Raw genomic sequence first — 113137 nt, forward strand, 5'->3', positions numbered from 1 at the left:
GGGTTGTACACGGACCCCTGTCATGGGTGTATGACCGCGTCGGGGCGCCCCTGCTCTATCGGGCGCACAAGCGGCGGATGGCCAAGCGAAGGGACGCGGCATGTTCACAATCGAACACGAGTTCGACGCGACAATCGTAACGCTGGTGGACGAAGGGGAAGCCGATACGCCCCCAGCCGAAGACGTCACTGTGTCGGCCTTTGAGGAGTGTATCACACTCACGCAGGTAGACAGACGAACGGATCAGCCGGTGCAAATCACCCTGACCATGGGACAGGTTCGCGATCTGCTGGTGGCCCTAGATTTGCCCGAGGGCGTGTATCGACGGGAAGACTAGGCACCTGTGCCATCGCCCCGGTGCCAATGCGCCTATCCCGCAGATTAGGCGGCGAGGCCCTTACTGCCGATATTCAAAAACTTCGCCCGCCGATCTTGGCGGATATCGTCGGGTTTTTGTCCGTCCAGGTCCGCCAGCATGGCCGAGATTGCCGCACCCACCGTATCGATGACCGCGCTCCGGTCCCGGTGAGCGCCGCCCACGGGTTCAGCGACAATGCGGTCAATAACCCCCAGCTTCAAAAGGTCTTGGGCCGTCAAGCGGAGGGCTTCGGCGGCCTCCCGCATCTTTTCGGCATCTTTCCAGAGAATTGACGCACATCCCTCCGGGGAAATGACCGAGTAGATCGAATGCTCCAGCATCGCGACGCGATTTGCCGTCGCAAAGGCAACCGCTCCGCCCGAGCCTCCTTCCCCGATGATCACGCTCACCAAGGGCACACCAAGTCGAAGGCACGCCTGGGTGGCCCGGGCAATGGCCTCTGACTGGCCCCGCTCCTCCGCGCCCTTGCCGGGGTATGCGCCGGGCGTATCCACGAGCGTGACGACCGGCAGGCCAAATCGGTCGGCCAGGTCCATTAAACGGATGGCCTTTCGGTAGCCCTCGGGCCGCGCCATACCAAAGTTGCGTTCGATCCGCGTTCGTGTGTCGTTACCCTTTTCGTGACCGATTACCACCACCGCGCGGCCATCCAGGCGTGCAAGACCACCCATCACAGCATGGTCGTCGGCAAAATTCCGATCCCCTGCCAGGGGCGTAAAATCGGTGAACAAGGCCTCGATATAGTCTTTGCAGTGGGGGCGGTCCCCATGACGGGCGACCTGGGCCTTTTGCCAAGGGGTCAGCCCCTTGTACAATTGGGTAAGCATGTCCTGGGCCTTGGCATCCAAGGCCGCGGCCTCTTTTTCGATGTCCATTGTGTCATCGGCCCGCGCGAGGGCGCGCAGTTCTTCGGCCTTGCCTTCGATTTCCGACAATGGCTTTTCGAAATCTAGATACAACGTCATGGCCTGCTTCCCCTCGATCTTGGCCTCATATGGCCAGGGACAGCGGGCGATGCAACACGACGCGGGTGCCGGTCAGATCGTATCGTAGCCTCGGTCGGACAGGCGGCGGTCCACTTCGCAGGCCTCCAGCAGACGGTCCGCAGTTTGAAACAGACGCGTGGTCGTGGCACCGGCCCGGTGGGACGTGTCCTCGTCACTGTCGGGCGATGTCTGCCACCGCTCCGCCCATCGCGCGCCAAGGAGGCCCGACGTCAACCCCAGGTCCGAAGAGAGGCTGCTAAAGGTGGGGATCGTCGCATAGGAGCATGTGGAGACACGTGGAATCAGCCGAACGGCCATCATGCCGGGGACCGCGAACCGACGCAGCGTGATCCTGTCACGCAGTTCTGCGGAGAGGGCCGCAACACTATCGGGCGTCTGTCGTGGGAGGTAGATCAGAACCAGATCGTTCTCTAGTCGGCCAATTGTGGCGCCCTCGGGCAGTATGTCCATCAGGAAGCGCCCCAGATCCGCCAGGATACTAAACTCAGCCGTTCCCCCCCAAAGGCCAAGGCGTAAGCCTCGACCCGGCAGGCGGAGCCCCAGCACCGTGACCCCCCTGCGATAATGACCGGCCACTTCGGCGGCTGCGAGACTGCGGGCAAGCGCTTCGGGCGGCGGCAGAAGGCTGTTCAATTCCATGGCCTTGGCCCCGCGCGCCCGTGCGTCCCCCGCGCTGCGCAGACGATGACGTTCCAAGGCCCAAGCCAGCGGCGGGATCACAAGGACATAACAGGGCACAAGGATGGGCGCCGCCATTTTCAAATACCAGAGGGCCATATGCCCCGGAAGCATGACCACGGCAGAGAGTTGGAGACAGGCAAGCCCAGCCAAACCGAGCATGGCGCGCGCCCCCCGCCGTGTCCTGCCGCGGGTCAAATAGGTCCACAACAGACCTGACGTTCCCGCGATCATGATCGCAAGAACGCCGGGGACCCATCCGATGCCACCGATGCCCAGACGGGCGGTCGCGGCAATGATCATTGCAATGACCGTCGCGCGCAGACCCAGAAAAGCACCGGCCAGCACGAGGGGAACAGTCCGAAGATCAACGATGATTCCCGGGATCGGCTCCATCGGGACGTGCATTTGCGCCACAGCCACGGCGCCGAATAGCCCACCCAAGACTTGGGGAGCCAGGGATGTGCCGGGCAAGGCGCGACGGATTACGCCATAGCCCAACACAAGGATTGAAAGCACCGCGATGGACACCGCGAAGCTGAAGAGAACGTCTGGCGTGACCGGCATGGAAACCTCCGACCGAGATGTCGCTGCCAGATGGTCTAGCTTAGCCTCGCCTCATATCTGAGGCATAAGTGCTTAGGACTTTCCGCTAATTAGCTCTGCCTGCCGCACGATGACCTCCGCCTGCTTGATTGAGGCGATGTCGACGAGACGACCCTTGTAGACCGTGGCACCCGCATTGTTGGCCTTGGCCTCTTCCATGGCGGCGAGGATTTCACGTGCCTCTGCGACCTTTTCGTCGGAAGGGGTAAAGACTTCGTTGGCAAGGGCGATTTGCTTGGGGTGAATCGCCCATTTGCCGACCATGCCCAACACGGCGGACCGGCGCGCCTGGGCACGGTAGCCCTCGTCATCGCTGAAATCGCCGAAGGGGCCGTCCACGGGCAAAACACCGTGGGTCCGGCAGGCTGCGACGATCGCCGTCTGCGCCCAGTGCCACGGGTCGGACATGTGGCGCGCCCCATCGGGGGCCAGCATGTAGTAGTCTTCCTGCGTGCCGCCGATGCCCGTCGTCTGCATCCCCATGGAGGCCGCAAAGTCAGCGGCACCCAGCGACATGGCGACCATGCGCGGCGATGCGGCGGCAATCGCCTCCACATGAGCGATGCCAGCCGCGGATTCGATGATGACCTCAAAGCCGATCTTTTTGGTGCGGCCCTTGGCGGCCTCGACCGCTGTGACCAGAGCGTCGACCGCATAGATATCCTCGGCGCAGCCAACCTTGGGGATCATGATCTGGTCCAGGCGTTCGTCGGCCTGCTCCAGCAGATCAACGACGTCGCGGTACCAATAGGGCGTGTCCAGCGAGTTAATCCGCACCGACAGCGTCTTGGTGCCCCAATCGTGGGCGCCGATGGCCTCGATCACGTTGGCACGGGCCATATCCTTGTCCGTGGGCGCAACCGAATCTTCCAGGTCGAGGTTGATGACGTCCGCCGCGCTCGCCGCCATCTTGGCGAACAGTTTGGTGTTGGAGCCCGGTCCAAACAACTGACAACGGTTGGGACGGGCAGGAGGCGTGGGTTGCAGACGGAAGCTCATGGTCTCTCCGAGTAAGGATGTTGCGCAATGCTCAAGTCAGGCGCTACATTCTGTCTCGGATGATTGCAAGCGCCGCGGCGCAGCATGGGACCGATGCTTACTCCGCGAGGGCTGCACGCAACAGGGCCATGGTCTCAGGGGCGGCCCAGTCCGCCTCTCCGGCCAATTGTGCAATAACCGCGCCTTGCCGGTTTAGGATAAAGGTGTGGGGCAGCCCGCGCACCCCCATGGATTTGGCCAACTCCGCCCCTGCATCCAAGTGCAACGGCAGAGACGTAATGCCCGCGTCTTGCCAGAACCGCTTCATCTGCATGGGGTTGTGGCGGCCGAAAGCGACTGTGACGACTTCCACGCCGTCGTCCTCCATCGCGTCCTGCAGGGCTTGCAGCGATGGCATCTCGGCCCGGCAAGGCGCGCACCAGGTGGCCCAGAAGTTCAGGACGACCACGTCCCCGGCGTAATCCGACAACCGTCCACGGGTGCTATCGGCCTGGGCAAATGTCTCGACACTGGGCCGCCAAGGGTCATCGATTTGCATCTTGGCCATCGTCCCCGTCAGCAACGCCGGGTCGAGCGCCGCCGCAGGGGTGGCGAGTGTCACGGCCAGGCCGTATAGCCCAAAGGCAAGAGAACGCAGCATGATCGAGGGTCCGATGTCCAAGTCTTCCAACGCCATGTGGGGTGGCCGCTTTGCAGAAGGGCCCGACGCCATCATGGAGGCGATCAACGCCTCCATCGGCTTCGACCGTCGCATGGCCAAGCAGGACATCGAAGGGTCGCGGGCCCATGCCGCGATGCTCGCCGCCACAGGCATCGTGACAGCTAGCGATGCCGAAGCCATCCGGGAAGGCCTTCTCACGGTCTTGTCAGAGATCGAGGGCGGGACGTTCGAATACTCCACCGCGCTGGAAGACATCCACATGAACGTCGAGGCGCGCCTGACCGAAATCATCGGCGCCCCCGCAGGCCGCCTGCACACCGCGCGGTCGCGCAACGACCAAGTGGCACTCGACTTCCGCATGTGGGTCCGGGACCAGGCCGATGCGGCCATCGACGCCCTGCCCCGCCTAATGACGGCCTTGGTCGAACAGGCCGAGGCGGGCGCCGATTGGGTCATGCCCGGCTTCACCCACCTTCAAACGGCGCAGCCTGTGACCTGGGGCCACCACATGCTAGCCTACGTCGAGATGTTTGGTCGCGATCTGAGCCGGTTCCAGGACGCGCGCCGCCGCATGAACGAATGCCCCCTTGGCACCGCGGCCCTGGCCGGGACCAGCTTCCCCATCGACCGCGACATGACGGCGGAGGCCCTGGGCTTCGACCGCCCGGCGGCCAACTCGCTCGACGCCGTGTCAGACCGTGATTTCGCCCTGGAATTCCTCTCCGCCGCCTCGATCTGCGCCATGCACCTGAGCCGCCTCGCCGAGGAGCTTGTGATCTGGTCCAGCGCCCAGTTCCGCTTCGTGCGCCTGTCGGACCGCTGGTCCACCGGGTCCAGCATCATGCCGCAAAAGCGTAACCCCGACGCCGCAGAATTGCTGCGCGCAAAGATCGGGCGGATCCTGGGCGCCCAGGTTGCATTGCTCACCGTGATGAAGGGGCTACCGCTCACCTACTCCAAGGACATGCAAGAAGACAAAGAACAGGTCTTTGACGCCGCCGACAGTTTGATGCTGGCGCTGGCGGCAATGACCGGGATGGTGGGTGACATGGTGGCCCAGAAGGACAGTCTGGAGGCCGCCGCCTCCTCGGGGTTCTCAACTGCGACGGACTTGGCCGATTGGCTGGTCCGGGCGCTCGACCTGCCCTTCCGCGAGGCGCACCATGTGACGGGCGCGCTGGTCAAAATGGCGGAGGACGGCGGCATCGACCTTTCCGATCTGACCTTAAAACAGATGCAAGATGTGCACGAAGCCATTACGTCTGACGTGTTCGAGGTTCTTGGTGTTCATAAGTCCGTCGCCTCTCGCACGTCTTATGGCGGGACGGCCCCTGATAATGTGCGTGCCCAAGCGGCACGCTGGAGAAAGGTCCTATCATGAAACGCTTTATCTTGCCCCTGGTCCTGCTGAGCCTCGCCGCCTGCGGTGTTGACGGAGAGCCCGTTGCCCCAGCCGAGGCGGAGGCCACATCGACGGGTATCTCATTGACCGGCTCCGCCAGCTTAGGGGTCGGCGGCACGCTCTGAGCGGTAACACATGCGCGGGCGACGACCGAACACTGCCGGTCGTCGCCCTTTTTCTGCCCACCCGGAAGGTTTTCTGCGCTTTCCCCTTGATCCGCCCGGACAGCCCCTGTCTGATAGTGGGTGAGCGACCGAAGACCGCGCGATGACCGTCGCGCTTGCCGGAGCAGTGTTCCGATGAAATCTATTCTGCTGGGATCCGTTGGGTTCCTTGCCGATACGGCTGCGCTCAGGGCACAGGCGTTCCGCGACGCGTTTCGTGAGCATGGCCTGATCTTTCAGGCCTCAAGCCCCGCCTATATCGAACGGCTTGCCGGTCTGGCGACACCAAACGGACTGTCTCGCAACGTCGATGTCGGAAGCGTGTTGAACGCGCGCAACCATTTCTTTTCAAAGGCGCTTTCGGATGGCCCCCTCCGTCCCCATCCGGGGTTGAAGGGTCTGATCACGGCGGCCAACGAGGGAAATGTGGCCTTGGGCATCGTGGTAACGACACCGTCATCTTGGTTGCAGGCGGTGTTCAAGGGGCTGTCTTTGTCGCCCGAGATTTTCGACACGATTGTGACAGCCGATCACGTGACCGCGCCGAAGCCCGCGCCCGATGCCTTCTATTTGGCCTCCGCAATGCTGGCCACGGCGCCCGAAGATTGCTTGGCCATCGAAGACACGCCCGCCGGTGTCAGCGCGGCCCGCGCAACGGGGATGCAGGTCATGGATCTGTCCGTCCTGGCGCCGACAAAACCCGACCCATTGGGTGCGCTATGCCAACGACTCGGGGAACAGCGGGCCGCGCGGGTATGATCTGCGGTTAAGTCGTCCGAGGATTGTTGCGCGCATGCGCACGGACTCCTAGACTCACGGAAACGAGAGCAGCAGCGCGCGTGACCGGCGCGCCAGGAGAGACCCTTGGAAAAGATTCCGATGACGCCGCGCGGCCTGTCCGCACTGGAAACCGAATTGAAGCAACTGAAGTCGGTCGAACGCCCCGCCATCATTCGTGCCATCGCCGAAGCGCGCGAGCATGGTGACCTGTCGGAGAACGCGGAATACCACTCTGCCCGCGAAAAGCAGTCCTTTATCGAAGGGCGGATCAAGGAGTTGGAAGGGCTGATTTCCCTCGCGACGGTGATTGACCCAGCTACCCTGTCGGGCGCGATCAAGTTTGGCGCGACCGTGACCCTGGTCGACGAGGACACCGAGGAAGAAAAGACCTATCAGATCGTCGGCGAACAGGAGGCCGACATCGAGAACGGCCTTTTGAACATCAAGTCCCCGCTCGCCCGCGCGCTGATTGGCAAGGAAGAAGGCGACTCCGTCGAAGTTCGCACGCCGGGTGGGACGCGCGACTACGAAGTCACAGCCGTCCTCTACAAGTAGGCGCCAAGGTGTCTGACGGTCCACAGGTTATACCGCCAAAGCGCCCCGGACTGGCCGCCGGGGACATGGCACCTGCGGTCCGCCCAACGCTGTCCACCTCGCCAAAAGGCGCCATCGCCACCACCGAGATTGCCTGCGTGGTGCTCAGCTTTCTGTGGCTTGGGTTGGTGGGGTGGTTCTTTCTGACGCTAGACCCCGTGCAAGCGCGGGTGTCTGCCAGCGACCCGCTCGGCTTCATGATGACAATCCTTGGCGTTTTCCTGCCGGTCGCGCTCATTTGGGTCGCCGCCGCAGCGGCGCGTACGGCCCGCACCATGCGCGAGGAAAGCGCGCGTTTGCAGGCCGCCATCGATGCCATGCGCCTATCCTACGTGGATCAGCAACAACTGTCCGGCCTATCCCTGAAGCGGTCGATGGAAGAGAAGATCGACGCCGTAGCAAAGGCGCAGGCAGTCCTCGGCGCGGAGGTGGCTGGCCTGCATCAGGACAAGGCGCCCCCAGAACGCGTACTCACAGCACCCGTGCGTCCGACGCCTGAACCGCAACCTGGCTTGGCCCTGGGGCAAGTCCCGGAAGACGGCGACCCCCTGCCGCCCGATGACTTCATCCGTGCCTTGAACTTCCCGGAAAACGAACGGGACACCGAAGGATTTCGCGTCCTCCGACAGGCCTTGGCCCATCGCCCAACCGCGCAATTGGTCAGCGCGGCCCAAGACCTGCTGACCCTTTTCAGTCAGGATGGAATTTTCATGGACGACCTGTCGGTCCATCACGCCGATGCCGCAACCTGGCGCGGCTTTGCCCAAGGTCTGCGCGGCACAAACATGGCGGCCCTAGGCGGGATCCGGGATCGTACGGGCCTCGCGCTGACGCTCGGGCGGATGAAGGATGACGCCGTGTTCCGCGACGCGGTCCACACGTTCCTGAGGACCTTCGACCAGGCGTTTTCGACCTTTTGCGACCATGCCACCGACGGCGAAATCATGCGCTTGATCAACACGCGGACGGGTCGCGCGTTTATGTTGTGTGGTCAGGTGGCGGGCAGTTTCGACTGACGGCGAAGCCCGTGCCAATCTGGCGCCAAATCAGGGCGTTCAACACCGCCATACCAAGGGCAGCCACGCCGAATGGCAAAAGCAACGCCAGGGGGCGCCCGACAATGGCCTCTCCCCATCGGACGAGCACGCCGGACAGGACCATACCCAGCGGCGCCGCTCCGAACGACGCAAGCCGATAGATCGCGCCAACCCGTCCCCGCAGTGCGTTGGGCAAGCGCCGTTGCCGGTAGGAGGTGGAAACCGCATTCCACAGCACACCCCCCAGACCAAACAGGAAGAGGCCGAGCGCCACCAGTCCGGGTCCCTGCGCAAAGGCAATCGCCAGAAAAACCGGGACACCGATGATCGAGCCGAATTGCGCCACGCGCCCAGGACCCCACCGCGTCACCGCGCCATCGGCCAGCCAACCGCCCAAAACCCCACCAAGCGCGCCAAGGGCCAGGACAACGCCATACTCCGGCGCGGTCAGGTCCAGGTTCTCCTGTCCATGCAGGACCAGCCCGACCAGCGCCATTTCGGCAAACAGGTTCCAGGTCGCGGTAATCCAGACCAGTTTCATCAACAGCGGCTCGGTCCGCAGAAACGCTAGACCCTCGGCCAGATCGCGTCGCATGGAGGCACGGGGGCGGGGCGGCGCGCGAAACTGGCCCGCCAGGCCCAGCACCAGAACACCGCCCAGCATATAAAGCCCTGCCCCCACCACAAAGGGCGCCGCCACCGCTGCGGCCACCAGAAAGGCGCCCAGCGCCGGGCCCGCCAGGTCGTTCCCAACCGTCTCGACCGACGCGATCTGTCCGTTGGCCTTCTCAAGCTGCGACGATGGGACGAGGTTGGGCACCATGGTCCCGGCGGCACTGTCACGAACGACTTCGGCGCAGCCAACCACCAGCGCTGTCAAGACCAGAATGCCACCCAATGCGGGCACCGAAACGCCGGTCGCGGGGGGCTCTGGCAAGGGCCCTGTGACCCAAACCGCCAAGGCCAAGAGGGCGAAGGCCACCGTCCGCACACCATCGGCTGAGGCCATCAGCGCGCGGCGATCCAGCCGATCCGTCATCACGCCAGCCGCCAGGGCCAGAAGCAGCCAGGGCACACGCACCGCCGCAGGAACCAAGGCAACCAGCAACGGATCGCGCGTCAGCAAAGACGCCACCCAGGCCCAGGCCAGCACCATGATCCCATCGCCCAAGTTCGTCAGACCTGAGGCAATAATCAAACGGTGGATCGGCGACATCTAGAACGCTCCGTCGAGAACTGCTCGGACCACCTGACAATGCCCAGCGGGTGTTCACCCCCGCGCAAGCCCTGCGCGCTGGCCGTGGTTTATGCCGTGGCCAAAGGCGGCACATACACTCCAGACCACAACACGCAGGAGGATACGATGGGTCAACTGATTGATGGCACCTGGCACGATGATTGGTATGACACCAAATCCTCCGGCGGGAAATTTGTGCGCTCGACGGCTGGGTTCCGGAATTGGATTACCCCAGACGGCGTGGCGGGCCCCAGCGGCACAGGCGGGTTCGCCGCCGAAGCAGGCCGGTACCATCTCTACGTCTCGCTTGCTTGCCCCTGGGCACACCGGGCGTTGGTGTTCCGGGCTCTCAAGGGGTTGGATCAGCTCATCGATGTCTCAGTGGTGCATCCGGACATGATGTCCGATGGCTGGACCTTTGAGACCGACGACCATGGCGCCACGGGCGACCGTCTGTTTGGGCTGCCGTTCATGCGCGATATCTATACGCGGGCCAAACCCGACGTCTCCGGACGGGTCACTGTGCCTGTCCTCTGGGATAAGGCCCAAAACACCATCGTGTCGAACGAGAGTTCCGAAATCATCCGCATGTTCAACAGCGCCTTCGATGGGCTGACCGGGAACCGCCAGGACTTCTACCCCCATGATCTGCGGCCAGAGATCGACCGGATCAACGCGCGCGTCTATTCGGATATCAACAACGGCGTCTACAAGTCGGGCTTCGCCACAAGCCAGAGCGCCTACGACGAAGCTGTAACCGCCCTGTTCGAAGCCCTTGACTGGGTCGATGGCCTGTTGGGACAGCGGCGCTATCTGGCGGGGGACCGCCTGACCGAAGCCGACTGGCGGTTGTTCACCACGCTCGTCCGCTTCGACCCGGTCTATCACCTGCACTTTAAGTGTAATCGGAAGCGCTTGATCGACTTTGAACACCTCTGGCCCTACACGCGGGAGTTGTTCCAGGTGCCCGGTGTCGCGGCGACCGTGGGGATGGATCACATCGTCCGTCACTATCACTACAGCCACGAGACCATTAACCCGCACAGGATCATCCCCATCAATCCAGAGATTGACTGGATGGCCCCCCATGGACGGGACCACCTGGACGCGGTGGCCTGACCTGACACGCGGAACAGGCCTCCAACTGGCGCGGTAGGTTGGCGGTCGTCGTTGGACCTTTCATCGGCAGAGGTTTTGTCCGATCAGCCGCGCGGCGGAGCATCCGTGGCGCCCTACGCGACGGCCTAGCCTGGTCGTCGCCCGCCCCCGGCCTCGGCATGGTGGGAGACGAGGGCAACCATGTCCGGCTCCGACATGCCACGCGCGACATGGGCGTGAACATTGGTGCAATGGTTGAACAGCGACCCGTCAGAGAACATGGCGCTGTCGCTCATGAAGATCACCCGAGCCTCTGGGTGGCGATAGTTGGCGAAATCGGCGACCGCCAGCGGGCTTCCATCGCTGAGACCCAGGTCGATCAACACGACGGCGGGCGACAGCTCGAACATCATGGCGACGGCTTGGGCCTGGCTCCTGGCGATTTCCGCCCGGAACCCGGCGTAGGGTGTCTCCTGATCAGCGGTTAGGGTCGGCGGCCCGGATCCAACCCAGAGCACGACCGGCATAGCGGTGGCATCTTGCATGACGTCTATCCTTCGCTTTCCCCACCTTCCCGGGCATAGGCCTACGGGCAGTTTGGTTAACACGGGGTTAAGGAATACTGACGTGAACGTAACCGCCCCTCAATCCGCCGATTGGGCACAGCGCCGCATCCGCACGAGGTTGCCTCTGGGTCGGGCCTGTGGTCATCAGACCCAAAGTTTCCCTTGCCCCGGAGGCACCATCCATGACCACCGTGATCACCATCTGCGACACCTGCAAATGCGACGGGTGGGAGGCAGGGTCCGAACAGACGGATGGCGAAACCCTCGCCTCGCTGGTCGAAGCTGCCGCGAATGGTGTGGACGGGGTTGCGACCCGGCGGCATTCCTGCCTCATGGGGTGTTCGGGCGCCTGCAACGTGACGCTGCAAGCGCCAGGTAAGATGGCCTATACCTTGGGCCGCTTTACCCCAGACGCCGAGGCCGCCCAGGGCATCGTCGACTACGCTGCAAAACACGCCCAGGCCGACACCGGCGTCGTGCCGTTCCGCGAATGGCCCCAGGCCATCAAAGGGCATTTCGTGACGCGCCACCCCCCGCTCGACTGATATGGCGGCGCAAGGGGCACCCCTAACGCGGGACCACGGCGGTGGCCTGGATGCGGCGCGGGCCCAATGGGGCGGCGACGATTGGCTGGACCTGTCCACGGGGATCAATCCCCATGCCTATCCGATACCGCACCTGCCCCCGACGGCTTGGACCGCCCTTCCGGACACGGGGGCAGAGACCGCTTTGATCCGGGCGGCCCGCAGCTTCTGGCATGTGCCAGAGGGGACGGGCGTCTTGGCCGCGCCTGGCGCATCAGCCTTGATCGCGGCCCTGCCGCGCCTGGCCCCCGGGCGAAGGGTCGTCATACCGCACCCCACCTATAACGAACACGCCGCCGCTTTCGCGGCCAACGGGTTTGAGGTGGTGGCAGACGGCGACGAAGATGCGTTGGTCATCGTGCACCCGAACAATCCCGATGGACGCCTCTGGCCCGACCGCCAGGCCCCTTTTACGGTCATCGACGAAAGCTTTTGCGACGTCTGTCCCGATGCCTCCCGTGTGGCGGAGGCCAGCCGTCCCGGCTTTATCGTGCTCAAAAGCTTTGGTAAGTTCTGGGGCCTAGCAGGCCTACGCCTGGGCTTTGCCATCGCGCACCCCGACACGCTCGCCCCCCTGGCCGAGGCGCTCGGTCCCTGGCCGGTCAGCGGCCCTGCCCTGGGGATTGGGGCGACCGCGTTAGGCGACACAGCCTGGGCCATGGAAACGCGGGCGCGGTTGCGCGCAGATGCCAAGCGGCTCGATGGCTTGATGGAACGCCATGGGGATCTGGTGGGCGGAACGGATCTGTTCCGACTCTATGATGTAGGGGACGCGGGCGCGATGCAGGACCGCTTGGCCCGCCATCAAATCTGGTCCCGGATCTTTCCGTACTCCGGCAGCTGGCTGCGTCTGGGCCTGCCACCGACCACCGACTGGACCAGGCTAGAGCAGGCGCTGACATGATCTTGGCGGCGGCCATGGTCCTGGATGCCGTGTTCGGGGAACCCGATTGGCTCTGGTCACGCCTGCCCCATCCGGCGGTCGTGCTCGGACGCCTGGTCGGGCGGTTGGAGCACAGCCTCAACATGGGGGACAACCGCCGGGCAAAGGGCGTGCTTGCGGTCGCGATCCTGCTGTCGCTGTCCTGGACCGTAGGGGGTCTCATCGCTTGGGTCCCCGATGCGGGCCTGTTGGAGATGCTCGGGGCGGCAATCCTTTTGGCGCAACGCAGCCTCGTGACCCATGTGCGCGCCGTGGCCGACGCCCTGCGACGGGGGGGCGCCACCGCGGGCCGCCTGGCCGTTGCCATGATCGTCGGACGGGATACGGCGCAGATGGATGCGCCACAGATCGCGCGCGCGGCCATCGAAAGCGGCGCGGAAAACCTGTCGGACGGCGTCATTGCCCCTGCCTTTTGGTTCGCCATCGGAGGGCTGCCCGCGATGCTGGCTTATAAGGCCGTGAATACCGCCGACAGCATGATCGGCTATCGCACGGAGCGATATTTGGAGTTCGGCTGGGCCGCCGCCCGTCTGGACGATGCTTTGAACTGGGTGCCCGCACGGCTCACGGCAGGGCTGATCCTGCTGCCCCATGGCGCCGTGGGTCTCTGGCACCGCGTTCCCAATGATGCGCGGCTGCACCGCTCGCCCAACGCAGGCTGGCCCGAGGCGGCAATCGCCCCCGTTCTGGATGTCGCCCTCTCGGGCCCCCGGAGCTACGACGGACGCCTACAGGAGTTCCCGTGGGTAAACCCAACTGGACGCCGGGAGGCTGGCCCAGACGACATCGACCGCGCGTGCACAGCCCTTTGGAAAACCTGGGCGGCGGCGCTCGCGCTCGTCCTGGTGCTGACTTTCCTCTTTTTTTGACGACGGTTTACGGAGTTCCCATGCGTCTCTTCCCCCTTGCCTTTGCCTTGCTCTTTGCCTCGCCCGTGGCCGCGCAGACCTGCGGCGGATCCTTTGGGAGTTTCGTGGCCGGTCTGAAATCCGAGGCGGTGGCGCGCGGCCTGCCCGCTGCAACCGCAGACGCCTTTCTGGCGGGGGTTCGCCAAGACGACCGTACCCTGCGCGCTGACCGCAGCCAGGGGGTGTTTCGCTTGGAGTTTGTGGATTTTGCCCGCCGCATCATCTCAGGCGCGCGCATCCGCAACGGTGCCGCCAACGCACAACGCTATGATCGCGTGTTCGATGCGGTCGAGGCGCAGTATGGCGTGCCGCGCGGTGTTCTCCTGGCCTTCTGGGCGCTGGAGACCGACTACGGCGCCGTCCAAGGGGACTTCAACACGCGCAACTCGCTGGTGACACTGGCCCATGACTGCCGTCGGCCAGAGCTGTTCCGCCCCCAAGTCTTTGCAGCGATGGAATTGTTCGCCCGCGGGCAGTTCGACCTGGGCACCACCGGCGCCTGGGCCGGAGAAATCGGCCAGGTTCAGATGCTCCCCAAAGACATCCTGGAGCGCGGGGTGGATGGCGACGGGGATGGCCGCGTGACGCTGAAAACCTCGGTCCCGGATGCGTTGCATTCTGGGGCACGGTTTCTCCAAGACATTGGATGGCAGGCGGGCCAACCCTGGTTGGTGGAGGTGACGGTCCCGGACACCCTGGACTGGTCGCAGACCGGCCTGGACACCAAGCGACCCGTCGCGGATTGGCTGGCCGATGGCGTGGTCACGCGCGGCCCGACCAGCGGCATGGCGCCCGGCCAGGCGGCCTCGCTTCTGCTGCCCCAAGGGCGAAAAGGCCCGGCGTTCCTGGCTTTTGCCAACTACGAAGTGTTGTTCGAATGGAACAAGAGCTTCGTCTACGTCACCACTGCCGCCTATTTCGCAACACGTCTGTCAGGCGCACCGGTTTTCAACGTGGGCACGCCAGAACCTGGCATCTCCGGCAGCGATATGGAAAGGCTTCAGCGTAAATTGGTCGCCCGGGGCCACGACGTGGGCGCCATCGACGGCATCCTCGGACGGCTCACCCGACGCGCCGTCCAAGCGGAGCAGAAACGCCTTGGCCTGCCCGCTGACGCCTGGCCAACGGCGGCGCTTTTGCGGGCGTTGTAGGCGGCACAGAACGGTATTGCGACCCGCATGCGGGTCGCGGCGGAGGGGGGCTCTGCCCCCCGCCTACGGCCCCCCCCCGGAGGTATTTGAGCCGAGAAGAAGACGCGCGTTAGCGGTCAGTCTGTTCGGACCGTCACGGATTGGGCCACGAACTCCGCCCAGCCGAAAGACGACAGGAAAGAGACCTCAGCCGCGTCGCGGCCCACACCGATCACCGCCATTTCAGAGGCGCAGGCCATGCCCGTGGCATCCACGAGATGCCAGGCGTCTTCGAGCCAGACCTCGGTCACCGCGTGGAAATCCGGTGGATCCACGCGCGGTGCATAGACGCTGGCCATACGGGCGGGGATGCCGGCCGCGCGGGTCAGCGCGATCAACACATGGGAGTAGTCCCGGCAGACACCTTGCCGTTGGACAAAGGTATCGCGGGCAGTGGTCGTGGAACCACTGGCACCGGGCACATAGGAGAAGGTCGTCTCGATCCAATCCCGAAGGGCCATGACCAGAGCACCGCCTGAAAGATCCGGGAAATCGTCGGCCACGAAGGACTGGAACTCGTCGGACGGGCAATAGCGCGAGGGCATCAAAAAGGATGTCGCCTCGGCGGTGAGGCTGCGGGGCGCGGTCGCTTCCAAGGCGCCGATATCCGGGACAGGGCGGGTCACCTCGACCTCAGCGCGATAGGTGGCATCGAATTGACCGTCTGCGCGCATCCACGCCCGTTTGCCCAAGGCGGCCTCGCCGCCGACGCGGCGGAAACCATCCACTCGCGTTGTGAACAGAGCATCACTGGTGATGTCTTGGCCGGACATGCGCGCCACTTCGACCTGGAGCAGCAAGTCCGTCGGCGCGTCGAAGCGGTAGGACAGGGTGGCTTCGATGGAAAGGGTCATGGTGTGCGCCAGGGTGGTCGTGGCGGAGGGGTCCCCGCTGGGTATCTCAGAAGGGACTGAAGGCCGTTATGTGGGTGTCCGCGGCGGATCGGTCCGATGTGCTGCGTGTTTGGCAGACATTTGATGATGGACACGTATCCTCCCATATGCCCGGCAAAACGAGGGAGAGCAGTGGACCACACCTGACCCTGCCCGACCGGATCACGCCGTCGAATGATGTTCCTGTTGGTCCTGTTGCTCGTATCCGAGTCATGGACTGCGCGTTTGAGACCAAGACACGCGCCAGGTTTGCCACCCATCGCACCGGAGCAGCGTCCTCGGCGGCTACGCAACCAGAGCCTCCGCCCGCTTGAGATCGACGGAGACGAGCTGACTGACCCCTTGCTCGACCATTGTGACACCAAACAAACGATCCATGCGCGCCATGGTGACCGCGTGGTGGGTAATGATCAGAAACCGGGTCGAGGTGCGGCGCGTCATCTCATCCAACATATCGCAAAAGCGCGTGACATTTGCGTCGTCCAAGGGCGCATCAACTTCGTCCAAGACGCAGATTGGCGCCGGATTGGCGAGGAAGACCGCAAAAATGAGCGCCAGGGCGGTCAAGGTCTGCTCGCCCCCCGACAACAGGCTGAGGGTTGAGAGCTTTTTGCCCGGGGGGTGGCACATGATCTCCAATCCCGCCTCCAGGGGGTCGTCGCTTTCGACAAGTTCAAGACGGGCTTCGCCGCCCGAGAACAAGTGACGGAACAGCATGGAAAAGTTGCCGTTGACCGTCTCAAAGGCATCGAGCAGGCGCTGGCGCCCCTCTTTGTTCAGCGATGCGATCCCAGCGCGCAGTTCGGCGACCGCTTGTTCCAGATCGGCCTTTTCTGTCAGCAAGGCGTCGTGCTCGGTTTGGACCTGCTGCGCGTCCTCTTCGGCGCGCAGGTTGACCGAGCCCAATGCGTCGCGCTGACGTTTCAGCCGCGTCACATCGGCTTCGATCCGATCAAGGGGCGGCAAGGCCTCCGGGTCGAGATCCAGCGCGGCGAGCAGATCACCCGGCGTTGTCTCAAGCGCCTCGGCGATGCGGTCGCGCGCCGCAGACAGCGCCTCCTGTGCGGCTTCAACGCGGGTTTCGGCGCGGGCGCGGGCCTCTCGCGCTTCACCGGCTGCACGGTCAGCATCGCGCGTGGCCGCGAGGGCCTCCCGCTGATGGGTTTCGGCGGCAGCGCGGGCCTCTATGGCCAACGTCCGCCGTGCGGCGGCCTTTTCCAAGTCCGTAACAAGGGCGGCGCCCTGCGCAGCAATGTCTTCGGGGACGCCTTGGGCCGCTGCCAACTCCACCTCGGCAGCTTCCCGACGACGGGTCAGATCCGCAAGTTGCGCGTCGGCATTGTCGAGGCGCTTCTGCCAGCGGGCCATGTCCTTGCCGATTTCCCGAAGCCGGGTGTCGCGGGCCTCCGCGTCGCGTTTCAATTCATCGGCCTGGGCACGGCGCGACATCATTGCCATACGCGCCGCCTCCACCGTCGTTCGGATGGCCTCCAAAGCGGACCGGGCGCCATCCAGGGGCGGCAGATCGCGGCGCGCCGCCTCCGCCTCGGCAACGGCAGCGCGGGCCTCCAGGGTGTCGGCCTCGTGACGGGACACGGCCATCTGCGCCGTCTCCAAACGAGACGCGGCAATCCCATGGGCGCCCTCTGCCTTGGCCAACGCGCGGCCCGCCTCTGTCAGGGATCGGTCGGCGTTGCGGCGCGTCTCCCTTGCCTGGGCCTCCGCCGTCTTGGCCCGAGAGAGCATATGCCCCAAGGCCTCATGGGCGGCACGGGTGCCCTCGGCACGGGCGGTTGCCTCCTCCAGGTCCTGACGGAGAGACGCCAGGCGGTTCATCTGCTGGAGGCGTAGGGCAGCCGCTGAGGGCGCCGCCTCTGCCGTGGCGCGAAAACCGTCCCAGCGCCAAAGATCGCCCTCACGGCTGACGAGGACCTGTCCGGGCAGGAGTCGCGGCTGCATCTGCGCGGCCTGGTCCGGGTCCACCAAGCCAATCTGGTCCAGGCCCCGGGACAAAACCTCAGGCGCCGTCACATGGGGCGCGAGGGGGGCAATGCCATCGGGCAAAGCTGGGACGCGATCATACGGGGGCAGCGGCGCCCAGCCGACATCCTCGACCTCTGTCCCGCTAAGCGCGCTGGCCCGCAGGTCGTCCCCATAGGCCGCGCCCAGCGCCGCCTCAAAGCCTGGCGCGACGGTGACCTGATCCACAAGCGGCGCGCCATCGCCGGAGTCCCGTGCCAGCAACTTGGTCAAGGCGCTGACCTCGGCGCCGATGGTTCCCGCCGTGCCCTCCGCCTCGGCCCGTTCGGTGCGGGCAGCGGCCTCGCGGTCCTGGGCGGCCTCGCGCGTTGCTTCGGCCTGGGAGAGGTCGGCATCCGCTGTGGCCGCGGCATCCTGCGCGCGTGTGAGCGTTGCCTGCGCCTCGGCCCGTGCCCTGTCCGATCCATCCAGCGCGGATTGTGCCGCCTTCACTTGGGCCTCGGCGGCATCCCGCGCGGATGTGACCTGCGTCAGTCGTTTTGCGGACTCCTCGACCAAGCGTGTGACGGATTGGTGGCGCGCGGACAGCCGCGCCAGATCTTCCGTAAGCGCGGACAATTCTTCCTCGCGGGCGCCCAGAACACGCGACGCATCGAGGGCCGCCTCCTGCGCCTCGGCCATGGCCGCCTCCTGCCCGTCGGTCTGAGCGGTCAAGGTCGCGTCCTCTTGGCGCAGACGGTCGATTGTGGCGCGGGCATCCTCGTTCAAGGCGCCCTCCCGCTCCGCATCCCGCACGAGACGTGCAATCGTTGCGGTCAAACGGTCCAAGGTTGCACGGGCTGCGGCCTCGCGCTCGGCCAGCGTGTCTCGGCTCACTTCCAAGCGCTGCAGGATCGCACCCGCAACGGCCTCTTCCTCTCGAAGGGCGGGCAGCGCGTCATCGGCCCTCACCCGGGCCTCTTCCGCACCAATCGACGCCCGCTCCGCCTGGGCGACCGCCGTTAGCCTCTCGCGAAGCTCAGACTCCGCCGTCGCCCGGGCTGCATCCGCCTCGCGCCAGCGACGGTAGAGCAGCATGCCTTCGGCCTGGCGCAAGGCGGTCCCAATCTCCCGGTAGCGCGCCGCTTGCTTGGCCTGGCGTGCCAGCGTCGCAAGTTGGGCGGCGAGCTGTTCGACCACATCATCGACTCGTGCGAGGTTGGCCTCGGTCCCATTGAGCTTCAACTCCGCCTCATGGCGCCGCTGGTATAGGCCAGAGATCCCCGCGGCCTCCTCTAGAATGCGCCGACGCCGTTGGGGCTTTGCGTTGATCAACTCGCTGATCTGCCCCTGTCGGACCAGCGCCGGAGAATGGGCCCCGGTCGAGGCATCGGCGAACAGCATCTGCACATCGCGCGCCCGGACATCCTTGCCGTTCAGCTTGTAGGCGCTGCCCGCATCCCGTGTGATGCGCCGCACCACATCCAAGGCATCGCTTTCGTTAAATGCTGCGGGCGCCGTCCTGTCCGCGTTGTCGAGGGCCAGGGTCACCTCGGCAAAGTTGCGCGCCGGTCGGCTGGCCGCACCGGCGAAGATCACGTCCTCCATTCCGCCGCCCCGCATGGCCGTCGGGCGATTTTCCCCCATGACCCAGCGAAGCGCCTCTAGCAGGTTGGATTTCCCACAACCGTTGGGTCCGACCACACCTGTCAGCCCGTCCGCGATCACCAGATCGGTCGGATCGACGAAGCTTTTGAAGCCATTCAGCCGCAGGCGAGAAAAACGCATGGGACAATCGTCGTAGCTCACCCGGATCCGTCAAGGCCGGACCGCTGCATTTCGCGGACTCCCGCCGGTTTTCCACAAGATATTGCCCCCCGCGCGGAGCAGCCCCCCTTTCTGCGCCTCTGAAACACATGTCGCTTAGTGCAAACGCTCCGAGGCGCCACCAAAGACGGCAATGGCGCTTGACCACCGCTGGGCGGGGACGCATCACGGTCAAGCATGGTTCCCCCAGCCAAAGGCGCACCGGGGGATGAAATGGGAATGTGGTGAGGGGGATCCAACCAGGACCCCGAGGCCGCAGCCGCCCCCGCGACTGTAAGCGGTGAGGGTCGGGCCAAAATGCCACTGGGACGATGTCCCGGGAAGGCGGCCCAGCACCCCACGACCCGCGAGCCAGGAGACCAGCCAGGCACGAACGACAATCCATCCCGTCGGGGAGACGGGCCATAGGAGACACCGACATGCACATCGAACCCGGAGTGGTCGACGGGGCCAAGATGGCCCTCGCCTTCGCCACCGCCGCAGGCGCAGCGGGGTACATGGCCAAACTGGCCTGGCAGGACATTGAGGATCACGGGACCTCCCCGCTGATCGTGCGGAGCGTCATCGCAGCCGCCGGCACCTTCGTTTTCTTTGAAGTGATGCCCCACTTCCCCGTCGGCGTGTCCGAAGTTCACGTCATCCTGGGCACAACGCTCCTGCTCCTGCTGGGGGTCGCGCCCGCCGCAATTGGCTTGGCCGCAGGGTTGTGCATCCAAGGACTGTTCTTCGCGCCCACGGACCTGCCGATGTACTTCGTGAATGTGACCACCCTCTTGATGCCGCTCTTTGCCATCTTCGCTTTGGCCAAACGCGTTATTCCGCAAGACACCGCCTATGTGGACCTTTCCTATGGCCAAGCCCTCAACCTGTCGTTGGCATACCAGGGCGGCGTGGTCGCCTTTTGGGCGATCTATGGCCAAGGGGTCGGGGCAGAGACTCTTTCGGCCGTCTTGTCCTTCTGCGCGACCTATATGCTTATCATTTTGATCAAGCCGGTTGTCGACTTGGGTGCTCTCGCACTCGCCAAAGCATCCAAGGCTCATCTCGATGCTCGGCATATCACCCACCCCCGCGTTTTCGCCGCCTAGCCCATCACGGGTAGGCACCTCCGGTGCGCTCCGTCGCGCCATCCCAATCCCTCCCCGTGCTGGACACGCAACGACCAACCGAAACGCGCTCCCCCCATCACGGGTCCTCAAATACTCCGTCTCGACGCTTGCCACAGGCGGGCGTCCCAACCGTAGGAGACACCCCATGAAAATCCCCGCCACCATCATCACAGGTTTCCTCGGAGCCGGAAAAACCACCCTCATCCGCCATCTTCTGCAACATGCCGAGGGTCGCAGGATCGCCCTGATCATCAACGAATTCGGGGATCTGGGCGTCGATGGTGACATCCTCAAGGGATGCGGCATTGAGGGCTGCGCCGATGACGACGTCGTGGAACTGTCAAACGGCTGTATTTGCTGCACCGTCGCCGATGACTTCATCCCGACAATGGAAGCCCTGCTGGACCGAGAGACACCTCCCGATCACATCGTGATCGAAACCAGCGGTTTGGCCCTGCCCCAGCCCCTGGTTCGGGCCTTCAACTGGCCCGGCCTCAAGACGCGGGTCACGGTGGATGGGGTGGTGACGGTCCTCGATGGCCCCGCCGTGGCGGCGGGCACCTTTGCCGCCGACACCGCCGCCGTGGACGCACAGCGCGCCGCCGACGATGGGCTGGACCACGAAACCCCGCTGTCAGAGCTCTATGCCGATCAGGTCGCCTGCGCCGATATGATCGTCGTGAACAAAACCGATATCCTGGGCGACGGGACCGAGGCGTTGGTCGCCAGACTGAAAGGCGAATCGCGGGATGGCGTGCAAGTCGTCCCAGCGACGATGGGGGCGCTGCCGCCCGAGGTGGTCCTGGGCCGTGGCCAAGGCGCCGAAGACGATATCGCCGCGCGCCACGAGGTTCATCACCACCATCATGACCATGGCCACGACCACGACCACGACCACGACCACGACCACCACCATGACCATAACCATAACCATAACCATGATCACCACCATCATCACGACCATGACCACGGCCACGATGCGTTCGAAAGCTTCGTTGTGGCGGCTCCCGAGGTCACGGATCCGGCAGCCTTCGCACAAAAGGTCTCCGGCGTGATCCGCGCCCATGGGATCCTGCGCCTGAAGGGCTTTTCATCGGTTGCGGGCAAGCCAATGCGCTTGACGGTGCAGGCGGTTGGGCCGCGGGTCGATCACTACTTCGACCGCCCCCTGGGCGATGACCCGCGCGGCGCGCACCTTGTGGTCATCGGTCAGGCCGGGTTGGACCGCGCCGCCATTGAGGCCGCTCTGTCATGAAGGTCGGCCCGGCGGATCCGACGTCTCCGGGCTGCGCAGCCCTGCTGGCCCAATCCCACGCAATGATGAACGCGCTCTTCGCCCCGGGGGAGTGCCATTACCTGGACCTCGACGCTTTGACGGCGCCGCATATCCGGTTCATCGCCGCGACCGAGGGCGACCGGACCTTGGGGACGGGCGCCCTGGCCCTGCGCGATGGCTACGCGGAGGTGAAATCCATGTTCACCGACCCAGAGGCACGGGGCCGTGGCGTGGCCGACGCGATCTTGACCCGCCTCATCACATTGGCCGCCACCGAAGGGCGCCCCATTGTCCGCCTGGAAACCGGCGTCGGGTTGGACGCGGCCCATCGGCTCTATCGACGCCATGGCTTTGTCGAATGCGGGCCGTTCGGTGGGTACAAGGACATTCCCGCCAGCCTCTTCTTCGAAAGGATCCCGAAGACGCCGTAGCGGATATGTGCGGGACGGTCGGCCAAACGGCCCCCGTCATCAAGGCGCTGAGAGACAAGCTGCGCCGCATATGGAACCTGCGGTCGTTTTGACGGCGAGGCCGTCCCACGCGCCCTCCTGCCCCGGGGGACAGTCACCGCTCCTTTACAGCATACAAGCGGCTTTTGGGGCGCGCGCTGTGCGCCTGCCTGTCGGAGGCCCATGGCCAGACCAAGACGGGCAAACCGACCCCGCAGCTATCCTCGGCGCGACCGCCGGTGACCTACTCGCTCCAAACCGCACGCCTGCTCACGCCGCCCCAACGTAAGACCGCGCTAGACACCATACCGGCCAACCCGCACCCCTAGACCCAGGCCCCGCCTTTGGCCCCAGCCACAGCAATCCGCGCGGCCAAGGTGGCGTTGTTCAGAACCAGAGCAATGTTGGCCGCCAGGGCCGTCCCATCGGTCGTCTCGTTCAACCGGCCCAGCAGAAACGGCGTCACGTCCTTGCCCGTGACCCCCTGCTGCTTGGCCTCGTCCAAAGCCGCATCAATCGTTGCAGCGATCTCCTGGGCCTCAAGCGCCGCTGTCGCGGGGATCGGATTGGCGACGAGCATCCCCGTGCCGAGCCCGAGTTGCTGATTGGCGGCTCGGATCGCTGCGATCTGCGCGGGGTCATCCACCCGGTCCCCGGCCACCACACCAGAGTGTGGCGTGTAAAACGCCGGGAACTCATCGGCGCCGTAGGTGACCACCGGAACGCGCAGTGTCTCCAAAACCTCGATCGTGCGCGGGATGTCCAAGATCGATTTCACGCCCGCGCAGACGACGGTCACATCCGTCTTCGCCAACTCGGTCAAATCGGCGCTGACATCCAAATCGTCCCCGCGATGCACCCCGCCGATGCCACCCGTCGCAAAAACGCCGATTCCTGCCAGAGCCGCAATGCGCATGGTCGCGCTGACCGTGGTGCCCGCCGTCAGGCCCTTGACCAGGCATGACCCCAAATCGCGGGACGCCGCCTTCACAACTCGTGCGTCGCGCCCCAACCGCTCCACCTGGGCCGCCGACAACCCAGCGCAGCAGACGCCATCGATCACCGCGATGGTGGCGGGCACGGCCCCCTCTTCCCGCACGGACTCCTCAACGGACATGGCCACTTCGGCGTTGCGGGGCCAGGGCATCCCGTGGCTGATGATCGTGCTCTCCAAGGCCACGACCGGGCGGCCCGTCAGCAGCGCCTCGGCCACCTCGTCGGTCATCTGCGGTCTGATCATATCGGCCATGGGGCACCTCCTGTCGCACCCCTCTTGCACCCATTGCCCGCCTCCCGCAAACGGTTCCGAACGCCGAGGAGACCACCATGCACCTGCTTGCCGCCCAGCCTGGCGCCATCGACGACGGAGAGCCGGTGGACCTGGGCCAGACGCCCGCCGATCTGGTCGTCATCTCCGCCGCCGATACGGAACTTGCAGCCTTGTCCCAGGCCCGGGCCGAGATGGAGCATGCGCCAAGCCTGCGCCTGGCCAGCCTGATGCACCTGCGGCACCCGATGTCCGTTGACCTGCACCTTGACACCTGTGCCACACAATCACGGCTGGTGGTGGCCCGCGTCTTGGGCGGACGTGGGTACTGGACCTACGGGCTGGAGCAATACGCCGCGCGCCTGCACGACGCCGGTGTCCCCTTCGCCGCTTTGCCGGGGGACGACAAACCCGATGCCGAATTGCGAGAGCTTTCGACCGTCTCCGCCGAGGACTATGACGCCCTGTGGGCTTGCCTCGTCGAAGGCGGCCCGGCCAATGCCCAGACCTTTCTGGCCCATGCCAGCGCCATGCTTGAGGAAGCCCCGCGCCCCGCCCCAGCCCGCCCCCTGCTGCGCGCGGGCCTCTATTGGCCTGGGGTCGAGGCACCCACCCAAGCGACTTTGACAGAGGCCTGGACCAAGGGCGCGCCGACCGTCCCGGTGATCTTCTACCGGGCGCTGCTCCAAGGGGCGGGCCTGAACCCGGTCAATCGCCTGGTTCGTGCGCTGCTGCGCGCAGGCCTCAACCCGCTGCCGGTGTTTGTCGCCTCGCTCAAGGACCCGGTCTCCGCCGCCACGCTGGAGGCCTTGTTCACGGAAACCCCACCGGACGCGATCCTAAACCTCACCAGTTTCGCGGTCGGCGATGCTACCACAAACCCCCTGTCACAGCCCTGGGCCAATCGCGCGCCGGTCTTCCAAGGGGTTCTGTCCGGCGGCACGGAACAGGCCTGGCGCGACGGGCTGACCGGCTTGTCGGCCCGCGACATCGCCATGAATGTGGCCCTGCCAGAGCTGGATGGTCGGGTGCTGACCCGCGCGTTGGGCTTCAAAGGTGAGGCGTTCTTCGACGAGGCCACCCAGTGCCCCATCGCCACCTGGAAAGCCGACGGGGACCGCATCACCTTCACCGCCGACCTCTTGGCCAATTGGTGCCGCCTGCGTCGCACAGCCACTGCGGACAAACGCGTGGCTTTGGTCCTGGCGAATTATCCCAACCGGGACGGACGCCTTGCCAACGGCGTCGGCCTCGATACGCCAGCGGCGACGGTGCACACGCTCGGGCTATTGGCGGACCAGGGCTACAGCGTGGAAAACGCGCCCCGCGACAGTGCTAGCCTTATGGATCGCTTGCTGGCGGGCCCCACCAACTGGCTGACGGACCGGGCTGCAAAAGAAGGCGGTGAGACCCTCGATCTAGAGACATACCGCGCCCATTACGCGACCCTACCCCTCTCCGCTCGGCAAGCGATCGAAGAGCGTTGGGGCACACCCGAAGAAGACCCCTTCTTCTCGGCAAAAGTACTCCGGCCCGACGGCTCATCCGGTGCAGGCTTTGCCCTATCGATCCACCGGTTCGGCCGGGTCTGTGTCGGGCTGCAGCCGGCGCGGGGCTACAACGTGGACCCTACCGACAGCTATCATTCGCCGGACCTGGTGCCGCCCCATAACTACCTGGCCTTTTATGTCTGGTTGCGCGCCCAGTCAGACGTCATCGTCCACATGGGCAAGCACGGTAATCTGGAATGGCTGCCAGGACGGGCCGTGGCGCTCGGTGCAGCGGATTGGCCTGAGATTGCGCTCGGCCCCACGCCGCATGTCTATCCCTTCATCGTCAACGACCCGGGCGAAGGCACTCAAGCGAAGCGGCGCGGCGCCGCCGTCATCATCGATCACCTCACGCCGCCGCTGACTCGGGCCGAAAGCTACGGTCCCCTGCGCGACCTGGAGGCGCTGGTGGATGAATACTACGAAGCGGCGGGCGTGGATCCCCGCCGAATCGAGACCCTTCGCGACGAAATCCTATCCCTCGCCGCGGTGACGGGCCTGGACGTGGATGCGGGGTTCCAGGGAGATGATGGCGATCTGGCCAAACTCGATGCTTACCTTTGCGAGCTGAAGGAGGCTCAAATCCGCGACGGCCTCCATATCTTCGGCCAGAGCCCACAGGGACGGCTACGGGATGACCTGCTCCAGGCCCTGCTGCGCCTGCCCCGGGGCGACGGCCACAGCCTGCCTCGCGCCATTGCCACAGACCTGGGGCTGGAGTTCGACCCCTTGGACTGTGACATGGCCGCACCTTGGGAGGGCGCGCGCCCGGATGCGCTCTCCGGTGGCTCGGCCTGGCGCAGCGCGGGCGACACGGTGGAGCGCATCGAAGGCTATGCCGCCCGCCTCCTGCGAGGGGACGTGCCGCCACCGGGGCCGATGACAGCGGCCACGCTGGAAGAGGCCGCGACCCTGCGCGCCACGCTAGACGCTTGCGGCCCCGCAGAGGGGGAGGGCCTCCTCACCGCCCTCGCGGGGCAGTTCGTCGCCCCTGCGCCATCCGGCGCGCCCACGCGGGGCCGTCCCGACGTCCTCCCCACGGGGCGCAACTTCTACTCCGTCGACAGCCGGGCCGTGCCTACGCCTACCGCCTGGAAGCTCGGCTGGAAAAGCGCCAACCTGCTCATCGAGCGGCATCTTCAGGACCACGGTGATTGGCCCCGCGCCATGCTGGTGACCGCCTGGGGCACGGCCAACATGCGCACGGGCGGGGACGACATCGCCCAATCCTTGGCGCTCATGGGCGTCAAACCCCGCTGGGACAGCGCGAATCGGCGTGTTGTCGGCTTCGAAATTATCCCGGCGACAACCCTCGGACGGCCCCGCGTGGATGTGACCCTGCGCGTCTCGGGCTTCTTCCGAGACGCTTTCCCCCAGCAGATGGCCCTTGTCGATGCCGCCGCCCGCGCCGTCCAGGATCTGGACGAGCCAGAGGCCGAAAACCCCGCCGCCGCCGCCGTCCGGGCTGGCGAGGCGCGTGCGCGGGTCTATGGCTCTAAGCCTGGGGCCTATGGCGCCGGTCTCCAGGCGATGATCGACGAACGGCTTTGGTCGAACGCGGCGGACCTGGGCCGCGCCTATGTGGAATGGGGCGGCTACGCCTATGGTGATGGCGAAGGCAAGCCCGACCACGACGGGTTGCGCCAACGGTTGGGCCAGGTGGAGGCCATCGTCCAAAACCAGGACAACCGGGAACATGACCTGCTCGACAGCGATGATTATTACCAGTTCGAAGGCGGGGCTGCGGCAGCCGTTGAGATGCTGCAAGGCGCAGCGCGGCCGGTCTATCACAACGACCATTCGCGCCCCGAGCGCCCCATCATCCGCACCTTGGACGAGGAAATTGGGCGCGTGGTCCGCTCCCGCGTGGTGAACCCCAAGTGGATCGAAGGCGTCAAACGCCATGGCTACAAGGGCGCCTTCGAGATCGCCGCCACGGTCGATTATCTGTTCGCCTTTGCCGCGACCACAGGCGCCGTGAAGGACCATCACTTTGATCTGGTCCATGCCGCCGTGTTGGAAGACGACGACACCCGCGCCTTCATCGCCGAGGCAAATGCCCCTGCCCTGGCCGATATCGCCGACCGATTGCGCGAGGCGATCGAGCGGGGGCTATGGACGCCCCGGTCCAACTCCGCGCGCGCGCTGCTTGAGGATCTGGGCCGGTCGTGAGGTTGCTGGCTGGGCTGCAAGTTGGATCATGGCAGGCGCCCTGCGTTGTGGCCGCCGTGCGACTGCTTGGCCGGGGGTCGGGGGGGCCCGGCCTGACGATCCAAGGGACCACGGAACGATGGCAAGACCGATGTGTCTGTGGCCGGATATCGCAGGCAGTCTGACGTCCCCCAACTTGCCCAGGCCCTTTGCGCGTTGCGCCGCCCGCGTGGGCTAGCCGCGAAAGGCGTCGGATGAGAGTCCATATCAGTCGAGGCCATTGTCTCTGCACGACCAATCGCTTTGATCTTCAGACTTCGCAGTTGCGCATGAAGCTTACCAAGGCAACGGCATCGCGAGCCTCTCCTCGATGACCTTGGTGTTGTAGCGAGGAGGCGGGCGGGCACCTTCGGCCCATCAAGATCGGGCTGCACATGTCCTACGGCCAGCTGACCGCAGGAACGCCTGTCAAACCGCTGCCCTGCCGCTCAATGGACACTGCCGACAGGCCTCGCGCTGCCCATGGCGACAAGGTCAGTCTGCAACGGAACGCAGGCACCTGAGTTTGATCGATCAGCAGGACAAGCGCATGGACACGAGCGCCACATCGCCAATGGCGCTGCCAGGGATCACATCGCAGCCCGTTACCTGGGCCGTTGCGGCGACGGCGGCGATCCGCACCTCCGCCAAGCCTGGCCTCCAGACGGCATTGGTCCGCGTGGCCTGCGCCTCCGACAAGGACCAGTTGACCCGGAACCTATGCCCCCCCGCTTCGGCGAAGCCCGACCGTGTCAGGCCAGCCAGGGGGTGCGGAGCGTTACAAGCCACGAGGACGAGGCAGAGTGCAATTAGACCGAAAACGCGCATGGCGCCGAGTTTTGGGCCAGAGGCTTAATATTGGGTTAACACTGCCGCCGCCAGACGGTCCCGGATTGGGATATGGGGGACGTGGCCCACGCGCAGGTCCTGCATATTTTTGGAACATCGAAGCCATGGCCGTGGCGCAAGCCCCCAGCGCGCCCACTGTGATCGAGAAGGCCCGCTGTACGGTTGACCTCCTCCGATGGGCATTGGACAGTCCGGTACCACGCCACGTGACCATACGAGCAGCCAGATGACAGACGCCCCAACGCCCCCGGACGAAACCGCGCGCCACAACGCCAAAATGGCCAAGAAAAAGGCCGCCCGCGATAAGATCATGGCAACCAAGACCGATGAGAAGGGCCTGGTGATCGTCCATACAGGGAAGGGGAAGGGGAAGTCCTCTTCGGCCTTTGGGATGATCTTTCGGTGTATCGCCCACCGGATGCCCTGCGCCGTGGTCCAGTTCATTAAAGGCGGCATGGGCACGGGCGAGCGGGATTTGATCACGACGCATTTCGCCGACCTTTGCGAATTTCACACCATGGGCGAAGGCTTCACTTGGGAAACCCAGGACAAATCGCGCGACATCGAAATGGCACAGGCCGCCTGGGCAAAAGCCAAGGAGTTGATCCTGGACGAACGGAACCGGATGGTTCTCTTGGACGAAATCAACATCGCGCTACGATACGACTACGTCGACGTTGCCGAGGTTGTAGCCTTTTTGCGCGATCAGAAGCCCGCGATGACCCACGTCGTCTGTACCGGTCGGAATGCAAAGGAGCCGTTGGTCGAATTGGCCGATCTGGTAACGGAAATGGATCTTGTGAAACATCCCTTCCGGTCGGGCGTGAAAGCCCAAGCCGGGGTGGAGTTCTGATCCGCCGATCCATCACCTAAGTTGTCCCGTAACCCCATCCCGGACCACCGTCGGAGACCGCAATGACCGCGATACGGGACGCCTGGACCCTGCCGCCGGAGGAGTTCTTCTTTTGCCCGGGGCGGGACCCGGGGCTGTCGGTGCTGTCCCCGCTGCCGCAGATGTGGCGGACGATCCCAAAGGCCCGCCTGGCCGCCGGATCGGTGAGCGAGGCACCGCACATCACCGCGCGCATTCTCAGCCATGTGGAGACACATTTTAAGCGCCGCACCTTTCGGGCGGGTCTGGAGATGGCGACGGTTCCCGTGGTGGTCGATGACCTGCTGGCCGATGGCCACTTCCTATCCGTCCGCGGCAAATGGCTTATGACAGGCGCCGCAGGCACGCGCCTGCGCAACCGATATGCCTGGAAGAACGAGGGCGGGCGGGACGTTGAGGCGGAAACATCCGCCTACTTCGCCCAGATCCAAACCGATGATCCGCCTCCGCCCCCCGTGGACACAAGACCCACGGGGGATCTGCCTTTTGTGGTGGATGCCCGCAACGGGACGAACTTCTACCATTTCTTGACCGAGACCCTGGGCCAGTTATGGGTTGTCGATCACGACGATTTCGCCGGCGACGTCCATATCCACCTCAAGGGCGAGGAGGTCCGCCCGTTTCTTCTCGATTGGGTCGAGGCCCTCTACCCCCGGCTGCGCGGGCGGGTTCATGTCCAGACCGACCAGACGCGGTATCGGCGCGCGCTGACGGTGCTGAACGGGCGGCACTACTATTACCAAACGGGGCCCTCGGTGATGCCGTCCATGGACCATCTGGCGCCCGACAGCCATTTTTGGAAAGGCCGCGACCCGGATCGGAACTCCTTGGCTGTGCTTGCCATGAACTCTTGCGATGAAATGCTCGTAAGAATGCGCGAGACCGCCCACGCCCTGATCGCCGGTGGCGATTGGACCCACCTGCCCCGTCGCTTCTGGGTGGGCCGCAAATCGGAGCGGCAGCGGGACATGGCCGGTGAGGCTCCATTGGTTGAGGCCTTAGGCAAGCGCGGCTTTGCCACGGTCTATTTCGAAGATCTCTCGCCGCTGGAGCAGGTTGCCATCATGGCACGGGCCGAGGTCATGATCGGCTACCACGGGGCGGGGTTCGCCAACATGGTCTTTGCGGGGGAAGACACCCATTGCATCGAGTTGGGCACCTTGCAGACCTGCCTGTTTCGCTGGCAGGACTTCATGCCCCTCGCCTTGGCCTCCCGGTGCCGCTACACCTCGTTGTTCGCCGATTACAACCTCGATGACCCGGAGGAAGACGTGGACGAGCGGCGCGGCAAGGCCCTGGCCCCCGTTGCTTTGGGCCAGATGGGCCGGGCGAAAGTGCTCGGATTTGTCGATGCCATCCTGGGTCGGGTCCGCGTCGCCAACATGGAGCGGTTGAGCGAGTTGGCCGACATGCTGTCCCGACTGGAAGACCATGGGGCGCTCACACGGTTACTGGACGCCCATCCCGGGGCGGAGCGGCAGAACGTCGACCTGATGATCCTCCGCGCCAATGCGCTGCAAGGGCTCGGGGACCCGGGGGCCGCCTTCGACGCCTTGGCCCACGCTTGGGAGCGCACCGGCGACCGCCCGTTCCTGCTGGAGCGGTTGATCCTGTTGGGACGCGAGATCGGGCGCGACACCGACGCCTTGGAGCGCTCCCACGCCGCAACCTTCGAAAAACGCGCATTTATCCTCGCCCGGAAACTGCGGCGTCAGTCCGTCTCAGGCGGGTGACGCAGACGCAAGCGGATCGGACCACGGGCCGACAGCGGATCGACGGGCACGCCCCTTTGTGTCGCCTCGACCTCTGCCAATCCCGCCGCCACGGCCCGCACCCGGGGCATGAGCGGTCGCCAGTCCTCCGCCAAGGCCCGTGCGATCTCGGACGGGCAGATGGTTCTCGGCGCGCGGGCCGAGGTCAGCGCGACGATCTTGGCCGCTAGGACGGCGTCGGGGATCACTTAAAACCGAACATCGACAGGACCTGCTGGACGAGAGGCCCGAGTTTCTCGACCAACGCGCGTCCCGCGGGGCTGGTAGACCACCACGCGAAGGCCGCGCCGCCCGCCGCACCAACGGCGCCCTTGCCAAACTCGCCCACGATCTTCGCGGCAATCCCGCCAGCGGTCAGCAGCGCCGTCTTTAGGTAGCGCCCGGTGGTGCGGCCCGCGCGGGCGAAGCGATTGGCGGACCTGGTGGAGGCAACCAGAGCCTCGCCTACGACGCCCTCGGCCTGTGCCTCTTCCAGCACCTCGACGATCTCGGACACGACCTCTTCGACGTCCTGGGGCGTCGTCTCGGGCGTAGGGTCGGGAAGGTCGCTCTCGTCCTCCTCGGGCACAAGAAGGGGGCCGAGGGCGTCGTGCTGAGCAATCAACTCTTCCCAGCCCAAAACAAGGCGGGGGTCGCAGTGGGCGCGAAACTCCGGATCCTGCGGGGCGGCGCGCAGGAAGGCCATATCGGCCTGCAACGTGATCCAGGTCGGCTCCACCGCATCCAGCGCGGCGGCATATCCGGCAAGACTGTCCTTGTCGTCCTGGGACAGCTGCGCCCGCTGTGCCATGGTCGTAAGCCGGACCGTCAGACGCCGCAGCGTCTCAATCCGCTGCCCCTTCTCATTGGGCGCCAACCGCATGGGCGGGCTTGGGTTTACGGCGTCGAGCATGCCGTCAGCCTCGACCAGGTCAACAGGCGCGGCATCCGCCAGACGGTCAGCTGGTAGGCGGGTTTTGACCAAAGTGTCCGGCGGACGGAAATCGGGATGGGTGCCCTTGAGGTACTGCGCCGTCTCGCGGGCGCAGGCCTCCGGGTCGAGGCGGCTGAGCTTGTCGAAACGGCTATCGACTTTGGCGGCGGGTGTCTGATGGTATGACAACCCCTCTGCGCGCTCCGTAGCGAAAGCGGGAAGATCCAAAATGAAGCTGATGTCGCTCACCCGCGTAATGGAGAGGCTTAGCGAGGTTAGACCCGTCAAACCAGACAGAAAGCCGATATCGCTCACCTCCGTGCGGGACAGGCGCAGCAAGGTCAAACCCGTCAGGCCAGACAGAACATCAAAGTCGGTGACCGGAGTGCCGGAGAGGTCCAACGAGGCCAGACCCGTCAGGCTAGACAGAACACCGACGTCGGTCACCGGAGTGTCGGAGAGGTCCAGCGAGGTCAGGCCCGTCAGGCTAGACAGAACACCGATATCGCTCACCTGAGTACCGCCGAGATCCAATACTTTAAGCGCGGTTGCGGAACGCAGCAGACCTACGTCGGCCAAACGCCGAGAGCCTGATCTGTACGTTCCTTCCTGGTTATAATAACCCAGATACGCCTCCCGCAGCGTCACCGCTCCGGTCAAATCTGGCAGGCGCTCCAATGCAGGGAGGTCGGAGAGGTCCAAGACCTCCCCATCCTCCGCGATCAGGGTTGCAATGCGGGCCTCCGCCTCGGCGAAGGCCGCGTTAGGGTCAGTGTTCCAAGCCTCGCTCACCCCAGGGCCGCGTCGCAGCGGCCGCAGACGCCGTCGTGGCCGTAGGATCCGACGTCGGGCAGGATCTTCCAGCAGCGTTGGCACTTGCCGCCCTGGGCATGGGCGAAGACCACGGCAACGCCGTCCACGTCCTCGGATCGCCAAGCGTCGGCGGGCGCGGGCTCGGTCGTCACGGTGATGGCCGAGGTGATGCAGATGTCGTCAAAGGCCACGCCGTCGAGCAGCGCCGCCGTCTCCGCATCCACATGGACCACTGGCGCCGCCTCCAGCGACGAGCCGATGACCTTGTCCCTCCGCGCGACCTCCAGGGCCCCGGTCACAGCTCGGCGCACGGCGCGGATCTTGGACCACTTCGCCGCCAGCGCCTCATCCCGCCATCCGGGGCGCGGGGCCGGGAAGTCTTGCAGGTGGACCGAGGAATCGTCGCCCGGGTGCACCTCCAACCAGACTTCCTCCATGGTGAAGGGCAGGATCGGGGCCAGCCAGGTCGTCAGCCGCTCATGCAGCAGGGCTAGCACCGTCCGCGCAGACCGCCGCCGCAGGGTGTCGCCGTCGCAATAGAGCGCATCCTTGCGGATGTCGAAGTAGAAGGCCGACAGGTCCAGCGTCGTGAACTGGAAGATCGCCGTCAGGACGGACGCGAAGTCGTAGCGGCGGTAGCCGTCGCGCACCACATCGTCCAGTTCCGATAGGCGGTGCAGAACCCAACGCTCCAACTCCGGCATCTCCAGCGGGTCGGCCGCCTGGGCCGGGTCGTGGTCGGCCAGGGAGCCAAGCATAAACCGCAGCGTGTTGCGCAAGCGGCGATAGCCGTCGGACACGCCCTTCAGGATTTCCGGCCCGATGCGGTGGTCGGCGGTATAATCCACCTGCGCCACCCAAAGGCGCAGGATATCGGCGCCGTATTGGCCCACGATGTCCTGGGGCGCGATGGTGTTGCCGATGGATTTGGACATCTTCATGCCCTTCTCATCCATGGTGAACCCATGGGTCACCACGGCGCGATAGGGCGCTCGCCCCTTGGTGCCGCAGCCTTGCAGCATCGACGAATGGAACCAACCGCGATGCTGGTCCGTGCCCTCAAGGTAGACGTCGGCGATGCCGTCCTCGGTCCCGTCGGCCCGGTCGCGCAAGACGAAGGCATGGGTCGAGCCGCTGTCGAACCAGACGTCCAGGATGTCGTCGACCTTCTCCCATTCGGCGGGGTCGTAGTCGGGGGCCAAGAACCGCTCCTTCGCGCCGGGCTTGTACCAGGCGTCGGCGCCCTCCTCCTCGAAGGCTTCGATGATGCGGGCGTTGACGGCGGCGTCCTGCAGCAGGAAATCCGGGTCATCGGCCTTGACGCCCACTCGGGTGAAACAGGTCAGCGGCACGCCCCAGGCGCGCTGCCGCGACAGAACCCAGTCAGGCCGGTTTTCGATCATGGAGAACAGGCGGTTGCGGCCCGTCTTCGGCGTCCACTCCACCAATTGGTCGATCGAGGTCAGCGCCCGCGCGCGCACCGTCTCGCCATAGCTGTCCTGACCGTCGCCCACCGCTTTGTCGATGGCCGCGAACCACTGGGGCCGGTTGAGGCGGATCACCGGCGCCTTGGAGCGCCAGGAGTGCGCATCGGAAATCGTGATGCGCTTGCGCGCCAGCAGACCGCCAACCTCGACCAGCTTTTCGATGACGGCCTTGTTCGCGCCACCCGGTTTCTTGCCGTCGCGCGACAGGATGTATTGGCCGCCGAACAACGGCAGGTCCGCGCGGAAGGAGCCATCGGCCTCCACGTTGAAGGTCATCTTGAGGCCGTGTTGCAGGCCGATCTGGTAATCGTCGTCGCCGTGGCTGGGGGCGGTGTGGACGAAACCCGTGCCGGCATCGTCGGTGACGTGATCGCCCGGGAACAGCGGCACGTTGTAGTCCCACTCGCCGTTCTCAGCCGCACCCCGCAAAGGATGGGCACAGGTGAGTGCCGACAACTCATCGGGTGTGACGTCGCGCAGGCGGGTCCATTGCCCCTCTTCCAGCCTTGCGGCTGTCATCGTGGCCTCGGCCAATGCGTCGGCCAGCAGATAGCGGTCCCCGACCTTGGCCCAGCATTCGTCGGGGGTGCCGGTGACCTCGTAGAGGCCGTAGCCGATGCCCGGCCCGAAGCAGATCGCGCGGTTCTGGGGGATCGTCCACGGGGTCGTCGTCCAGATGATAACGCGTGCGCCGTCCAGATCACCCAAGGGGACGACCTTGCCTTGATCCGAGCCGACGGCGTCAGTCCGGCTCAGCACATGGAACGGCACCCAGATCGCGTCCACCTGGCGGTCGTGGTACTCCACCTCCGCCTCGGCCAGCGCGGTCTTTTCCACCGGAGACCACATCACGGGCTTCGACCCCTGATAGACCAGCCCGTTCATCAGGAAGGTCTGAAACTCTGCCGCGATAACAGCCTCGGCGTGGTACTTCATCGTCAGGTAGGGATCGTCCCAATTGCCGGTGATGCCGAGGCGCTTGAACTCGTCGCGCTGGACGTCGACCCAGCCCTCGGCAAACTCCCGGCATTCCTGGCGGAACTCGACCACGTCGACCGCGTCCTTGTCGCGGCCCTTTTTGCGGTACTTTTCCTCGATCTTCCATTCGATGGGCAGGCCGTGGCAATCCCATCCGGGCACATAGCGCGCGTCGTATCCCATCATCTGGCGCGACCGCACGACCATGTCCTTGAGCGTCTTGTTCAGCGCGTGCCCGATGTGCAGGTTGCCGTTGGCGTAAGGGGGGCCATCGTGGAGCGTGAACGGCTCCCGCCCCTCTTTCTCGCGCAGGCGGTCGTAGATGCCGATCCGCTCCCACCGCTCCAACCACTGCGGCTCTCGCTTGGGCAGGCCCGCGCGCATGGGGAAATCGGTGCGGGGCAGGTTCAGGGTGGATTTGTAGTCGGGGGCTTCGGCGCTCATGACAGGCGTCCTTTGCGAATGGGGTCGGAGGAGTTTGGTCGATGTGGGCGGTCCAGCATCTTTGCCCGACGCCCCAGACGTATCAGGGCGCCGGGGTCGTAATTCGCACGCCTATGGTCGCGGGTCCCGTCATCGCGGGCCTTATAGGCACGGCGTTCCAGGGCGGCAAGGATGCGATAGCCCCCGCCGAAACCGCGCCCCATTCGTGACCCAAAGATGTGGAACGTGCTTTTAACTGAAAGTTTACGTGCCTGTGCAACCGTGTCGTGGAGGAGACTTAGATATGCCTTTGGACCTACTACTCGCCTTCTTGGGAACGACCCTAATCGTCCTTGTTCCGCTCTGCCTTCCCCTTCCCTCCCGACGGTCACACGGGATCCGACAGTTCGGCGCCGTGCTGGACGTCGACCCCCAGCCGGGGGCGTTTCCCCGCGGGTGATAGCTGATCGGGCGGTTATGCTTGGTCGCGGGACTGGACTGGTGTCTGACACCCTGATCGAGATTTGGTGCGCAACGGGTGTTGAGACCCCGAGACCGTCTTGTGGCGGATCACACTGGGCACGGAGGGGCGCCGGATACCCAGAGGCTGATCATTTGGAGAGATCCTGGACGCTGGGTCCGTGGGATCATGGCATAGGGTCACGGGCTGCGGATAATGGGTTCGCATCGCCGAGCGTGACTTGCGCCACTCTGTGAACCTGGACGCAAAGACCGCGCTAAGGCATCGGTGCGATGACCCGTTCTTGCGGTGGGTCGGCAGTCAAACAGGTTTTCTGTGGCCCGCGCCTGAGCATAGGGTCTGGGGTCACGCGGCAGACGTCATCCGACGCGGCCCTGTCTAAAGGACCGCCGACCGGCCATCCGGGCAAGCGCCCTAGCCCTCGGCGGCCCGCTTCGCAGCGGTGACATGATCCCAGACCTTTGAAATCACGACAGACCCTTCACCAACCGCGCTTGCTACACGCTTGACCGAGCCATGGCGCACATCCCCAACGGCAAAGATACCATCATGGGATGTCGCGAAGGGGCTGTCCTTGCCAACCGCTTGGCCGGTCAGAAGGAACCCGTTGCCGTCACACTGAACCGCGCCCCCCAACCACGCGGTGTTGGGCGCAGCGCCGACCATGATGAACAGCGCGCGAGTCTCGATGCGCGTGGGCCCGTCTGCAACACCCGCGCCCTTGAGGGTGACCGCCGACAGGTGATCGTCGCCCTCCAACCCGGCAACCTCGGTCTGGTAGTGGATTTGGATGTTGGGATCGGCTTCCAACCGGGACGAGAGATACGACGACATAGAGGCAGCCAAGCTATCGCGCCGCACAAGCAGATGCACACATTTGGCATGGCGCGACAGGTACATGGCCGCCTGTCCCGCCGAATTCCCACCACCGATAATGACCACATCGGTGTTCTTGCAAAACCGCGCCTCCGTCTCAGTGGCCGCGTAGTAGATTCCCGCGCCCTCCAGGTCCTCCAGCCGCCCCAAAGGCAACCGACGGTATTGCACACCCGTCGCGATGACGATGGAGCGGGCGCAGGTCTCCGTCCCATCGTCCAAGGTCACGCAGAAAATCCCAGAATCGTCGACCGTCAGGGCCGTCGCCCGGCGCGGGACGGCAAACCGGGTGCCAAACTTCATGGCCTGCACTTCGCCACGCCAACACAGGTCCGCGCCGGAAATCCCGGTTGGAAAGCCCATGTAGTTTTCGATCCGACTAGAGGTGCCCGCCTGCCCACCGATGGTCGCATCTTCCACCACCAAAGCGCTCAACCCCTCGGCCCCCGCATAGACCGCCGCCGCGATCCCGCCCGGGCCGCCCCCCACGATCAGCACGTCGTGGACAACATCCGCCTCAAGATCCAGATCCAAGCCATAAAGCGCGGCGACCTTGCGCGGCGTTGGGTCCTCGATCACTTGGTCCTTGCCGTAGACGACGGCTGGATGCTGCGGGATCAAAGCGCAGGACGTGGCGATCTCGCCGGCCTCCGCATCGTCGAGATCAAGGGCGCGATAGGGGATGCGGTTGCGCGCCGCAAAGGCGCCAATCGCGCGAATATCCCGGTCCCGGTCCATCCCAATCAGCGTCAATGACGCCTGGTCGCTTTCCAGAAGGCGCCGCCTGCGGGCCGACATCACCGTCACGATGATATCCGACATCTCCGGCACCTGGCCCATGAGCGCGAGCATGGGATCGCGGGGCGCCGCCAACATCCGGGCCTCGGTCACCGTCCGCATGCCGAGCATGGCCCTGGCACCGGTCAAGAAACTGATTTCGCCCGCGAACTGACCGGGTCCCAGGACCGCCCCGTCGCCATAGCGCCCCCCCGTCAGCGGATCGACAGCCTCAGCCTCGCCTTCCAACATGTAATAGAAGGTGTCCATTGGGTCCCCCAGGGACACGAATGTCGTCTTTGGGGGCAGGACAACCTCCTCCGCAATCTCGCGGATGCGCGCCACATGGGCCTCGGTCAGGGGCGTGCGCACCATGGTACGCAGATCGGCAGCAAGGGATTCCATAGGGCTACTCCTTGGGACCGAACAGGCCGGTCAATGCGCGCTGGACCAGCGCAGTGATGCGGGGCGGGCGTTCGTGGGTGAATGGCAGCGGGCGGCACACCTCCATCGCGGCAAGGCCCACGCGCGCGGTCAGCGCGCCATTCACCATCCCTTCGCCAAAGCGACGGCTCAGTTTGGCCAGGACACCACCGCCCGCGACGGAGTGGATCAGGTCGTCCCCCACGGCCACGGCCCCCGTGGCCGCCAGATGGGTGAGGACCGTGCGCGCCAAGCGCCACGACCCGAGCGTGCCGCCGCGCCCGCCGTAGATCAGCGCGATCCGCCGGATCATCCGCAGGTTGGCGGTCAGCGCTGCCACCACATCCGCCAGGGCAAGGGGCACGACCGCCGTCACAAGCGCGACCTGACGGGCGGCTGCCTCGACCTCCCGCGCGGCGGCGGTGTCCAGGGGAGCGAGCACATCGCGTTCGATAGCCGCGACCATGGCATCGGCGTCAAAGATGTCCTCCCGCCGCGCGGCCAGCGCATCGCGGCCCCACTTGGTGTCGGACCGGCCCGCGTAAAAGCCCGCCACTCGGTCCGCCAGTGCGCGGGCCGACGCAAGGTCGGTGACCGCGGCTGCGGCGCGGCGCAAGCCATCGATCCGACCAAGCCGTGACAGGGCGCTGATTTCCCGCAAGATGACCGCAGCGCAAACGATCAAGAACGCGGCCACAAGCGCCGTCGCCAACAGACCCAGGAGCGGGTTGGCGGCCAAGAGGCCCGCTACGAACTCCCACGCGGCAACCGACACGGCAAAGGTCAAAACCGCCCCCAAGGTCCCCCAGAACCAGCCTGCCAAAGACCGCTCCCGCCGGGTGGCCAACAGGGCCACGGTCTGCATGGCCTGGCCCGAGGGCGGCGGCGGCCCGATCTCATCGGGCACGGGAGGGGCGGACGCTGGGTCAACGGGCGTCTCGGTCCCGGACGGTGCCTCTGTTCCGGTAGGCTTTTCCGGGGCCGTACGCGCCGCAGAGGCCGCACCTGGCTTCGATACCGGTGTGTCTTCCAGGTCAAACAGGACGGCCCCACGGCGGCGGGGACCTGGGGTCGACGTCGTCATGGGCGTCCTCCGTGGCTTCTCGGTACAGGTATGCCGCCCGAACAGCGTTGCAACGGCGGCGGCCTGGTGCCCAATTTTCTGAGAAAATTGGCGGCCCCCTCCCCAGGCAAGCCCCTCACACCCGGTCCGCCAGCAAGAACTCGGCCGCGCGGTCCAGGCGGATGAACGGCGGCCCCTCTCCTGGGCGCAGGGTCAGGGGCGCGGGCGCGAACTCCATCAGGTCGTAGTCTCCGTCGAGCCAGACCTCCGCCCCTTGGGCTGCGGGTGTCAGGATATGACTGGCATCGGGTGGCAACTCCCCGGGGAAGAGCGCGGCCTCCTTCCCGGTTTCCATCAACCGACCGCGGACCACTGGCAGCGTTTCGCCTTTGTGCACACGCTCTTCCTCGACGGTCGCACGCAACGCCGCCAACGCCAGGACCCGCGTTCCGGCCCCTGCGAAATCCGCCCTCCGACGGGCGTCTGACACCATGGCGTCCAAGATATCGGTTAGCCGCGCATGCTGGGTGTGGTGCAGGTGGTCGGCCTTTGTTGCCGCGAAGAGCACACGATCCACCCGCCGCGCACCTAGCAGCGCCATTAGCCAGCCCAGCGCCCCCGGCTTAAATGCACTCAAGATATCGGCAATCGCGGCGCGCATCTCTTCGACGGCACGGGGTCCGCGACGGATCGCGCCCAGCACATCCAGCAGAACCACCTGCCGGTCAAGCCGGGCGAAATGGTCACGAAAGAACGGTTGCACGACCTTGGCCTTATAGGCGTCGAACCGTCGCTCCATCTCTCGGCGCAGGGACCCGCGCGGGGCCTCTCCGGGCGGCAGAGGCGCGAAGGTCAGCACGGGCGAGCCCTCAAGATCCCCGGGCAGCAGAAACCGCCCAGGCGTCAAGTCATAGGCCCCAGCGTCCCGCGCCGCCCGCAGCGCCGAGGTGTAGGCGGCCGCCAAGGTTTGGGCCACAGGCTCCTGCAATTTGGCCGCGCCATCGACCTCGGCCATCGCAGCGGCGTAGCCCTCGGCCCCCCAGGATGCCAGCCGCGTCAGCGCCCGTGCGGACCAAGCGTCATAGGTCTTTTCCATCAACCCCAGGTCCAGCAGCCATTCCCCAGGGTAGTCCACGATGTCCAAATGCACCACGCGCGGGCCGCGCAACCCGCCCAGCATCCCCGAGGGCCGCACCTTCAGCGACAGCCGGAGCTCCGACACGGCGCGGGTGCCCTCGGGCCAATGGGGTTGGGCGGAGGTCAAAGCACCCAAATGCTTCTCAAACTCGAACCGGGGAACGGTATCGTCCGGTTGGGGTTGCAGAAACGCCGTCTCGATCCGGCTGGCGCCGCTGAACCCGCCCATGCGGCCCCGATCCATAAGGTTGGCGACAAGTGAGGTGATGAAGACCGTCTTGCCCGCCCGGCTGAGGCCAGTGACGCCAAGACGCACCGTGGGGTCGAACACCTCGGTCACGCTATTGGCCACATCCTCCACGCCGCGCGTCACCGCATCCGCAAACCGTCCGATCATCACGCGTCCCCTTGGCCTTGGTCGCAAAGATAGGGATGCAAACGCCGGAGGAAAAGCCACGCCCGAAATCAGGCTGCACGACCCCGGTGGGCGCGGTAGGGTCGGGCCATGCTGTTCGACTTGCCCTCCGACGACACGCTTTACGCCGCGCTTCTGGCCCGCGACCCTGCCTATGACGGTCAGGCCTGGGTCGCCGTGACCTCGACCGGTATCTTTTGCCGCCTGACCTGTCCCGCCCCCAAACCGAAGCGCGTCAATTGCCGGTTCCACGCCTCAGTCGCCACCTGCCTGGAGGCCGGGTTCCGCCCCTGCAAGCGGTGCCACCCGCTCACCGAAGGCCAAGACCCCGCCGTCCGTGACCTGCTTGAGGCTTTGGAGCGCGCGCCCGACCGCCGGTGGACCGAAGACGACGTGGCCGCGCAGGGCTATGATCCGTCCACCATTCGCCGCGCCTTTCGCCGTCAGTTCGGCATGACATTCCTGGCCATGGCGCGGCTCAGGCGGTTGGGGCGCGGGGCCAAGGCCTTGCGCGACGGCGGCGCCGTGATCGAGGCCCAGTTGGCCGCCGATTTCGACAGCGCTTCGGGCTTTCGCGCGGCCTTTGCCCGCCACCTCGGCACCGCGCCCGGGCACCTGAAGGCCGACGCGCTGCTACAAGCCGATTGGATAGATACCGGCCTCGGCCCCATGGTCGCCGTCTCCAGCAAGACCCATCTACACCTGCTGGAGTTCGCGGACCGGCCCGCCCTCCCGCGCGAGCTCAAGGTCCTGCAGCGGGAGGCGAAGGGATCCCTCGGGCTGGGGCGCCTGCCACCGACGGATCGGATCGAGGCCGAACTGACAGCCTATCTGGCCGGTCAAGACGCGGCCTTCGACACCCCGCTGCACCCTGGTGGCACACCGTTCCAGCGACAGGTTTGGGAGGCCCTGCGCCAGGTCCCGGCGGGTCAAACACGCAGCTATTCAGACATCGCCCAAGCCATCGCCCGTCCAGAAGCCACCCGCGCCGTCGCCCGTGCCAATGGGGCGAACCGCATCGCCATCGCGATCCCCTGCCACAGGATCCTAGGGGCCGACGGATCGCTGACCGGCTATGGGGGCGGGCTGTGGCGCAAACGACGCCTGATCGAGGTCGAACGCGCCTACGCCTAAGGCCGCGCTGACCCGGACCGTGACCACCGCACCCTCCCTGCGCAACCCCGCAACCTGGGTCGCTAGCGAGGCAGGTCCAGGCGCTCGCTTAGGCCTGCCGACCCGTGTCGAACAACTGGCAGTAACCGCGCAGACCGATGTGTTCATTGGCCATCTCGGCCATATCTTTGAACCTCATACCAGCCGCTAGCGGTACAAGCACAAACCTGTCGGACATATGGCTGAACTGATCCTCCCGCATGCCGGAGCCAACCGCCCGTATGGCCCCTGACAGGAACAGATGCCTGTTGGGGAAAGCACCCGGGACAGATGCAGGACCTCGTCAGCGTTCCGGAAGGGTTCGGGAAGTTCGCACCCGGCGACAGGGCGGCTCCGGTGTCCGGACAAATCAGCTCGATCACCGCATGAAGCGGATTAACAAATCACAAATCGACGTCCGACACAGATCATACCACCGTCACCCCCAAATCACCCATCGACTACATGTCGTGCGGGCGCCGACGCAGGCCCTTGCCCCTAGCCCCCGGCCGGCCCTATGGGACGGCCATGCCTCGCTACGCCATGCGCATTGAATATGACGGCCGCCCCTTTGCAGGGTGGCAACGTCAGGACGGCCCTGACAGCGTGCAACAGCGCCTGGAGGAGGCCCTGCGCGCCCTCGACCCGACCGTGCCCAGCATTGCAGCCGCCGGTCGGACGGACGCCGGAGTGCATGCGACAGGCCAAGTGGCCCACGCGGATTTGTCTAAGGATTGGAGTGCCTTCCGCCTATCGGAAGCCGTGAACTGGCATCTGAAGCCCATGCCCATCGCGGTGACCGCTTGCGCGCCTGTGGACGACGATTGGCACGCGCGCTTTTCGGCGTTGGAGCGGCGCTATACCTTCCGCATCATCGCGCGGCGGGCGCCTTTGACGCTGGACGCGGGTCAAGCCTGGCGGGTGATCGGCCCGCTCAATGTGGATGCCATGCGCGAGGGGGCCAAGCATCTGATCGGATTGCATGATTTCACGACCTTCAGGGCCTCGATCTGTCAGGCGAAAAGCCCGGTCAAGACCCTCGATGAGATCACCATCGAAGAGGCCCCCTACCCCGGCGGGCAGGACATCCGGCTGCACATCCGGGCGCGGAGTTTCCTGCATAATCAAGTGCGTAGCATCGCTGGCACGTTAGAGCGGGTGGGCGCAGGGTCTTGGCCGCCCGACCGCGTTGCAGAAGCGCTCGCCGCCCGCAACCGCGCAGCCTGCGGCCCCGTGTCACCGCCCGATGGGCTGGTGCTCACGGGGGTGGGATACGAGGCGGACCCCTTCGTGTCCTAGGAGCAACGGGCAGGTCTTAAGGCGCTGTAATTTTGTCTAAAATTCGGGGTCACCCCCGGTACGCCATCAGTACACCCTCCGTACAGACTATGGGTGCAGACGACGTCCGTTAACGCTTTGGAAAGCGTTCTGCCCGTGGCCCGTGAGTCGTTGACGGACGCGGGATCAGCCGTCTTGATGGGCACCAGAAACGGCAGGGCGAGCGTTTATGCATTTGGTGATGGTTGGCGGGGTCCTTGCGGCGGCCACGGGGCTGACGCTTGGGACGGAATGGCCCGTCTGGGTCGACCTTGCGATCTATCTTTGGGCCCTGCTGTTCGGGGTCCTGAACTACGCCACCGGCAAGCCCGAGGACCGGGATAGGATCGTCGGGTTCATGACCAGGGTGGATGGGCCGGGCCTCTATACGCGTGCGGTCGATGGCCTGCTGCGACTGTTGGGGCGCATGATGGCGCCTAAGGTGCGGCAGGGGCCTTCGCCGGAGAAGGGCTTGGCGCGTCTGAATGCCTATCTCAATTTTGAGGTTGCAGACGGCGCACAAGTTAAGGCGCTCATGAAGGATCCTTTTTCTTGGCCCGTAGGAAATGTTGCTCTGAAGCTTGCGATCATCTACCCGCTGCTGGCGCTGCTGCTGCAATGGGCGGTGACAAATGCGGACACGGGTGTGGGAGGCCAAACCATCTTAGCCGGGAGCGTTTCTTGGTACTGGCGCGCGGCGGTTATAGGTCCGCTAGTCTTTGGAACTTCTCTTCACATCATAACGTTCGCTGGTGCGCGAGATAGCTTGCAGTTTGTCGCCGAGTTGATTTTGGCCGTCTACTTCGTATCGACATTCACATTAATATTTGCGCTAGAAATCACAGGTGCGTTCGTAGGAGCAAATACAGGTTTGCTCGCACCTGCAATGGCAATTGCATTCGCTGCAGTTGCATCAGGTTCGTTTGCGTTCGCAATCACAGTCACAATTGCGGGCGCGCTATCCGAGTTCCCATCCGGGGGAATTGTAGTAGCATTTGCCATTGGGCTGGCGGTTTGGAGCGGTCCTGGCAGGGTCGCTCTTGTGTTTTTCTGGCTGGCGATGATTGGCCTCACTACAGTGTCCATTTCAATAATCCAACTGAGTAACAGCGGGGACGACTTTCGCCCCTTCCTCTTTGCGCTCGCCCTACTCCCACTCCTCAACGCGGCCTTCGACTACCTGTCTTACGGCACCACTCTCACCCTGATCCGCAAGGGATGGTTCGGGCAGCGGGGGCCGTCGGTGCGGATTGCCGTGTTGGGCGCCATAGACGCCGCAATGGCGCTGGTGTTTCTAATCGGGCTGGGCGTAACGATGGTGGCCTTTGTGGCGCTAATAAATGCCTATGCCGTGGCGGGCCCCCTGTTCGACCTGCCCACCGTCTTCGCTGACCTGCGCAACCCGGAGGCGGGGGGAGCCTACACTTGGTTGATCCTGTCCTGTCTGACGACCCTCGTCCCCACCATCGTCCACCTGTTGATCGTGGCGCTGAGCGCCTTCACCTGGGTGCCCCTGCGCGCGAAGCTGTGGTTGGCCCAGCCCGTCGAAGCGGGAGGCGGCGACCTGCCTGTGTTGGGCAGCACGCTCGCCTGGTCGCTGATCGGGCTGGCCTATTGCGCAGTGGTGGCCGTAGGGGTCACGGGGCTGATCTGGCTGGTGCGGGGCGGAATCGGCGACCTCGGGCTGGTGGTCTTGGACTGCGTCGAATGGCTCTCGCTCGCCCTGCGGCTGCTGTGACACTTGCCCAAAGGGTCGATATTGGTTAGGACTTCTTACCAATTCAGCCCGTTTGTTCCGAGGAGTGGCCATGGCCCCCGTCATCACGACCGTCGACGACCTGCATAAGATCTATCGCCGTCGGGTTCCCAAGATGTTTTACGACTACTGCCAATCGGGCAGCTGGACGGAACAGACCTTCAACGAAAACGAGAGCGATTTCAGCAAGATCCGCCTGCGCCAACGCGTGGCCGTGGATATGGAAGGGCGGTCGACGGCCACGACCATGGTGGGGCGCGAGGTCTCGATGCCCGTTGCACTGGCGCCCGTGGGCCTGACGGGGATGCAGCACGCCGATGGCGAGATCCTGGCCGCCCGCGCCGCCGAGGATTTCGGCGTGCCCTTCACCCTGTCCACCATGTCGATCTGTTCCATCGAGGATGTGGCCAAGCGGACCTCCAAACCGTTCTGGTTCCAGCTCTATGTGATGCGGGACGAGGACTTCGTGGACCGGTTGATCGAACGGGCCCGCGATGCGGGCTGCGACGCGCTGGTGCTGACGCTGGACCTACAAATCCTGGGGCAACGGCACAAGGACCTGAAGAACGGGCTGAGCGCTCCGCCCAAGCTGACCCCCGCCACCATCGCCAACCTGATGACCAAGGTCGGTTGGGGGCTGGAGATGGCCCAGACCCCGCGCCGCTTCTTCGGCAATATCGTGGGCCATGCGAAGGGGGTCAAAGACGCCTCCTCCCTCTCATCCTGGACAGCGGAGCAATTCGACCCCCGACTGGATTGGTCCAAGATCGCCCGGATCAAGGAAAAATGGGGCGGCAAGCTGATCCTAAAGGGGATTCTGGACGCCGAGGACGCTCGCATGGCGCTGAAGGTCGGGGCCGATGCGATCATCGTGTCGAACCACGGGGGGCGTCAGTTGGACGGCGCCCTGTCCTCGATCCGCATGCTGCCGGAAATCATGGACGCCGTGGGTGGCGAGACCGAGGTCCACATAGACGGCGGCATCCGCACCGGTCAGGACGTGCTGAAGGCCGTGGCGCTGGGCGCGCGGGGCACCTACATCGGGCGCGCATTCATCTATGGCTTGGGCGCCATGGGACAGAAGGGCGTCACCAAGACGCTGGAGGTCATCCACAAGGAGCTGGACACGACCATGGCGCTGTGCGGCGAGAAAAACATCCACGACGTTGGGCCCCATATCACCCTGGTCCCCAAAGGCTTTGCCGGTGAGTGGGAGACGCCAGCACGCAACGGTTGATCTGGGGCGGATGGCCCGAGGTCTGCTACGTCTCCCGGCACAGTCTATCCCGCGCGGCCTCGAACGCGGGGCGGGATTTCACATGAGGTAAACTGGTCAGAAACAGCTCCTCCAGCAGGGGCTGGTGATTGGCATCCGACACATCGACCACGATCAGCGGTATGCGTTTTCCCTCGGGGAATAGGCTAGGCAACAGGTCCACCCTCTCGATATACGTGCCTGCCCCACCGGGCGGGATCGCCCGGAACCATATCTCCGTCACACTATCGAGGCCCTCCGTGGCCATCACTGGGTCCTCTGGTTTCACGATCAAGCCAGCGATCCCCTTGCCGGTGCTATTCCGGACTTAGACAGAGACGCGCAGGCCCGCGCCACTTGGTGCCAAGACGGCCTTCTCTGGCGGACCGAGGTCCGCGAGACACGCAGACAAATGTTCTTTCCATCGGCTGTTCACAGCCCGGGTAGCAAACAGATGCAGCACCCACGCAAGGCGAAACGTGATCTCGTCCGACGCGGCATAGGGCTCGGACCGAGGAACCGCGAACTCTCACATCAGAAAGGCTAAGGTGGACAGCATAAGGACCAGCAGCGCGCCCCGGATCGTCCGTGAAAGCCGTCGGCTTATGCCCCGCCAGCCACGCCCCTCAGGCCCGCACCCGAGCCGAAAGGCTCAGCGGCCAGATGACCGCCAACAGCAGCGCCACGCCAGCAAAGGCCCAGCGGAGACCGAAGACCTCGGCGCCAAGCCCCATGAGCGCGGGCGCGATAAAAAACCCCAGAAACCCGATGATCGCCACCCGGGCGATGACAGCCGTCCGCACCGAGGCCCCCGCCATCCGCCCGGCCAAGGCCAGCCCCATGGGCCCGATCACCGAAACGCCCAAGCCCTGCAATCCGAACCCGACGTAGGCCACCGCTGGTGTGGGGGCCGCCGCAGCGATCAAGACCCCCAGGGCCGAGCACCCCACTGCGACCCGGATGACAAAGAGCTCGGAAAAGCGCGCCGCCACGGCCTGCCCCGAGAACCGTCCGACGGCCATCGTCATCCCAAGCATCGCGGGGCCAAAGGCCCCTTCGGCTGCGCCACCGCCCAGGGTGCGCTCGATATGAAGGGCGGACCAGGCTTCGACCGTGGCCTCGGCCATGAAGGCGATCATCACGATGACCCCACAGGTCACGACCAGGCCAATGAGCAACCCCGCCTGAGGCCCATCCGCGTCCGGGGTCCCTTGGGTGGACATTCGCTGGAACGGCGCCGTTGCCAAAACCAGCGCCGCCGCCACCGCAAAGATCATCTCAGGGCCCCAACCGGCTTCGCGCATGGCCCCTGTCAGCAGTGCCGATACCGCGTAGGCCACGGAAAACATGGCGTGGTTCACATTCATCAGACTGCGATTGGTGCGGGCCTCCACCTCTGAGACGCGCGCATTCATCACCACGTCCAACAGACCAGACGTGGCCCCCATGGCGCAGAGCACCAAGAACAACCCAAACGCGGCGCCCGACCAACCGGGCAAGACCACCATCGCCGCCAGCATCACCGTGCCCAGGGGCAGGGCCCAGACCCCCATGGCACGATCCCAACGCGGCGCCGCCCAGAGCGTTGTCGATAGTCCGATGGCCGTGCCCAACAGCATCAGGCCGAAGGTGGCGTCATCCACCCCGATCCGCGCCTTCAACACCGGCGCCATGGCGGCAAAACACCCCCAGGTAAATCCAACGGCCATGAAGGCGGCGACCGTCGGTCGGCTCACCCAAAGGGCAGACAGAATAGACATAGCCAGATCTTTCGAGAAATCGTCCGCGCCACACGACGCAGGACCACACCAAAAGGCAAGCCCCGATCTTCTTCTCGGCAAAAATACTCAGGGGGGGCGCCGCAGGCGCGGGGGGCACAGCCCCCCATCTGACAAAAAACCTTCGGCGCAGCCGTCCGCTTAGCAGGCGCTACCCGTGGTCTTTCATCAGACGCGCCTTTTGGCGTTGCCAGTCGCGTTTGGCGCTGGCCTCGCGCTTGTCAGCCGTCTTTTTGCCCTTGGCGATCCCGACCTTCAGCTTCACGATCCCGCGGTGGTTGAAGTACATCACCAGGGGCACGATCGTGTAGCCTTCGCGGGCGGTCGCATTCCAGAGCTTCGCCGCCTCCCGCTTGGAGACCAGCAACTTGCGGCGGCGGCGCTCTTCGTGACCAAAGGTCTTGGCCTGGGCGTAGGGCGCGATGTAGCCGTTCACCAGCCAGACCTCGCCCTCCTTCACCTCAGCGTAGCTTTCGGCGATATTGCTACCGCCCACGCGCAGGGATTTGACCTCGGATCCTTCCAGCATGATCCCGCATTCCAGATCATCCTCGATGGCATAGTCGTAGCGAGCCCGCCGGTTTTCGGCGATCACCTTGTAATTCTTGTTGTCGTCTTTCTTGGCCATGGACGCCATCTAGGGACGCGCGGGGTCCGTGTCCACGGGGCTGAGCCTCTGGGACCAGACCAATCCGACGATGGCACAGACCGCGCAGAGCCCCCCGGCCAGCCCCAAGGCCCCCAGCCCCGCCTGGGCGATGACGCCACTGCCGATGGCCCCGCCTATGGCCGCGCCCACATAGATTGCCGCCGCGTTCAGCGCCAAGGCAACCGGCGCTTGCGTGCCCGTCAGTGTCACCAACCGCGATTGCTGGGATGAATTGAACGCAAAGCCAGAGGCATTCCAGATCAGCAGCAGCACGATGGCAGCCGTCAGGGGCACCGGCAAAAGCGACAGCAGCGGCATCAGGACGACCTGGGCGCAGGCCAAATACAACAGGGTGCGAAACGCCCCCATGCGGTCAGACAAAGACCCGCCCAAGAGGTTGCCGGCAACGGCCCCGATACCGCAGATAATCAACGCCACCGTGACCCCATCCCGGCCCAGGGCCATCCGGTCCTCCAGCAGGGGCGCGATATAGGTGTAAGGGACATAGATCGCCCCAAGGAACAAAGCGGTGAAAGAGATGGCCAGCATGTGCCGCCCATTCATCAACATGCGTCCCAAGTCCCCAAGGCGAACCGGTTGAAACCGCAAGCCCACGGGCACGCGCCGCCAAAGGACCATCGTCATCAGACCCGCTGCAACGGCCACACCGCCAAAGGCCACGCGCCAGCCAAATGTATAGGCAACCCAACTGCCCAGTGGGACGCCCAAAACACCGGCAAGGGTGAGCCCCAGAAAGACATGCGCCAAAACGCGGCCCCGCTGCTCCGGTGGCGCAAGGGCCGACGCCACAGCTGCGGCCACAGGCGTTGTCATCCCCGCCCCCGCCGCCGCGATCATCCGCGCCGCGAACAGCATTTCCACTGAAGGGGCCACAGCCGAGCCAAGCGCGCCCAAGGCAAAAAGCGCCATCCCCAGGACCAGAACACGCCGACGGCCCATCCCGCCCGTCACCGCCACCAGCAGCGGCGACAGCACCGCATAGGCCAGCGCATAGGTCGTCATGATCCACCCCGCCTGGGCGGCAGACAGGCCCAGGTCGCGGGCCATGGGCGCCAGGGCTCCGATCACCAGAAAGCCGCCCACGCCGATGACGAAGTTCCCCGTCGACAGCAGGGGGATCAGCCCGCGCGGCAGCCCGCCGCCAGGACCGTCAGAAATCACGCAATAAGACCGGCGAACCGCATGGCCTCGGCGATGCGCGCCTTCGTCCCCTCGGTTGCGGGCACCAGCGGCAAGCGCACGTCTTCGGCGCATTTGCCCAAGAGCGACAGGGCGTATTTGGCGCCAACCAGCCCCGGCTCCGCAAAGATCGCCTGGTGCAGGGGCATCAGCTTGTCCTGGATGTCCAAAGCGGTGGCGTAGTCACCGGCTTCGGTCGCCTCGTGCAACTTGCTCAGCAGCCCGGGCGCCACGTTGCACGTGACAGAGATACAGCCGACACCGCCTTGGGCGTTGAACCCGTGGGCCGTGGCGTCTTCGCCGGACAATTGAATGAAATCCGGGCCACAGGTGATCCGCTGTTGGCTAACGCGGGCCAGATCCCCGGTGGCATCCTTGACGCCCACAATGGTCGGCAGCTTCGCCAAGGTGCCCATGGTCTCGGGCGACATATCCACGACGGAGCGGCCGGGGATGTTATAGATGAAGATCGGCAGCCCCTCGCCCGCCAACGCCTCGAAGTGGGCGATCAAACCGGCCTGGGTCGGCTTGTTGTAATAGGGCGTGACCACAAGGGCGGCATCCGCGCCAACGGCCTTGGCATGGGCGACGAAGCGCTGTGCCTCGGCGGTGTTGTTCGACCCTGCGCCCGCGATCACGGGCACCCGGCCCGCCGCGCGCTTGACCACGGCCTCGACCACGGCCTCGTGCTCGGCATGGGTCAGCGTGGGGCTTTCGCCCGTGGTGCCGACCGGGACCAATCCGTGGGTTCCCTCGGTGATGTGCCAGTCGACAAGGGCTTCCAGGGCGCTGAAATCCACGGCATCATCTTTAAAGGGCGTCACCAAAGCCACCATGGAGCCTTTGAACATTGACGCATCCCCCTTAGATTGAGCGTAGAAAACCGAGCCGGACCCTAGACGCAGCCCCAGGCGGCGGCAAGGCGAAGGACCATGAAGAAATCTGCGATCGGCATTATTCTTCGCGATGGCAGACCCCGTCGGACCGATGATTGGACGTGCGACCATGAAAGCCTGTTTTGCGTTTGTCGCCCTGCTCCTGATCTGCGCCCTGCCGCTGCGATCGGAACCCAACCTGGAAGTGGGGCTGGCACAGATCCGGTCAGGCAATGTCGAAGGCGCCCGCGCCGCGATGGGACGGATTGCGGACCCAGCGGTGGCCGATGTGCTGATGTGGCATCTGCTGCGCAACCGGCAGGGCAGCTTTGCCGAGGCGAAGGCCTTCCTGGCGCGCAACCCCGACTGGCCTGGCCTGCCGCTTCTGCGGGCGCGGGTGGAGGCGGGGATGCCCGCAACCACCAGTCCGGATCGCATCCTGGCGTTCTTTGCGGAGACGACGCCGCAGACGTCGCGCGGCACGCTCTTGATGGCCACATCGCTGATTGCCAAAGGCCGCAGGACCGAAGCCGAGGCCAAGATCATTGAGTTTTGGCTGACCCGTCCCATGAGCGCCTCCAGCCACGCGGGCTTTGTCGAAGTGTTTGGGGACGCCATTGGGCCGTACCATCCCGCCCGCCTGGATGCCTTAACCTGGTCCGGTGACATTAACTCGGCTGAGCGGGTGCTGCCACTCATGCCAGCCGGGCCAGAGGCGGCCCTGGCCCGGGCGCGGATCGCCCTGCGCGACGGACGGCCCGGTGTTGACGCGCTGATCGAAGCGGTACCGGAGGCATGGCGCGACCATCAGGGGCTGGCCTATGAGAGGTTCCGCTGGCGCCTGGATCGCGACAGGCGGGACGACGCGCTTGAGCTGTTGTTTGCCTATGATGAAAGCGCCGACACCCTGGGCAACCCGGTCGCTTGGGCCGGGCATAGGGGACGTCTGGCGCGGCTCCTGAAGCAGGACGGACGGGCGGCCGAGGCCTACCGCGTCGCCGCCCGCCACCATCTGGAGGACGGCGCGGACGACATCGCGAGCCTGGAGTGGCTGGCGGGCTATATCGCGTTGCGGTTCCTCAAAGCGCCCGAAGCTGCCGCCGATCATTTCCGTCGGTTCGACCGCAACGTGGCCTCCCCCATTTCCAAAGGCCGCGCCGGTTATTGGTTGGGCCGCGCGCTAGAGGCCGCGGGCGATACGGAGGGGGCGCAAGCCGCCTATCGCGCCGGGGGGAAATGGCAGACCAGCTTCTACGGCCAATTGGCCGCCGAACGGGCCGGAATGGACGCCGATCCCCTATTGACCGGAACCGAGGTGTTTCCACCGCTGTCGGAGACGGGCCTGGCGCGGAGCACCGTTTTGCGCGCAGCCCTTGCTCTGCAAGGTATCGGCGAGCGTAGCTTGGCCGAGCGCTTCATGGCCCATATGGCGGAAACCCTGCCACGGGACCAGATCGGGACGCTGATCGACGTGGCGCTGGATCTGGACGAACCCCACATCGCGCTGCTGATCGCAAAACGTGCCGCGCAATCGGGACATGAGTTGCATAAGGGCTATTTTCCGGTGACCGAATTGGCAACGTTGCCAACCACCGTCCTGCCGGAACTGTCGCTGGCCATCGCCCGCCGCGAGAGCGAGTTCGACCCCGTCGTCGTATCAGGCGCTGGGGCCAGGGGCTTGATGCAGCTGATGCCGGGAACGGCGCGCGAGATGTCGGACCAGTTGGGCATCGACTATGAGCAGTCTCGGCTGACCGCTGACCCGCTGTACAATGCGCTGCTCGGCACGACTTACTTGGCCGAATTGGAGGCCGAGTTCGGCCAATCCACGATCTTGGTGCCAGCCGCCTATAACGCGGGCCCATCGCGGGCCAGGCGGTGGTCTGCGCAGTTTGGCGACCCGGCCACCACAGACCGGGACCTGGTCGACTGGATCGAGGACGTCCCCTTCAGCGAGACCCGCAATTACATCATGCGGGTCTCAGAAAGCCTGTTGCCCTATCGCGCCCGCCTGTCCGGCAAAGCGGGCGACGTCGCGTTGAGCCGTTGGCTGCGCGAAGGATATGGCGGATTGCGGGACGGCAACGGCGGCTAAGGCGCGCCCCTCCTCCGACGTGTCCGTCGTCGTCGGGACTAATCCGTGTGCGCAGCCTTGCGCGCGCGCATCAAGGTGAACAGCCCGGCGGCGATCACGATCACGGCGCCCAGGATCACATTGGCTTCCACCGTCTCATCGAAGATCACCACACCGACCGTCGACGCGAAGACCAGTTGGAGATAAGCGAAGGGCTGCACCACGCTGGCTTCGGACACTTCATAGACCTTGATGAGCAGCCAATGGCCGAAGGCGCTGAGCCCGCAGAGCAGCGCCATCCAGGCGTAGTCCGGCGGTGTCATCGGCTCCCAAAACCAAATGCCGACCACGGTCATGAAGGCGGCGCCCACCACGCCCGTCCAGAAAAAGCTGGTGGCCGCGCTGTCCCGTCGGGACGCATAGCGGGTCAGCAACGAGTAGAGCGCGAACATCAGCGCCATGGCCACGGCCACCAGCGCCTCGGGCGCGAACACGCTGCGTCCCGGTTGCAGGATAATCAGAACGCCGACGAAGCCCACGCCAATGGCCGCCCATCGGCGCCACCCGACCCGCTCCCCCAGGATTGGGCCGGACAGGGCTGCGATGATGAGCGGGCAGGCAGCAAAAATCGCATGGGCCTCCACCAGCCCGAGCAGAACGAAGGCCCAGACGCCGACGCAGATCTCTGCCGCCAGCAAGAGGCCCCGCGTCACCTGCAACATCGGTTGATCGGTCCGCGCCGCCGCGCGCCAGCCGCCCGCCCGACGCGACGCGACGGCCAGGACAAAGGCAGCGAAGAACCAGTAGCGGATCATGACCACCATGATGACGTTGTATTCCCCGGCCAAATGACGGGAGACGCCGTCTTGGGTGGCAAAGGTCAGCATGGTCAGGACCATCAGAGCGATGCCCAGGCGATCTCCGGTCATCGTAGATTCCCCCGGCTCATATGGCGTTTGCGCCCAAACCCTGGTGCGCGGGTGACGTCGAACCCCGCCTCAGACAGCGCACGCCGCACGTGGCCCGCCGCCGTATAGGTGGCAAATGTCCCGCCGGGTCGGGTGTGACGCGCCACCTCTGCCATGAGATCCGCGCCCCAGAGTTCGGGGTTCTTGGCCGGTGAGAACCCATCGAGGAACCAGGCGTCGGCTTGCCCGTCCCACGCGCGCAGAGTCTCACGCGCATCGCCGACGATGACCGTCAGGTCCAAGCGCCCTATGGCGATCTGGCGGGCGGGCCAGCCGTCTAGCAAGGAGGCGGGCAGATCCGCCAAACCATCGAAGGCCGCGAGGGCACGGGCCATGTCCGCAGGCTCCATCGGGAAGGCCTCAAAGGACGTCATCTTGATCCGCCCGTCGCCTGGCATCCCCTGCGCCAGCCGCGCGAGGGCCAAGGCGTTCAAGCCTGTGCCAAAACCCAACTCCGCCACGTGAAAGCCGGGGATCAAGCGCGCGGGAAGATCGTTGCCTGCGAGAAAGACATGCTCCGTCTCGGCAAGGCCGTCGTTGAGGGAAAAATACGGATCGTCGAAAGCCTGTGCCACCGGCACGCCCTCGACCCATTGCACCTGCGGGTTTTCGCCCGCCCTATCCTGCCCTATGCCCATGGCGCAGACATGACGGAGGGCGCGGGCCTTGGCAATCGACGTGACGGTCCTCGGGGCGGGTATCTTTGGCCTGTCCTGCGCCTGGTCGCTGGTTCGGCGAGGCGCCCGCGTGCGCGTGGTCGACCCCGGCGGGGTTGGCGCCGGGTCCTCAGGTGGGGTCGTCGGCGCCCTGGCGCCCCATGTGCCGGAGCAGTGGAACGAGAAGAAAGCCTTCCAATTGGACAGCCTCCTGATGGCAGAGAGGTGGTGGGCCGAGGTCGCCGCCGTCGGCGGGACAGACCCGGGCTATGGGCGCTTGGGGCGGTTGCAGCCGGTGGCCGATGAGGCGGCGCTGACCCTCGCCCGAGGGCGAGCCGAAGGAGCGGCCGCGCTTTGGCCCGATGGGATCAGCTGGTCGGTCGAGGAAGCGCCAGACGGCTGGTCCCCACCCAGCCCCACGGGCCTCGTGATCCGCGACACGCTCTCTGCCCGTCTCCACCCGGCGAAGGCCTGCACTGCCTTGGCTGCGGCCCTTCGCGCCCGAGGGTCCGTGATCGACGTTGAAGGCCCGCCGCAAGGATTGGTCCTGCACGCGACGGGCTGGCGCGGTTTGGCAGCCATGCAAGACGACCGAGGCCACGCGGCGGGCAATGGCGTGAAGGGCCAAGCGATCCTGCTGGACCTGGACCGCCGCGATCAGCCCCAGCTCTATGTCGACGGCCTGCACATTATCCCCCACGCCGATGGGACCACCGCCATAGGCTCCACATCGGAACGGGATTTCGACGCACCCGACACAACCGACGCGCAATTGGACGATGTGCTTGCCCGCGCCTGCGCCGCCGTCCCTGCCTTGACCGGGGCCTCCGTCCTCCAACGTTGGGCCGGCGTCCGCCCCCGCGCCAGATCCCGCGCGCCGCTGCTTGGCGCCTGGCCCGGGCGACCTGGGCACTTCATAGCCAACGGCGGGTTCAAGATCGGCTTCGGCATGGCCCCAAAGGTCGCGGAGGTCATGGCAGACCTCATGCTAACCGGACGCGACACGATCCCCGAGCCCTTCCGCAGCGACCACCTTGCGCCGCCGTCTGCTCCGGTCTAACCGACGCATCTGCCCAAACGGGCCATGTCTCCGACCACCATGTCAAAAACGGACCACATCATGATCCTTCTTATCCTCGCCATGGGGGCAATCGTCGTTGCCGCCAACATCGGCGTCCAATTCATCATCGCCGACGGCTGGCTCACCTGGGGCGCCTTCAGCTATCCGCTAGCCTTTCTGGTCACCGACGTCACCAACCGTCTCTATGGTGCTGAAAAAGCGCGCAAAGTCGTGCTTGCCGGGTTTGCCGTGGGCATCGGCTGTTCCCTGATCGGCAGCCAGATCATGGGCGAGTTCGGCCCGCTGGTCACCCTGCGCATCGCCATCGCCTCGGGGGTCGCGTTCCTGGTCGCGCAACTTCTTGATCTCGCGATCTTTTCCGCCTTGCGGGAGCGTCGCTGGTTCGTCGCGCCGCTGACCTCCTCGATCATCGGGTCGGCGGTGGATACGGCGCTGTTCTTCACCCTTGCTTTCGCGTCTTTCGTAGCGTTTCCAGCGGCTTGGGGCGATGTCTCCTGGGCGCAGGAGCCGACCGCCGTGGGCCCGCTTTGGGTTGGGCTCGCCCTGGCGGACTGGGGCGTGAAGCTGTCGGTCGCGCTGCTGGCGCTGGTGCCCTTCCGTGTCATTACGGTGAAGTTTGCACAATCTGTTGCGTAAAGGGGCTTGACCCATACCAGATACGTGTCACCTTCGGCCTATCGGCAACTCAATGAAAGGAGGTGATCCAGTGTCTAGAAAGATGGTGGAGAATGCAATCGGGACAGCTTCGGAGGTCCGCACCTGAGGCAGCCTTCAGGCGTGTAAATCCGAGGTGGATACGTCTAACCGATCCAGCCTCCTGAACTTTCGGAAGGCCGTCCCGGTGTCGAGGGGCGGCCTTCTTTCGTGTCTGCGCGGTGCATCCCGCGGACACCCCCTGTACACCCCCCGTATGCACACCCGTCAGACCGGAGGCCGCCATGCCGCTGCAGATCACGCCGGAGATCACGCTCCAGGATTGGGAGATGACCGAGCAGTTTGTGCGCGCCTCCGGCCCCGGCGGGCAGAACGTCAACAAGGTGGCGACGGCGGTGGAGCTGCGGTTCGAGGCAGAGCGCTCGCCCGCCCTGCCCGGCCCGGTGAAACGCCGGTTGCAGAGGCTGGCGGGCCGCCGCTGGACCCGTGAGGGCGCGGTGGTGATCCAGGTGTCGTCTGAGCGCTCCCAAGCCCGCAACCGAGAGATCGCGCGGGACCGGTTGGCGGCGCTGGTGCGCGCGGCTTTGGTGAAGCCCAAACGCCGGGTGCCGACGCGGGTGTCGGCCAATCAGAAGCGCAAGCGGTTGGAGGCGAAGAAACGGCGGGGGGAGGTTAAGGCGTTGAGGGGCGATCCGGGGGTGGACATCTAGACAGACCCTCACGTTACAATAGTAGCAGAACCCTAGTACTTAGGCGTCTCCGTTGCTTCCGCGCTCTTCCTTGAGACGAGCAAACTCTTTAAGTCCGAGATGCACTTTCAATCTTGACACACTCGGGTCCCATTTTGCGTTAGGATTCAGATATCTGAATGCCCAGCCGGACCCGCCAGCGCCCATTCTTGTCTGGTAGCCGATTACCGAGAACCTATAAAGCTCCTCTAGCGCTTCGTCAGCAGAAAGATCATCTTCTTTCGACCTCATCGTTTGGTAGTTTGCAATAAAGTTAGCACGGTCAAATGTTATGGTCTCAGTCTTTGAACAGACTGCCAAAGCATCATCCCATTTGGGCCAATGAGGACTAACTTCATCATCCAACTCCTCTTTTAAATATTCAGAGTAAGCCCCTCTACACCTGTTGATATCATCATTGACAAATATCAAAGGCTCAACGTCTCGTTCGCGGGCAACCTCCAAAGCTTCATTTAAGAATTGAATGATATCCCGTGGCCGCATCAGAGTACGAGCTACAACGTGGTCAAATTTGGCCTGACTACCGCGCATCTTCTCCATGTCTTCGATCTGGGACCAAACAACCGGCGTACCAAGTTTCTTTGTCAGCCGAATCTCCACCAGAGACTTCAGAGAACTGGAATCCCATCGTAGAGAATGCGCTGAATTTCGGGTAATCTTATTCTTATCGGAAAAAGTAATCTGATCCCAAATATCGGTACGAAGATACACCACCGGACAAATGTTCGCTCGGAGATTAGACGCTCGACTAATCTCCCTTGCCGCCAAGATGAGGCCGACTATCATAAATTTGCGCTGCTCGTTAAGACGGTCAAGCCCCTGATCAAGCTCATCAAAGTGCATGTACAGGCGATCAATGCCAAGTTCAGCCACGACCGTACTTACATCGTTAAGAATCGAATTCGTAAGTGCATTGAGTTCAGCGCCGAGCACCCGATCGGTAGCCTCGCGTCTCAGGTTGATCGAACCTAAAGCAATACCTGCAATTTGCGGACCAATGGATAGCCCCTCAACATTCAGTTTTTGCTGCTGGACAATGGACTGAGTCTCAGGATCGGTGCTACCAAAATTTCTCATAAGAAATTTTTCAAGTGCACTCCGAGCATCCGTGTAAGGCCGCCCTTGACCCCTCCGGACCACGTGGCTGGCCATTCTTATCGCAATTAACAGACGCCAAGATGCCACATACGCTTCTGATTCAGACGCCCCTTTGTCAACTAGCTCAGCATGAGCGCTCCAAGGGTAGTTCCGTAGGCTAACAGGGCTTCCGTGATCGTTACTAAGCGTCTCTGTAAAATGCTTCACAAGAGCCGTTTTTCCGCTTCCCTTTCTACCGAGCACTAGCAAGATATTTCCGGCCAATATCTTATCTACAGCCGGTGTACTCAGAAAGTAGTCGATAACGGGCTCGTCTTCGGCGGCGGTGCGGCCGAAGTCATTTAGATTTCGAAGCGAAATTTTGTCCATGGTAGTTTAATGTCAAACCACGACGTCCGCCGCAACCTGCTCGCCAACCCCGAACACCCGCTTGTACCGCTCCACTTCCTCCACAGGCCCCATCGCCTTGCGGGGGTTGTCACTCAGCTTCACGGTAGGGCGGCCATCCGCCTCGACGGCTTTGCAGACCAAGGAGAAGGGCGCCAGGGCGTCGTTTTCGACCAAGCCTCGGAAATCGTTGGTCAACAGCGTCCCCCAACCGAACGACACTCGCACGCGGCCTGCGAATTGGGCCGACAAGGCGCAGATCTTGTCCACGTCTAGCCCGTCGGAAAAGATCACCAGCTTTTCGCGGGGGTCCTCGCCCCTCTCTTGCCACCAGCGGATGGCGGTCTCGGCGCCCGTGGCGGGGTCGCCGGAGTCGATGCGGATCCCTGTCCAACCCGCCAGCCAGTCGGGCGCATTCGCTAAGAAGCCCTCGGTCCCGTAGGTGTCGGGCAGGATGATGCGCAGGTTGCCGTCGTGTTCCTCATGCCAATCGGCCAGCACGGCGTAGGGCGCGCGGGCCAGGGCCGCATCATCGGTCGTCAGCGCGGAATAGACCATGGGGAGTTCGTGGGCGTTGGTGCCGATGGCCTCCAGGTCGCGGTTCTTGGCGATGAGGCAGTTGGAGGTGCCCCCGAAGTTGTCGCCCAGCCCCTCGCGCAGGGCCTGCACGCACCAATCCTGCCAGAGGAACCCATGGCGGCGGCGGGTGCCGAAATCGGCCAGGCGCAGGTCGGGGAGAGTCTTGAGGCGCTCCACCTTCTCCCAAACGCGGGTCATGGCGCGGGCGTAGAGGACCTGAAGCTCGAACTTGCCCAGGTGTTTGGTGACGGCGCGGGACCGAAGCTCCATCAGGATGGCGAGGGCCGGGATCTCCCACAGCATGACCTCGGGCCAGGCGCCCTCGAAAGTCAGCTCGTATTGGTCGCCTTTGCGTTGCAGGTCGTAGGCGGGCAGTCGAAGGTTCTCGAACCACTCCATGAAGTCGGGGCGGAACATCTGGCGCTTGCCGTAGAAGGTGTTGCCGCGCAGCCAAGTGCTTTCACCCCGGGTGAGCGAGAGGGTGCGGACGTGGTCCAACTGCTCCCGCAACTCGCCCTCGTCGATCAGCTTGGCCAGGGGCACATGGGTGGAGCGGTTGATGAGGCTGAAGGTCACCTGGGTATCGGGCCGGTTGCGGTACACCGACTGACACATCAGCAGCTTGTAGAAATCCGTATCAATGAGGGAGCGGACGACCGGGTCGATCTTCCACTTGTGGTTCCAGACGCGGGTGGCGATGTCCTGCATGTGCGCTCCTCCGAGGGATCAGGTTAACGCATGGGGCGCGGCGCCTGTCCAGGGGGCGCCTTTGGTCCCCTATCGCCCGCGCCACGCTTGGTTTATCAGCCGCGCGCGACCGGAGCGGAGGACCAGACCCATGCGCATTTGTCGAACCGTGGCGGAGATGCGAGCCGCCTGTGCGGAGTTGCGGGCCGAGGGCACCCTGGGCCTGGTGCCGACCATGGGGGCGCTCCACGCGGGGCATATGGCCTTGGTTGGCGCCGCCGTGGCCGGGTGTAACCGGGCGGTGGCCTCGGTCTTCGTCAATCCGACGCAGTTTGAGAACCCGGACGATCTGGCGAAATACCCGGCGGATACGGAGCGCGATCTGGAGATGCTGCGCGCGGCGGGGGTGGCGGCGGTGTTCCTGCCGGAGGCCGCTGAGATCTACCCCGAGGGCGCGGAGACCATCGTCGAGACCACGCGCCTGGCCAATATGCTACATGGAGAGGTGCGACCCGGGCATTTTCGCGGGGTGGCGACCGTGGTGACCAAGCTCTTTTCCGTGGTGCGTCCGGATCGGGCCTATTTCGGCAAGAAGGACTATCAGCAGCTGCATGTGGTGCGACAGTTGGCCCAGGACCTGCTGCTTGGGGTCGAGGTCGTGGCGGTGGAGACGGTGCGCGACGCCGATGGTCTTGCACTGTCGTCTCGGAACGTGCGCTTGACGGAGGCGCAGCGCGCGGCGGCGCCGGTGTTGCAAGCGACGCTGCAAGAGGCAGCGGAGGCTTTACGGGCCGGGAGCACCGTCGAGGCGGTAACAGAGCAGGTGCGTGCCCGCATCGAGGCGGAGCCGCTGGCCCAGTTGGAAGGCTTCGACGTGGTCAAATCGGGGGTCTTCGTGCCCGCCACGGGCGTGGTCGTTGGGCAGGGCAGGATTGGGATGATGATGTCTGCGGCCTTCGGGCCGGTCCTCCTGTTGGACCAGTTGGAAGTGGACGTCTAGCGCCCCACGGTCGGGCGCCCTTTCGATGAAGCGCCTGTGATGGGGCGAGTCCTCGGGGAAGGCCCGAGGACGGAGGCGCGCGAGGCGCGCCGGAAGCGCCCTCTGGAGACCGTGGTGCGTGAACTCAACAGGGTCTCTACGAGGGCCCTGGGGCAATAGTCGCGGGCACTTTGGGCAACACCAGTGAGACGCGCTAACCAGCGACAGCTTCAGCGTGGCAAGCTGCGCGCAAGACGGCGGCGCTCCGCCATCAGGTTGGCGGGCGCGTGGCGGGCCGCGGGGAGCGCCTCATCCATGGGCACGCCATCGGCAGCGGCGCGCGCCACGGCCCGCAGGGAGAAGGTGGGCGCCCCCTTGCCCAAGGCCACGCGGACCAGCGCATGGGCCGTCACATAGATCACCTGGGGCGGGAGGGTGCCCGTGCCGGGACGTGCCTCACCCTCCGCGATGGCTTCGCAGGCGGTCACGTCCTGGCTCACGTAGGTGCGACAAATCATCGGTCGTGCGTCATAGGCCCGGCAGAGACGCGTGGCCGGGTCCAAGGCGGGGCAGGCATCCGGGTGCCAAGGTGTTTCCTGAGGTTGGGGACCGAGGGCGGCGTGTAGGCGGCGGGCCTCAGCCCCAGTGATGGTGCCGCCATCGTCGCCGGGGAGAATGCAGCAAAAAGCGCAGCCCTGGCCACAGGCCAGACCCTCTGGCACGGGGCTGCGGGCCAGCAGCGCCTCTCCGATCTGGGTCGCGGCGGTGCCGTCGGAGAGGTGGCGGAGAAGCACCTCGTAGGGCTGGGGCGCAGCGTCCAACCAAGCCAAAAGCAGATCGCGCGCTTGATCTGTCACGGCAGGCGGATGGCCAGGCAGTCGGGCCGCCAGGATCGCAGCGCGCAGGCTGTCGCGGTCGGTCGGGGCACCAATCTTACGGGCGGCACGGCGGGCGGCGCGGGCTGTGCGGGGGGGCATGGCGGTCCTCCTGTCGTGGGGACTACACCACCCCCGCGCGGCGACCGAAAGGGCCAAACGAAAACGGAGGCCCCGAAGGGCCCCCGCAAACAGCATGTGATCCGATCACTCGGCGGGCACGCCCGGACCCAGGTCCGGCGGGGTGGCCCCGTCGATCTGATCGTGGGTCGTCGGAACGCCAGCCTTTTCACGGCGACCGTCATTCCAGGTCGCCTTGATGAGCGCGACACACATCAGAACCATCACGATGGAGAAGGGCAGCGCCCCGATCACCATGGCCGTCTGAATGGCCGAGGTCCCGCCAGAGATCAGCAGACCGGCCACCACCGTGCCCAGGGCCACGCCCCAGAAGATAATGTGCGGACGCGCCTTGGGGCCTTCGTCGCCAGCGGCGTTGATCGTGTTGACGATCAGAACCGCCGAGTCCGCCGAGGTCACCAGGAAAGTCATCAGCAGCACCACGATCAGCAGGGCCATGCCCCAGGCCAGGACTTGGGCAATGGGGGCCAACATGAACTCGGTCATGGCGAAGATCTTGTCGCCGTTGCCGGCCTCATAGATCACACCATTCGCGCCGCCGTTCAGCTCCAGATCTATGGCGGTGCCACCGGCCCAGGCGAACCAGACGAAGCACATCAGCGAGGGCACGATCATGGCGCCCAGGATGAACTCCCGAATGGTGCGCCCGCGCGAGATGCGCGCCAGGAACAGACCGACGAAGGGTGCGAAGGCGATCCACCAAGCCCAGTAGAACACCGGCCACCAGCCCTGCCACTGTGCCAGCAGGAAGGATTCGGAACCTTCGACGCCGTCAGAGGACCAGACGTTGAAGCTCAGCCCCGGGAAGGCGATCAGATATTCCCAGATGCCGACAAAGAAGGCGTTCAGACCGAAGAACGTGGCGCCGAAGATGATGAAGAACGACAGCAGGAAGATCGACAGCACCATGTTGATATTCGACAGCCATTTGATGCCCTTGCCCACGCCCGACAGCGCCGAAAGCGTCGAGGCCCCCATGATGATCAACAGCGCGACGATGATCCCGGTGGTGGTCACGGCCCCGTCCGCATCAGCCAAACCGCCGATCCCGATCCGGGTCAGACCCGCCACGAATTGCTCCACCCCGAAGCCCAGCGTTTGGGCAACACCCAGGATGGTCGCGACCACGGCAACGATGTCGATGACATGGCCCAGCCAACCCGCCAGCGACGACCCGAACAGCGGCGTCAGCGACGAGCGGATGGTCAGGGGCAGACCCCGGCGATAGGCGAAGAACGCCAGGCCAAGACCCGCGATGGCGTAACACGCCCAAGCGCCCAGACCCCAGTGCAGGTAGGACCACTTGTAGGCCATGAGGATGTTGTCAGCCTCTTTGGCGGTGGTGATGCCCTGGATCACCTCTGGGTTGTTCTGGAAGTGGGCGACCGGTTCGGCCACGGCCCAGGTCAGCATGCCGACGCCGATGCCTGCGCCAAACATCATGGAGAACCAAGAGAAGTTCGAGAACTCCGGCTTTTCGTCGTCGCAGCCCAGGTTCATACGCCCCGAGGTCGGCCAAAGAGCGAGACCCAAGCAGACGATCACGAAGAGCGCGACGGTCCAGATGTACCAAGCGGCGGCATTGCCCAGGATCCAGGAATTGAGGCCCGAGAGGACAGCGCCAGATTGGATCGGCCAGACGATGGCCCAGACGCAGAGCACGGAAATGATAACCTTGGCGGGCACGGCGACTTGCTTAGCAAAGCCGTTGTAGAACCCTCCTTCGGTCGTTTCGATCGGTAGATCGGTCAGTGGTGGTTGTAGGTTACTCATCCCGGTCGCGTCCCATTATTGTTACTATCTGCATAGCCTGCGCAGCCCGGGACGCTGCTGAAAAGGGAAATGCGACCACTTTGTGACGAATTGCGTCGAAATGCGACACGCTTGTGTCGGATTCACTCCAATCCGACACCGCCCTCACGCATCTGGTCCCGCGCCGCAGCCAAAGACCCGTCCAGATCGATGGCCCGCGTCAGGGATTCGATCACTGTCGTGCGAAACCCGAGCCGCGCCGCGTCCAGCGCGGAATAGGTCACGCAGAAGTCCGTCGCCAAGCCGACCAAGGTCACCGCCTCGACCCCGAGGGTCCGCAGCAGACCTTCCAGCCCGGTGGGCGTCAGGCGGTCATTCTCAAAGAAGGCCGAATAGCTGTCCACCGCCGGGTTCATCCCCTTGCGGATAACCGCCCGTGCCGGGTCGGTCACAAGGTCCGGGTGAAAGGCCGCGTCCTCGGTGCCTTGGACACAATGGTCAGGCCAGAGAACCTGGGGACCGTAGGGCATCTCGGTCACATCATAGGGGGTCTTGCCCGGATGGCTGGACGCGAAGGAGGAATGTCCCGCCGGGTGCCAATCCTGCGTCAGGATCACATGGGCAAACGACGGCATCAGCGCGTTGATGCCCGCCACGATCTCATCCCCGCCGGGCACGGCGAGGTTGCCACCGGGGCAGAAGCCGTTTTGCACGTCGATCACGATCAGGGCGTTGGTCTGGGGGCGGGTCATGGGGGCTCCTCGGCGGGTCGGAAAGGTTCGGCCCTGTTGTGACTTTTGTATGGTGGCGACGCCAGCCCCCCGAAGCACCTGCCCCCCGACACCTCCCCCGGTCTTGCGGGCCACCCGCCCCAGGTCGTAGACCGCGCCCCATGATCACCGTTGCAGCCTTCTACAAATTCGCGCGCCTGCCGGACCCAAGCGCGCTCCGCCCCGCCATCCTTGCGGTGGCAGAGCGGGCTGGCATCAAAGGGTCGATCCTGATCGCCCGCGAGGGGCTAAACGGCACCATCGCGGGGTCAGCCTCTGGGGTCGAGGACCTGCTGACCCACCTGCGCAGCCTGCCCGGGTGCGACGGGCTAGAGGCGAAGTACAGCACCGCAGCGCAGATGCCCTTTGGCAAGCTGAAGGTGCGGCTAAAGCGCGAAATCGTGACCATGAAACAGCCCGACGTAGACCCTCTGTTGGGCGTAGGCCGCTATGTTGCGCCCGCCGATTGGAACGCGGTCATCCGCGACCCGGACACCGTGGTGATCGATACGCGCAACGACTACGAAGTGGCCATCGGCACCTTCGACGGGGCAATCGACCCGAAAACCGAGAGCTTTGGCGCCTTTCCCGAGTGGTGGGAAGCGAACCGCGAGCGGTTCGAGGGCAAGCGCATCGCCATGTTCTGCACCGGTGGAATCCGCTGCGAGAAATCCACGGCCTACCTGCGCGGACAGGGCGTCGATGACGTGGTCCACCTCCAGGGTGGCATCCTGAAATACCTGGAAGAGATCCCGGCGGAGCAGAGCCTATGGCAGGGCGCTTGCTTCGTGTTCGACGACCGCGTGAGCGTGGAACACGGCTTGGCCGAGGGCGAGCATGTGCTGTGTCATGCTTGCAGGCGTCCCCTGACCCAGGCCGACACCGCCCTGCCCGCCTATGAGCCGGGGGTTCAGTGTCACCACTGCGTTGGTCAGTTCACTGAGACCGACCGCAACCGTTTCCGCGAACGGATGAAGCAGATGCGGCTGGCCCGCGCACGGGGTGAGCGTCACCTGGGCGGCTAAGGTCTATTGGGTTTGCGCGTCGTCGCGGGTGTCGGTCCGGCGCAGGGTCTGCACCAGGATCCGGGCCACGGCTACGGCCAGACAGACGGCCCCCACGAGAATCAGAAGATCGGTCATCACACATCGCCTCCCAACGATTGCAGATACTGGAGCCTAGCCAGAGCTTGTGCCCCGGTCAAATGCGGTGTTCCTTGGTATGCAATGGGCTGCATGGGAGGGGATGGCCGTGATACCTTTGGTCCTGTTGCCGGGGATGATGTGCGACGCGCGCCTGTTCGCGCCCCAGCTCGCGGCGATCCACGATCGGGCCGTGATGGTCGCCCCCATCGGCGGCGCGGAGACGGTCCAGGCCCTGGCGGCGGAGGTCCTGCGCGTGGCGCCGCCACGGTTCGCACTGGCGGGGCTGAGCATGGGCGGCATCGTCGCCATGGAGATCATGGCCCAGGCGGCGGACCGCGTGGCGGGTCTGGCCCTGATGGACACCAACCCCAAGTCGGAGGCCGAGGCCGTGGCCCAGCGGCGCGCGCCCCAGATCGCGGCGGTCCAAGACGGCGGGCTGCGCCGCGTGATGCGCGATGAGATGAAGCCCAACTACCTGGCCGATGGCCCGAATGTCGGGGCGATCCTGGACACTTGCATGGCCATGGCCGAGGCTTTGGGGCCAGAGGTGTTTGTCCGCCAGTCCCGCGCGCTGATGGTAAGGCCCGACCAGCAGCAGGTCCTGCGCGACGTGCGCGTGCCCTCCCTGGTCTTGTGCGGGGCAGACGACGGGCTCTGCCCCGTGTTCCGGCATGAGGGGATGCACGGGCTGATCCCCGGCTCAGACCTGGTGATCGTGCCCGATGCGGGGCATTTGCCCACTCTGGAACAGCCGGAGGCCACGACCGAGGCCCTGCGCCAGTGGCTGGCGAAGGTGGAGGCCGCGGAATGCACCACGCCTTGATCATGTTGGCCGCAGGGATCGGCATCCCGATCCTCGCGGCGTTGAACGCACGTTTAGGGGCCAACATTGGGGCGCCAGCGGCGGCGGCAACGGTCCTGTTTGCTGTGGCCTTCACCTGTTCGGCGGTGGTGGCCAGCGTGACGGGCCTCGGCGGCTTCGCGCGTCTGGCTGGCCAGCCGCCCCATCTGTTTCTGGCCGGGGCGCTGATCGCCTTCTACGTGCTGTCCATCACTTGGATCGCGCCCGTCTTTGGCGTCGGCAACGCGGTGCTGTTCGTCCTGCTGGGCCAAATGATCTCATCCGCGCTCATCGACCAATTCGGCCTGTTCGGCGCGCGGGCGACGGGAGTGTCACCCCTGCGCTTGCTGGGATTGGCAACCATGGCGTTGGGCCTTGTCCTCACCCAACTGGGGCGCGACGGCTGAGGGGCCGCCAATTTTTCGTGAAAAATTGGGCCCGACTCAAGCCTCTGGCACAACCTTACCGGGGTTCAGGCGGTTGTCCGGATCCAAGGCGCCTTTGATCGCGCGCATCACGTCCAGCGCGACGGGGTCCTTGCGGCGGGACATGGTGCCCAGTTTGGACAGGCCGATCCCGTGTTCCGCGCTGATGGAGCCGCCCAGATCGACGGTGACCTCTTCGATCATCTCCCGGATTGCGTCCAGGTGTGCCGGGGCATCGGACGTAGGATAGACCGTCAGGTGGATGTTGCCGTCACCCAAATGCGCACAAATCAAGTGGTCTGCGCCTGCGTCCATCTGGGCCAGCCGCGCGGTCATCGTCTCAATGAACGGAGCCACACCATCCAAGGGCAGCGCCACGTCGTTGTCGACGATGGGCAAGCGGGTGAAGGTGATTTCGGCGGCGGCCTCGCGCATCTCCCAGATATGGGCCCGCTGGGCCTCGTTCTGGGCGACGGTGGCGTCCAAGACATCCCCTGCCTCAACGGCATCGGCCAGGACCTGTTCCAGCATATCACCTAAGGGTCGGCTGAGACCGCCGAGGTCGATCATAACGGCGTGGTCGTGGATGGCGAAGGGCTGCCGCAGATCGGGGCGGTGTTGGGCCAGGGCCTCCATGTAGGTGCGCGGCATGTATTCGAAGGCTTCCACCGCGCCATCCGTAGCCGTCTGAAGCGCCCGCAAGACGCGTAAGGCAGCTGGTAGATCTCGGACGGCAGCCAAAGCGGCAGCATGATACCGGGGTGCCGGTACCAAGCGCAGCACGGCGGCGGTGATCACGCCCAGGGTGCCCTCGCCCCCGATGAAGAGGTCTCGCAAATCATAGCCGGAGTTGTCCTTGCGCAACTCGCTCATCAGATCCAGCACCCGGCCATCGGCCAGCACCACCTCGATCCCCAAAACCAGACCCCGGGTGGAGCCATAGCGCACCACATTGGAGCCCCCCGCGTTGGTCGAGAGCAAGCCACCGATCCGGGCGGAGCCGCGCGCGCCCAAGGTGAGCGGAAACATCAGATCATGGGCTGCGACGGCGTCGTGGACATCGGACAGGATCGCCCCCGCCTCAACCACGGCAAGCCCTGCGTCAGGCCGCACCTCGCGAATGGCAGTCATGCGTTCGAACGAGATCATCAATGCGCCGGTGTTGGCCGTGCCCCCGACGAGGCCGGTGTTGCCGCCAACGGGGACGATGGACAGCCCATGGTCCGCAGCGACCCGGACGCAGCCCTGAACCTCCGCAGTCGACGCCGGGCGGACAACGGCCAGCGGGTCGGCCCGCCATTTGCCAGTCCAGTCCTTGGCGAACCGCTCCGTGGCTTGACCGGTGAGAACATGCGCCTCGCCCAGCAAGCTGCGCAACGCATCCAGCGGATCCGCGTGATGATCTTTCATGGGACACCTCCGAAGTCGCGACGGTGCCACGACATCCTGGGGAAGAAAAGCGGCCAAAACGCGCTTGACGCCCCCCCGCGCGTTCCGTATCCCGCGCGCCAGTGGCGGTATAGCTCAGTTGGTTAGAGCAGAGGAATCATAATCCTTGTGTCCGGGGTTCGAGTCCCTGTACCGCCACCAATCACCCAAGCGATGTGAAACGGCGACCGTGAGGGCGTGAGGGCGTGAGAGCCCCTGACGCCGGGTGCCCAATCAAGCAATTGAAATGTCCCCATTCTGACGGGATCGGGAGGGGGCGGAGCCCATAGCGGGCGTGGTCTGGCTGAGCGGTCGGCGGTGGTCTGCGATTGTACCCCATCTTCCGACAAACCAACCGGGCACGCGTCGGGCGGCCGACCGTCGGGCTATCCCCGGCATCGTGCACGTTCCACGGTTTGGCTGCCCCTGGCGTGACTGTCCGGCGGTCTACGGGCGCTGGAGCCGCTGCTCCCGGCGCAGCATTTGGAAGCACCTGTTCGCGGCGCCACGCGAGATCGCTCTGGGTGCGGCGCATGTCATCGACAGCGCCTTCGTGAAGGTCGCGCGCTCTGCCACTGGGTCCAAAGGGGAGGCGAGGCACGCCATCGCGCGCGCGGGGACCCACGACGAAGGTCCACCTGATCGTGGCCACAGAACCATCGAACGCGCCATGAATCGCCTCAGGGACTGGCGCCGCGTCCGGACCCGCTACGACCAAGGCGCTGACACCTGCAGGTCGGTCGTTCACCTCGCTGATGCCATCACATGACGATACTGAACGATTGCCGAGCTTAAGGCTCTCCGAGGGACGGAACGCCGTCGCGCAGGCGGTCGAGGTAAGTTGTCGTCCACCACGCAATGTCCTGTTCGAACACACCGCGCATGAGCGCGCCATGGCGCGACATGCGCTCCTCCAACGGCATGGTCAGCGCCGCGGCGATCGTTTCGGCAAAGCTGGTCTCATCAAAGGGATTTACCAGCAGAGCCGCCTCCATTTGTTCGGCGGCCCCCGCGAAATGCGACAAGATCAAAACCCCCGGATCATTTGGGTCTTGGGCTGCCACAAACTCTTTCGCCACAAGGTTCATCCCATCCGCCAAAGGGGTCACCAAGGCTACATCCGCCCGTCGATACAGCGCGGCGATGTGTTCGCGGTCGATATGGCGGCGCACGTAACGAATGGGGGTCCAATCCAGATCGGCATGGGCGCCGTTGATGGACCCTGCCGCGCGCTCCAACTCTTCTCGGATGTCCTGGTAGGCGGCTACGTCTTCGCGGGAGACCGGCGCGATTTGCAGGAACGTCGGGCGCGGCGCATCCTCGTCGCGGCCTGCGAGGAACGTCCCGAATGCCTGGAACCGATGGACAAGGCCCTTGGAATAGTCGAGCCGGTCCACACCGATCAAAAGGGGCGCCTTGGGGGCAAGTTGCAGTTCAGGGGTCGGGACAGCAGCCGCCGTTTCGGCAAAGCCCTCGGCGTCGATCCCGATGGGAAAGCTCAGCACCGAGAACACGCGCCCCTCGAGACCCCAGGTGCCTTCCTTCAGAACTTGGGCACGCTCATCCTGGCGCAGGACATCGAAGGCCGCGGCCACGTCACGTTGGGCTTGAAGACCGACGATGTCATGGGCGGCCAGCCACGTCGGAAACTGCGCCGCCTCCGGCAGGGCCAAGATGTCCGTCACATTGGGGAACGGAATATGCAGGAACAGACCAATCCGAGCCTCCACCCCGAGGGCCCGCAGTTCCGCTGCGACCATCAGAAAATGATAGTCGTGGATCCAGATAACATCGTCGGGGCGCAGGATCGCCGCGATAGACCTGGCGACGCGCGCGTTGACGGCGGCGTAGGCCTCGAAATCCTCTGCGTTGATTTCCAACAGGTCCGACCGGTGGTGGAACAGCGGCCATAACACCGAATTGGAATAGCCCAGGTAGAAGCCTTTGTGCTCGGTCTCGGTCAGATCGAAAGTGAAGCGGGTATAGGCGTCAGACCCGATTTCCGTCAGCCCGTCTTGGGCCTGTTCACTGGGGTCGCCGGCCCCGATCCACAGGCCACCCGCGTTGGTCAGCGCCTCATGCAGGGCGAAGACAAGACCCCCGGCGGGCACGTCGCCCTTTGGGATGCGATTGGACAAGACGATCAGGCGCCCCGTGGACTCTTCGGGCGCGGGCAAAGGATGACCGTCAGGCAAGCCAAGCTCCCAACCTATCCAGGAGGGCCTGGGGTGAGGGCAAGCGGTGGGCTGCGACGGTGTCGGCCTCTCCCACTTTGATGGCCGCGCCGCCTTGATCCGCGGCCCAGGCCAGCGCCGGTTCATCGGTCAAATCATCGCCCGCATAGACCGGCGTTGTCCCGGCAAACGGCGCTGTGTCGAACAGATCCGCCAGGGCGATGTCCTTGCCGACGCTGTCGGGCTTGATTTCATAGGCACAAAGCGCCGGTTGCAGGCGGAACCCGTCTGCTGCCGCTGCAATACTGTCCATGAAGCGGAGCGCCAGGGCGCCCTGCTCCTGCGCTTGACGGTAATGTAGAACGACGCCCGTCGGCTTCGTCTCGACCAAGAACGCGGGGTGGAGCGAGGCGAAATCCGTCACCATGCGCTGCAAGACGTCGATGCGATCCGCGTCGAACTCCCGGGCCTGGGTGGTCTCGCCCGCGATCCGCCGTTCCGCCCCGTGGGAGCCGATCAGGGGACCGTCGAAGTCGGGCAAGAACGCCTCCAACTGCGCCACGGATCGACCGGATACGATGGCCACACGACCGGCCAACCGCTTCTGCGCCATTTCCAAAAACGCGGGCACCAAAGGCGGAACGACCACCCCATCGGGGCGGTCGGCGATATCTACCAGCGTTCCGTCAAAATCCAGGAACAAAGACGCGGTGTCTGGCGGCGGCAGCGGCAAATCGTAGTCTGCGCGGGGCCTGTCGCCCTCCATAAAACCCATCATCTGGTAGTATAGCATCCTCGATACCCTCCCGGGCGTTACTCCGCCGCGACGTGCAGATGCGTGCGCTTGCGGGCCCGTTGGACAGCCAAGGTCGCCTCGACCAGTCCATCGCGACAGCCGCAGTCGAACCGCGTGGCCGAGAACCGGAAGGCGTGAATCCCGCCCATGGCGGCAATCGCGTCTGTCAATTGGATCTCTCCACCCGCCCCACGGCCTGTCTTGCGCAACACATCAAATACGCTCTCATCGAGGATGTAGCGCCCCACCGCAGCCAGTCGAGACGGCGCGGCATCGGCGGCGGGCTTTTCCACAAAGCGGCGGGCCGGAAGCGTTGCCCCAGGACGGCTTTCGTCGCAGTCGAAGATACCGTAGCGGGACACATTCTCCGCCGGGACCTGCTGGGCCGCGACGAGGCTGCGCATGGTGGCAGGATCGTAGGCCTCGGTCATTTCAGCGAGACAGGGCGCCCCCAGCATCAAGTCATCGGGCAGGATGACACCGACCGGACCATCGCCTGCCACATCCGCACCGCACAAAACGGCGTGACCCAACCCCAATTGCTCGGTCTGCATGACAATGTGTAGGTCTACGTCGGACGGCAACCGGCTGGCTTGCACGGCACGCAGCAAATCGTCTTTGCCCTTCGCGGCCAGCTTCTGTTCAAGGCCAGGATCGGGGCGCAGGTATTCGGCCAGCGCGGGCTTGGACGGATGCGAAACGAGAACAATGCGTTTCGCACCTGCAGCAAGGGCTTCATCCAGGGCGAACTGCAGCAAGGGTGTATCGTAAACGGGCAGTAGTTCTTTCGGTGTAACCTTCGTCGCGGGGAGCATGCGCGTGCCCAGCCCAGCGACGGGAAATATAACAGTTTCAAGACAATTCATGGAGCAGCTCCTGCGGTTCGTTCCCCCGAACGGCGGCTTGTGACGCCACGGGAAGCCAAGCCATGTGTCCGGATTCGGTTCCAGCCATTTATGGCAAAATTCTGCAGAGCAGCAAAAAACCGCCATCTAGGGCAAGCGCCTGCTGCGCCGCAGCAAACATATGCCCATTAATTGAGCATCTGACGAACTTTTGTGAGATCCTGGACGAAAAGCTCCGTTTGTTCCAAGCGGTGACCCGCATCGGGCAGGCGCAACAGATAGCTTGGGTGAAAGGTCACGAAGACGGCACGCCCGTCTCGGGTCTGCTCCAGGTGCCCGCGGCGCGAGGTGATGCCTTTACCAGAGCCGGTCACCGCATGGAGCGCCGTGGCGCCCATGGCGACGATCACCTGCGGGTCGAGCAAGGCAATCTCTTGGTTGAGCCAAGGCTTGCAGGCCCGGATCTCGGACAGACCGGGACGTTGGTGGATTCGACGCTTTCCCCGCGCCACGAATTTGAAGTGCTTCACGGCATTGGTGACGTAGAACTGACCCCGATCTAGCCCCGCACGTGCGGCGACCTCATCGAAAAGCTGACCCGCAGGCCCCACAAAGGGACGCCCTGCCAAATCCTCCCGATCGCCCGGCTGCTCGCCCACGATCATTATGCGAGCGTCCTGTGGCCCCTCGCCAAAGACGGTCTGGGTCGCTTGACCGTGTAAAGGGCACGCGGTGCAGGACGCGGCGGCCGCGCGCGTGGCATCCAGCGTTCCGTCCGGTGCGGGGTGGGCATCGGGGGCAGCCTGCTTCTCCAACACGGGACGCGCGGGATTGGGTGTGGCGGCCTGCATGACCGTCACTTGCGCCCGAGCCCCGGCGATCAGAGAGGGAATGACCCGCGCCTCAGGGAGATTGCGCCAGTATTTCTTGGGCATCTCGGCGGTCATGGCATCGACCTTGAGACGGGCTGGATTGAAGATGTTGCTGTAGTAGGTCGTCCAGAGTTCCTCCAAGGGGTCCCCATCCTCGGGGCGCGTGGCCGAGACGGCCCGTTGGCTCAGCTGTCCGCCCACATAAGCGGTGGTCACCTCGGGGGTGACAATCGTCCAGTCCATGTCGCCGAAGCGGTTCACGAAGAAATCCGCAACGGCCTCTTCTATGCGGTGGGTCGGCTCAAACCAGGCGACGAAGCGGCGCCGGTCGGTCTGATCCCCCGCCTCCCGGAAGCGAACGAAGGCATGCATTTTGTGCAGATCTCGGCGGATATCCTTGGCGATGCGTTCGGCCGCCGCCACATCCGGGTCGGCCCGGTGACTCAGCAAGCCGCGGGTGCCTTGCAACCGATGCAGCAACGCGTGGGCCAGCGCAAATCCCCGGCCCGTTCTTTCCGCGCAGAGCAGACGCGTTAGGTCAGTAAAGACCTTGGGCACGGTGAGGTCCGACGGCGGCGGTAGAGGCGTGTCAAACAGCGGGCTGGGCGCATCGGGCCAGCCCCAGTCCACCTCAGACGGCGCCACATGGACCAATCGCCGGGCCGCATCACGCCAAGCCGCCCGGGTGCCCAGACGTGGCAGGCGAGGCGCAAACATCAGCGGCCAGCGCCGCCTGCGGTGCACCGCAGGCCCGCCTCGGAGACCTCCGAGGCCCACCGCAGCGGCAACCGTATCAAAACAGCTCCATTTGCTTGGGCTTGACGAACCGGGCGCGCAGATCCTCCTGATCGAGGGTGCCGCCCGGATGGTGATCGCGCGTGACGATGAATGGCCGTGCGGCCTTCACCCGACCGCCCATGCGGCGAATATCCTCCAACCCGACGGCACCGGAGCGGCGCGCCTTGAGGATCCGATCCACGATCTTGGTCCCAAAGCCAGGGACCCGCAGTAACAACGCCTTCTCCGCACGGTTCACATCCACGGGAAAACGCTCGCGATTGGCCAAGGCCCAGGCCAGTTTCGGATCGACGTCCAGATCCAGCATCCCCCCATCGTCCCGGGTCACGATCTCGTCGAGGGAAAAGTCGTAGAACCGCAGAAGCCAGTCCGCCTGATACAGCCTATGTTCCCGCATCAAGGGCGGGTCGACGAGCGGCAGCACCGCGCTGCTGTCCGGGATCGGCGAAAAGGCGGAGTAATACACCCGCTTCAATCCGTAGGACCCATAGAGCCGTGTGGAATTGCCCAGGATGGTCGCGTCATTGGCATCATCCGCCCCGACGATCATCTGGGTCGATTGGCCTGCGGGGGCGAACTTGCCCCGCCGCCGACCGGTAAAGCTCCGCTCACCGTAGTCTTCCTTGGTCAGGCGCACCTTGCCCATGGCTTGGCGAATACCCGCAGGGTCCTTTTCCGGCGCATAGGCTTTGACGCTCGCATCCGTCGGCAACTCGATGTTGATCGAAAGGCGGTCGGCGACGAGGCCAGCGCGCTCGATCAACTCGGGGCTGGCCTCGGGGATGGTTTTCAGATGGATGTAGCCGCGAAAGCCGCCTTCGCGCAGCTTCTCTGCGATGCGAACCATCTCCTCCATGGTGTAATCGGAGGATTTGATAATCCCTGACGACAGGAATAGACCCTCGATGTAATTCCGGCGGTAGAACTCCGACGTTAGCCAGACGACCTCCTCGACCGTAAAGCGCGCGCGGGGCACGTTGGACGACACCCGGTTCACACAATAGGCGCAGTCGTAGACGCAGTAGTTCGTCATCAGGATCTTGAGTAGGCTGATGCAGCGCCCGTCGGGCGCATAGGCATGGCAAATGCCCGACCCGGTGGTCGACCCAAGCCCTTTGCCGTCGCGCGATCCCCGCTTGGACGTGCCCGAAGACGCGCAGCTGGCGTCGTACTTGGCGGCATCTGACAGAAGCGCCAGCTTATCCTGAATCGTCATCTTTCCCATAGGTTCGCATTATGTTCCGCAAGCGCGCCCTGGCAACCATCCCGAGACCACCTGCGGCGAAACGCCGTGGATGTTTTCGATAACACTGACCCCTTCCCCCCTGGCGCGCAGGGGGCTAGGACCAGGGAAACGGCGATGGAGGATTGGGTATGGCGGACGCAGGCGGACAGGCGCGGATTGGATTGATCGGGCTGGGAACGATGGGGGCGGCGCTGGCGTCCAACATCGCGGAAAAAGGGTTCGACATCGCTGTCTTTAATCGCACCACGCAAGTCACGCGTGATTTTGCGGCCGGGGCCGGAGACTTGGGCACAAAGATCACCCCGACCGAAAGCCTCGAAGAGCTTGTCGCCGCCATCGCAACGCCCCGCGCCATCATCCTGATGGTACCCGCCGGCCAGGCAGTGGACGATCAGATCTACGCCTTGCGCCCGCTGCTGGACGCCGAAGACCTGATCATCGACTGTGGCAATGCGCTGTTCTCCGACACTGACCGACGGGTTCATGACAATCGGGGGCCGTTCCTTGGGGTCGGCGTCTCCGGTGGGGAAGAGGGCGCCCGACATGGGCCGTCGATCATGGGTGGCGGCGCCCAGGAGCACTGGGACCGCGTGGCTGACATCATGACCGCCATTTCCGCCAAGCACGAGGACGACCCCTGCGCGGCGCTCATGGGACCAGGCGGTGCCGGGCACTTCGTCAAGATGGTCCACAACGGCATCGAATATGCCGACATGCAAATGATCGCCGAGGTGTACGGCATCCTGCGAGACGGCCATGGCATGGCGCCAGAGGCCATTGGCGACGTGTTCGCGGCCTGGGATGCCGGACCGCTCCAATCCTACCTAATCGAGATTTCGGGCAAAGTGGCCAAAGCGCAGGACGTTGCCACCGGTGAGCCGCTGCTGTCGGTGATCGTCGATGCCGCTGGCCAGAAGGGCACCGGGCGTTGGACCGCCATCGAGAGCCAGCATCGCCTCGCCCCCGTTCCAGCAATCGAAGCGGCGGTTGTCGCGCGCAACCTGTCGGCACGGCGGGAGGAACGGACGGAGGGCGAGCGTATCTTTGGCCCCGCGCCCCAGGCCCTGGACGGGCTGAGCCACGACACGTTGGAGCGGGCGCTGATTGCGGGCAAGGTGATCTGCTACGCCCAGGGGTTCGAGATGCTGTCGGCCGCCATGCGCGACTTTGGCTGGGATTTGCCCATGGCCCGGATCGCACAGATTTGGCGCCAAGGCTGCATCATCCGGTCGAGCATGCTGGACGATATGTCCTCCGCCCTGGCCGATGCGCCGGGCACCAACCTGATGTTCACTGACCACTTCGCGGCAATCATGCGCGACAATCATCAGGCCCTCCGGGAGGTCGTGGCCCAAGCGGCTCTGAACGGCCATCCCCTTCCCGCGCTCTCATCCGGTCTGGCTTACTTCGACGCCATGCGCACGGCCCGTGGCACGGCGAACATGGTGCAGGGACAACGGGATTTCTTCGGTCTGCATGGGTTCGAGCATGTGAACGGCAAAACGGGTCAACACGGTCCCTGGGCCGGGTGACACGGGCACAGACTTTTCGTTGAAAAGTCTGGAAAGAGTTTTCATTGAAAACTCTTTGCCCCTGCCCCGGCTGGATAGAGAGCAACAAAGCGCGTGACGCGCCGCGCGCCAGATTCGCTGGGCGGTGGACCGAAGGCCAATCGTTGCCGCCAACGCTTGCCCAGGCACAAAACGTAAATCTGTCGCCAAAGGCAGCGCGCGTGCCGTTAGCGGTGCGCGCGCCGTCCCTTGGGCTTGCGTCAAAACCTGAAAACGCGTGCGGCGTCAGACCCGCCAGTCGAAGAACCCGCTTGGCGCCCGCTCCAGCAACTTTGCACCTAACTCGCGCCCCAGCGCCGCACCGTCTTCGCGCGGCGCGTCGCCCGCCTCTTCCAGCACGTCAGATCCGTCGGGGCGCAGCACCTCCCCGCGCATGCGCAGCTTCGCCCCATCCAACTCCGCCAAACCTGCAATGGGGGTCTCGCAAGATCCGTCCAGTGTCAGCAAAAAGCTCCGCTCCGCCGCGAGCCGTGCGCCCGTATCCGTGTCGTGGATGAGCGACAGCGTTTCGGCCATGGCGTCGTCGTCAATGCGGCGCTCGATCCCGATGGCGCCCTGGGCAACGGCAGGCAGCATGTCCAAAGTGTCTATGGCCGTGCGCGGAACATCGTCCAGGTTGAGGCGCCGCAACCCCGCCATGGCCAGGAAGGTGGCCTCGGCCACGCCATCGCGGAGCTTTTTCATGCGGGTTTGCAGGTTCCCGCGAAACTCCACCACCTGCAGATCGGGCCGCCGGTAGGCCAGTTGCGCCCGGCGGCGCAGGGAGGACGTACCGACCACGCTGCCTTCAGCCAAATCGGACATGGCCCGCCCGTCCAGCGTCACGAAAGCATCGCGCACATCTTCCCGGGGCAAAAACGTGTCCAGGATCAGCCCTTCGGGCTGCTCGGTCGGCATGTCTTTGGTCGAATGAACGGCGATATCGATGTCGCCCGCCAGAAGCTGTTCCTCGATCTCACGGGTGAAAAGGCCCTTGCCGCCGACCTCTTTGAGCGGCCGGTCCAGAATACGGTCGCCGCTTGTGGAGATGACAACAACCTCGAAGGCCTCCTCCGGCAAAGAAAGGGCTGTCATCAACCGGGCACGGGTTTCATGGGCTTGGGCCAGGGCGAGGGGAGAGCCCCGTGTTCCGATCTTGAGCGGCCGGTCGGGGGAGAAGGGGGTCGTCATAAGGTCTGTCCGCTTGCAAAGTGTCAGGCGTGCTTGACACCTGCTGTCCGTTTGACACTGTGACACCAACTTGCCACACGCTGTCCAGACCCCATCCGACCGGGAGAGACGAGAAATGAAGACCCTGACGCGCGCCTTGGCGGGAGAGACCCTGCCCGTGCCCCCGATTTGGATGATGCGGCAAGCGGGCCGCTACTTGCCGGAGTATAAGGCGACGCGGGCTGAGGCCGGGGATTTCCTGTCGCTGTGCTACAATCCAGACTTGGCCACGGAGGTCACGCTGCAACCGATCCGGCGCTTTGGCTTTGATGCGGCGATTCTGTTCGCGGACATCTTGCTGGTGCCCGATGCGCTGGGGGCGGATCTTTGGTTTGTCACCGGCGAAGGACCACGGTTGTCGACGATCACCGATGCCGAGGGTCTGGCCAAGCTGAAAGGCAAAGACGATATCCATGACCATCTAGCGCCCGTCTATCAAACCGTCCGCAACCTAGCCTCTTCGCTACCGTCCGAGACGGCGCTCATCGGCTTTGCCGGCGCGCCTTGGACCGTGGCCACCTATATGATCGCCGGGCGCGGCACCCCCGATCAGGCCCCGGCCCATGGGTTGAAGGACGGCAACCGCGAGGTCTTTGAGGCCCTCATGGACCGGATCACGGAAGCCACCATCGAGTACCTGGATATGCAGGTCCAGGCGGGTGCGGAGACCGTCAAGCTGTTCGACAGTTGGGCGGGATCGCTGAAAGGCGAGGACTTCCAGCGCTATGCCGTGGCACCCGCGAAGCGGATCATCACGGAATTGAAGCGCCGCCATCCCTCGCTGCCGATTATCGCCTTCCCGCGGGAGGGAGGCGACGGCTATGTGGGTTTCCACGCCGCGACCGGCGCCGATTGCGTGGCCGTTGACGATTCGGTATCGGCCGAATGGGCCGCAGCCCATGTTCAGGTGGACGGTTGCGTCCAAGGCAACTTGAAGTCCTCGCATATGGTGACGGGCGGACAGGATCTTGTGGACGAGGTCCGACGGATCCGAGAGGCCTTTGCCAAAGGGCCCCATATTTTCAACCTCGGCCATGGAATCACGCCCGATGCCAATCCGGACAACGTGGCCCTGATGATTGAAACCCTGCGGGAAACCGTAACCGCGTAACGGGGAGAGTCCGTCAGCCAGGTCACCCGTCGGAGCGGGGGTTTCACACCCCCGCACCCCCGTGGAGGTATTTGAGCCGAGAAGAAGAGGCTTGAGGTCGCTCGGGGCTTCGGGTCTGCTTCGCCCATGGAGAGCTTTGATGTCATTGTGATTGGCGGGGGCATGATGGGTGCCCCCTGCGCACGCTACCTTGCGGAGGCGGGGCATCGTGTGGCGGTGGTCGCGGCGCCCGAGCCGTCGGACCCCCAGGAATGGGCCGGACCCTTTGGCAGCCATTTCGATGCGGCGCGGATCACACGCCAAGGGGCAGGCACCGCCGATTGGTCCCACCTCTCGCAGCGGTCTATCGCACGATATGCCGACCTGGAAGCGCGGTCGGGGCGACGGATTTTCCAGCAAAGTGGCGCGTTGATGGCTGGACCCACATCAGGGCCAATGGCTGCCCAAACCAGCGCCGTTCTGTCCGTTGCGCGGGGCTTGAGCCCAGCGCCGGAGGTGCTGACTTCCGAGGAGGTTTTGGCGCGCTTTGGGATGGCGTTGCCTGAAGGCGGCAAGGCCACTTGGGAAGCGGAGGCCGCGGGGTGGATCGACCCACGGGCAATGTGGGCGGCACAGGTCAGCCTTGCGGAGCAGGCTGGCGCGCGTGTGGTGCGTGACACCGCTTGTGCCTTTGACGGCGGGTCCGTGCGTTTGAAGGACGGGACGCGGATGTCTGCCGGTCACCTTATCGTGGCCACGGGACCCCATGCGGCCAGTGACGGGCTTTTGCCCAGACGTCCGAAACTGACGGTTTGGGGACGCACCATCGCCTTTGCCCAGGTCAGCGAGGCGGAGGCTGCGCGCCTGGCCAATGTGCCGAGCCTGATTTGGGTGCCGGAGGGGTGGACCTACGGCCTCTATATGCTGCCGCCGATCCGATACCCGGACGGCAACATCTACATTAAGATCGGTGGAGAAGTGGAGAGCCCCAAGATCCGCTCCGACGCAGAGATGACCGCGTGGTATCGCGGCGGCGGCGACCGGGACGTGGGCCAGCGCCTGTTGGCCGAAATGCGCCAAGTCTTGCCGGGCCTGCGCATTGAGGGCGAAAGCACTGGCGCCTGTGCCGTCGTCTGGACCGAGACGGGGTATCCCTACATCGCCCCCGCCAGCGACAACGTCACCGTGCTGTGCGGCGGGAATGGGGCGGCGGCGAAATGCGGCGATGAGCTTGGACGCTTGGGTGCGCGTGTGGCCCAGGGGCATGACTTGAGCGGCGAAGGCTATGACCAGGACTTTGCGGCGGTCTGGGCGTGAGCCCCCCGCGCGCCTGCATGGCGGCCCGCAACAATGCGGATCTCTATGCGGCGGTCTTCACGGCAAAGGGGCTCGCCTTCCGGCGCGATGCTGCCGGGTTTGTCGCGTTAGATCCGCCGCCGCCGTATTACGGCCATGGCGTGGTGACCCAGCCCGGAGCGGCAGAAGACCTTTTGCGCTCCGTGACAGAGGTCCACGGGCCTCGGGTTGCGATCAAAGACAGCTTTTGCGAGATCGATGGCCCGGCACATGGTCTGGAGACCTTGTTTGACGCGACCTGGATTTGGCGAGCGCCGGGCCGCACACGGCCCGGTCGCTGGCGGGCTGTGACGACGGCCATCGGTTTGGAGCAGTGGGAGGCCGCCTGGAAAGAAAGCTCGCCGACGGACGGACGGATGTTTCCGGAGGGTATCTTGGCGCACCCCGGTATGACGGTCTTGGTCGCAACCGAGGATGGCCATGTGCGGGCCGGTTGCTTGGCGAACCGGTCAGAGGACGCCATCGGGATGTCGAATGTGTTTGGGCGAGCAGCCATGGCCGATGCGGCGGAGGCCGTTGGAAGCTGCGCGCCCGACCTCCCGGTGGTGGGCTATGAACGGGGACAGGCGCTGTTCGAGGCCCTCACCGCAGGGTTTCAGGCCATAGGCGCGTTGCGTGTGCTGGTGCCAGCGCAGGACAATGGCCCGTCGACCTGACGTCGTGCTGGGAGCGCAGGACGAGCGTCGGGTCCGCCCTCGCCAGGCTGTCGGGCAGAACCCCACCTAACCCCAGAACACGGGGACCTTCGTGAAACCACGGAGTGGCGACGGGCCGCGCAACTGGCCTCAGGCAGCCACGCGGATCAATGCCACTTTGCTTCGGGAGGCAGGGACATGAGAACCGCATCGGCGTTGTGCCCCGTTTCCAAGCCAAACTTGGTGCCGCGGTCATAGACGAGGTTGTATTCGGCGTAGAGCCCACGGTGCGTGAGTTGCACGTCTTTGTCGGCTTCCGACCACGGCTGTGCCCGGCGTTTCTCGACCAAGGGCTGGAACGCGGGCAGGAAATGGGCGCCCACATCGCGGGTGAAGGCAAAGTCGGCGTCCCAATCGCCAGTGTTCAGATCGTCGTAAAAGATGCCGCCGACACCCCGTGCCCGACCCCGGTGCGGAACGAAAAAATACTCGTCCGCCCAGGCCTTTAGCTTCGCGTAGCGGTCTTGGCCGTCCAGCGAACCATGGGCATCGCAGGCGGCCTGCATCTGGCCGTGAAAATGGGCCGTGTCCTCGTCGTATTCCAAACATGGGTTCAAATCGGCGCCGCCGCCAAACCACCAGGCGTGCGGCGTCCAGAACATGCGAGTGTTCATATGCACCGCTGGCACGTGGGGGTTGCGCATATGTGCGACCAAGCTGATGCCCGAGGCCCAGAAGCGCGGATCATCCTCCATCCCCGGTACGCCCCGGGCGGCCATTGCCTTTTGCGCGCGGGGGGCAAGGGTGCCGTGGACCTCGGACCAATTGACACCGACCTTTTCGAAAACGCGACCGCCGCGCATGACCGACATGATCCCGCCGCCCGCGTCGGTCCCGTCGCCTGCATCGCGCCGTGTCTCGCTCACGTCGAACCGACCGGGCTCCAGCGTCTCAAACGGACCAGGTGCGCCCGCGTCCTCCAAGCCTTCGAAGGCCGAGGTGATTCTGTCCCGAAGCTCCCGGAACCAGGCGGCTGCGGTGGACTTTCGGGTATCGGCGGCGTCGAGCATGGCGCGCCCTTTCGTCAATTGAATCCGTCGCTCGGCGAAAGGCCGCCGAGGGCCGCCCAGGTTTCGCCATCTTTCACCGCCCGTTTGTAGGCGAGCCCCCGCCCCCGCACCAGATGTGGCGGGCACTTTCCCGGAATTGGGTTTTTTCGAGGCAGCGCGTTCGGTGGTGGATTCACCGACAGACTGTCGCTAGGCTGAGGTCAATTAAAACGCAGGCTCGGCAAAAGACCGGGCCGCAGGCAGCAGAGCAGTCGCTGATGACACATGGAACGACACGGGGCCTTGGGGCCCTGACGGCTTTTTTGGCCGTGTGCGCCCTTGTTGTATTCGGGCACACCGGGGCCGCGCGGGCGGCGCCCTACGCCGAGATGGTGATGGATGCGCGCACCGGTGAGGTGCTGCGGTCACGCAACGCCGACACGCGCCTCCATCCGGCATCGCTGACCAAGATGATGACGCTGTACATCGCGTTCGAAGCCGTGCGGAAAGGTGAGATCACGCTCGACACCCAGGTCCGGATAAGCCGCCACGCCGCATCGGAGCCGCCGTCCAAGCTGGGGCTGCGCGCCGGTCAAAAGATCGCGCTGCGCTATCTGATCCGCGCGGCGGCGGTCAAATCCGCCAATGATGCGGCGACGGCCATCGGAGAAGCGATCAGCGGATCGGAAGAGGCGTTCACGGCCCGGATGAATCGCACGGCTCGCGCTTTGGGCATGACCTCCACCACGTTCCGCAACGCCCATGGTCTGACCCAGTCGGGGCACCTCAGCACCGCGCGCGACATGACCGTGATGGGGCGTCGGCTGTTCTATGACTACCCGCAGTACTACAATTTGTTTTCCCGGCGCACGACCGACGCCGGCGTGGCGTCTGTTCGGAATACGAACCGGCGCCTGCTGGATGCCTATCGTGGCGCCGACGGGATCAAGACGGGTTACACCAATGCAGCCGGGTTCAACCTCGTGGCCAGCGCGGTCCGTGGCGAAGAACGTGTGATCGCCACGGTGTTCGGAGGCCGCTCGACCGCCACGCGGAACGCCCGCATCGCCGAGTTGTTGGACATGGGGTTCGAACGCGCGCCGTCCCGCGTTGTGGAACGCCGCCCCAGCCTGCCGACCTACGGTGGCGCAACCGTCCCCGGCCCGACTGCGCCCGCCATCTCCGCCAGACCCGTGGCGCGCGGAACGCCGCAGGTTGGTGACGTCCTCGTCGCCAATGCCTCGGCCCCCGCGACCGGAGCCGCCCCCGCCCCCCGTCCGGTTCAGACCCTAGGACAGGTCGCCGAGGCGCCGCTGGAAGTGGTGACCCGCGCATCGACCAGTGGGGGTCGGACCTACAGCATTTCCCTCCGCAGACAGGCCACGCGGTCAGCCGCTGACAAGCTGCTGCTGCGTACCGCGTTGCAGGAATTGGACACGCTCGACGATGCCCTGCGTCAGGTGCAGGCGGTGCGCGGCGGCTACGATCCCAGCTTCGTCGGTCTCAGCGAACGGGAGGCCAATCGCGCCTGCACCCGGCTGCGCGCCCGCGACGTGGAATGCGACGTGCTGATCGGGAGTTAGGGCAGATCTGGGCCGGTCCTGCTTGAACAAGGCCGAGGCAGGTCCAACACCCTGGCAGGCCAACCCGGTGCTGGATGGCAAAGGCCGCAACGGCTAGCCGTAGACCCCTCGGACCTCTGTGGTGAAGCCGTCAAATCATGCGGCGTCACCTAACCGCCTTACCGCCTCGCGCCAGACAATCCCGGGCCATTGATCCAGCCCGTTATCCGCTCCAACACGTCGGGCGCATAGGCTCGCCTCCCCATGGCCGTGAAGAGCGTCACCTTCCACCAAGGCCAGTCGGTCTGGAGTTGCCCCTGGAACCATCGGCTGCGCAGTAGGGAATGGGTCGCGCCCGGAATGACCTCGGCTACGGTCCCCCGAGGGGCCAGAGCCTCGTATGTCGCCGCATTGGCGATTGGGTCCACGTTCAGGTCCTCTGCCCCCCACAGGGCCAACACACGCCCTTGCAGCCCTGGTAAATCGGCTTCGGCATTGGCCGCCCCATTGCGGGTGTTGAACGCCGCGCGTTCCGGCGAGGCCGGGGGCCCCTGGCGCCCGTCTGACCGGCTATCGAAGTAAGCGCCTTGAGCGGCCCAATCCACCGCAACGCCCGTCAGGACCACGAACTCAGGCCCGACAACGGCACTGGCGCGGGGCACGATCCAGCCGGCCTGGGATAACCCCAGGAACCCGATCCGACGCTCCGGTCCGAGGGCCGCGCGAACCGCCTGAAGGGCCGTCCCGGCTTCGACCGCACGGTCGGCCATAGACTGGCCCAACCAATCGCCCGTGCTGTCGCCAACACCGGGCTTGTCCCAGGAATACACCCCGATACAGGCCTCCAATAGGGCGGACACCAGCGGCAGATACCCCTGCCCCGACCAGCGATCCTGAGGGCCATCGCCATGGACCAAAACCGCCACAGGCCCGTCGTCGCAGGTTTCTGGCAAGACCAGCGTCCCCGCCAGGTGCGCCCCACCCGCCTCGAACGAAAGGTCACGGGTCCGGTGCTTGCTCAGATCGAAATCAACCACGCCCCGCCAAGCCAGGCCCGAGGCCAACAGCGCTGCCCCAAGGGCCAGCCCGCCAAGCGCGCGCCGGGGCGTCACACGGCGACCGAGGGCCGGGTCTCCAAATCGAAGGCCGCTGCCATCAATGCTTTGGTGTATGGATCCTTGGGCGCATCGAAAATCTGTTCGGCGTCGCCCTGCTCGATGACGTCGCCGCGCTTCATCACCATGACCTTATGGGACAACGCCCGCACAACGCGCAGGTCATGGCTGATGAACAGATACGCCAAGCCGTACCGTTTCTGCAGGTCCCGCAACAAATCAACAATTTGTACCTGAACCGTCTGGTCGAGGGCGCTGGTGGGTTCATCCAAGACGACCAACTTGGGCCGCAAGATCATGGCCCGCGCAATGGCAATCCGTTGACGTTGCCCGCCCGAGAATTCGTGGGGATAGCGATCCATAGAGGCGGGGTCGATCCCTGTCTCGGCCAGCATGGCGGCCACCTGATCCCGCACAGGACGATCGTCACCGGTGTTATGCAGGCGCAACCCCTCGGCCACGATTTCAGCCACCGTCATCCGCGGGCTGAGCGAGCCATAGGGATCCTGGAACACAATCTGCATCTCTTGGCGCAGCGGCCTGAGGGCGCCCGATTTCAAACCGTCGATCCGCTTCCCATCGAAGGTGATGCCCCCTTCCGAGGCAATCAGGCGCATAATCGCCAAGGCGAGGGTCGTCTTGCCGGAGCCACTCTCACCGACGATGCCAACGGTCTCGCCGGTACGAACGGCCAGCGACGCATCGTTGACGGCCTTTACGTACCCCGCCGTGCGTTTCAGCAGCCCCGTTTTGATCGGGAACCAAACCTTAAGGTTTTCCGTCCGCGCCACCGGTGTGGCCGCGCCTGGGACCGGTTCTGGCATACCCGTCGGCTCGGCTGCCAAGAGCGTCTGGGTATAGGGATGCTGAGGCGCGTCGAAGATCTCCGCGACGGGTCCCGCCTCGACGATCTGCCCATGCTGCATCACGCAGACCCGATCCGCAAAGCGCCGCACAATCCCCAGATCATGGGTGATGAAGAGCATCGACATGCCCTCAGAGGCTTTCAACTCGGCCAGGAGTTCCAGGATCTGGGCCTGGATCGTCACATCCAACGCCGTCGTCGGCTCATCGGCAATCAGCAGTTCGGGACCGTTGGCAAGCGCCATGGCAATCATCACCCGCTGCCTCTGCCCGCCGGACAGCTCATGGGGATAGGCCGTCAGCCGCCGCTCCGCATCCACGATCCCAACTTTACCCAGCAAGTCCAGAATACGCGCCCGGGCGGCTGCCCCCGCTAGGCCTTGGTGTAGCAGAAGGGACTCTGAGAGCTGCTTTTCAATGGTGTGTAGCGGGTTGAGCGAAGTCATCGGCTCCTGAAAGATGAAGCTGATGTCGTTCCCCCGGACGCGGCGAAGGTCCTTCTCCGGCGCGCCGACCATCTCTGTCCCGTCGTAGGTGATCGAACCGGAGACCTCTGCGCTATCGGGCAGGAGCGAGACTGTGGACAGGGCCGAGACCGACTTGCCGGACCCGGATTCACCGACCAAGGCCACCGTCTCCCCCCGCTCCACCGAGAAAGAGATGCCCTTAACAGCCTCGCTGCGCGCACCATCCTGGCGAAAGGAGATGCGCAGGTCCCGCACAGTCAGTAGGGTCATAGCGCCACCGTGCGGGGCGATTTTTCAGGAAAAATCGTGCGCATCACGAAAAGGTCTTTCTGGGGTCGAAGGCATCGCGGATCCCCTCGAAGATGAACACCAGCAGCGACAACATCACCGCAAAGGTGATGAACGCCGTGAAGCCCAACCAAGGCGCTTGCAGGTTTTGTTTGGCTTGCAAGGTCATCTCGCCCAGGGACGGCGCCGAGGACGGCAGGCCAAAGCCGAGGAAGTCCAGACTGGCCAGACCTCCGATCACGCCGGTTACGATAAAGGGCAGCATGGTCAACGTCGCGACCATGGCATTGGGCAGAACGTGGCGGAACATGATGGTTGCGTTGCCCACGCCCAGGGCCCGCGCCGCGCGGACGTATTCAAAGTTGCGTGCCCGCAAGAACTCTGCCCGGACGACACCCACAAGGGCCGTCCATCCAAAAAGGGTCATCAACCCCACGAGGAGCCAGAAATTCATGGGAATAATCGCGGCCACGATGATGATAATGATCAGGCTGGGCAGCGACCCCCAGATCTCGATGATACGTTGGAACGTGAGATCCACCCAGCCGCCGAAATAGCCTTGCACGGCCCCTGCCGCGATCCCGATGATCGAGGTGAAGACCGTCACGAGCAGTGCAAAGGCCACGGACAGGCGAAAGCCATAGATCACCCGTGCGGCCACGTCGCGGGCCGTGTCGTCGGTGCCCAGGATATGCTCAGACGAGGGCGGGTGCGGCGCGGCGCCGGGGACATCGCTATTGGTGGTGTAATAATACCGGATCGGGGGCCAAAGCAGCCATCCCTGCTCCACCGCCTCACCGTTGAAGGCCCCCGTCTCCCGGACCTCGGCCATCACCTCTTCGGGGAAATCGAAGCAGTCTTCTAACCCGCCAGAGACGATCAAACACTCGACCTCCACATCCCGATAGGGCGCCTCGGTGCGGAAATCTCCGCCAAAGGCCGTTTCGGGGTAGAAGGTGAAGATCGGCGTATACAGGTCCCCGCGGTAGTTCACGAGGATTGGTTTTTCGTTGGCGATGAACTCGGCGAACAGGGATACACCGAACAAAACCAGGAAGATCCAGAGCGACCAGAACGCCCGGCCATTGCGGCGGAAGTTGCGCCACCTCCTTTGGTTCAGTGGCGACAACCACCGGCTTTTGTCGGCGGTTTCCGGAGCGGGCGCGGCGGGGGCCTGCACCTCAGGCGGGTTTGTGATGCGCTCGGCCATCTCAGGTCTCCCGCGTCTCAAAGTCGATGCGCGGATCGACCAATACGTAGGTCAGGTCCGTCAGTAGACCGACCACCAACCCGATCAGCGAGAAGGCAAACAGGGTCCCAAACATCACCGGGTAGTCCCGGTTCACTGTGGCCTCAAAGATCAGCCGCCCAAGGCCATCGAGCGAGAAAATCGTCTCGATAATCAGCGAGCCGCCGAAGAAGACCGCCACGAAGAGGGCCGGAAAACCCGAGATCACGATCAACATCGCGTTGCGGAAGACATGCCCATACAGCACCCGCCCTTCGGTCAGACCCTTGGCTTTGGCAGTCACGACGTATTGCTTGCGGATTTCGTCCAGGAAGGAGTTCTTGGTCAGCAAGGTCAGACCCGCAAAGGCCGATATGGTCGAGGCCAGGACCGGCAGCGTGATGTGCCACAGGTAATCCAGCACCTTGCCGATCAAACTCAGATCCTCCCATCCAGGCGAGGTCAGGCCACGCAGGGGGAAGATCTGAAAATACGACCCGCCTGCAAATAACACCAGAAGCAGGATCGCGAACAGAAACCCGGGAATCGCATAGGCGACAATCACCACGCCAGAGGTCCAGGTGTCAAAGCTTGACCCGTCCCGCACCGCTTTCCGAATGCCCAAGGGGATCGAGATCAGATAGGCGAACAGGGTCGTCCACAGTCCCAGCGTGATCGAGACCGGCATCTTCTCGATCACCAGGTCCACGACACTGATCGAGCGGAAATAGCTCTCACCGAAATCGAACCGGGCGTAGTCCCACATCATGTTCAAGAAGCGCTCCAACGGCGGCTTGTCGAAGCCGAACTGCGCCTCCAACTCGTCGATGAACTCCTGCGGCAACCCTTGTGCGCCGGTGTAGCCGCTGGTGTTGCCCCGATCCTGAATTTCAGAGGCGGCGCCCGAAAAGCTGTCGAAGGCGTCGCCGCCGCCCTCCAGTTGAGCCAACACCTGTTCGACGGGCCCACCGGGGACGAATTGGATCAGGGCGAAGTTGATGACCATGATCCCGATCAGCGTCGGGATGATCAGCAGCAGGCGCCGGAGGATATAGGCCGCCACCTCAGAGCGCCCCGGAGGCTTCCAATGCGGCGGCGGCCTCGGCGTCCTGCCACCAGAAATCAATCATACCCGGCGCCAGGGGCGGGATCTCTTCGGGGTGGCGATACATGTCCCAATAGGCGACCCAATGTTCGGCGTTCCCCCATTGCGGGATCCAGAACCCTTGGGCGCGCAGCACCCGATCAAGGGCGCGGGTGCGCCCGTGCAGGGTCGGCAGATCTTCGGCCTGGATGACCAGATCAACCAAACGGTCCACGGCAGGGTCCGCTAGCCCCATGATGTTGCGGCTGCTATCGGCCGCCGTCTCGGAGCCGAACCATTGCTTCAAGCCTGTCCCCGGTTCAAACCCCTGCCCCAGGACCTGGTTCGTCAGATCCCAGTCCCCGCTGCGGCGGCGTTCGATGTACTGGGCGCGGTCGATCCGCTCCAACCGCGCATCCACGCCGATGGCGCGCAGGTTTTCAACGAATGGGTTCACGATGCGGTCGTAGGTCGGGTTGAACTGGATGATGACCAGTTCCATCGTCTCGCCTGCAGCGTTCCGCAACATGCCGTCGTTGCCCGTCTCCCACCCGGCTTCCGCCATGAGGCGGAGGGCCGCGCGGCGGCTCCGACGGTCGGGCTGATTGCTGGCGGCGGTGTTAGCGGGCGGCAGAACAGCCTCATCGGTCAGGATCGACGCGTCGAGCAGACCCTCTTCCACAAGCGGGGCGAGCAGAGCCGTTTCATCAACCCCAGGCACGCCCTTGGCTTCCATCTCGGATCCGCCCCAAAAGCTGGTCGGTCGGGTGTAGAGGCCGTAGAACAATGTCTCGTTCGACCACTCAAAATTGAACATCATCCGCACCGCGTCGCGCACGCGGGGGTCGTCCCATTTGCCGTTCTTGAGGTTGAACACAAAGCCCTGGGCGGAGGAGATATTCCCGTCCTCCAACGTCGCCTTGATCACGTCGCCCCGCGTGACCGCAGGCACATCATAGGCCGTGGCCCATTCCTTGGACGACGTCTCGATTCGCATCGTGTATTCGCCCGCAAAAAACGCCTGGAGCGCGGCCGTGTTGTCCCCGAAGTACTCGTAGCGGATGCTGTCGAAGTTGTGGCGCCCCTGGTTGATCGGCAGATCAGCGCCCCACCAATTTGGGTTCCGCGTATAGGTCAGCGATCGGCCCACATCGAAGTCACCGACGATATAGGGACCCGTTCCCATGAAGGGCACCAGAGTCGACTCGTCGATGCGCGCGCCCGTTTCCTCGAACCATGCTTTGGAAAACGGGTTCCAGATCCCGACAATGCCGACGCGATCCCGCTTCGGCGCGGCTTCGTTGAACTCAAAGCGGACCTGGTAAGGACCGGTTTGCTCGATGGATTTGAAATACCCTTCGACCACGTTCCTGAACTCGGGCAGGCCCTGCTCCAGGAAGATATCGACCGTGAATTTCAGGTCTTCAGCGGTCATGGGCGACCCGTCGGCAAAGGTCACGTCTTCGCGCAAGTTGACCGTGACGAAGGACAGATCCTCCGGATATTCGATCGTCGTGCAGAGATAACAATAGACCGCATAGGGGTCGTCGGCGGCGGCAATGAAGAGATCCTCGTAAAGGACCGTCGTGCCCGTCGCCACGTTTCCGTTGCGCGTATAAAGGTTGAAGCTGTCGTAATTGCCCAGCGCGTGAAGGCTGATCTCACCGCCCTTGGGCGCGTCCAGGTTGACGTAGGAGAACGGCTCACCCGGTCCGTATTTCAACGTGCCAAAGTTGCTGTAGCCGTGACTGACGGTGACGTCTTGCGCCCCCGCCAAACCGGCGGAGCCAAAGGCAAGCGCGGCGGTCGCAACGGCGGTCAGGGGCAACTTGGGCCGACGGATCATGGGCAAACCTCCCTCCAGGAACTCCGAATCAGGTAACGAGCCTATGCCGTCTTGTTCAAGGGCTGTCCCGCTCCTCCCACAGATTTAGGCCAACCAACCGTCAGGAAAAGCGCATGTCGCGCACACGTGAGGGGTTGGTGACCTCCACAGCAAAAGGCCGCCCGAAAGGGGCGGCCAAACGGGCGGTTTCTCGTCTGCTGGCGTCAGTTAAACGTCGCGAGGTAGGCAATCAGGTTTGCACGATCTTCCACGTCGCCCATGCCGCGATAGGCCATCTTGGTGCCCTGGGCATAGCCACGGGGGTTTTCCAAGAAACCAGACAGGTTCTCCGGCGTCCAATCGCCGTCCATGGTCGCCAGAACTTCGGAATAAGCATAGCCGTCAACGGCACCCTTATCGCGGCCAACGACACCGTGCAGGTAAGGGCCGGTGCCGTTCACGCCAGGCTCCAACACGTGGCAGGCGGAACACTGACGCCACAGGCGCTCACCCGCGTCGGCGGAGGCGTTCACGTAGACCTCCTCAAAAGGAACTGCTTCTTCTTCCTCGACTGGCGCGCTGCTGTCGGCCACTTCGATGGCATAGCCCATGGCATGGTCTTCACCGTGGTGGCCGCCCACGTGGTACAGTTCTTCTGACGCCCAGGCGCCCAGCAGGAACACCAGCAGCGCTCCGCAGAAGGCTCCGCCTGCCTTGGTGATCGTCATGGTATCCATACGTGGCCTCGTTCGCTTCGGTCCCCGCCGTCGTGCGGGATGGTCTCTCAGGTCGCGCGTATGTATGTGCTTTCGACACGCGGACGCAAGTCATACCGCTTGCGACCAAACGCGCAGTTGTTTCGGGGGGTCCATGACCGCAGCCATCGCATTCCAAGGGGAACTCGGCGCCTATTCCCACCAGGCCTGTTTCGAGGCGCGGCCCGACCACACGCCCCTGCCCTGCCCGACGTTCGAGGATGCCATCGAGGCCGTCCGCACCGGTCGCGCTGAGCTGGCCATGCTGCCGGTCGAGAACTCCACCTACGGGCGGGTGGCGGACATGCACAGCCTGCTGCCCCATTCCGGCCTGCACATCATCGAAGAGGCCTTCGTGCGGGTGCACATCAACCTGCTGGCGGTCCCGGGAACAACCATCGACCAGGTGCAGATTGCGCAATCCCACACCGTGCTTCTGGGGCAGTGCCGTGACTTCCTGACGGACCACGGCATCCGCCCTCGGGTGGGCGCCGACACCGCCGGGTCGGCCCAGCAGATCGCAAGGCTCGGCGACCCCGCCCAGGCCGCCTTGGCGTCAGAAATGGCGGGACAGATCTATGGCCTCGACGTCTTGGCCCGCCACATCGAGGATCATGACCGCAACACCACGCGCTTCCTCATCATGTCAGGGACACCCCAGCGCCCAGCCCCAGGGTCCGGCCCGATCAAGACGACGTTCGTGTTCCGCGTCCGCAACATCCCCGCCGCGCTCTACAAGGCTATGGGCGGGTTTGCGACCAATGGCGTGAACATGACCAAGCTGGAAAGCTACATGGTCGACGGTCAGTTTACGGCCACCCAGTTCTATGCCGATATCGAAGGCCACCCCGACGATGCCCCCGTCGCCCGCGCCTTGGAGGAGCTGTCGTATTTCACGTCGTCCTTGGACATTCTTGGCGTCTACCCCGCCGACCCCGATCATTTCGACGGCGGCACCCCGAGTTGAGGCCACCGCCAAGGACATCCGTCAGGATGGACGCGGCGCCCCTCAGGCGGCGGCGCCCGTCTCAACGTTGCGCGCGAAGGTAGCGATGCGCGTCTTGTAGCGCTTGGCCAGCACTTGCCGCCCCAATTTTGCCGATTGCAAAATCAACCGCGCGGCCAGCGTCCGGGCCTTGGCATCGGTCGTCACTGTCATCCGCGTGCGTGTGGCCGACACCGTCACCAAGGCCACATCAACCGTGATCGCCATGCCATTGGTCTGGGCTTCCATCTCCAGGTGATGACCAGGGGCATCCAAGGACAGGATCGAGACATTTGCCTTGCGCGTCTTGCCGTTGAATTCCACCTGGCCCACCCAAGTCGTCGCGGGCGTCACAGGACCTTGCGGAGTCCGGGTCACGCTGCCCGCGCGAGCCGAGATACGGGCTTCAAACCCGTCGAAATCGGTGACCCGGCGCCAAACCACATCCATCGGCGCGGCAATTTCTTCGGTGGCAACGAACTTCATTCTCTCTCAACTCCCGTAATCCCGTCCCCTAGTGCCGTCCCCCGGTGGACAGGTCAATGAAACCGGGCGGCAGCGCACCAATCACGTCAAACGATCCGCCAACCAAGCCTCCAACAGAAAGCGTGCGATGGCCCCCTTGCGCGCGGGCGTCACCGTAGGATGGGTGCCCGCAAAGACCGACAGGACCTCGGACCGGTCCAGCCAGATGGCCTCGGCAATCTCTTCCTCGTCCACGGTGATCTCTTCGGTGATCGCCTCGCCATGGGCGCCCAACATGAGAGAGCCGGGAAACGGCCAGGGCTGACTGGCCAGATAGCGCACAGGTCCCACGCGCACGCCCGTCTCCTCCCAGACTTCGCGGCGCACCGCCCCCTCCATGGTCTCACCCGGTTCCATGAAACCTGCGAGGCAGGAAAAGAACCCCTCGGGCCATCCATGGGACCGTCCCAACAGAACGCGGTCGCCCCGGGTGATCAACATGATGACCACTGGATCGGTGCGAGGGAAATGGCTGCGCCCACAGGATCCGCAGGCCCGCATCCAACCCGCCTTGCCTGGGGTCGTCTCCGCCCCGCAATTGGAACAAAAGCGGTGGGTGCGGTGCCATTCCAAAGCGCCTTTGGCAGTCGCCGCGATCTCCGCGTCCAAGGCGCTCATCTGGGTCATGGTCGCGCGCAACTCCACAAAGGCGCTGCCCGGCGGCAGATCCGGGTGGCTCTGCTCGCTGGGGTCGAGGAAGGCGCCAAGGGTGTCATCCGCGCCCTCCACCTCCAGGGCCGAGACGTCACGCGCCCAGATCGCGGCACCCTCCACCTCACCGACGAAAACCGGTGGGTCAAACGCGTCGAACGCCGATCCATCCAGGAGTTGCAACGCCCCGCGCGAGCGATCCAACAGCGGCTTGCCCCGCCACAGCAGCAAAGTCCGCACCGGCAGGGCCGCCAATTGGTCGGGATGGCGCCGCAAATCCTCCGCTCGGTTCAGGCCCCCGCCCCCGAACGTCACCGTTTCCGCCTGTCTCATGGAGCCCCCGTCGTACCCTACCGCCCCGGCTTATGCTGCACGCGGCCAGAGGCATAGCCCCCACACCGCCCAACTTTTCAGCAATCCGCCCAAGAAATGATTGATGCGCCGCCCCGAAGTGATGCAGCCTGCCGCCCGTGACGGACGCCCCTGGCACTCGGGGCAGAGGCCTAAGCAAATCAGGCGTCCGAACAGATGGGGAGAGATCATGTTCAATCGTTTCGCCGGTTTTGCCGTCGGTCTTGTTATGGCTGCGCCAGCCTTCGCCGACGGCCATGCCACCGCCATGCCCTTCGCCCTCGATTGGAAGTTCGAGGGACCCAGCGCCGCTTACTTCGCCGCCATCGACAACGGCCATTTCGAGGCCCAAGGCCTTTCGGTCGAGATCAGCGCGGGCCAAGGCTCCCTCGATGCGATTCCGAAGGTGGCCACCGGCGCCTTTCCCGTGGGCTTCGCGGACATCAACAGCCTGGTGAAGTTCCTCGACCAGAACCCCGGCGCGCCGGTGACGGCCGTCATGATGGTCTACGACAAGCCACCCTTCGCCATCGTCGGTCGCAAGAGCCAGGGCATCACCGGCGTTGCCGACCTGGAAGGCAGCGTCCTCGGCGCCCCGCCCCCCGACGGCGCCTGGGCCCAGTTCCCGATCTTTGCCGCCGAAAACGGCCTGGATGTGGACAAAATCACGGTAGAGCCTGTGGGCTTCCCCACGCGGGAGCCGATGCTGGCCTCGGGTGAGGTGGATTCGGTCACCGGCTTCAGCTTTTCGTCCTACCTCAACCTGGTGCGCCTGGGCGTGGCAGAAGATGATATCACGACCATCCTGATGGCCGATAACGGTGTCGACCTCTACGGCAACGCCATCATCGTGAACACCGACTTCGCCGCCGAAAACGCCGAGGCCGTCACCGGGTTCCTGACCGCCGTCGCCGCCGGTTGGAAGGACGTCATCGCCGACCCTGCCATGGGCGCTGCCGCCGTGATCGCCCGCAACCCCGCCGCGGACGTCGCGCTGGAAGAACGCCGCCTGCAACTGGCCATCGATGCCAACGTCCTGACCGACTACGTCATGGAAAACGGCATGGGCGCCATCGACGCCGACCGTATGGCCAGCGCGCTGGAGCAGACCAAGCTGGTCTATGAGTTCCAGTCGGAGCCGGACATGGGCACGATCTTCGACGACAGCTTCCTGCCCGAAGCCGCGGCGCGGATGCTCAAGTAAGCGGTCCGCCGTCCTTAAACCCGATCCCGAGGGACCTCTCACGAGGCCCTCTCAGGTCTCGGATCCACGGACGCCCCCAATGCAACCCGCCCCGGCCCCGCGCCGGGGCCCCGCCGCCACAGGGCACCGCCCCCATCAGAGGTCCCGGCGCAAGGCCGGGACGCGCCGTCCATGTCCCTGCCCATCTCGCTCGACCACGTCACCCACGCCTATAAGACGGCCAGCGGCCCGTTGCCGGTCCTGGATGACCTCAGCATCGACATGCCCGAGGGCAGCTTCACCGCCGTCGTCGGCCCATCGGGGTGTGGCAAATCCACCCTAACACGGCTGATCGCGGGGCTGATGAAACCCGATGAGGGCATCGTCCGCCTGGGTGGTCAGCCCGTCACAGGCCCACGCAAGACCGTCGGCATGGCCTTTCAAAACCCGGTCTTGCTGGAATGGCGCAGCATCCTGCAGAATGTGATCCTGCCGCTCGAAATCGTCGGCGGCCTCTCCAAAACCCAGCGCGAGGACCGCGCCCGCGAACTGTTGGCCCTCGTCGGCCTGGAGGGATTTGAGGACAAACGCCCGTCCGAATTGTCCGGCGGAATGCGCCAGCGCGCCTCGCTCTGCCGCTCCATCGTCCACCGCCCCGAGGTCCTGATCCTCGATGAGCCCTTCGGCGCCCTGGACGCCTTCACCCGCGAAGACCTCTGGCAAACGATGCACGACCTGCGCCGGGCCGAACGCTTCACCTGCGTCCTCATCACCCATGACCTGCGCGAATCGGTCTTCCTGAGCGACCGCACCGTCGTCTTCAGCGCCCGCCCCGCCCGCGCCCAGCGCATCGTGGAGATCGACCTGGGCGACACGCGCGGCCTGGATGACCTCTATGCGCCCCGCGCCGTCGAACTGCTGGCCACCCTGCGCCGCGAAATCCAAATCGCCCAAGGGCGGGAGGTGGCCCAATGATCGCCCTGCGCAAGATTGCCGTCCCCTTGATGGCAATGGTCGTCTTCCTGATCCTGTGGGAGGCGCTGGTTTGGGCCAATGGCTGGCCCAACTTCGTCATGGCCTCCCCCTCCGACTTACCCCAGGCCTATACCCGCTATTGGGAGTTGTTCCTGACCGGCGGCTGGCAAACGCTCTGGCGGACGGTGGCGGGCCTGATGATCGCCGTGATCGTGGGCACGCTCATCGGCATGATCATGGGCTTTTCCCGCACCGCGCGGGAGGCTCTCTACCCCCTGCTTGTGGGTTTCAACGCCATCCCCAAGGCGACCGTTGTGCCGATCTTGGCGCTGCTCTTCGTGGGACAGCACGATTTCAACACGGTCATGCTGGCCTTCATGATTTCCTTCTTTCCCATCGCGGTCTCGGTCTCGATCGGGCTGAGCACGCTAGAGCCGGAATACCGCGACATCCTCCGCTCCCTCGGGGCGTCCAATGCGACGATCTTCTGGAAGATCGCCCTGCCCAAAACCCTGCCCGAGTTCTTCGGGGCCCTGAAGGTCGCCGTCACCCTGGCCTTTATTGGGACCAACCTGATGGAAATCGTCTCTCCCCATGGGCGAGGCCTGGGTGCCTTGTTCGATTCGGGACGGACCAATGCCGACTATCCGCTGATGTTCGCCGTGCTGATCGCCCTGGCCATCCTGGGGATTGCTCTGTTCTATGTGGTCGTGGCCCTGGAGAAGATCTTCGCAGGCTGGGCGGAGCGTCCGCAAAGCTAACGCCCAACCCAGCCGCTTGGGCCAACCCGCGCCCTACCCCAGTTTGCGCAACCGCGCGTCGAACTCACCCCGGTCCACGTAGCAGCCTTGCAGGTGCCGCCGCCCCGTCGACGGGTCGAAGGCCGCGCGCCCATGCAACACCCGGCGATTGTCGAAGACGACCATCTCCCCCGGCGCCAGCGAGAATTCCACCCGGAACCGCGCCTCACGCGTCAGCGCCATGTAAGCGCGATAGGCCCTGTAGTAGGCGGCCAAAATATCCGCCTCCATATCGAAGACATCGGCGATATGGGCGTTCCAACGCAACTCCTGCACGTGACCCGCCCCATCGAGCGTAATGACAGGTCGCCGCACGCGAATGTCGGTTTCTGTGTCGTGGAACCGGAAGGGCACCGGAACGGTCGCCAGCAAGTCGAACGCCTCTGGATCCGTCTCCCGCAAGGCTTCCGCCAGGGCCACACCATCGGCGAAGACGGACCCACCGCCCTCGGCAGCGTTCTCTAGGCAATGCAGGAACTGGTAACCCGGCGGCACCTCTTGGTTGGGCAGGTCCGTGTGAAGCGGCAAAGCGTGGGACGTATAGGCCAGGTTGTTCGGATCCGGCTTCGACATGACCTCAAAGGTGGTGCCAAAGTTGGTGCGGCGCAGGAAACCGACGCGCTCTGCCACGGAGATGCCCGCACCCTCTCCGGCCAGGCCCTCGACGATGGTCAGCCCCCAGGCCTTCGTGTCGCGCATCCAGGCTCGCAGACCGTCGTCCGAGGTCAAGATGTTCTGGGCCGCGTGGCGCGGGGGGGTGAACCCTGCCTCCCAAGGCTGAAACGCAATCGCAGCGGCATCCTGCGTCGGACGCCCGGGGCGGTGCTGTGCCAACCAGTCCAGGTCAAAGCGGGCCATGGGGGCATCCGCCCAATTCAGGACGACCGCGCCGCCATCCAAATGCGCGTCCTGCAAATTCGGTGTCTCTGGCACGGCCAGAAGGTCCAGCACCCGCTCCTGCGTGGCGGGGTCAAAGGCGTCGGGGCTGTTGTCGCGCAGCCAGATCAAGGGATAGTCGGCCGCCGCATCGGGCCACTGCACGCGCAGCATGTCATCGACGATGGTGAGATCGGTCATGGGTCTGTCCTAATGTCAGTATCGTGGGGGTGTGGGGCGCAGAATTAAGCGCCCGGCGGCCACCACCGCTGCGGCTTGCCATAGGGATGGCCGGCTTGGCGCCCTGGATGCGTGTCCGCGTCTGACATGGGTAGAGCCTAGGCCGCGCGGCGGGGCGCCGTCCACCGATTTCGCGCACCACTTGCATCATCGGAGCGCCCGGCCTATTTGCGGGGTGAGAGGTTGGCGCGGGCAGGCGCCTCGCCAACCTGGTCAGGACCGGAAGGTAGCAGCCACAACGAGCCCCGCTTGGGTCGTCGTCCAGCCTCTCACCCACCACCCCTCTGTGTCGTCCGAGTCCGTAGCGATTTGCTCTTCGAGCGAAGGCGGCGTCCGCATAGCCTCCAAACAGTGAGGATCGTCGCGCCCCACTCTTGACCCTGGCCCCTCGACCGCCGCTACCTAGCTTTCCCCCATGGAGCAAGGCACCGACACCCAAGACAAAAAGACCGACTGGGCCGAAGACCGGACCGATTGGGCCGAGGATCGCACCCTTCTGGCCAACGAACGCACCTTTGCCGGATGGATGCGCACGGGCATGGCGGCCATCGCGATTGCCGTAGGCCTGCGCGCGGTGTTTGACGCCTCGGACCCTGCCTGGGTTCCAAAAGCCGCCGCGACCGTGTTCATCCTGGCCGCGCTGACCATCTTTTGGGCCGCCCGCCGCCAAGCCTGTCGCACCCAGAAACGCCTGCAGACCCATGATGCCACCGCCCAACCGACCCGGCTGTTTACGGTGCTGGCCGTCGCCTTCAGCCTCGCAGGTATAGTCACCGGCGCCATCCTCTGGACGCTATGACAGCGGCTTCCGCGATGGACGCTCGGGGGCCCCGGGGCTAGAACCAAGCGCAGCCGACGTGAGGGGACAGCGATGCAGGACACGGACCAACCGGCCTATCAGGTGCTGGCGCGCAAATACCGTCCGGCCACCTTTGCCGATCTGATCGGCCAGGACGCCATGGTCCGCACCCTACGCAACGCCTTCGCCACGGACCGTATCGCCCAGGCGTTTATCCTCACAGGCATCCGGGGCACGGGCAAAACGACCACCGCGCGCATCGTGGCCAAGGGCCTGAATTGCGTCGGCCCAGACAGTACCGGAGGCCCAACGACGGACCCGTGCGGCCAATGCGAACCCTGTCGCGCCATCGCCGAAGGCCGCCATGTGGATGTGTTGGAAATGGACGCGGCCTCCAACACCTCCGTCAATGACGTGCGCGAAATCATCGACAGCGTGAATTACCGCGCCGCCTCGGCCCGCTATAAGATTTATATCATCGACGAGGTGCACATGCTGTCCACCTCGGCGTTCAACGCGCTCCTGAAGACGCTGGAGGAGCCCCCCGCCCACGTCAAATTTATTTTTGCCACCACCGAGATCCGCAAGGTTCCGGTAACGGTCCTGTCCCGCTGTCAACGCTTCGACCTGCGTCGGATCGAGCCGGAGGTGATGATCGACCACCTCTCCGGCGTCGCCACCCAAGAGGACGCGCAGATCGCGCAGGATGCGCTGGCCCTGATCGCGCGCGCCGCCGAAGGCTCCGTCCGCGATGCCATGTCGCTCCTGGATCAGGCCATCAGCCACGGGGCGGGCGAGACCAGCGCCGATCAGGTCCGCGCCATGCTGGGCCTGGCGGACAGGGGTCGGGTCATGGACCTGTTTGAGATGATCATGCGCGGCGATGCGGCGGGCGCGTTGCTGGAGTTGGGCGCACAATACTCCGACGGGGCCGACCCCATGGCCGTGCTGCGCGACCTGGCCGAGGTTACCCATTGGGTCAGTGTCATTCAGATCACGCCCGACGCCGCCGAGGACCCGACCGTCACGCCGGACGAACGGGCACGGGGTCAGGCCTTCGCCCAGGGCCTCCAAATGCGGTCGCTGACGCGGATGTGGCAGATGCTGCTGAAGGCGCTGGAGGAAGTCTCCCAGGCGCCAAACGCCATGATGGCCGCCGAAATGGCCGTGATCCGACTGACCCATGTGGCCGACTTACCGCCCCCCGACGATCTGATCCGCAAGTTGCGCGACACGCCCGCACCCATGGGTCAGGCCCCGGCGCCCCGGCCCGCACCTTCGGGCGGTGGCGGCGGCGGTCCCGTCGCGCGCGGCGGGGCTCAGACGGCCCTGGCCCAAGACAGCGAACAGGCCCTGGCCCGCTATCAGACCTTTCCGCAGGTGGTCGACCTGATCCGGGCCAATCGCGACGTCAAACTGCTGGTGGAGGTCGAGACGGGCCTGCGCCTCGTGTCCTACGCGCCAGGACGAATCGAGATGGCCCTGGCCCCGAACGCCCCTGCCGATCTACCGGGCCGCTTGGCGGGCCGCTTGCAGGGCTGGACTGGCGTCCGCTGGGTCGTCAGCATCGGCGAGGGCGGGGCGCCCACCATCGCCGAGGTCCGGGATCAGGCCGCCCGCGAGTCAGAGGCAGCCGCCCTGGCCCATCCCATGACCCAAGCCGTCCTCCAGGCCTTTCCGGGGGCCAAACTGATCGAGGTACGGACCCGCGAAGACATCGCCGCCGATGCCGCAGCCGAGGCCCTGGAAGAGGTCGAAGACGAATGGGACCCCTTTGACGAGGACTGAACGGCGATACCGCTGACCGTTTCCACAGCGGCCACAATGTCTGACCGGGATCCTCCCACCGTCACCCCTGGATCACCCCTCCGATGCACCCCCTCGCCTTGCGCCAGACGGGGCGGGGGGCTACCTCAGAGGAGACACAAATTCAGACGACACCTCACGGAGGGACCAGCGCGATGTTCAAAGGATTGGGTGGCCTCGGCGATATGGCCGGGATGATGAAAAAAGCCCAGGAAATGCAGACTAAGATGGGCGAAATGCAGGATGGTCTGGCCGATATCCATGTCACGGGCGAAAGCGGCGCAGGTCTGGTCAAGGCCACCGCGACAGCCAAAGGCGACCTCATCGCCCTGGACATCGACCCGTCGATCTTTCAGCCCGACGAGAAAGAGATGGTCGAGGATCTGATCCTGGCCGCCATCAAAGACGCGCAGTCGCGGGCATCTGATAAGTCACGGGAAGAAATGATGAAAATGGCGGAGCAAATGGGCCTGCCACCCGGAATGAAACTGCCGTTCTGAGGTCAGACTACGTGGACGGGCAGCGCGATATCGAGGCATTGATCGCGCTGATGGCGCGTCTGCCCGGGCTTGGACCTCGGTCCGCCCGGCGGGCGGTTCTGCACCTTTTGAAAAAGCGCGACACGCAGCTGCTGCCCCTAGCAAAGCTGCTGACCGAGGTGGGCCATACCGTCCGCAACTGCCTGAATTGTGGAAACCTTTCCGGCAGCGATATCTGCGATGTCTGTGACGATGACCGCCGTGCCACGGGTCAAATCTGCGTCGTGGAGGACGTGGCCGACCTCTGGGCAATGGAACGCGCGCAGGTTTTTCGCGGTCGCTACCATGTGCTCGGCGGAACGCTGTCGCCTCTCGATGATATTGGCCCTGAAGACCTGCGCATTCCTAAGCTGAGGGACCGCATCACCGCCGAGGCCGTGACGGAGGTCATCCTCGCGCTGAATGCCACCGTCGATGGTCAAACCACCGCCCATTATGTCGCTCAAGAGCTGTCAGGCACAGGCGCGGTTGTCAGCGGTTTGGCCCAAGGAATGCCCGTCGGGGGAGAGTTGGACTACATGGATGATGGGACCCTGCGCGCTGCCCTCTCCTCGCGTAAACCCGTCTGATCAGACACTTTCGACCACGCCAGGTGTTGCCCGTCGCGAAACGTTGAGGCATGGAAAGGGTCAAGGTGTGGTTAATTTCCACCGGTAGTGTTGTGTAACCGAACCCGTGACCACGTGTATTTTGACGTGGCGCTGACCCCATATTGTAAAGTTTCTCACTGGGGCCTCCATGCTCTTAACGGCTGTCATCATCGTGCTGATGCTCGCCTCCGCCGCCGGCGGTGCGCTTGTGTCCGGCTGGCGCCCAACAGCACCAACCGCGCCTGCGAGCCCGTCTGCGGTCGCCCACGACCGTCTCGCCGACGGCATTCTCGGCCTTTTGGACGTGGACGACATGGCGGGTTTGAACGCCACCCATGATTTCGACACCGGGGACCAGTTGCTTGACCGGCTTGAAGACGTCCTCACCCGCGCGCTGCCACCCGAATTGACGATTACGAGGCTATCCAACGCGCGGTTCTTGTTGATTTTCCGTGGCATGGACATGGCTGCGGCGGCCGCGACGGCGGAACGTCTAAGGGACCTGGCGTCACGGACCTATGTTGATCGGGAAGCGGGTATCGCCGGGCGAACCATCTCCGCCGGTTTGGTGCGCACCTTTGCGCATCAAGACTTTGACCGCGCCGTCTTGCTGGCCGATACCGTCGTGTCGCGCGCCCAGGCGAACGGTGGAAACCGGACGGAGGTCGATGACCGCGCGACGCCGGGGGTTAAGCCGCCGGTGTCACAGGAAACGCTCCTGGCTGCCATCGAAAGGGGCGACCTTCGCTATCACCTCCAACCTATCGTCGCCACCGAGACAGACGCCGTGGTGGGCATGGAGGCCCTGCTGCGATGGGTCCGCCAAGATGCGCCCGCTGTTCCTCCTGCCGTATTCATCGATCAGGTGGATCGGATTCCCGATGAGGCAGCGGACACCTTTCCCGAAATCGCCGAACGGGCAACGCGCCCCTTTCGGACCGAAGGCGCGGACTTCTTTTTTAATTTCAACATCACCGGCGCTGTCCTGGACGGAGCGGACAGCGCAAGCTGCCGGTTTCTGCGCGGGCTGCTGGACCGCCTCCCGCCGGATCGCCTGGTCCTCGAAGTTGTAGAAAGCGCCGTGATCGCGCGGCCCGAGCGCGCCCATGATCTGGTGACGCGGTTGCGCGAACGGGGCGCGCGGATCGCCTTGGACGACTTTGGGACAGGCTTGTCGAACCTGGACCGTTTGCGCCATTTCCCGGTCGATTTCGTCAAGATCGACCGCGCTCTGGTGGCCGGGCTGGATGGGGATGCGCGTGCGCGTATCATCGTGCGCCATCTGGTCAGCATGACGCGCGATCTTGGCATCGAAATCATCGCGGAAGGGGTCGAGACCCAGGCGGAGGCGACAGCCGTTGCCTCCATCGGGATTCGGTATGCCCAGGGCTTCTTCTATGGCAGGCCCGAAGCCCCGGACCTCTGGGCCGAGCGGCTGACCTAGACTGGCTCAGCGGATCGGGGCGAGCAAGGCATCTGTCATCGTGCAGTCGCGAATGACGTCTGCGCCGCAGCGCCGGGGCTCAAGGCCACGGGTGAGGCAGATCCGCACCTCCTGCACGCGGCCCGCACGGCAGGTCACCGTCACCTGATCGCGCGATAGATCGGGGTTAGCCTCCAGGAACGCCTCCTCCACCACTGCCGCAGGCAGGGTCACGGCGCGTCCTAGGTCCCGCAAGACAGACGGGCGGTTGACGCGATCATAGGCAACCCGCGCCAAGTCAAAGTAATCCGATGCCGACAAACCGGAGCATCGGCCATGTTTTTTCCACTGGTGCCAGGCTGATCCCGCTGTCCCCATGATATCGGACATCGCGGCCGTCTGACCGCGCGTCGCCTCCCGAACGGAAGTGCGGCAATAGGCTGGCCAGCCCCGTTCGTATTGGGGCCACAGCCCGTGCAGCACAAAGCCCAGGCCCCGCCCGTCATCGCATTGGGGCGATTGGCGGTCATCGCCATCCAAGGCGCACCATGTGGGCGACCAGCTCAACGCGAGCACGTAGTAGTCGAAATCCCCCGCCGGTTCGCCATCGGCAAAAACCGGGGCAGCGGCAAGTGTCAGCGCAGCAAGCAGTCGTTTCATTGGGGCTTTCCCTGTTCCCATCCCTTGCCTATATATCCTGCAAAGTTCCCTCGAAAGCGTGAACCGCGGCCCCGGTCGCAGCCCCTGATCCGGGCGACGCGACAGGCTTGTCCAGCGAGGGGCGTCCGAATGAGGAGCGTTGAGATGAACAAACCGATCATGGCCAAGGCCACCGCCGTCTGGCTGGTGGACAACACCACCCTGTCGTTCAAGCAGATCGGCGACTTCTGTGAGTTGCACGAGCTTGAGGTGCAAGGCATCGCCGACGGCGACGTGGCAGCGGGCGTGAAGGGCTTTGACCCCATCGCAAACAATCAGCTGACTGCCGAGGAAATCGAAAAGGCTGAAAAGAACCCGCTCCATAAGCTGAAGCTGAAGTTCAACGCCGCTGCCGTGGGCGAGGAAAAGCGGCGCGGCCCGCGCTATACCCCGCTGTCGAAGCGCCAGGATCGTCCGGCCTCGATCCTGTGGTTGGTCAAGTTCCACCCCGAATTGGCGGACGCCCAGATCTCCAAGTTGATCGGGACAACCAAGCCGACAATCCAGGCGATCCGAGAGCGGACGCATTGGAACATCCAGAACATCCAGCCCATCGACCCCGTCGCCTTGGGCCTCTGCAAACAGACCGAGCTGGACGCCGCCGTTCAGAAAGCCGCCGCCAAGAAGGCCGCCGCAGGCGAAGTGATGACCGACGAGGAACGCCGCAAGCTGGTGTCGACTGAACAGAGCCTGGGACAGGACACGGAGGAGCCCGCGATCCCGGCTTCCATGTCTGGGCTGGAAACCTTCAGCCTGTCGGATGATCGCGATGACGATGATCGGTCGTCGTCGAACGACGTGCCCGACGCCGACAGCTTTTTCAACTTGCCGGATGCTGGCGACGATGACGATGAGGACGACGCCAAGCGGTAAAGGACGCCGGTCCCAAGGCCACAGGGCCGCCGGTCTGGGGCGGCCCTTTTTCGTTATAAGCCCAGGGCCTGAACCACCGAAGCAATGATGCTGCGATGAACGGCGGCCCGGTCCGCCCCCGGCGGGTCGGTGCAGACGGGGTCCTCACCCTCTTCGGCCAGAAGGGCCACACCGACCGGCTTACAGGGGGCCAGCGCCGTGAAGTGAGACGCAGGCGCCACGACATCCAGCGTCGCCATCGGCAGCCGCGCGATCAGGTTGCTACCCGACGCGCTGACGTCAGCAGCTGGCAGGCGGTGCGCCTCGCCCAGGGTGACGACATGGACGGGCACGTCCATCGCCGCGATGCTGGCCTCGGTGGCCGCCGCCGTGAATCCAGGGTCAATGGCCACGACAGAGGTCACGCGGCTGTCGCGCATGTCAGCCTCGAACCCGTCGGTCGCACCGGTAAAATCGACCCCGCCTTTTGCGAAAAAGCTACAATCGGCGCGCGACTGATCCGTGCAAACCTCGGCCATCACGGCCCCGTCATAGCGCAGCCCGCCCATCCCCAAGGCCGTCGCCCCACCCAGGGAGAACCCGACAGCGGCAATGCGATTGGGATCGACGTGCGCCGCAAAGACCGGATCGGCCAACAGGGCATCCAAGGCCGCGCTCAGATCGGCGGCCCGCTTGTCCAACCGGATCGACCGCCGGGGGGAGCTATCGCCGCTGGTGGAACCCGGATGGTTGACGGCCAAAACCATGGCTCCGGCCTCGGCCAACCCAGACAGCAGCCACCCCATGCCATCCATGTTTCCGCCAGACCCGTGGGAAAACAGCACCAGGGGGCGCCGTCCCTCGGCGATGCCAGCGCCCACATAAACGGGCGTGCCCCGGAACACCGGGTTGTCCCCGACCAACCCGCGGTAGGTCCGCGATCCCACAGGATACCAGACCGAGGCCTGGACCGGCCAAGCCCTATGGGCGGCAGCGAGGTCGATCCGGTCGTAGCCCACCGGCTCGGCGGCGGAGGCAAGGGGCAAAACGCTCACGGCAGCGGCGGCGAGGGCGATCAGCGATCTCATGTGACTGTCCTTTCAATCAGGTCCGAAGATGGATCCGTGATGCGCCACAGGCCGCGCCACCGCGTCCTCGATCCGGTTCGAGGTCGTCCAGAACCGGTTTTCGGACATTTTGGCGACCCGCTCCCCAAAGCGCTTGCCACCATGCCGAAGCTGTCCGAACAGGGGCCATGGCCGTTGGACCGTTGCCGTTGTGATCGCCTTGCCGATCCCCCTGATCGTCAGCTTGGTGTTGGCGTTTCTGTTGCTGCGCGCCTGGCGCCAGGGAGATCTGCCTTGGCCGTTCTTGGCCCTGATCGCACTCTGCGCCGTTCAAACGTTACTGGTGGCCTTGGTCCAGCACTACGGCATCCGCAGTTTGCTGCCGTTGCAACCGGTCTTGGCATGCGCCGTGCCGCCCCTGGCCTGGATCGTTTTTCAAACGGCGAGCCTGCGGGCACTGGCCCCGCGAGACGCTTTGCACCTCGGCCCGGTCGTAGGCTGCGCATTGGCCGTCAGCATGGCACCACAAGCCTTGGACCCGTTGGTCCCGGCCACCTATGCGGCCTATGCGGCGGCGATCCTCTGGCGCCTGCGTGGCGGCGCGCCGGCCTTGCCCCTGGCGCGGTTGGAGACCGGGGGGCAGCCGCGCCGACTGTGGCAGGCGTTGGCGGCGGCCCTGATCCTCTCGGCGGTCAGCGATCTTGTGATCGTGGTGGCGTTTACCATGGGACGAGGCGATTTGGTCCCATTGGTGGTCAGCCTGTCGTCCTCGCTGGCGCTGCTGGCGGTGGGCCTGTTGGGGCTGTCCCGCGACTTGCCGGGCACACCAGAACCCGCAGAGGCACAGCCCGCCCCCGAGGCGACCGAGGCCGACACGGCCCTCGTCGCGCGACTGGACGCCCTTTTGGCCGCAGACCAAAGCTATCTGCAGCCAGACCTCACCCTGGCCCGCTTGGCGCGCAAACTGAAGGTGCCCGCCAAGCAGCTGTCGACAGCCATCAATCGCACAACCGGTCAGAACGTGTCGCGCCACGTCAACGGATGGCGGATCCGCCATGCGTGCGATCTGTTGGACAAAGGGCTGTCAGTCACCGAAGCGATCTATGCCAGCGGGTTTAACACCAAGTCGAACTTCAACCGGGAATTCTCCCGCGTGACCGGCGCGACGCCCAAAGCCTGGCAAGCCCGTCAGGCGTTGAGCGACTCGATATAGCCGCGCAGTTCCGCCGCCTCTTGCCGCGCTTCGCGTAGGCCATCCATCGCGGCCTGAAGCTCCGCATCGGTCTGTTGCAGCTGAGTCTGCAACTCCTGCTCTCGATACTGCAAATACGTGATGGCTTCGTCGCGCTGCTCTTCGGCATCGTGCAACGACTGGGCCATGGTCTCCAATTCCGCCATGTCGGTCTGGGTGACGCGGCTGAAGCGGTTGACCAACCAACAGGCAAACCAGCCCAAGATAAACGCCAGAAACAGAATAACCGCCACGGCGATGACGAATTCCATGCGGTTCATTGGTCGGCTCCTTCGTCCGTCTCGCCCTCGGGCGCCGTCTCTGATGCCGCCTCACCCGTGGTCGCGGGCTGCGCATCGGCGGGGCCGGCCTCGGTGGTATCTGACGCCTGTTCGTCGCCTTGGTCGCGGACGCCAACCAAGGTGAAGGTGATCCGTCGGTTCGCCTCGCGCCCCGCTTCGGTGCCATTGTCGGCCACGGGTTCGCTCTCCCCATAGCCCTTCGCAACCAATTGGGTCGGCGGCGTGCCCCGCGCGATCAGAGCGGTGCGGACCGCCTCGGCCCGGGCCTGGGAGAGGTCCAAATTCATGGACTCACGCCCCTGGCTGTCCGTATGGCCGCCAACCTCAAACACCGCGCGCTTACAGGCGTCCAGCTTTTCGGTGAGGCGTCCGATTTGGCCGTCACCCGCCGCTTCGATCACGGCTTCGCCCGGTGCAAACGTCAGTTTTTGCTCCAGCAGGATCTCGTTGAGCTGGTCGGCGCATTCCTCGGGCGTCGGGATGTTCAGCAGCGGATCCAACTCTTCCCGATACGTCACGTCTATGCGGAAATCTTCCTGTGGCCCCAGCTTGTCCGACAAGATCCGCGAGATATCCGCCTGGGCGCGCGGATTGCCAGTGACACCGCGAACCACAACCAGATCGGGGCGCACAACAACGGCGCCGTTCTGCAACCGGCTAAGCGCATCCAACGCCACCAGGACCCGCGCAGGCCACCCTTCGGGCAGGGCCGTCGTCTGAAGCGTGGCGATATAGGTGTCCTGAACGCCGAACAGAGCGCGGGCATAGCTCAGCACCGCCACCTGTTGCGTGTCGTCATAGAGCTTACCGCGCAACTGCACTTGCCCCTCTGGCGACAGGGTCGCGACAAACTCCAGGCGTTCCGCCGGATCGACGGCGTCATCGTCTTCCGTCTGGGGCAGGACAGAACTCAGGACGAAGATGTCCGGCAGGGCCGTCTCCAGCTCGGCCACGGCCGTGTCGAAGGCCTCCTGGGCCGTGCCCTCTTGTACGACAAGGGTCACATCGGCGTCCGACAGGGTCACGGATCCTCCGCCCAGAATGCCCAATGTCTCAATGGCCGCCGCTGCCGCCGCGCCCCAGGAGGCAGACGGCACGCCAAGGCCCATGACGCAATCGGCCTCGCCATCGTATCCGGCGGCCACGGCAGCTTGCAGGATGGCCCGCTCCGCCGCGGGGCTATCGACAGCACAGGCCTCAAATCGCGGCGCGCCATCGGGCGGCATCACAAAACGAAGGGTGAAGGGCGTGATGACGGGACGGGGTGCTGCGATGTCCAGCGCAAGGGTCACCGCATCGGGCGCCTTACCGGTCAAGCGCGTCTCCAACCGGCGCCGATCCTCATCGCTGTCGGCCACGGCAGTGATCGCCACGGCCCCCGGCTCCACCGAGATTTTAGCCCGTGGCAGCAGGTCCAGCGCCTCGGTCGCGAAAGAGACCGCCTCGATCCAGCCCTCTGGCATATCGTAGGCCACCTGATCGACCATATCGGTGACCGACAATTCAGGCCGCGCCAGCAAATCCAGCAAGGGCCCGCCCTGCGTCTCCCGTGCGGGTGTCAGGCCGATCAAAGAAATCTCAGCCTCGTTGCGTAGGATTTCCAGCGCGAAACGCGGCGCCCTCAGCGCCTCTCGTTCGGCCACATCCATGCCGTCGATGATCCGCCCCGGGTCGACGATACGCCCGGTTTCCGTCACCGCGCGAAAGCGTGCCCTCTCATCGGGCGCCACACCGGCCAGGATCAGTTGCAAGCCGTCGGTTTGGACGTCCACCCAGCCGAGACCGGCGGCGTCCAACCTGCCTGCGACGTCGGCCCGGGACGACCGCTCCACGTAATCGGCGGCAAACCACGCAGCGGCAGCAGCCCCGACGGCAGCGACGGTCAGCACAACAGCAGAGGTGATGGTCTTAGTACGGCTCATGGGGTCCGGGTTGAGATTGTTCAGACGTCCTTATCCGTCTGGCGGCAGCGGAGCAATCAGAGCGCGACGGCAACGGCAAAAAACGGCAGCGGGATCAGGCCCGCCGTGCGGTTTGAGCGAAACAATTCGAGACAAAGCTGCGGATTGTTGATGTCCAAGCGGGCCAACTGCCAGGCCAAATGCCATCCCATTGCCCAAACACCCAACAGCGCCACCGAGGCGGGCAACACCGGCAAGGCCGTCAGCACCGCCCCCGAGATCAGGATCACGGTCGCGACCAGGAACCCCCGCATCCACGGCGTGGGCGTGTCCCCAAACCTGCGCGCGGTGGATTTCACACCGATCAAGGCGTCGTCTTCCACGTCCTGATAGGCGTAGATCGTGTCGTAGAACAACGTCCATGCGATGCCGCCGAGGTACAGCAGCACTGGCGCCAAGCTTAAGCTGCCGGTCACGGCGGCCCAGGCCAAAAGGGCACCCCAATTAAAGGCCAGGCCCAGGAACACTTGGGGCCACCAGGTGAACCGCTTGGCGAAGGGATAGACCGCCACGGGCAGAAGCGACAGGACCCCCAACCAGATCGCCGTTGGATGAAACGTCAACAGAATACCAAAGGCAACCAGCGCCTGGACGGCCATCCAGATCAGCGCCGCGCGGGGCGTGACATCGCCTGCGGGCAAGGGGCGCGACCGGGTCCGCGCCACGGCGGCGTCGAAGTCGCGGTCGGTGAAGTCGTTCCACGTGCAACCGGCGCCGCGCATCAAAAACGCGCCCACGGCACAGGCCACTGCGACCCAAGCCGCCACTCCGGGCGCCCCACCGGCCGCGACGGCCAAGACGGTGCCCCACCAACAGGGGAGCAGCAAAAGCCACGTCCCGATGGGCCGATCCGCGCGGCTGAGCCGCAGATAGGGCCGCGTGGCCTCGGGCGCCAAGGTATCCACCCAGTTGCCCTTGACGGCGTCGGCCACCTGTCCTTGATCGGAAGATGTGTCGGTCATCGGAGGCCCCATGGACAGCAAAGTCAGGCTTCACGTAGCCCAAGCCACCGCCTTGGGGCAATCCGTAGAGGTTACGCGGGATCAGGCGCATTACCTGTCCGGGGTCATGCGGCTGTCGGCGGGTGACACGCTGACGGTCTTTGATGGCCATAACGGCGCTTGGCGGGCGCGGATCGACAGCCTGTCGAAACGGGGCGGTGCTTTGGTCTGCGAGGAACAAACCGCACCCCAACGCAATCCGCCCGACCTCTGGCTGTGTTTTGCCCCCATCAAAAAGGCGCGGACCGATTTCATCGTCGAAAAGGCGACCGAGCTGGGGGCCGCCCGCATTTGCCCCGTCTCGACCCAGTACACCAATTCTGACCGGATCCGGCGGGACCGGCTCCAGGCCCATGCGGTTGAGGCGGCGGAACAATGCGGCAGCACCTTTGTACCAGATGTCGCGGACCTCACGCCGCTGGACCGGTTGCTGGCGGATTGGCCCGAAGAACGGGCGTTGATCTTCTGTGACGAAGCCTTGTCGGACGATCCTAGCTGGTCCGATGGCACCAACGGCCAAGGCGCCCCCGCCTTGCCGCCCATGCCCGCCGCCATCTTGATCGGCCCAGAGGGCGGTTTTTCCCCCCAGGAACGGACGCGGCTGCGCGCCCTGCCCTTTGCCCATCCCATCGCCCTCGGCCCGCGCATCCTGCGCGCCGATACGGCGGCGGTCGCGGCCCTGACGCTGTGGCAAGCGGCGCGGGGGGATTGGACGTGATCCGCGCGACCGAGGCTGACCTGCCCGCCATCCAGGCAATGCTGTCCGCCCGCGCGCCCCATGCGATGTTCCCCCAGTCCAATCTGCGCAACCAGGGGCTGGGCGGGGGGCATCCCCACGGGATGACGGTTTGGATCGACACCCTACACACCGTCAGCGCAATGCTGGGCCTCAACAACTGCGGCATGGTTATGCCGGTCTGGGACGATATGCCAAGGGGCGCTGCCGATGTGCTGAAGCGATTTCCGCTCAAAGGGTTCGCTGGTCCGACGCCGATGGTGCGCCCTCTGACGACGGCGCTGGCCCTCGACACTGCCCCCGCGACTTTGGACGCGGATGAGCCGCAATTCCTGCTGCACCTTCCGACCACGCGGTGGTCCGACGACGCTGGAACGTTGGCGCCCGTTTCCGACCATCGCGAAACAGCGATTGGCTGGCGCACAGCCTATCAGACGGAACTGCACATGACGGACGACGGGCCCGAGAGCGCGGTGGCCGCCGTCGACCGTTGGTGTGCGGCGGACAGCCACAGGCTGTTGATCGTGGAGGGCCAGCCCGTTGCCATGACGGGCTTCAACGCCCGCCTGCCGGACATCGTGCAGGTTGGCGGGGTCTATACGCCCCCCGACCTGCGCAGACGTGGGTTTGCGCGACAGGCCGTTGCGCTGCATTTGGCAGAGGCCCGCGCGCAAGGCGTCCGCGAGGCCACCTTGTTTGCCGCGACCGACGCCGCCGTTGCATGCTACCAATCCCTTGGATTTGACCGGATCGGAGATTTTGCGCTGGTGCTCTTCGATGGGGAGGTCACGCCATGATCCGCCCGGAGGCCGCCGCAACCCTCGCCCGTTGGCGCGAAGCCTTGGTGGGCGCTCTCCTGGGCGGGCTGGGGCTCTATCTGTTGGTGACCTCGGGGGGGCTGTTGTTTCTGTTCGGGCTGGCGCTTGGCGCCTTAGGGGCCTTTCTGGTCTTTTCCGGCGTCCGCCACGCCCGCTTTCGCACCGAGGCAGAGGCCCCCGGCCTGCTGGAGGTTATCGAAGGACAAATCACCTACCTCGGACCCGTGATCGGCGGCTCAGTGGCGTTGCACGACCTGACCGAGGTCCTGTTCCGCAGGACATCAACGGGCGAAGCTTTCTGGCGGCTATCCCATACCGCCGGCACCCCCCTGTTCATCCCCGAGGGCGCGCGCGGAGCCGAGGCGCTGCTCGACGCGCTGGCGCCGCTTCCGGGGTTCGACGGCGGCGCTATGGTGCGGGCCGTGCAAACACGCACACCCACCACGATCACCGTGTGGCGCCGCCGGGACATCGCGGCCTTGACCTGAGCGGCAGAGCGTCCCAATCGTGGGCGCTCCAACAGCGGTGAGGCTAGGCCCCATGTCCATTCCCCAATCCGGCGGCGGCCCGATCACCGACCCGCGCCAATTGTCCGAATACATGGAGGCTGGCTGCAAGCCGCGCGATCAATGGCGGATTGGCACCGAGCACGAGAAATTCGGGTTCTGCCAAGACAGCCTCGCCCCCCTCCCCTACGACGGAGAGCGCTCGATCCACGCCGTGCTGGCAGGCCTGCGCGACACCTATGGATGGGCCCCGGTCGAAGAGAGCGGCAAGCTGATCGGTTTGGAAAAGGGCGGGGCGAATGTCTCCTTAGAGCCGGGCGGTGCGTTGGAATTGTCAGGGGCTGCGGTCGAGACAATCCACCAGACCTGCGACGAAGTGAACGAACACCTGCGCGAGGTGAAATCCGTGGCCGACCACATCGGCGTGCGGTTCATTGGCCTGGGGGCCGCCCCGATTTGGCGGCACGAGGATATGCCTCTAATGCCCAAGGGCCGCTACAAGCTGATGGATGCCTATATGGACACCGTCGGCACCAGCGGCAAAACCATGATGCGACGCACCTGTACGGTGCAGGTGAACCTCGATTTCGCCTCTGAGGCGGACATGGTCAAGAAACTGCGCGTGGCCCTGGCGCTGCAATCGGTGGCGACCGCGTTGTTCGCGAACTCCCCGTTTTTCGAAGGCCAGCCCAATGGCCACAAATCCTGGCGAGCGCGCACCTGGCGGCACCTGGATGCGGCCCGGACCGGCATCCCGTCCTTCGTGTTCGATGAGGGCTTCGGGTTCGAGCATTGGGCCGACTACGCCCTCGATGTGCCCATGTACTTCGTCTACCGCGACGGTCGGTATGTGGATGCCCTAGGCATGTCCTTCCGCGATTTCATGCGCGGCGAACTGCCTGCGCTGCCCGGCGAGACGCCCACCCTGTCGGATTGGGCCGATCACCTAACGACCCTCTTCCCCGAGGCGCGCATCAAGAAATACATGGAGATGCGGGGCGCCGACGGCGGTCCCTGGCGCAGGCTCTGCGCGCTGCCCGCGTTCTGGGTGGGGCTGCTCTATGATGATACCGCGCTGGATGCGGCCTGGGACCTGGCCAAAGGCTGGGACCAGGACACCCGCGAGGCGTTACGCGTGGCGGCCAGCGTGGACGGCCTGCAGGCGCAGGTCGGCGCGGTCAAAATGCACGATCTTGCGCGGGAGTTGGTGCATATCGCCCATGCCGGGTTGAAGGCGCGCGCCAAGCCTGGCGCGGGTGGGTTGATCCCGGATGAGACGCATTTCCTGTCGGCGCTGCAAGAATCCGTGGAAAGCGGCAAAGCCCCCGCTGACGAGCTGTTGGACCGATACCACGGGGATTGGGCAGGCGATCTGACCCGCATCTACGGCGACTACAGTTACTGACGCCGCCGCTGGTCGTCGCCCGCGGACTTGACCGCACCCCCCAAGGTCCAAGATCCTCTGTCAT

Annotated in this window: 101 protein-coding genes, 1 tRNA gene, 1 other RNA gene, 1 pseudogene and 1 riboswitch (1 of these 105 only partly in view); of the genes and pseudogenes, 53 read left to right on the forward strand and 51 right to left on the reverse strand. The window is 64.7% G+C overall.

What is annotated here, in order from left to right; genetic code table 11:
- Together K5R33_RS03355 and K5R33_RS03360 are read left to right on the forward strand one after the other, a co-directional pair.
- On the forward strand, positions 1-140 hold the 3' end of the coding sequence (locus K5R33_RS03355) for a thiol-disulfide oxidoreductase DCC family protein (RefSeq protein WP_220747549.1). The gene continues 292 nt to the left of window position 1, outside the view; 140 of the gene's 432 nt are visible here — the last part of the coding sequence; the start codon falls outside the window, past its left edge; the stop codon is at positions 138-140.
- Positions 101-337, forward strand: coding sequence for a DUF8831 family protein (locus K5R33_RS03360; RefSeq protein ID WP_220747550.1), 237 nt, complete (start codon positions 101-103; stop codon positions 335-337). The genes K5R33_RS03355 and K5R33_RS03360 overlap by 40 nt, the downstream gene beginning before the upstream one ends.
- 44 nt (positions 338-381) lie before the next feature.
- Here the strand turns inward: K5R33_RS03360 and K5R33_RS03365 are convergent, their stop codons facing one another.
- The 4 genes from K5R33_RS03365 to K5R33_RS03380 all read right to left on the reverse strand — a co-directional run bounded on the left by K5R33_RS03365 (position 382) and on the right by K5R33_RS03380 (position 4309).
- A complete protein-coding gene (locus K5R33_RS03365) occupies positions 382-1344 on the reverse strand; it encodes an acetyl-CoA carboxylase carboxyltransferase subunit alpha (RefSeq protein WP_220747551.1) in 963 nt (320 codons plus the stop codon).
- Between the two features lie 72 nt (positions 1345-1416).
- On the reverse strand, positions 1417-2631 hold the full coding sequence (locus tag K5R33_RS03370) for a LytS/YhcK type 5TM receptor domain-containing protein (protein ID WP_220747552.1): 1215 nt from the start codon (positions 2629-2631) through the stop codon (positions 1417-1419).
- 72 nt (positions 2632-2703) lie between these two features.
- Positions 2704-3669 (reverse strand): HpcH/HpaI aldolase/citrate lyase family protein, encoded by a 966-nt coding sequence (locus tag K5R33_RS03375; RefSeq protein WP_220747553.1) that lies wholly within the window; start codon positions 3667-3669, stop codon positions 2704-2706.
- A gap of 97 nt (positions 3670-3766) precedes the next feature.
- Complete coding sequence (locus tag K5R33_RS03380; RefSeq protein WP_220747554.1) at positions 3767-4309, reverse strand: TlpA disulfide reductase family protein; 543 nt, start codon at positions 4307-4309, stop codon at positions 3767-3769.
- Positions 4310-4322: 13 nt separating this feature from the next.
- On the opposite strand from K5R33_RS03380, the gene argH reads away from it, so the two are divergent.
- From argH to K5R33_RS03405, 5 genes are all read left to right on the forward strand, one after another.
- Positions 4323-5711, forward strand: a complete 1389-nt coding sequence (argH, locus tag K5R33_RS03385) for an argininosuccinate lyase (RefSeq protein ID WP_220747870.1) — start codon at positions 4323-4325, stop codon at positions 5709-5711.
- Entirely contained in the window at positions 5708-5857 is a 150-nt protein-coding gene (locus K5R33_RS03390; protein WP_220747555.1) for an argininosuccinate lyase, read from the forward strand. The genes argH and K5R33_RS03390 overlap by 4 nt, the downstream gene beginning before the upstream one ends.
- Positions 5858-6031: 174 nt before the next feature.
- Positions 6032-6655, forward strand: coding sequence for an HAD family hydrolase (locus tag K5R33_RS03395; RefSeq protein WP_220747556.1), 624 nt, complete (start codon positions 6032-6034; stop codon positions 6653-6655).
- 105 nt (positions 6656-6760) lie between these two features.
- Positions 6761-7231 (forward strand): transcription elongation factor GreA, encoded by a 471-nt coding sequence (gene greA, locus K5R33_RS03400; RefSeq protein WP_220747557.1) that lies wholly within the window; start codon positions 6761-6763, stop codon positions 7229-7231.
- Between the two features lie 8 nt (positions 7232-7239).
- Positions 7240-8286: a hypothetical protein gene (locus K5R33_RS03405; protein WP_255576051.1), complete on the forward strand. Its 1047-nt coding sequence runs from the start codon at positions 7240-7242 to the stop codon at positions 8284-8286.
- On the opposite strand, the gene K5R33_RS03410 is transcribed toward K5R33_RS03405, so the two are convergent.
- A complete protein-coding gene (locus K5R33_RS03410) occupies positions 8249-9523 on the reverse strand; it encodes an MFS transporter (RefSeq protein ID WP_220747558.1) in 1275 nt (424 codons plus the stop codon). The two genes, K5R33_RS03405 and K5R33_RS03410, sit on opposite strands and share 38 nt — an antisense overlap.
- 147 nt (positions 9524-9670) lie before the next feature.
- Between K5R33_RS03410 and K5R33_RS03415 the strand changes: the two genes are divergently transcribed.
- Positions 9671-10663 carry a glutathione S-transferase family protein gene (locus K5R33_RS03415; RefSeq protein WP_220747559.1) on the forward strand — a complete coding sequence of 331 codons (993 nt, stop codon included), beginning with the start codon at positions 9671-9673 and terminating at the stop codon, positions 10661-10663.
- Between the two features lie 125 nt (positions 10664-10788).
- Here the strand turns inward: K5R33_RS03415 and K5R33_RS03420 are convergent, their stop codons facing one another.
- The gene (locus tag K5R33_RS03420) at positions 10789-11187 is read right to left on the reverse strand and encodes a DNA-binding transcriptional response regulator (protein ID WP_220747560.1); all 399 of its coding nucleotides are present in this window, start codon (positions 11185-11187) and stop codon (positions 10789-10791) included.
- 203 nt (positions 11188-11390) lie between these two features.
- Between K5R33_RS03420 and K5R33_RS03425 the strand changes: the two genes are divergently transcribed.
- Genes K5R33_RS03425 through K5R33_RS03440 form a run of 4 tightly spaced genes read left to right on the forward strand, consistent with a single transcriptional unit; the run spans position 11391 to position 14794 of the window.
- Positions 11391-11753 carry a DUF1636 family protein gene (locus K5R33_RS03425; RefSeq protein WP_220747561.1) on the forward strand — a complete coding sequence of 121 codons (363 nt, stop codon included), beginning with the start codon at positions 11391-11393 and terminating at the stop codon, positions 11751-11753.
- A 1-nt stretch (position 11754) separates the two neighbouring features.
- Positions 11755-12696, forward strand: a complete 942-nt coding sequence (locus K5R33_RS03430; protein WP_220747562.1) for a threonine-phosphate decarboxylase — start codon at positions 11755-11757, stop codon at positions 12694-12696.
- A complete protein-coding gene (gene cbiB / locus K5R33_RS03435) occupies positions 12693-13604 on the forward strand; it encodes an adenosylcobinamide-phosphate synthase CbiB (protein ID WP_220747563.1) in 912 nt (303 codons plus the stop codon). The genes K5R33_RS03430 and cbiB overlap by 4 nt, the downstream gene beginning before the upstream one ends.
- 20 nt (positions 13605-13624) lie before the next feature.
- The gene (locus K5R33_RS03440; protein ID WP_220747564.1) at positions 13625-14794 is read left to right on the forward strand and encodes a lytic murein transglycosylase; all 1170 of its coding nucleotides are present in this window, start codon (positions 13625-13627) and stop codon (positions 14792-14794) included.
- Positions 14795-14910: 116 nt separating this feature from the next.
- Here the strand turns inward: K5R33_RS03440 and K5R33_RS03445 are convergent, their stop codons facing one another.
- Positions 14911-15687 (reverse strand): transglutaminase-like domain-containing protein, encoded by a 777-nt coding sequence (locus K5R33_RS03445; RefSeq protein ID WP_220747565.1) that lies wholly within the window; start codon positions 15685-15687, stop codon positions 14911-14913.
- Between the two features lie 324 nt (positions 15688-16011).
- Positions 16012-19473, reverse strand: a complete 3462-nt coding sequence (smc, locus tag K5R33_RS03450; protein WP_220747566.1) for a chromosome segregation protein SMC — start codon at positions 19471-19473, stop codon at positions 16012-16014.
- A 200-nt stretch (positions 19474-19673) separates the two neighbouring features.
- A riboswitch (cobalamin riboswitch) is annotated at positions 19674-19894 on the forward strand.
- 37 nt (positions 19895-19931) lie between these two features.
- Between smc and K5R33_RS03455 the strand changes: the two genes are divergently transcribed.
- The 3 genes from K5R33_RS03455 (at position 19932) to K5R33_RS03465 (ending at position 22328) form a co-directional block, all read left to right on the forward strand.
- Positions 19932-20600, forward strand: coding sequence for an energy-coupling factor ABC transporter permease (locus K5R33_RS03455; RefSeq protein WP_220747567.1), 669 nt, complete (start codon positions 19932-19934; stop codon positions 20598-20600).
- 166 nt (positions 20601-20766) lie between these two features.
- Positions 20767-21876: a cobalamin biosynthesis protein CobW gene (cobW, locus tag K5R33_RS03460; RefSeq protein ID WP_220747568.1), complete on the forward strand. Its 1110-nt coding sequence runs from the start codon at positions 20767-20769 to the stop codon at positions 21874-21876.
- Positions 21873-22328 (forward strand): GNAT family N-acetyltransferase, encoded by a 456-nt coding sequence (locus K5R33_RS03465; protein WP_220747569.1) that lies wholly within the window; start codon positions 21873-21875, stop codon positions 22326-22328. The genes cobW and K5R33_RS03465 overlap by 4 nt, the downstream gene beginning before the upstream one ends.
- A 343-nt stretch (positions 22329-22671) precedes the next feature.
- On the opposite strand, the gene K5R33_RS03470 is transcribed toward K5R33_RS03465, so the two are convergent.
- Positions 22672-23586 carry a pseudouridine-5'-phosphate glycosidase gene (locus K5R33_RS03470; protein WP_373314132.1) on the reverse strand — a complete coding sequence of 305 codons (915 nt, stop codon included), beginning with the start codon at positions 23584-23586 and terminating at the stop codon, positions 22672-22674.
- 86 nt (positions 23587-23672) lie between these two features.
- On the opposite strand from K5R33_RS03470, the gene cobN reads away from it, so the two are divergent.
- Entirely contained in the window at positions 23673-27335 is a 3663-nt protein-coding gene (gene cobN / locus K5R33_RS03475) for a cobaltochelatase subunit CobN (RefSeq protein ID WP_220747571.1), read from the forward strand.
- A gap of 552 nt (positions 27336-27887) precedes the next feature.
- On the opposite strand, the gene K5R33_RS03480 is transcribed toward cobN, so the two are convergent.
- Positions 27888-28181 carry a hypothetical protein gene (locus K5R33_RS03480; protein ID WP_220747572.1) on the reverse strand — a complete coding sequence of 98 codons (294 nt, stop codon included), beginning with the start codon at positions 28179-28181 and terminating at the stop codon, positions 27888-27890.
- A 247-nt stretch (positions 28182-28428) separates the two neighbouring features.
- Between K5R33_RS03480 and cobO the strand changes: the two genes are divergently transcribed.
- Both cobO and K5R33_RS03490 read left to right on the forward strand, forming a co-directional pair.
- Complete coding sequence (gene cobO / locus K5R33_RS03485) at positions 28429-29055, forward strand: cob(I)yrinic acid a,c-diamide adenosyltransferase (RefSeq protein ID WP_220747573.1); 627 nt, start codon at positions 28429-28431, stop codon at positions 29053-29055.
- Between the two features lie 62 nt (positions 29056-29117).
- Complete coding sequence (locus K5R33_RS03490; RefSeq protein ID WP_220747574.1) at positions 29118-30827, forward strand: glycosyltransferase 61 family protein; 1710 nt, start codon at positions 29118-29120, stop codon at positions 30825-30827.
- Here the strand turns inward: K5R33_RS03490 and K5R33_RS03495 are convergent.
- The 7 genes from K5R33_RS03495 to K5R33_RS03525 all read right to left on the reverse strand — a co-directional run bounded on the left by K5R33_RS03495 (position 30806) and on the right by K5R33_RS03525 (position 40637).
- Positions 30806-31054, reverse strand: a complete 249-nt coding sequence (locus K5R33_RS03495) for a DUF3253 domain-containing protein (RefSeq protein WP_220747575.1) — start codon at positions 31052-31054, stop codon at positions 30806-30808. The genes K5R33_RS03490 and K5R33_RS03495 overlap by 22 nt on opposite strands.
- The gene (locus K5R33_RS03500; protein WP_220747576.1) at positions 31051-32571 is read right to left on the reverse strand and encodes a leucine-rich repeat domain-containing protein; all 1521 of its coding nucleotides are present in this window, start codon (positions 32569-32571) and stop codon (positions 31051-31053) included. The genes K5R33_RS03495 and K5R33_RS03500 overlap by 4 nt, the downstream gene beginning before the upstream one ends.
- Entirely contained in the window at positions 32568-35501 is a 2934-nt protein-coding gene (gene ileS, locus K5R33_RS03505; protein ID WP_220747577.1) for an isoleucine--tRNA ligase, read from the reverse strand. Before ileS ends, K5R33_RS03500 begins: the two co-directional genes overlap by 4 nt.
- Entirely contained in the window at positions 35498-35704 is a 207-nt protein-coding gene (locus tag K5R33_RS03510) for a hypothetical protein (protein WP_220747578.1), read from the reverse strand. The genes ileS and K5R33_RS03510 overlap by 4 nt, the downstream gene beginning before the upstream one ends.
- Positions 35705-36375: 671 nt before the next feature.
- Positions 36376-38019, reverse strand: coding sequence for an FAD-dependent oxidoreductase (locus K5R33_RS03515; RefSeq protein ID WP_220747579.1), 1644 nt, complete (start codon positions 38017-38019; stop codon positions 36376-36378).
- Positions 38020-38023: 4 nt separating this feature from the next.
- The gene (locus K5R33_RS03520; RefSeq protein ID WP_220747580.1) at positions 38024-39121 is read right to left on the reverse strand and encodes a YcjF family protein; all 1098 of its coding nucleotides are present in this window, start codon (positions 39119-39121) and stop codon (positions 38024-38026) included.
- Positions 39122-39236: 115 nt separating this feature from the next.
- Positions 39237-40637 (reverse strand): YcjX family GTP-binding protein, encoded by a 1401-nt coding sequence (locus K5R33_RS03525; RefSeq protein WP_373314124.1) that lies wholly within the window; start codon positions 40635-40637, stop codon positions 39237-39239.
- A gap of 105 nt (positions 40638-40742) precedes the next feature.
- Between K5R33_RS03525 and K5R33_RS03530 the strand changes: the two genes are divergently transcribed.
- The 4 genes from K5R33_RS03530 (at position 40743) to K5R33_RS03545 (ending at position 46114) form a co-directional block, all read left to right on the forward strand.
- Positions 40743-41786: a bifunctional transcriptional activator/DNA repair enzyme AdaA gene (locus tag K5R33_RS03530; protein WP_220747582.1), complete on the forward strand. Its 1044-nt coding sequence runs from the start codon at positions 40743-40745 to the stop codon at positions 41784-41786.
- A gap of 546 nt (positions 41787-42332) precedes the next feature.
- Complete coding sequence (gene truA, locus K5R33_RS03535) at positions 42333-43103, forward strand: tRNA pseudouridine(38-40) synthase TruA (protein ID WP_220747583.1); 771 nt, start codon at positions 42333-42335, stop codon at positions 43101-43103.
- A gap of 208 nt (positions 43104-43311) precedes the next feature.
- Positions 43312-44859 (forward strand): hypothetical protein, encoded by a 1548-nt coding sequence (locus tag K5R33_RS03540; RefSeq protein ID WP_220747584.1) that lies wholly within the window; start codon positions 43312-43314, stop codon positions 44857-44859.
- A 70-nt stretch (positions 44860-44929) separates the two neighbouring features.
- Entirely contained in the window at positions 44930-46114 is a 1185-nt protein-coding gene (locus K5R33_RS03545; protein WP_220747585.1) for an alpha-hydroxy acid oxidase, read from the forward strand.
- A gap of 25 nt (positions 46115-46139) precedes the next feature.
- Here the strand turns inward: K5R33_RS03545 and K5R33_RS03550 are convergent, their stop codons facing one another.
- The 5 genes from K5R33_RS03550 to dapA all read right to left on the reverse strand — a co-directional run bounded on the left by K5R33_RS03550 (position 46140) and on the right by dapA (position 50610).
- The gene (locus K5R33_RS03550) at positions 46140-46427 is read right to left on the reverse strand and encodes a hypothetical protein (RefSeq protein ID WP_220747586.1); all 288 of its coding nucleotides are present in this window, start codon (positions 46425-46427) and stop codon (positions 46140-46142) included.
- A 331-nt stretch (positions 46428-46758) separates the two neighbouring features.
- A complete protein-coding gene (locus K5R33_RS03555; protein WP_220747587.1) occupies positions 46759-47892 on the reverse strand; it encodes an MFS transporter in 1134 nt (377 codons plus the stop codon).
- 169 nt (positions 47893-48061) lie between these two features.
- The gene (smpB, locus tag K5R33_RS03560) at positions 48062-48538 is read right to left on the reverse strand and encodes an SsrA-binding protein SmpB (RefSeq protein WP_220747588.1); all 477 of its coding nucleotides are present in this window, start codon (positions 48536-48538) and stop codon (positions 48062-48064) included.
- A 9-nt stretch (positions 48539-48547) separates the two neighbouring features.
- Positions 48548-49741, reverse strand: coding sequence for an MFS transporter (locus K5R33_RS03565; protein WP_220747589.1), 1194 nt, complete (start codon positions 49739-49741; stop codon positions 48548-48550).
- Positions 49738-50610 carry a 4-hydroxy-tetrahydrodipicolinate synthase gene (gene dapA / locus K5R33_RS03570; protein WP_220747590.1) on the reverse strand — a complete coding sequence of 291 codons (873 nt, stop codon included), beginning with the start codon at positions 50608-50610 and terminating at the stop codon, positions 49738-49740. Before dapA ends, K5R33_RS03565 begins: the two co-directional genes overlap by 4 nt.
- A gap of 154 nt (positions 50611-50764) precedes the next feature.
- On the opposite strand from dapA, the gene K5R33_RS03575 reads away from it, so the two are divergent.
- Positions 50765-52729, forward strand: a complete 1965-nt coding sequence (locus tag K5R33_RS03575; RefSeq protein ID WP_255588410.1) for a lytic transglycosylase domain-containing protein — start codon at positions 50765-50767, stop codon at positions 52727-52729.
- Between the two features lie 38 nt (positions 52730-52767).
- Here the strand turns inward: K5R33_RS03575 and K5R33_RS03580 are convergent, their stop codons facing one another.
- Both K5R33_RS03580 and mnmC2 read right to left on the reverse strand, forming a co-directional pair.
- Positions 52768-53637, reverse strand: a complete 870-nt coding sequence (locus K5R33_RS03580) for a DMT family transporter (protein WP_220747592.1) — start codon at positions 53635-53637, stop codon at positions 52768-52770.
- A complete protein-coding gene (mnmC2, locus tag K5R33_RS03585) occupies positions 53634-54314 on the reverse strand; it encodes a tRNA (5-methylaminomethyl-2-thiouridine)(34)-methyltransferase MnmC2 (protein WP_220747593.1) in 681 nt (226 codons plus the stop codon). The genes K5R33_RS03580 and mnmC2 overlap by 4 nt, the downstream gene beginning before the upstream one ends.
- Before the next feature lie 28 nt (positions 54315-54342).
- On the opposite strand from mnmC2, the gene K5R33_RS03590 reads away from it, so the two are divergent.
- The 3 genes from K5R33_RS03590 to arfB all read left to right on the forward strand — a co-directional run bounded on the left by K5R33_RS03590 (position 54343) and on the right by arfB (position 56777).
- Positions 54343-55392, forward strand: coding sequence for an NAD(P)/FAD-dependent oxidoreductase (locus K5R33_RS03590; protein WP_220747594.1), 1050 nt, complete (start codon positions 54343-54345; stop codon positions 55390-55392).
- A gap of 60 nt (positions 55393-55452) precedes the next feature.
- Positions 55453-56049: a queuosine precursor transporter gene (locus tag K5R33_RS03595; protein WP_373314125.1), complete on the forward strand. Its 597-nt coding sequence runs from the start codon at positions 55453-55455 to the stop codon at positions 56047-56049.
- A gap of 302 nt (positions 56050-56351) precedes the next feature.
- Entirely contained in the window at positions 56352-56777 is a 426-nt protein-coding gene (gene arfB / locus K5R33_RS03600; RefSeq protein WP_220747596.1) for an alternative ribosome rescue aminoacyl-tRNA hydrolase ArfB, read from the forward strand.
- Positions 56778-56816: 39 nt separating this feature from the next.
- Here arfB and K5R33_RS03605 read toward each other — a convergent pair whose 3' ends face one another.
- Both K5R33_RS03605 and pncB read right to left on the reverse strand, forming a co-directional pair.
- Positions 56817-58283: a P-loop ATPase, Sll1717 family gene (locus tag K5R33_RS03605; protein WP_220747597.1), complete on the reverse strand. Its 1467-nt coding sequence runs from the start codon at positions 58281-58283 to the stop codon at positions 56817-56819.
- A gap of 12 nt (positions 58284-58295) precedes the next feature.
- Complete coding sequence (gene pncB, locus K5R33_RS03610; RefSeq protein WP_220747598.1) at positions 58296-59588, reverse strand: nicotinate phosphoribosyltransferase; 1293 nt, start codon at positions 59586-59588, stop codon at positions 58296-58298.
- A gap of 130 nt (positions 59589-59718) precedes the next feature.
- Here pncB and panC point away from each other — a divergent pair, with 130 nt between their 5' ends.
- Positions 59719-60567, forward strand: coding sequence for a pantoate--beta-alanine ligase (panC, locus tag K5R33_RS03615; protein WP_220747599.1), 849 nt, complete (start codon positions 59719-59721; stop codon positions 60565-60567).
- Between the two features lie 209 nt (positions 60568-60776).
- On the opposite strand, the gene K5R33_RS03620 is transcribed toward panC, so the two are convergent.
- From K5R33_RS03620 to pncA, 3 genes are all read right to left on the reverse strand, one after another.
- Positions 60777-61523, reverse strand: a complete 747-nt coding sequence (locus K5R33_RS03620) for a YkgJ family cysteine cluster protein (RefSeq protein ID WP_220747600.1) — start codon at positions 61521-61523, stop codon at positions 60777-60779.
- Positions 61524-61628: 105 nt separating this feature from the next.
- A complete protein-coding gene (locus tag K5R33_RS03625) occupies positions 61629-63335 on the reverse strand; it encodes a BCCT family transporter (protein WP_220747601.1) in 1707 nt (568 codons plus the stop codon).
- A gap of 122 nt (positions 63336-63457) precedes the next feature.
- Entirely contained in the window at positions 63458-64066 is a 609-nt protein-coding gene (gene pncA / locus K5R33_RS03630; protein WP_220747602.1) for a bifunctional nicotinamidase/pyrazinamidase, read from the reverse strand.
- A gap of 140 nt (positions 64067-64206) precedes the next feature.
- On the opposite strand from pncA, the gene trhO reads away from it, so the two are divergent.
- From trhO to K5R33_RS03645, 3 genes are all read left to right on the forward strand, one after another.
- Positions 64207-65109: an oxygen-dependent tRNA uridine(34) hydroxylase TrhO gene (gene trhO / locus K5R33_RS03635; protein WP_220747603.1), complete on the forward strand. Its 903-nt coding sequence runs from the start codon at positions 64207-64209 to the stop codon at positions 65107-65109.
- Positions 65110-65329: 220 nt separating this feature from the next.
- Positions 65330-66052 carry an alpha/beta fold hydrolase gene (locus K5R33_RS03640; protein WP_373314127.1) on the forward strand — a complete coding sequence of 241 codons (723 nt, stop codon included), beginning with the start codon at positions 65330-65332 and terminating at the stop codon, positions 66050-66052.
- Positions 66037-66477, forward strand: coding sequence for a DMT family transporter (locus tag K5R33_RS03645; RefSeq protein ID WP_255576046.1), 441 nt, complete (start codon positions 66037-66039; stop codon positions 66475-66477). The genes K5R33_RS03640 and K5R33_RS03645 overlap by 16 nt, the downstream gene beginning before the upstream one ends.
- Before the next feature lie 36 nt (positions 66478-66513).
- On the opposite strand, the gene K5R33_RS03650 is transcribed toward K5R33_RS03645, so the two are convergent.
- Positions 66514-67905: an FAD-binding oxidoreductase gene (locus tag K5R33_RS03650; RefSeq protein WP_220747604.1), complete on the reverse strand. Its 1392-nt coding sequence runs from the start codon at positions 67903-67905 to the stop codon at positions 66514-66516.
- 103 nt (positions 67906-68008) lie between these two features.
- Between K5R33_RS03650 and K5R33_RS03655 the strand changes: the two genes are divergently transcribed.
- Positions 68009-68085: transfer RNA gene (locus tag K5R33_RS03655), tRNA-Met, on the forward strand.
- Positions 68086-68218: 133 nt separating this feature from the next.
- Positions 68219-68692: a transposase gene (locus K5R33_RS19215; protein ID WP_220747605.1), complete on the forward strand. Its 474-nt coding sequence runs from the start codon at positions 68219-68221 to the stop codon at positions 68690-68692.
- A 22-nt stretch (positions 68693-68714) separates the two neighbouring features.
- Here the strand turns inward: K5R33_RS19215 and K5R33_RS03665 are convergent, their stop codons facing one another.
- The 5 genes from K5R33_RS03665 to K5R33_RS03680 all read right to left on the reverse strand — a co-directional run bounded on the left by K5R33_RS03665 (position 68715) and on the right by K5R33_RS03680 (position 74633).
- Positions 68715-70118 carry an alpha,alpha-trehalose-phosphate synthase (UDP-forming) gene (locus tag K5R33_RS03665; protein ID WP_255576045.1) on the reverse strand — a complete coding sequence of 468 codons (1404 nt, stop codon included), beginning with the start codon at positions 70116-70118 and terminating at the stop codon, positions 68715-68717.
- Positions 70111-70890: a trehalose-phosphatase gene (otsB, locus tag K5R33_RS18990; protein WP_255576044.1), complete on the reverse strand. Its 780-nt coding sequence runs from the start codon at positions 70888-70890 to the stop codon at positions 70111-70113. Before otsB ends, K5R33_RS03665 begins: the two co-directional genes overlap by 8 nt.
- 20 nt (positions 70891-70910) lie before the next feature.
- On the reverse strand, positions 70911-71759 hold the full coding sequence (locus K5R33_RS03670; RefSeq protein WP_220747607.1) for a UTP--glucose-1-phosphate uridylyltransferase: 849 nt from the start codon (positions 71757-71759) through the stop codon (positions 70911-70913).
- 167 nt (positions 71760-71926) lie between these two features.
- Positions 71927-73327 (reverse strand): UdgX family uracil-DNA binding protein, encoded by a 1401-nt coding sequence (locus K5R33_RS03675; protein WP_220747608.1) that lies wholly within the window; start codon positions 73325-73327, stop codon positions 71927-71929.
- Positions 73328-73403: 76 nt separating this feature from the next.
- Positions 73404-74633 (reverse strand): putative DNA modification/repair radical SAM protein, encoded by a 1230-nt coding sequence (locus tag K5R33_RS03680; RefSeq protein ID WP_220747609.1) that lies wholly within the window; start codon positions 74631-74633, stop codon positions 73404-73406.
- Between the two features lie 149 nt (positions 74634-74782).
- On the opposite strand from K5R33_RS03680, the gene gnd reads away from it, so the two are divergent.
- A complete protein-coding gene (gene gnd, locus K5R33_RS03685; RefSeq protein WP_220747610.1) occupies positions 74783-76186 on the forward strand; it encodes an NADP-dependent phosphogluconate dehydrogenase in 1404 nt (467 codons plus the stop codon).
- 264 nt (positions 76187-76450) lie between these two features.
- Here the strand turns inward: gnd and hemC are convergent, their stop codons facing one another.
- Positions 76451-77395: a hydroxymethylbilane synthase gene (gene hemC / locus K5R33_RS03690; protein ID WP_220747611.1), complete on the reverse strand. Its 945-nt coding sequence runs from the start codon at positions 77393-77395 to the stop codon at positions 76451-76453.
- A 115-nt stretch (positions 77396-77510) separates the two neighbouring features.
- Here hemC and hemE point away from each other — a divergent pair, with 115 nt between their 5' ends.
- The 3 genes from hemE to K5R33_RS03705 all read left to right on the forward strand — a co-directional run bounded on the left by hemE (position 77511) and on the right by K5R33_RS03705 (position 80536).
- On the forward strand, positions 77511-78545 hold the full coding sequence (gene hemE / locus K5R33_RS03695; protein ID WP_220747612.1) for a uroporphyrinogen decarboxylase: 1035 nt from the start codon (positions 77511-77513) through the stop codon (positions 78543-78545).
- 126 nt (positions 78546-78671) lie between these two features.
- Positions 78672-79841 carry an NAD(P)/FAD-dependent oxidoreductase gene (locus K5R33_RS03700; protein ID WP_220747613.1) on the forward strand — a complete coding sequence of 390 codons (1170 nt, stop codon included), beginning with the start codon at positions 78672-78674 and terminating at the stop codon, positions 79839-79841.
- A complete protein-coding gene (locus tag K5R33_RS03705) occupies positions 79838-80536 on the forward strand; it encodes a hypothetical protein (RefSeq protein ID WP_220747614.1) in 699 nt (232 codons plus the stop codon). The genes K5R33_RS03700 and K5R33_RS03705 overlap by 4 nt, the downstream gene beginning before the upstream one ends.
- A 146-nt stretch (positions 80537-80682) precedes the next feature.
- Here the strand turns inward: K5R33_RS03705 and hemF are convergent, their stop codons facing one another.
- Positions 80683-81585: an oxygen-dependent coproporphyrinogen oxidase gene (hemF, locus tag K5R33_RS03710; protein WP_220747615.1), complete on the reverse strand. Its 903-nt coding sequence runs from the start codon at positions 81583-81585 to the stop codon at positions 80683-80685.
- Positions 81586-81842: 257 nt separating this feature from the next.
- Between hemF and K5R33_RS03715 the strand changes: the two genes are divergently transcribed.
- Complete coding sequence (locus tag K5R33_RS03715) at positions 81843-83147, forward strand: D-alanyl-D-alanine carboxypeptidase family protein (RefSeq protein ID WP_220747616.1); 1305 nt, start codon at positions 81843-81845, stop codon at positions 83145-83147.
- Positions 83148-83305: 158 nt separating this feature from the next.
- Here the strand turns inward: K5R33_RS03715 and K5R33_RS03720 are convergent, their stop codons facing one another.
- From K5R33_RS03720 to K5R33_RS03745, 6 genes are all read right to left on the reverse strand, one after another.
- Positions 83306-84238 carry an alpha/beta hydrolase family protein gene (locus K5R33_RS03720; RefSeq protein WP_220747617.1) on the reverse strand — a complete coding sequence of 311 codons (933 nt, stop codon included), beginning with the start codon at positions 84236-84238 and terminating at the stop codon, positions 83306-83308.
- On the reverse strand, positions 84235-85842 hold the full coding sequence (locus K5R33_RS03725) for an ABC transporter ATP-binding protein (protein ID WP_220747618.1): 1608 nt from the start codon (positions 85840-85842) through the stop codon (positions 84235-84237). Before K5R33_RS03725 ends, K5R33_RS03720 begins: the two co-directional genes overlap by 4 nt.
- A gap of 43 nt (positions 85843-85885) precedes the next feature.
- Positions 85886-87070, reverse strand: coding sequence for an ABC transporter permease (locus tag K5R33_RS03730; RefSeq protein ID WP_220747619.1), 1185 nt, complete (start codon positions 87068-87070; stop codon positions 85886-85888).
- A 1-nt stretch (position 87071) separates the two neighbouring features.
- Positions 87072-88151: a microcin C ABC transporter permease YejB gene (locus tag K5R33_RS03735; protein ID WP_220747620.1), complete on the reverse strand. Its 1080-nt coding sequence runs from the start codon at positions 88149-88151 to the stop codon at positions 87072-87074.
- 1 nt (position 88152) lies between these two features.
- Positions 88153-90018, reverse strand: coding sequence for an extracellular solute-binding protein (locus K5R33_RS03740; RefSeq protein ID WP_220747621.1), 1866 nt, complete (start codon positions 90016-90018; stop codon positions 88153-88155).
- 203 nt (positions 90019-90221) lie between these two features.
- Entirely contained in the window at positions 90222-90734 is a 513-nt protein-coding gene (locus K5R33_RS03745; protein WP_220747622.1) for a c-type cytochrome, read from the reverse strand.
- 133 nt (positions 90735-90867) lie between these two features.
- Between K5R33_RS03745 and K5R33_RS03750 the strand changes: the two genes are divergently transcribed.
- Complete coding sequence (locus K5R33_RS03750) at positions 90868-91719, forward strand: prephenate dehydratase (RefSeq protein ID WP_220747623.1); 852 nt, start codon at positions 90868-90870, stop codon at positions 91717-91719.
- Between the two features lie 42 nt (positions 91720-91761).
- Here the strand turns inward: K5R33_RS03750 and K5R33_RS03755 are convergent, their stop codons facing one another.
- Entirely contained in the window at positions 91762-92223 is a 462-nt protein-coding gene (locus K5R33_RS03755; protein WP_220747624.1) for an SRPBCC family protein, read from the reverse strand.
- Between the two features lie 81 nt (positions 92224-92304).
- Positions 92305-93246, reverse strand: coding sequence for an NAD(+) diphosphatase (nudC, locus tag K5R33_RS03760; protein ID WP_220747625.1), 942 nt, complete (start codon positions 93244-93246; stop codon positions 92305-92307).
- A gap of 208 nt (positions 93247-93454) precedes the next feature.
- Between nudC and K5R33_RS03765 the strand changes: the two genes are divergently transcribed.
- The 3 genes and pseudogenes from K5R33_RS03765 to K5R33_RS03775 all read left to right on the forward strand — a co-directional run bounded on the left by K5R33_RS03765 (position 93455) and on the right by K5R33_RS03775 (position 96183).
- Entirely contained in the window at positions 93455-94468 is a 1014-nt protein-coding gene (locus K5R33_RS03765; protein WP_220747626.1) for an ABC transporter substrate-binding protein, read from the forward strand.
- Positions 94469-94738: 270 nt separating this feature from the next.
- Positions 94739-95422, forward strand: a pseudogene (locus K5R33_RS03770) (ABC transporter ATP-binding protein); the annotation flags it as partial.
- A complete protein-coding gene (locus tag K5R33_RS03775; protein WP_220747628.1) occupies positions 95419-96183 on the forward strand; it encodes an ABC transporter permease in 765 nt (254 codons plus the stop codon). The pseudogene K5R33_RS03770 and the gene K5R33_RS03775, both read left to right, overlap by 4 nt.
- Before the next feature lie 33 nt (positions 96184-96216).
- On the opposite strand, the gene K5R33_RS03780 is transcribed toward K5R33_RS03775, so the two are convergent.
- Positions 96217-97299: a TauD/TfdA family dioxygenase gene (locus K5R33_RS03780; protein ID WP_220747629.1), complete on the reverse strand. Its 1083-nt coding sequence runs from the start codon at positions 97297-97299 to the stop codon at positions 96217-96219.
- Positions 97300-97514: 215 nt separating this feature from the next.
- Between K5R33_RS03780 and ffs the strand changes: the two genes are divergently transcribed.
- From ffs to K5R33_RS03810, 6 genes are all read left to right on the forward strand, one after another.
- An RNA gene (gene ffs / locus K5R33_RS03785) (signal recognition particle sRNA small type) lies at positions 97515-97613 on the forward strand.
- 140 nt (positions 97614-97753) lie between these two features.
- A complete protein-coding gene (locus tag K5R33_RS03790; protein WP_220747630.1) occupies positions 97754-98137 on the forward strand; it encodes a YidH family protein in 384 nt (127 codons plus the stop codon).
- A gap of 72 nt (positions 98138-98209) precedes the next feature.
- A complete protein-coding gene (locus tag K5R33_RS03795; protein WP_220747631.1) occupies positions 98210-99925 on the forward strand; it encodes a DNA polymerase III subunit gamma/tau in 1716 nt (571 codons plus the stop codon).
- Between the two features lie 173 nt (positions 99926-100098).
- Positions 100099-100443 carry a YbaB/EbfC family nucleoid-associated protein gene (locus K5R33_RS03800; RefSeq protein WP_220747632.1) on the forward strand — a complete coding sequence of 115 codons (345 nt, stop codon included), beginning with the start codon at positions 100099-100101 and terminating at the stop codon, positions 100441-100443.
- An 11-nt stretch (positions 100444-100454) separates the two neighbouring features.
- Positions 100455-101051: a recombination mediator RecR gene (gene recR, locus K5R33_RS03805; protein WP_220747633.1), complete on the forward strand. Its 597-nt coding sequence runs from the start codon at positions 100455-100457 to the stop codon at positions 101049-101051.
- 169 nt (positions 101052-101220) lie between these two features.
- Positions 101221-102516, forward strand: a complete 1296-nt coding sequence (locus K5R33_RS03810; RefSeq protein WP_220747634.1) for a bifunctional diguanylate cyclase/phosphodiesterase — start codon at positions 101221-101223, stop codon at positions 102514-102516.
- 6 nt (positions 102517-102522) lie between these two features.
- Here K5R33_RS03810 and K5R33_RS03815 read toward each other — a convergent pair whose 3' ends face one another.
- A complete protein-coding gene (locus tag K5R33_RS03815) occupies positions 102523-103155 on the reverse strand; it encodes a ribonuclease T2 family protein (protein ID WP_220747635.1) in 633 nt (210 codons plus the stop codon).
- A 144-nt stretch (positions 103156-103299) separates the two neighbouring features.
- Between K5R33_RS03815 and K5R33_RS03820 the strand changes: the two genes are divergently transcribed.
- Positions 103300-104067 (forward strand): DUF1013 domain-containing protein, encoded by a 768-nt coding sequence (locus K5R33_RS03820; RefSeq protein WP_220747636.1) that lies wholly within the window; start codon positions 103300-103302, stop codon positions 104065-104067.
- Between the two features lie 53 nt (positions 104068-104120).
- On the opposite strand, the gene K5R33_RS03825 is transcribed toward K5R33_RS03820, so the two are convergent.
- The gene (locus K5R33_RS03825) at positions 104121-105134 is read right to left on the reverse strand and encodes an alpha/beta hydrolase family protein (protein WP_220747637.1); all 1014 of its coding nucleotides are present in this window, start codon (positions 105132-105134) and stop codon (positions 104121-104123) included.
- A gap of 190 nt (positions 105135-105324) precedes the next feature.
- Between K5R33_RS03825 and K5R33_RS03830 the strand changes: the two genes are divergently transcribed.
- Positions 105325-106326, forward strand: a complete 1002-nt coding sequence (locus tag K5R33_RS03830; protein ID WP_220747638.1) for a helix-turn-helix domain-containing protein — start codon at positions 105325-105327, stop codon at positions 106324-106326.
- Here K5R33_RS03830 and K5R33_RS03835 read toward each other — a convergent pair.
- Genes K5R33_RS03835 through ubiA form a run of 3 tightly spaced genes read right to left on the reverse strand, consistent with a single transcriptional unit; the run spans position 106302 to position 109569 of the window.
- Complete coding sequence (locus K5R33_RS03835) at positions 106302-106625, reverse strand: hypothetical protein (protein ID WP_220747639.1); 324 nt, start codon at positions 106623-106625, stop codon at positions 106302-106304. The genes K5R33_RS03830 and K5R33_RS03835 overlap by 25 nt on opposite strands.
- On the reverse strand, positions 106622-108568 hold the full coding sequence (locus tag K5R33_RS03840) for an OmpA family protein (protein WP_220747640.1): 1947 nt from the start codon (positions 108566-108568) through the stop codon (positions 106622-106624). Before K5R33_RS03840 ends, K5R33_RS03835 begins: the two co-directional genes overlap by 4 nt.
- Positions 108569-108624: 56 nt before the next feature.
- Positions 108625-109569: a 4-hydroxybenzoate octaprenyltransferase gene (gene ubiA / locus K5R33_RS03845; protein WP_220747641.1), complete on the reverse strand. Its 945-nt coding sequence runs from the start codon at positions 109567-109569 to the stop codon at positions 108625-108627.
- Between the two features lie 10 nt (positions 109570-109579).
- Between ubiA and K5R33_RS03850 the strand changes: the two genes are divergently transcribed.
- From K5R33_RS03850 to K5R33_RS03865, 4 genes are read left to right on the forward strand one after another with little or no spacing between them, the layout of a single operon-like run.
- A complete protein-coding gene (locus K5R33_RS03850; RefSeq protein ID WP_220747642.1) occupies positions 109580-110326 on the forward strand; it encodes a 16S rRNA (uracil(1498)-N(3))-methyltransferase in 747 nt (248 codons plus the stop codon).
- Positions 110323-111141 carry a GNAT family N-acetyltransferase gene (locus tag K5R33_RS03855; RefSeq protein WP_220747643.1) on the forward strand — a complete coding sequence of 273 codons (819 nt, stop codon included), beginning with the start codon at positions 110323-110325 and terminating at the stop codon, positions 111139-111141. The genes K5R33_RS03850 and K5R33_RS03855 overlap by 4 nt, the downstream gene beginning before the upstream one ends.
- Positions 111138-111650, forward strand: coding sequence for a hypothetical protein (locus tag K5R33_RS03860; protein WP_220747644.1), 513 nt, complete (start codon positions 111138-111140; stop codon positions 111648-111650). Before K5R33_RS03855 ends, K5R33_RS03860 begins: the two co-directional genes overlap by 4 nt.
- Before the next feature lie 52 nt (positions 111651-111702).
- Positions 111703-113073, forward strand: coding sequence for a glutamate--cysteine ligase (locus tag K5R33_RS03865; protein ID WP_220747645.1), 1371 nt, complete (start codon positions 111703-111705; stop codon positions 113071-113073).
- The last annotated feature ends 64 nt before the right edge of the window (positions 113074-113137 follow it).

This window comes from Jannaschia pagri (genome assembly GCF_019655435.1).
Classification (GTDB): domain Bacteria; phylum Pseudomonadota; class Alphaproteobacteria; order Rhodobacterales; family Rhodobacteraceae; genus Jannaschia; species Jannaschia pagri.

Bases quoted from the DNA above. Each gene is read 5' to 3' on its own strand.
- K5R33_RS03360 (WP_220747550.1), top strand. From the start codon at position 101: ATGTTCACAATCGAACACGAGTTCGACGCGACAATCGTAACGCTGGTG.
- K5R33_RS03365 (WP_220747551.1), bottom strand. From the start codon at position 1,344: ATGACGTTGTATCTAGATTTCGAAAAGCCATTGTCGGAAATCGAAGGC.
- K5R33_RS03370 (WP_220747552.1), bottom strand. From the start codon at position 2,631: ATGCCGGTCACGCCAGACGTTCTCTTCAGCTTCGCGGTGTCCATCGCG.
- K5R33_RS03375 (WP_220747553.1), bottom strand. From the start codon at position 3,669: ATGAGCTTCCGTCTGCAACCCACGCCTCCTGCCCGTCCCAACCGTTGT.
- K5R33_RS03380 (WP_220747554.1), bottom strand. From the start codon at position 4,309: ATGCTGCGTTCTCTTGCCTTTGGGCTATACGGCCTGGCCGTGACACTC.
- argH (WP_220747870.1), top strand. From the start codon at position 4,323: ATGTCCAAGTCTTCCAACGCCATGTGGGGTGGCCGCTTTGCAGAAGGG.
- K5R33_RS03390 (WP_220747555.1), top strand. From the start codon at position 5,708: ATGAAACGCTTTATCTTGCCCCTGGTCCTGCTGAGCCTCGCCGCCTGC.
- K5R33_RS03395 (WP_220747556.1), top strand. From the start codon at position 6,032: ATGAAATCTATTCTGCTGGGATCCGTTGGGTTCCTTGCCGATACGGCT.
- K5R33_RS03410 (WP_220747558.1), bottom strand. From the start codon at position 9,523: ATGTCGCCGATCCACCGTTTGATTATTGCCTCAGGTCTGACGAACTTG.
- K5R33_RS03415 (WP_220747559.1), top strand. From the start codon at position 9,671: ATGGGTCAACTGATTGATGGCACCTGGCACGATGATTGGTATGACACC.
- K5R33_RS03420 (WP_220747560.1), bottom strand. From the start codon at position 11,187: ATGCAAGATGCCACCGCTATGCCGGTCGTGCTCTGGGTTGGATCCGGG.
- K5R33_RS03425 (WP_220747561.1), top strand. From the start codon at position 11,391: ATGACCACCGTGATCACCATCTGCGACACCTGCAAATGCGACGGGTGG.
- K5R33_RS03430 (WP_220747562.1), top strand. From the start codon at position 11,755: ATGGCGGCGCAAGGGGCACCCCTAACGCGGGACCACGGCGGTGGCCTG.
- cbiB (WP_220747563.1), top strand. From the start codon at position 12,693: ATGATCTTGGCGGCGGCCATGGTCCTGGATGCCGTGTTCGGGGAACCC.
- K5R33_RS03440 (WP_220747564.1), top strand. From the start codon at position 13,625: ATGCGTCTCTTCCCCCTTGCCTTTGCCTTGCTCTTTGCCTCGCCCGTG.
- K5R33_RS03445 (WP_220747565.1), bottom strand. From the start codon at position 15,687: ATGACCCTTTCCATCGAAGCCACCCTGTCCTACCGCTTCGACGCGCCG.
- smc (WP_220747566.1), bottom strand. From the start codon at position 19,473: ATGCGTTTTTCTCGCCTGCGGCTGAATGGCTTCAAAAGCTTCGTCGAT.
- K5R33_RS03455 (WP_220747567.1), top strand. From the start codon at position 19,932: ATGCACATCGAACCCGGAGTGGTCGACGGGGCCAAGATGGCCCTCGCC.
- cobW (WP_220747568.1), top strand. From the start codon at position 20,767: ATGAAAATCCCCGCCACCATCATCACAGGTTTCCTCGGAGCCGGAAAA.
- K5R33_RS03465 (WP_220747569.1), top strand. From the start codon at position 21,873: ATGAAGGTCGGCCCGGCGGATCCGACGTCTCCGGGCTGCGCAGCCCTG.
- K5R33_RS03470 (WP_373314132.1), bottom strand. From the start codon at position 23,586: ATGATCAGACCGCAGATGACCGACGAGGTGGCCGAGGCGCTGCTGACG.
- cobN (WP_220747571.1), top strand. From the start codon at position 23,673: ATGCACCTGCTTGCCGCCCAGCCTGGCGCCATCGACGACGGAGAGCCG.
- K5R33_RS03480 (WP_220747572.1), bottom strand. From the start codon at position 28,181: ATGCGCGTTTTCGGTCTAATTGCACTCTGCCTCGTCCTCGTGGCTTGT.
- cobO (WP_220747573.1), top strand. From the start codon at position 28,429: ATGACAGACGCCCCAACGCCCCCGGACGAAACCGCGCGCCACAACGCC.
- K5R33_RS03490 (WP_220747574.1), top strand. From the start codon at position 29,118: ATGACCGCGATACGGGACGCCTGGACCCTGCCGCCGGAGGAGTTCTTC.
- ileS (WP_220747577.1), bottom strand. From the start codon at position 35,501: ATGAGCGCCGAAGCCCCCGACTACAAATCCACCCTGAACCTGCCCCGC.
- K5R33_RS03510 (WP_220747578.1), bottom strand. From the start codon at position 35,704: ATGGGGCGCGGTTTCGGCGGGGGCTATCGCATCCTTGCCGCCCTGGAA.
- K5R33_RS03515 (WP_220747579.1), bottom strand. From the start codon at position 38,019: ATGGAATCCCTTGCTGCCGATCTGCGTACCATGGTGCGCACGCCCCTG.
- K5R33_RS03520 (WP_220747580.1), bottom strand. From the start codon at position 39,121: ATGACGACGTCGACCCCAGGTCCCCGCCGCCGTGGGGCCGTCCTGTTT.
- K5R33_RS03530 (WP_220747582.1), top strand. From the start codon at position 40,743: ATGCTGTTCGACTTGCCCTCCGACGACACGCTTTACGCCGCGCTTCTG.
- truA (WP_220747583.1), top strand. From the start codon at position 42,333: ATGCCTCGCTACGCCATGCGCATTGAATATGACGGCCGCCCCTTTGCA.
- K5R33_RS03540 (WP_220747584.1), top strand. From the start codon at position 43,312: ATGCATTTGGTGATGGTTGGCGGGGTCCTTGCGGCGGCCACGGGGCTG.
- K5R33_RS03545 (WP_220747585.1), top strand. From the start codon at position 44,930: ATGGCCCCCGTCATCACGACCGTCGACGACCTGCATAAGATCTATCGC.
- K5R33_RS03555 (WP_220747587.1), bottom strand. From the start codon at position 47,892: ATGTCTATTCTGTCTGCCCTTTGGGTGAGCCGACCGACGGTCGCCGCC.
- smpB (WP_220747588.1), bottom strand. From the start codon at position 48,538: ATGGCCAAGAAAGACGACAACAAGAATTACAAGGTGATCGCCGAAAAC.
- dapA (WP_220747590.1), bottom strand. From the start codon at position 50,610: ATGTTCAAAGGCTCCATGGTGGCTTTGGTGACGCCCTTTAAAGATGAT.
- K5R33_RS03575 (WP_255588410.1), top strand. From the start codon at position 50,765: ATGAAAGCCTGTTTTGCGTTTGTCGCCCTGCTCCTGATCTGCGCCCTG.
- K5R33_RS03580 (WP_220747592.1), bottom strand. From the start codon at position 53,637: ATGACCGGAGATCGCCTGGGCATCGCTCTGATGGTCCTGACCATGCTG.
- mnmC2 (WP_220747593.1), bottom strand. From the start codon at position 54,314: ATGGGCATAGGGCAGGATAGGGCGGGCGAAAACCCGCAGGTGCAATGG.
- K5R33_RS03595 (WP_373314125.1), top strand. From the start codon at position 55,453: ATGATCCTTCTTATCCTCGCCATGGGGGCAATCGTCGTTGCCGCCAAC.
- arfB (WP_220747596.1), top strand. From the start codon at position 56,352: ATGCCGCTGCAGATCACGCCGGAGATCACGCTCCAGGATTGGGAGATG.
- K5R33_RS03605 (WP_220747597.1), bottom strand. From the start codon at position 58,283: ATGGACAAAATTTCGCTTCGAAATCTAAATGACTTCGGCCGCACCGCC.
- pncB (WP_220747598.1), bottom strand. From the start codon at position 59,588: ATGCAGGACATCGCCACCCGCGTCTGGAACCACAAGTGGAAGATCGAC.
- panC (WP_220747599.1), top strand. From the start codon at position 59,719: ATGCGCATTTGTCGAACCGTGGCGGAGATGCGAGCCGCCTGTGCGGAG.
- K5R33_RS03620 (WP_220747600.1), bottom strand. From the start codon at position 61,523: ATGCCCCCCCGCACAGCCCGCGCCGCCCGCCGTGCCGCCCGTAAGATT.
- K5R33_RS03625 (WP_220747601.1), bottom strand. From the start codon at position 63,335: ATGAGTAACCTACAACCACCACTGACCGATCTACCGATCGAAACGACC.
- pncA (WP_220747602.1), bottom strand. From the start codon at position 64,066: ATGACCCGCCCCCAGACCAACGCCCTGATCGTGATCGACGTGCAAAAC.
- trhO (WP_220747603.1), top strand. From the start codon at position 64,207: ATGATCACCGTTGCAGCCTTCTACAAATTCGCGCGCCTGCCGGACCCA.
- K5R33_RS03640 (WP_373314127.1), top strand. From the start codon at position 65,330: ATGGCCGTGATACCTTTGGTCCTGTTGCCGGGGATGATGTGCGACGCG.
- K5R33_RS03645 (WP_255576046.1), top strand. From the start codon at position 66,037: ATGCACCACGCCTTGATCATGTTGGCCGCAGGGATCGGCATCCCGATC.
- K5R33_RS03650 (WP_220747604.1), bottom strand. From the start codon at position 67,905: ATGAAAGATCATCACGCGGATCCGCTGGATGCGTTGCGCAGCTTGCTG.
- otsB (WP_255576044.1), bottom strand. From the start codon at position 70,890: ATGCTATACTACCAGATGATGGGTTTTATGGAGGGCGACAGGCCCCGC.
- K5R33_RS03670 (WP_220747607.1), bottom strand. From the start codon at position 71,759: ATGAATTGTCTTGAAACTGTTATATTTCCCGTCGCTGGGCTGGGCACG.
- K5R33_RS03675 (WP_220747608.1), bottom strand. From the start codon at position 73,327: ATGTTTGCGCCTCGCCTGCCACGTCTGGGCACCCGGGCGGCTTGGCGT.
- K5R33_RS03680 (WP_220747609.1), bottom strand. From the start codon at position 74,633: ATGGGAAAGATGACGATTCAGGATAAGCTGGCGCTTCTGTCAGATGCC.
- gnd (WP_220747610.1), top strand. From the start codon at position 74,783: ATGGCGGACGCAGGCGGACAGGCGCGGATTGGATTGATCGGGCTGGGA.
- hemC (WP_220747611.1), bottom strand. From the start codon at position 77,395: ATGACGACCCCCTTCTCCCCCGACCGGCCGCTCAAGATCGGAACACGG.
- hemE (WP_220747612.1), top strand. From the start codon at position 77,511: ATGAAGACCCTGACGCGCGCCTTGGCGGGAGAGACCCTGCCCGTGCCC.
- K5R33_RS03700 (WP_220747613.1), top strand. From the start codon at position 78,672: ATGGAGAGCTTTGATGTCATTGTGATTGGCGGGGGCATGATGGGTGCC.
- hemF (WP_220747615.1), bottom strand. From the start codon at position 81,585: ATGCTCGACGCCGCCGATACCCGAAAGTCCACCGCAGCCGCCTGGTTC.
- K5R33_RS03715 (WP_220747616.1), top strand. From the start codon at position 81,843: ATGACACATGGAACGACACGGGGCCTTGGGGCCCTGACGGCTTTTTTG.
- K5R33_RS03725 (WP_220747618.1), bottom strand. From the start codon at position 85,842: ATGACCCTACTGACTGTGCGGGACCTGCGCATCTCCTTTCGCCAGGAT.
- K5R33_RS03730 (WP_220747619.1), bottom strand. From the start codon at position 87,070: ATGGCCGAGCGCATCACAAACCCGCCTGAGGTGCAGGCCCCCGCCGCG.
- K5R33_RS03740 (WP_220747621.1), bottom strand. From the start codon at position 90,018: ATGATCCGTCGGCCCAAGTTGCCCCTGACCGCCGTTGCGACCGCCGCG.
- K5R33_RS03745 (WP_220747622.1), bottom strand. From the start codon at position 90,734: ATGGATACCATGACGATCACCAAGGCAGGCGGAGCCTTCTGCGGAGCG.
- K5R33_RS03750 (WP_220747623.1), top strand. From the start codon at position 90,868: ATGACCGCAGCCATCGCATTCCAAGGGGAACTCGGCGCCTATTCCCAC.
- K5R33_RS03755 (WP_220747624.1), bottom strand. From the start codon at position 92,223: ATGAAGTTCGTTGCCACCGAAGAAATTGCCGCGCCGATGGATGTGGTT.
- nudC (WP_220747625.1), bottom strand. From the start codon at position 93,246: ATGAGACAGGCGGAAACGGTGACGTTCGGGGGCGGGGGCCTGAACCGA.
- K5R33_RS03765 (WP_220747626.1), top strand. From the start codon at position 93,455: ATGTTCAATCGTTTCGCCGGTTTTGCCGTCGGTCTTGTTATGGCTGCG.
- K5R33_RS03775 (WP_220747628.1), top strand. From the start codon at position 95,419: ATGATCGCCCTGCGCAAGATTGCCGTCCCCTTGATGGCAATGGTCGTC.
- K5R33_RS03780 (WP_220747629.1), bottom strand. From the start codon at position 97,299: ATGACCGATCTCACCATCGTCGATGACATGCTGCGCGTGCAGTGGCCC.
- K5R33_RS03790 (WP_220747630.1), top strand. From the start codon at position 97,754: ATGGAGCAAGGCACCGACACCCAAGACAAAAAGACCGACTGGGCCGAA.
- K5R33_RS03795 (WP_220747631.1), top strand. From the start codon at position 98,210: ATGCAGGACACGGACCAACCGGCCTATCAGGTGCTGGCGCGCAAATAC.
- K5R33_RS03800 (WP_220747632.1), top strand. From the start codon at position 100,099: ATGTTCAAAGGATTGGGTGGCCTCGGCGATATGGCCGGGATGATGAAA.
- K5R33_RS03810 (WP_220747634.1), top strand. From the start codon at position 101,221: ATGCTCTTAACGGCTGTCATCATCGTGCTGATGCTCGCCTCCGCCGCC.
- K5R33_RS03815 (WP_220747635.1), bottom strand. From the start codon at position 103,155: ATGAAACGACTGCTTGCTGCGCTGACACTTGCCGCTGCCCCGGTTTTT.
- K5R33_RS03820 (WP_220747636.1), top strand. From the start codon at position 103,300: ATGAACAAACCGATCATGGCCAAGGCCACCGCCGTCTGGCTGGTGGAC.
- K5R33_RS03825 (WP_220747637.1), bottom strand. From the start codon at position 105,134: ATGAGATCGCTGATCGCCCTCGCCGCCGCTGCCGTGAGCGTTTTGCCC.
- K5R33_RS03835 (WP_220747639.1), bottom strand. From the start codon at position 106,625: ATGAACCGCATGGAATTCGTCATCGCCGTGGCGGTTATTCTGTTTCTG.
- K5R33_RS03840 (WP_220747640.1), bottom strand. From the start codon at position 108,568: ATGAGCCGTACTAAGACCATCACCTCTGCTGTTGTGCTGACCGTCGCT.
- ubiA (WP_220747641.1), bottom strand. From the start codon at position 109,569: ATGACCGACACATCTTCCGATCAAGGACAGGTGGCCGACGCCGTCAAG.
- K5R33_RS03850 (WP_220747642.1), top strand. From the start codon at position 109,580: ATGGACAGCAAAGTCAGGCTTCACGTAGCCCAAGCCACCGCCTTGGGG.
- K5R33_RS03860 (WP_220747644.1), top strand. From the start codon at position 111,138: ATGATCCGCCCGGAGGCCGCCGCAACCCTCGCCCGTTGGCGCGAAGCC.
- K5R33_RS03865 (WP_220747645.1), top strand. From the start codon at position 111,703: ATGTCCATTCCCCAATCCGGCGGCGGCCCGATCACCGACCCGCGCCAA.